This window comes from Polaromonas sp. CG_9.11 (genome assembly GCF_015752225.1).
GTDB lineage: Bacteria > Pseudomonadota > Gammaproteobacteria > Burkholderiales > Burkholderiaceae_C > Polaromonas.
The window spans coordinates 1-109,564 of the sequence record NZ_JADOVE010000018.1 but is presented as its reverse complement, the minus strand read 5'-3'; the positions used below and the strand labels follow the sequence as shown (position 1 = coordinate 109,564).

At 62.5% G+C, this 109,564-nt stretch carries 109 protein-coding genes, 1 tRNA gene and 5 pseudogenes; 61 read left to right on the top strand and 54 right to left on the bottom strand.

Translation table 11 applies throughout. The features are described 5' to 3' along the window. From IWX85_RS15270 to IWX85_RS15245, 6 genes are all read left to right on the top strand, one after another. On the top strand, positions 1-105 hold a 105-nt coding region (locus IWX85_RS15270; protein WP_196870295.1), incomplete at its 5' end, for a 4Fe-4S dicluster domain-containing protein. A 49-nt stretch (positions 106-154) separates the two neighbouring features. Further along, complete coding sequence (locus tag IWX85_RS15265) at positions 155-631, top strand: MaoC family dehydratase (protein WP_196870294.1); 477 nt, start codon at positions 155-157, stop codon at positions 629-631. A gap of 39 nt (positions 632-670) precedes the next feature. Then, a complete protein-coding gene (locus tag IWX85_RS15260; RefSeq protein WP_196870293.1) occupies positions 671-2,452 on the top strand; it encodes an acyl-CoA dehydrogenase in 1,782 nt (593 codons plus the stop codon). A gap of 66 nt (positions 2,453-2,518) precedes the next feature. After that, positions 2,519-2,836, top strand: coding sequence for a DUF485 domain-containing protein (locus IWX85_RS15255; RefSeq protein WP_196870292.1), 318 nt, complete (start codon positions 2,519-2,521; stop codon positions 2,834-2,836). Then, the gene (locus tag IWX85_RS15250) at positions 2,833-4,506 is read left to right on the top strand and encodes a cation acetate symporter (protein ID WP_196870291.1); all 1,674 of its coding nucleotides are present in this window, start codon (positions 2,833-2,835) and stop codon (positions 4,504-4,506) included. Before IWX85_RS15255 ends, IWX85_RS15250 begins: the two co-directional genes overlap by 4 nt. A 234-nt stretch (positions 4,507-4,740) precedes the next feature. Beyond that, positions 4,741-5,238 (top strand): hypothetical protein, encoded by a 498-nt coding sequence (locus IWX85_RS15245; RefSeq protein ID WP_196870290.1) that lies wholly within the window; start codon positions 4,741-4,743, stop codon positions 5,236-5,238. 142 nt (positions 5,239-5,380) lie between these two features. Here IWX85_RS15245 and IWX85_RS15240 read toward each other — a convergent pair whose 3' ends face one another. Continuing rightward, positions 5,381-5,707 carry a hypothetical protein gene (locus tag IWX85_RS15240; RefSeq protein WP_196870289.1) on the bottom strand — a complete coding sequence of 109 codons (327 nt, stop codon included), beginning with the start codon at positions 5,705-5,707 and terminating at the stop codon, positions 5,381-5,383. 61 nt (positions 5,708-5,768) lie between these two features. Between IWX85_RS15240 and IWX85_RS15235 the strand changes: the two genes are divergently transcribed. The 3 genes and pseudogenes from IWX85_RS15235 (at position 5,769) to IWX85_RS15225 (ending at position 9,073) form a co-directional block, all read left to right on the top strand. Continuing rightward, on the top strand, positions 5,769-7,373 hold the full coding sequence (locus tag IWX85_RS15235) for a cryptochrome/deoxyribodipyrimidine photo-lyase family protein (RefSeq protein WP_036805455.1): 1,605 nt from the start codon (positions 5,769-5,771) through the stop codon (positions 7,371-7,373). Further along, the gene (locus IWX85_RS15230) at positions 7,370-7,537 is read left to right on the top strand and encodes a DUF2256 domain-containing protein (protein WP_081932404.1); all 168 of its coding nucleotides are present in this window, start codon (positions 7,370-7,372) and stop codon (positions 7,535-7,537) included. The genes IWX85_RS15235 and IWX85_RS15230 overlap by 4 nt, the downstream gene beginning before the upstream one ends. Beyond that, a pseudogene (locus IWX85_RS15225) lies at positions 7,530-9,073 on the top strand (cryptochrome/photolyase family protein). Before IWX85_RS15230 ends, IWX85_RS15225 begins: the two are co-directional and overlap by 8 nt. Positions 9,074-9,353: 280 nt before the next feature. On the opposite strand, the gene IWX85_RS15220 reads toward IWX85_RS15225, so the two are convergent. The 3 genes from IWX85_RS15220 to IWX85_RS15210 are packed head-to-tail and all read right to left on the bottom strand — an operon-like array spanning position 9,354 to position 11,475. Beyond that, positions 9,354-10,064, bottom strand: a complete 711-nt coding sequence (locus IWX85_RS15220; protein ID WP_370584304.1) for an SDR family NAD(P)-dependent oxidoreductase — start codon at positions 10,062-10,064, stop codon at positions 9,354-9,356. Between the two features lie 8 nt (positions 10,065-10,072). Continuing rightward, positions 10,073-10,771: a glutathione S-transferase N-terminal domain-containing protein gene (locus IWX85_RS15215; RefSeq protein WP_196870287.1), complete on the bottom strand. Its 699-nt coding sequence runs from the start codon at positions 10,769-10,771 to the stop codon at positions 10,073-10,075. A gap of 17 nt (positions 10,772-10,788) precedes the next feature. After that, on the bottom strand, positions 10,789-11,475 hold the full coding sequence (locus IWX85_RS15210) for a glutathione S-transferase family protein (RefSeq protein WP_036805460.1): 687 nt from the start codon (positions 11,473-11,475) through the stop codon (positions 10,789-10,791). A gap of 241 nt (positions 11,476-11,716) precedes the next feature. On the opposite strand from IWX85_RS15210, the pseudogene IWX85_RS20495 reads away from it, so the two are divergent. Further along, positions 11,717-11,905 (top strand): annotated as a pseudogene (locus IWX85_RS20495) (transposase family protein); the annotation flags it as partial. A gap of 31 nt (positions 11,906-11,936) precedes the next feature. Further along, positions 11,937-12,245 carry a hypothetical protein gene (locus IWX85_RS20490; RefSeq protein WP_231379815.1) on the top strand — a complete coding sequence of 103 codons (309 nt, stop codon included), beginning with the start codon at positions 11,937-11,939 and terminating at the stop codon, positions 12,243-12,245. A gap of 184 nt (positions 12,246-12,429) precedes the next feature. Here IWX85_RS20490 and IWX85_RS15200 read toward each other — a convergent pair. The 5 genes from IWX85_RS15200 to IWX85_RS15180 form a co-directional block, all read right to left on the bottom strand. Further along, a tRNA-Ser gene (locus tag IWX85_RS15200) sits at positions 12,430-12,517 on the bottom strand. Positions 12,518-12,569: 52 nt separating this feature from the next. Then, on the bottom strand, positions 12,570-13,904 hold the full coding sequence (gene serS / locus IWX85_RS15195; RefSeq protein WP_196870285.1) for a serine--tRNA ligase: 1,335 nt from the start codon (positions 13,902-13,904) through the stop codon (positions 12,570-12,572). A gap of 49 nt (positions 13,905-13,953) precedes the next feature. After that, positions 13,954-14,898 carry a threonine/serine dehydratase gene (locus tag IWX85_RS15190; RefSeq protein ID WP_196870284.1) on the bottom strand — a complete coding sequence of 315 codons (945 nt, stop codon included), beginning with the start codon at positions 14,896-14,898 and terminating at the stop codon, positions 13,954-13,956. A 6-nt stretch (positions 14,899-14,904) separates the two neighbouring features. Continuing rightward, complete coding sequence (gene ispH / locus IWX85_RS15185; protein WP_036805480.1) at positions 14,905-15,909, bottom strand: 4-hydroxy-3-methylbut-2-enyl diphosphate reductase; 1,005 nt, start codon at positions 15,907-15,909, stop codon at positions 14,905-14,907. A 71-nt stretch (positions 15,910-15,980) separates the two neighbouring features. Then, positions 15,981-16,466, bottom strand: a complete 486-nt coding sequence (locus IWX85_RS15180) for a peptidylprolyl isomerase (RefSeq protein ID WP_196870283.1) — start codon at positions 16,464-16,466, stop codon at positions 15,981-15,983. Between the two features lie 192 nt (positions 16,467-16,658). On the opposite strand from IWX85_RS15180, the gene radC reads away from it, so the two are divergent. The 3 genes from radC (at position 16,659) to IWX85_RS15165 (ending at position 18,801) form a co-directional block, all read left to right on the top strand. Then, positions 16,659-17,333, top strand: coding sequence for a DNA repair protein RadC (gene radC, locus IWX85_RS15175; protein WP_036805482.1), 675 nt, complete (start codon positions 16,659-16,661; stop codon positions 17,331-17,333). Between the two features lie 45 nt (positions 17,334-17,378). After that, positions 17,379-18,059, top strand: coding sequence for a Smr/MutS family protein (locus IWX85_RS15170; RefSeq protein ID WP_051984074.1), 681 nt, complete (start codon positions 17,379-17,381; stop codon positions 18,057-18,059). Between the two features lie 523 nt (positions 18,060-18,582). Beyond that, positions 18,583-18,801 carry a DUF1059 domain-containing protein gene (locus tag IWX85_RS15165; RefSeq protein ID WP_036805499.1) on the top strand — a complete coding sequence of 73 codons (219 nt, stop codon included), beginning with the start codon at positions 18,583-18,585 and terminating at the stop codon, positions 18,799-18,801. A 35-nt stretch (positions 18,802-18,836) separates the two neighbouring features. Here IWX85_RS15165 and IWX85_RS15160 read toward each other — a convergent pair whose 3' ends face one another. The 13 genes from IWX85_RS15160 to IWX85_RS15100 form a co-directional block, all read right to left on the bottom strand. Continuing rightward, the gene (locus IWX85_RS15160; protein ID WP_196870282.1) at positions 18,837-19,268 is read right to left on the bottom strand and encodes a group II truncated hemoglobin; all 432 of its coding nucleotides are present in this window, start codon (positions 19,266-19,268) and stop codon (positions 18,837-18,839) included. Between the two features lie 122 nt (positions 19,269-19,390). Then, on the bottom strand, positions 19,391-21,961 hold the full coding sequence (locus IWX85_RS15155; protein WP_196870281.1) for an ABC transporter permease: 2,571 nt from the start codon (positions 21,959-21,961) through the stop codon (positions 19,391-19,393). Positions 21,962-22,155: 194 nt separating this feature from the next. After that, positions 22,156-23,217 carry a formate dehydrogenase accessory sulfurtransferase FdhD gene (locus IWX85_RS15150; RefSeq protein WP_231379810.1) on the bottom strand — a complete coding sequence of 354 codons (1,062 nt, stop codon included), beginning with the start codon at positions 23,215-23,217 and terminating at the stop codon, positions 22,156-22,158. A 70-nt stretch (positions 23,218-23,287) separates the two neighbouring features. After that, on the bottom strand, positions 23,288-23,677 hold the full coding sequence (locus tag IWX85_RS15145; RefSeq protein ID WP_196870280.1) for a hypothetical protein: 390 nt from the start codon (positions 23,675-23,677) through the stop codon (positions 23,288-23,290). A 21-nt stretch (positions 23,678-23,698) separates the two neighbouring features. After that, positions 23,699-24,907 (bottom strand): formate dehydrogenase subunit gamma, encoded by a 1,209-nt coding sequence (locus IWX85_RS15140; protein ID WP_036805512.1) that lies wholly within the window; start codon positions 24,905-24,907, stop codon positions 23,699-23,701. Between the two features lie 11 nt (positions 24,908-24,918). Beyond that, a complete protein-coding gene (locus tag IWX85_RS15135; protein WP_051984075.1) occupies positions 24,919-25,149 on the bottom strand; it encodes a hypothetical protein in 231 nt (76 codons plus the stop codon). After that, on the bottom strand, positions 25,146-25,766 hold the full coding sequence (gene fdh3B / locus IWX85_RS15130) for a formate dehydrogenase FDH3 subunit beta (protein WP_029525759.1): 621 nt from the start codon (positions 25,764-25,766) through the stop codon (positions 25,146-25,148). Before fdh3B ends, IWX85_RS15135 begins: the two co-directional genes overlap by 4 nt. A 169-nt stretch (positions 25,767-25,935) precedes the next feature. Next, complete coding sequence (locus tag IWX85_RS15125) at positions 25,936-28,911, bottom strand: formate dehydrogenase subunit alpha (RefSeq protein ID WP_196870279.1); 2,976 nt, start codon at positions 28,909-28,911, stop codon at positions 25,936-25,938. A 45-nt stretch (positions 28,912-28,956) separates the two neighbouring features. Continuing rightward, positions 28,957-29,205: a formate dehydrogenase gene (locus IWX85_RS15120; RefSeq protein WP_370584302.1), complete on the bottom strand. Its 249-nt coding sequence runs from the start codon at positions 29,203-29,205 to the stop codon at positions 28,957-28,959. A gap of 161 nt (positions 29,206-29,366) precedes the next feature. Further along, positions 29,367-29,981, bottom strand: coding sequence for a molecular chaperone (locus IWX85_RS15115; protein WP_036805515.1), 615 nt, complete (start codon positions 29,979-29,981; stop codon positions 29,367-29,369). A gap of 43 nt (positions 29,982-30,024) precedes the next feature. Continuing rightward, on the bottom strand, positions 30,025-32,103 hold the full coding sequence (locus IWX85_RS15110; RefSeq protein ID WP_196870278.1) for a 4Fe-4S binding protein: 2,079 nt from the start codon (positions 32,101-32,103) through the stop codon (positions 30,025-30,027). After that, positions 32,066-32,797: a DUF3306 domain-containing protein gene (locus tag IWX85_RS15105; protein ID WP_196870277.1), complete on the bottom strand. Its 732-nt coding sequence runs from the start codon at positions 32,795-32,797 to the stop codon at positions 32,066-32,068. The genes IWX85_RS15110 and IWX85_RS15105 overlap by 38 nt, the downstream gene beginning before the upstream one ends. Beyond that, positions 32,790-33,383 carry a DUF3305 domain-containing protein gene (locus IWX85_RS15100; protein WP_231379809.1) on the bottom strand — a complete coding sequence of 198 codons (594 nt, stop codon included), beginning with the start codon at positions 33,381-33,383 and terminating at the stop codon, positions 32,790-32,792. Before IWX85_RS15100 ends, IWX85_RS15105 begins: the two co-directional genes overlap by 8 nt. Before the next feature lie 163 nt (positions 33,384-33,546). Between IWX85_RS15100 and IWX85_RS15095 the strand changes: the two genes are divergently transcribed. Beyond that, positions 33,547-34,044, top strand: coding sequence for a C40 family peptidase (locus IWX85_RS15095; protein WP_196870276.1), 498 nt, complete (start codon positions 33,547-33,549; stop codon positions 34,042-34,044). 228 nt (positions 34,045-34,272) lie between these two features. Here the strand turns inward: IWX85_RS15095 and IWX85_RS15090 are convergent, their stop codons facing one another. Together IWX85_RS15090 and IWX85_RS15085 are read right to left on the bottom strand one after the other, a co-directional pair. After that, positions 34,273-35,316 carry a porin gene (locus IWX85_RS15090; RefSeq protein ID WP_036805524.1) on the bottom strand — a complete coding sequence of 348 codons (1,044 nt, stop codon included), beginning with the start codon at positions 35,314-35,316 and terminating at the stop codon, positions 34,273-34,275. 200 nt (positions 35,317-35,516) lie between these two features. Then, the gene (locus tag IWX85_RS15085) at positions 35,517-36,932 is read right to left on the bottom strand and encodes an aldehyde dehydrogenase (NADP(+)) (RefSeq protein ID WP_196870275.1); all 1,416 of its coding nucleotides are present in this window, start codon (positions 36,930-36,932) and stop codon (positions 35,517-35,519) included. A gap of 215 nt (positions 36,933-37,147) precedes the next feature. Here IWX85_RS15085 and IWX85_RS15080 point away from each other — a divergent pair, with 215 nt between their 5' ends. From IWX85_RS15080 to IWX85_RS15050, 7 genes are all read left to right on the top strand, one after another. Then, positions 37,148-37,804: a GntR family transcriptional regulator gene (locus IWX85_RS15080; RefSeq protein WP_196870274.1), complete on the top strand. Its 657-nt coding sequence runs from the start codon at positions 37,148-37,150 to the stop codon at positions 37,802-37,804. Between the two features lie 71 nt (positions 37,805-37,875). Beyond that, a complete protein-coding gene (locus IWX85_RS15075; RefSeq protein ID WP_196870273.1) occupies positions 37,876-38,892 on the top strand; it encodes a tripartite tricarboxylate transporter substrate binding protein in 1,017 nt (338 codons plus the stop codon). A 75-nt stretch (positions 38,893-38,967) separates the two neighbouring features. Continuing rightward, complete coding sequence (gene uxaC, locus IWX85_RS15070) at positions 38,968-40,407, top strand: glucuronate isomerase (protein ID WP_196870272.1); 1,440 nt, start codon at positions 38,968-38,970, stop codon at positions 40,405-40,407. Further along, positions 40,404-41,609 (top strand): mandelate racemase/muconate lactonizing enzyme family protein, encoded by a 1,206-nt coding sequence (locus IWX85_RS15065; protein WP_196870271.1) that lies wholly within the window; start codon positions 40,404-40,406, stop codon positions 41,607-41,609. Before uxaC ends, IWX85_RS15065 begins: the two co-directional genes overlap by 4 nt. Then, entirely contained in the window at positions 41,606-42,343 is a 738-nt protein-coding gene (locus tag IWX85_RS15060) for a ribonuclease activity regulator RraA (protein ID WP_196870270.1), read from the top strand. The genes IWX85_RS15065 and IWX85_RS15060 overlap by 4 nt, the downstream gene beginning before the upstream one ends. Before the next feature lies 1 nt (position 42,344). Next, entirely contained in the window at positions 42,345-43,151 is an 807-nt protein-coding gene (locus IWX85_RS15055) for an NAD(P)-dependent oxidoreductase (RefSeq protein ID WP_196870269.1), read from the top strand. A gap of 137 nt (positions 43,152-43,288) precedes the next feature. Next, positions 43,289-44,230 carry an SMP-30/gluconolactonase/LRE family protein gene (locus tag IWX85_RS15050; RefSeq protein WP_196870268.1) on the top strand — a complete coding sequence of 314 codons (942 nt, stop codon included), beginning with the start codon at positions 43,289-43,291 and terminating at the stop codon, positions 44,228-44,230. Positions 44,231-44,325: 95 nt separating this feature from the next. On the opposite strand, the gene fdhF is transcribed toward IWX85_RS15050, so the two are convergent. The 11 genes from fdhF to apbC form a co-directional block, all read right to left on the bottom strand. Next, on the bottom strand, positions 44,326-47,535 hold the full coding sequence (gene fdhF, locus IWX85_RS15045; RefSeq protein ID WP_231379807.1) for a formate dehydrogenase subunit alpha: 3,210 nt from the start codon (positions 47,533-47,535) through the stop codon (positions 44,326-44,328). Position 47,536: 1 nt separating this feature from the next. After that, positions 47,537-49,339: an NADH-ubiquinone oxidoreductase-F iron-sulfur binding region domain-containing protein gene (locus IWX85_RS15035; RefSeq protein WP_196870267.1), complete on the bottom strand. Its 1,803-nt coding sequence runs from the start codon at positions 49,337-49,339 to the stop codon at positions 47,537-47,539. 213 nt (positions 49,340-49,552) lie between these two features. Further along, entirely contained in the window at positions 49,553-50,263 is a 711-nt protein-coding gene (locus IWX85_RS15030) for a GntR family transcriptional regulator (RefSeq protein ID WP_196870266.1), read from the bottom strand. A 276-nt stretch (positions 50,264-50,539) separates the two neighbouring features. Continuing rightward, positions 50,540-51,562, bottom strand: coding sequence for a YeiH family protein (locus IWX85_RS15025; RefSeq protein ID WP_196870265.1), 1,023 nt, complete (start codon positions 51,560-51,562; stop codon positions 50,540-50,542). 19 nt (positions 51,563-51,581) lie between these two features. Continuing rightward, the gene (locus IWX85_RS15020; RefSeq protein ID WP_036805564.1) at positions 51,582-52,577 is read right to left on the bottom strand and encodes an Ldh family oxidoreductase; all 996 of its coding nucleotides are present in this window, start codon (positions 52,575-52,577) and stop codon (positions 51,582-51,584) included. Between the two features lie 5 nt (positions 52,578-52,582). Then, a complete protein-coding gene (locus IWX85_RS15015; protein ID WP_196870264.1) occupies positions 52,583-53,512 on the bottom strand; it encodes a hydroxyacid dehydrogenase in 930 nt (309 codons plus the stop codon). A gap of 12 nt (positions 53,513-53,524) precedes the next feature. Further along, entirely contained in the window at positions 53,525-54,505 is a 981-nt protein-coding gene (locus tag IWX85_RS15010; protein ID WP_196870263.1) for a tripartite tricarboxylate transporter substrate binding protein, read from the bottom strand. A 151-nt stretch (positions 54,506-54,656) separates the two neighbouring features. After that, positions 54,657-55,832, bottom strand: coding sequence for a UxaA family hydrolase (locus IWX85_RS15005; RefSeq protein WP_036805573.1), 1,176 nt, complete (start codon positions 55,830-55,832; stop codon positions 54,657-54,659). Positions 55,833-55,881: 49 nt separating this feature from the next. Continuing rightward, on the bottom strand, positions 55,882-56,163 hold the full coding sequence (locus IWX85_RS15000; RefSeq protein WP_036805583.1) for a UxaA family hydrolase: 282 nt from the start codon (positions 56,161-56,163) through the stop codon (positions 55,882-55,884). A gap of 301 nt (positions 56,164-56,464) precedes the next feature. After that, the gene (locus tag IWX85_RS14995) at positions 56,465-57,415 is read right to left on the bottom strand and encodes a LysR family transcriptional regulator (RefSeq protein ID WP_196870262.1); all 951 of its coding nucleotides are present in this window, start codon (positions 57,413-57,415) and stop codon (positions 56,465-56,467) included. 45 nt (positions 57,416-57,460) lie between these two features. Further along, positions 57,461-58,552 (bottom strand): iron-sulfur cluster carrier protein ApbC, encoded by a 1,092-nt coding sequence (apbC, locus tag IWX85_RS14990; RefSeq protein WP_036805588.1) that lies wholly within the window; start codon positions 58,550-58,552, stop codon positions 57,461-57,463. Positions 58,553-58,834: 282 nt separating this feature from the next. On the opposite strand from apbC, the gene metG reads away from it, so the two are divergent. From metG to IWX85_RS14975, 3 genes are all read left to right on the top strand, one after another. After that, complete coding sequence (gene metG / locus IWX85_RS14985) at positions 58,835-60,973, top strand: methionine--tRNA ligase (protein WP_196870261.1); 2,139 nt, start codon at positions 58,835-58,837, stop codon at positions 60,971-60,973. Between the two features lie 31 nt (positions 60,974-61,004). Continuing rightward, a complete protein-coding gene (locus IWX85_RS14980) occupies positions 61,005-61,235 on the top strand; it encodes a hypothetical protein (RefSeq protein WP_081932412.1) in 231 nt (76 codons plus the stop codon). 105 nt (positions 61,236-61,340) lie between these two features. Then, a complete protein-coding gene (locus IWX85_RS14975) occupies positions 61,341-63,011 on the top strand; it encodes a SulP family inorganic anion transporter (RefSeq protein ID WP_196870260.1) in 1,671 nt (556 codons plus the stop codon). Positions 63,012-63,084: 73 nt separating this feature from the next. Here IWX85_RS14975 and IWX85_RS14970 read toward each other — a convergent pair whose 3' ends face one another. After that, a complete protein-coding gene (locus IWX85_RS14970) occupies positions 63,085-63,600 on the bottom strand; it encodes an outer membrane protein assembly factor BamE (RefSeq protein WP_196870297.1) in 516 nt (171 codons plus the stop codon). A gap of 141 nt (positions 63,601-63,741) precedes the next feature. On the opposite strand from IWX85_RS14970, the gene IWX85_RS14965 reads away from it, so the two are divergent. The 3 genes from IWX85_RS14965 (at position 63,742) to nadB (ending at position 66,551) form a co-directional block, all read left to right on the top strand. Next, entirely contained in the window at positions 63,742-63,960 is a 219-nt protein-coding gene (locus IWX85_RS14965; protein ID WP_036805598.1) for a DUF3460 family protein, read from the top strand. 93 nt (positions 63,961-64,053) lie between these two features. Then, entirely contained in the window at positions 64,054-64,929 is an 876-nt protein-coding gene (locus tag IWX85_RS14960) for a ScpA family protein (RefSeq protein ID WP_196870259.1), read from the top strand. A 44-nt stretch (positions 64,930-64,973) separates the two neighbouring features. Further along, positions 64,974-66,551, top strand: coding sequence for an L-aspartate oxidase (gene nadB / locus IWX85_RS14955; protein WP_196870258.1), 1,578 nt, complete (start codon positions 64,974-64,976; stop codon positions 66,549-66,551). 88 nt (positions 66,552-66,639) lie between these two features. On the opposite strand, the gene IWX85_RS14950 is transcribed toward nadB, so the two are convergent. Genes IWX85_RS14950 through IWX85_RS14935 form a run of 4 tightly spaced genes read right to left on the bottom strand, consistent with a single transcriptional unit; the run spans position 66,640 to position 69,105 of the window. Beyond that, positions 66,640-67,128 (bottom strand): DoxX family protein, encoded by a 489-nt coding sequence (locus tag IWX85_RS14950; protein ID WP_196870257.1) that lies wholly within the window; start codon positions 67,126-67,128, stop codon positions 66,640-66,642. Beyond that, positions 67,125-67,934, bottom strand: coding sequence for a DNA-binding domain-containing protein (locus IWX85_RS14945; protein WP_196870256.1), 810 nt, complete (start codon positions 67,932-67,934; stop codon positions 67,125-67,127). Before IWX85_RS14945 ends, IWX85_RS14950 begins: the two co-directional genes overlap by 4 nt. Beyond that, positions 67,931-68,800 carry a DUF692 domain-containing protein gene (locus tag IWX85_RS14940; protein WP_196870255.1) on the bottom strand — a complete coding sequence of 290 codons (870 nt, stop codon included), beginning with the start codon at positions 68,798-68,800 and terminating at the stop codon, positions 67,931-67,933. Before IWX85_RS14940 ends, IWX85_RS14945 begins: the two co-directional genes overlap by 4 nt. A 20-nt stretch (positions 68,801-68,820) precedes the next feature. Then, positions 68,821-69,105 (bottom strand): DUF2282 domain-containing protein, encoded by a 285-nt coding sequence (locus tag IWX85_RS14935; protein WP_196870254.1) that lies wholly within the window; start codon positions 69,103-69,105, stop codon positions 68,821-68,823. Positions 69,106-69,294: 189 nt separating this feature from the next. On the opposite strand from IWX85_RS14935, the gene IWX85_RS14930 reads away from it, so the two are divergent. Both IWX85_RS14930 and IWX85_RS14925 read left to right on the top strand, forming a co-directional pair. After that, entirely contained in the window at positions 69,295-69,870 is a 576-nt protein-coding gene (locus tag IWX85_RS14930) for a sigma-70 family RNA polymerase sigma factor (RefSeq protein ID WP_196870253.1), read from the top strand. Further along, positions 69,867-70,508: a DUF1109 domain-containing protein gene (locus IWX85_RS14925; protein ID WP_196870252.1), complete on the top strand. Its 642-nt coding sequence runs from the start codon at positions 69,867-69,869 to the stop codon at positions 70,506-70,508. Before IWX85_RS14930 ends, IWX85_RS14925 begins: the two co-directional genes overlap by 4 nt. A gap of 324 nt (positions 70,509-70,832) precedes the next feature. Here the strand turns inward: IWX85_RS14925 and IWX85_RS14920 are convergent, their stop codons facing one another. Both IWX85_RS14920 and IWX85_RS14915 read right to left on the bottom strand, forming a co-directional pair. After that, positions 70,833-71,804, bottom strand: coding sequence for a tripartite tricarboxylate transporter substrate binding protein (locus IWX85_RS14920; protein WP_196870251.1), 972 nt, complete (start codon positions 71,802-71,804; stop codon positions 70,833-70,835). Positions 71,805-71,976: 172 nt separating this feature from the next. Continuing rightward, a complete protein-coding gene (locus IWX85_RS14915) occupies positions 71,977-72,453 on the bottom strand; it encodes a MarR family winged helix-turn-helix transcriptional regulator (RefSeq protein WP_196870250.1) in 477 nt (158 codons plus the stop codon). A gap of 227 nt (positions 72,454-72,680) precedes the next feature. Here IWX85_RS14915 and IWX85_RS14910 point away from each other — a divergent pair, with 227 nt between their 5' ends. From IWX85_RS14910 to IWX85_RS14860, 11 genes are all read left to right on the top strand, one after another. Next, the gene (locus IWX85_RS14910) at positions 72,681-74,372 is read left to right on the top strand and encodes an FAD-dependent monooxygenase (RefSeq protein ID WP_196870249.1); all 1,692 of its coding nucleotides are present in this window, start codon (positions 72,681-72,683) and stop codon (positions 74,370-74,372) included. 13 nt (positions 74,373-74,385) lie between these two features. Beyond that, positions 74,386-74,580: a DUF2783 domain-containing protein gene (locus IWX85_RS14905; protein WP_196870248.1), complete on the top strand. Its 195-nt coding sequence runs from the start codon at positions 74,386-74,388 to the stop codon at positions 74,578-74,580. 49 nt (positions 74,581-74,629) lie between these two features. Then, positions 74,630-75,172: a VOC family protein gene (locus tag IWX85_RS14900; RefSeq protein ID WP_036805644.1), complete on the top strand. Its 543-nt coding sequence runs from the start codon at positions 74,630-74,632 to the stop codon at positions 75,170-75,172. 3 nt (positions 75,173-75,175) lie between these two features. Further along, positions 75,176-76,492, top strand: a complete 1,317-nt coding sequence (gene fahA / locus IWX85_RS14895; RefSeq protein ID WP_196870247.1) for a fumarylacetoacetase — start codon at positions 75,176-75,178, stop codon at positions 76,490-76,492. 178 nt (positions 76,493-76,670) lie between these two features. Next, positions 76,671-77,339 carry a tRNA-uridine aminocarboxypropyltransferase gene (locus tag IWX85_RS14890; protein WP_196870246.1) on the top strand — a complete coding sequence of 223 codons (669 nt, stop codon included), beginning with the start codon at positions 76,671-76,673 and terminating at the stop codon, positions 77,337-77,339. A 635-nt stretch (positions 77,340-77,974) separates the two neighbouring features. Next, positions 77,975-79,072 (top strand): hypothetical protein, encoded by a 1,098-nt coding sequence (locus IWX85_RS14885; protein WP_196870245.1) that lies wholly within the window; start codon positions 77,975-77,977, stop codon positions 79,070-79,072. A gap of 51 nt (positions 79,073-79,123) precedes the next feature. Beyond that, a complete protein-coding gene (gene rfbF, locus IWX85_RS14880) occupies positions 79,124-79,897 on the top strand; it encodes a glucose-1-phosphate cytidylyltransferase (RefSeq protein ID WP_036805657.1) in 774 nt (257 codons plus the stop codon). A gap of 46 nt (positions 79,898-79,943) precedes the next feature. Continuing rightward, positions 79,944-80,489, top strand: a complete 546-nt coding sequence (gene rfbC / locus IWX85_RS14875) for a dTDP-4-dehydrorhamnose 3,5-epimerase (protein ID WP_196870244.1) — start codon at positions 79,944-79,946, stop codon at positions 80,487-80,489. Then, positions 80,486-81,814 (top strand): NAD(P)H-dependent oxidoreductase, encoded by a 1,329-nt coding sequence (locus IWX85_RS14870; protein ID WP_196870243.1) that lies wholly within the window; start codon positions 80,486-80,488, stop codon positions 81,812-81,814. Before rfbC ends, IWX85_RS14870 begins: the two co-directional genes overlap by 4 nt. Continuing rightward, positions 81,811-82,848, top strand: a complete 1,038-nt coding sequence (locus tag IWX85_RS14865; RefSeq protein WP_036805662.1) for an NAD(P)-dependent oxidoreductase — start codon at positions 81,811-81,813, stop codon at positions 82,846-82,848. Before IWX85_RS14870 ends, IWX85_RS14865 begins: the two co-directional genes overlap by 4 nt. 17 nt (positions 82,849-82,865) lie before the next feature. Then, a complete protein-coding gene (locus IWX85_RS14860) occupies positions 82,866-83,117 on the top strand; it encodes a hypothetical protein (RefSeq protein ID WP_036805663.1) in 252 nt (83 codons plus the stop codon). Here IWX85_RS14860 and IWX85_RS14855 read toward each other — a convergent pair. The 3 genes from IWX85_RS14855 to nadC form a co-directional block, all read right to left on the bottom strand. Then, positions 83,077-84,852: a chorismate-binding protein gene (locus tag IWX85_RS14855; protein ID WP_196870241.1), complete on the bottom strand. Its 1,776-nt coding sequence runs from the start codon at positions 84,850-84,852 to the stop codon at positions 83,077-83,079. The two genes, IWX85_RS14860 and IWX85_RS14855, sit on opposite strands and share 41 nt — an antisense overlap. A 161-nt stretch (positions 84,853-85,013) precedes the next feature. Next, a complete protein-coding gene (gene nadA, locus IWX85_RS14850; RefSeq protein WP_196870240.1) occupies positions 85,014-86,138 on the bottom strand; it encodes a quinolinate synthase NadA in 1,125 nt (374 codons plus the stop codon). Next, the gene (gene nadC, locus IWX85_RS14845) at positions 86,138-87,013 is read right to left on the bottom strand and encodes a carboxylating nicotinate-nucleotide diphosphorylase (protein ID WP_196870239.1); all 876 of its coding nucleotides are present in this window, start codon (positions 87,011-87,013) and stop codon (positions 86,138-86,140) included. The genes nadA and nadC overlap by 1 nt, the downstream gene beginning before the upstream one ends. 182 nt (positions 87,014-87,195) lie before the next feature. Between nadC and panD the strand changes: the two genes are divergently transcribed. The 7 genes from panD (at position 87,196) to panC (ending at position 93,999) form a co-directional block, all read left to right on the top strand. Then, complete coding sequence (gene panD / locus IWX85_RS14840; RefSeq protein WP_196870238.1) at positions 87,196-87,576, top strand: aspartate 1-decarboxylase; 381 nt, start codon at positions 87,196-87,198, stop codon at positions 87,574-87,576. Between the two features lie 5 nt (positions 87,577-87,581). Continuing rightward, entirely contained in the window at positions 87,582-88,949 is a 1,368-nt protein-coding gene (gene bioA / locus IWX85_RS14835) for an adenosylmethionine--8-amino-7-oxononanoate transaminase (protein ID WP_231379801.1), read from the top strand. Then, positions 88,946-89,623 (top strand): dethiobiotin synthase, encoded by a 678-nt coding sequence (bioD, locus tag IWX85_RS14830; RefSeq protein WP_196870237.1) that lies wholly within the window; start codon positions 88,946-88,948, stop codon positions 89,621-89,623. The genes bioA and bioD overlap by 4 nt, the downstream gene beginning before the upstream one ends. Positions 89,624-89,627: 4 nt before the next feature. Continuing rightward, positions 89,628-90,824 carry an 8-amino-7-oxononanoate synthase gene (gene bioF, locus IWX85_RS14825; RefSeq protein ID WP_196870236.1) on the top strand — a complete coding sequence of 399 codons (1,197 nt, stop codon included), beginning with the start codon at positions 89,628-89,630 and terminating at the stop codon, positions 90,822-90,824. A 227-nt stretch (positions 90,825-91,051) separates the two neighbouring features. Then, positions 91,052-92,074: a biotin synthase BioB gene (gene bioB, locus IWX85_RS14820; RefSeq protein ID WP_196870235.1), complete on the top strand. Its 1,023-nt coding sequence runs from the start codon at positions 91,052-91,054 to the stop codon at positions 92,072-92,074. Positions 92,075-92,167: 93 nt separating this feature from the next. Continuing rightward, a complete protein-coding gene (gene panB, locus IWX85_RS14815) occupies positions 92,168-93,070 on the top strand; it encodes a 3-methyl-2-oxobutanoate hydroxymethyltransferase (RefSeq protein WP_196870234.1) in 903 nt (300 codons plus the stop codon). 77 nt (positions 93,071-93,147) lie between these two features. Beyond that, positions 93,148-93,999 (top strand): pantoate--beta-alanine ligase, encoded by an 852-nt coding sequence (gene panC / locus IWX85_RS14810; protein ID WP_036805681.1) that lies wholly within the window; start codon positions 93,148-93,150, stop codon positions 93,997-93,999. Here the strand turns inward: panC and IWX85_RS14805 are convergent. Beyond that, positions 93,996-94,223, bottom strand: coding sequence for a hypothetical protein (locus tag IWX85_RS14805; protein ID WP_196870233.1), 228 nt, complete (start codon positions 94,221-94,223; stop codon positions 93,996-93,998). The genes panC and IWX85_RS14805 overlap by 4 nt on opposite strands. Between IWX85_RS14805 and IWX85_RS14800 the strand changes: the two genes are divergently transcribed. After that, positions 94,222-94,554, top strand: a complete 333-nt coding sequence (locus IWX85_RS14800) for a cupin domain-containing protein (protein WP_036805683.1) — start codon at positions 94,222-94,224, stop codon at positions 94,552-94,554. The two genes, IWX85_RS14805 and IWX85_RS14800, sit on opposite strands and share 2 nt — an antisense overlap. A gap of 40 nt (positions 94,555-94,594) precedes the next feature. On the opposite strand, the gene IWX85_RS14795 is transcribed toward IWX85_RS14800, so the two are convergent. The 4 genes from IWX85_RS14795 to IWX85_RS14780 form a co-directional block, all read right to left on the bottom strand. After that, positions 94,595-95,662, bottom strand: coding sequence for an NAD(P)H-dependent glycerol-3-phosphate dehydrogenase (locus IWX85_RS14795; RefSeq protein ID WP_036805686.1), 1,068 nt, complete (start codon positions 95,660-95,662; stop codon positions 94,595-94,597). Positions 95,663-95,702: 40 nt separating this feature from the next. Further along, complete coding sequence (gene secB / locus IWX85_RS14790; protein WP_036805689.1) at positions 95,703-96,170, bottom strand: protein-export chaperone SecB; 468 nt, start codon at positions 96,168-96,170, stop codon at positions 95,703-95,705. Positions 96,171-96,310: 140 nt separating this feature from the next. Beyond that, positions 96,311-96,574 carry a glutaredoxin 3 gene (grxC, locus tag IWX85_RS14785; RefSeq protein ID WP_036805692.1) on the bottom strand — a complete coding sequence of 88 codons (264 nt, stop codon included), beginning with the start codon at positions 96,572-96,574 and terminating at the stop codon, positions 96,311-96,313. A gap of 109 nt (positions 96,575-96,683) precedes the next feature. Next, positions 96,684-97,094 (bottom strand): rhodanese-like domain-containing protein, encoded by a 411-nt coding sequence (locus IWX85_RS14780; RefSeq protein WP_036805696.1) that lies wholly within the window; start codon positions 97,092-97,094, stop codon positions 96,684-96,686. Between the two features lie 119 nt (positions 97,095-97,213). Between IWX85_RS14780 and gpmA the strand changes: the two genes are divergently transcribed. The 3 genes from gpmA to IWX85_RS14765 all read left to right on the top strand — a co-directional run bounded on the left by gpmA (position 97,214) and on the right by IWX85_RS14765 (position 100,576). Beyond that, a complete protein-coding gene (gene gpmA, locus IWX85_RS14775; RefSeq protein WP_036805699.1) occupies positions 97,214-97,966 on the top strand; it encodes a 2,3-diphosphoglycerate-dependent phosphoglycerate mutase in 753 nt (250 codons plus the stop codon). Positions 97,967-98,220: 254 nt separating this feature from the next. Continuing rightward, positions 98,221-99,660, top strand: a complete 1,440-nt coding sequence (locus IWX85_RS14770) for a S41 family peptidase (RefSeq protein ID WP_036805703.1) — start codon at positions 98,221-98,223, stop codon at positions 99,658-99,660. 154 nt (positions 99,661-99,814) lie between these two features. Continuing rightward, a complete protein-coding gene (locus tag IWX85_RS14765; RefSeq protein ID WP_036805706.1) occupies positions 99,815-100,576 on the top strand; it encodes a HesA/MoeB/ThiF family protein in 762 nt (253 codons plus the stop codon). Positions 100,577-100,616: 40 nt separating this feature from the next. On the opposite strand, the gene IWX85_RS14760 is transcribed toward IWX85_RS14765, so the two are convergent. Next, a complete protein-coding gene (locus IWX85_RS14760; RefSeq protein ID WP_196870232.1) occupies positions 100,617-102,620 on the bottom strand; it encodes an AsmA family protein in 2,004 nt (667 codons plus the stop codon). Positions 102,621-102,980: 360 nt separating this feature from the next. Between IWX85_RS14760 and IWX85_RS14755 the strand changes: the two genes are divergently transcribed. Continuing rightward, positions 102,981-103,370 carry a response regulator gene (locus IWX85_RS14755; protein ID WP_196870231.1) on the top strand — a complete coding sequence of 130 codons (390 nt, stop codon included), beginning with the start codon at positions 102,981-102,983 and terminating at the stop codon, positions 103,368-103,370. A 139-nt stretch (positions 103,371-103,509) separates the two neighbouring features. Here IWX85_RS14755 and IWX85_RS14750 read toward each other — a convergent pair whose 3' ends face one another. Beyond that, positions 103,510-104,142: a response regulator transcription factor gene (locus IWX85_RS14750; protein WP_011800333.1), complete on the bottom strand. Its 633-nt coding sequence runs from the start codon at positions 104,140-104,142 to the stop codon at positions 103,510-103,512. A 134-nt stretch (positions 104,143-104,276) separates the two neighbouring features. Here IWX85_RS14750 and IWX85_RS14745 point away from each other — a divergent pair, with 134 nt between their 5' ends. Continuing rightward, complete coding sequence (locus tag IWX85_RS14745; protein ID WP_036805715.1) at positions 104,277-105,617, top strand: CHASE3 domain-containing protein; 1,341 nt, start codon at positions 104,277-104,279, stop codon at positions 105,615-105,617. A gap of 153 nt (positions 105,618-105,770) precedes the next feature. Here the strand turns inward: IWX85_RS14745 and IWX85_RS14740 are convergent. Then, positions 105,771-105,923, bottom strand: a pseudogene (locus IWX85_RS14740) (IS1595 family transposase); the annotation flags it as partial. Between the two features lie 172 nt (positions 105,924-106,095). Between IWX85_RS14740 and IWX85_RS14735 the strand changes: the two are divergent. The 7 genes and pseudogenes from IWX85_RS14735 to IWX85_RS14705 form a co-directional block, all read left to right on the top strand. Next, complete coding sequence (locus IWX85_RS14735; RefSeq protein WP_036805718.1) at positions 106,096-106,260, top strand: DUF1328 domain-containing protein; 165 nt, start codon at positions 106,096-106,098, stop codon at positions 106,258-106,260. A 73-nt stretch (positions 106,261-106,333) separates the two neighbouring features. Beyond that, on the top strand, positions 106,334-106,738 hold the full coding sequence (locus tag IWX85_RS14730; RefSeq protein ID WP_081932416.1) for a DUF883 family protein: 405 nt from the start codon (positions 106,334-106,336) through the stop codon (positions 106,736-106,738). A gap of 52 nt (positions 106,739-106,790) precedes the next feature. Further along, positions 106,791-107,156, top strand: coding sequence for a phage holin family protein (locus IWX85_RS14725; RefSeq protein ID WP_081932417.1), 366 nt, complete (start codon positions 106,791-106,793; stop codon positions 107,154-107,156). 24 nt (positions 107,157-107,180) lie between these two features. Beyond that, the gene (locus tag IWX85_RS14720; protein ID WP_036805724.1) at positions 107,181-107,642 is read left to right on the top strand and encodes a hypothetical protein; all 462 of its coding nucleotides are present in this window, start codon (positions 107,181-107,183) and stop codon (positions 107,640-107,642) included. After that, entirely contained in the window at positions 107,639-108,181 is a 543-nt protein-coding gene (locus tag IWX85_RS14715; protein ID WP_036805727.1) for a bacterioferritin, read from the top strand. Before IWX85_RS14720 ends, IWX85_RS14715 begins: the two co-directional genes overlap by 4 nt. Positions 108,182-108,276: 95 nt before the next feature. Then, positions 108,277-108,591, top strand: a complete 315-nt coding sequence (locus IWX85_RS14710) for a BON domain-containing protein (protein WP_036805730.1) — start codon at positions 108,277-108,279, stop codon at positions 108,589-108,591. A gap of 165 nt (positions 108,592-108,756) precedes the next feature. Continuing rightward, positions 108,757-108,879 (top strand): annotated as a pseudogene (locus IWX85_RS14705) (IS701 family transposase); the annotation flags it as partial. A gap of 74 nt (positions 108,880-108,953) precedes the next feature. On the opposite strand, the pseudogene IWX85_RS14700 reads toward IWX85_RS14705, so the two are convergent. Then, positions 108,954-109,523 (bottom strand): annotated as a pseudogene (locus IWX85_RS14700) (ATP-binding protein); the annotation flags it as partial. Between the last annotated feature and the right edge of the window lie 41 nt (positions 109,524-109,564).

The following is a 109,564-nucleotide window of genomic DNA, read 5'->3' as shown; positions in this document are numbered from 1 at the left end:
CAGAACTGCGTGCACTGCAAGACGTGCGACATCAAGGACCCGACGCAAAACATCGTCTGGGTCACGCCTGAAGGCGGCGGTGGGCCCAACTACAGCGGCATGTAAGGCCGTTTCCAACCCTTCAACCCTTCAATCCACAACACGAGACATCGACATGAACGACCTGAACGGCTACGACATCGAAGACCTGAGCGTGGGCATGATGGCGGTCTTTTCCAAGACCATCACCGAAGCCGACATCGTGCTGTTTGCCGGCGTGTCGGGCGACACCAACGCCATCCACATCAACGAAGAGTACGCGGCGACGACGGCGTTCAAGGGCCGCATCGCCCACGGTTTCCTGTCGGCCAGCGTGATCTCGGCGGCAGTCGCCAACCGCTTGCCCGGCCCCGGCGCCATCTACATGGACCAGCACCTGAAGTTCCTGGCGCCAGTGCGCCCCGGCGACACCGTGCACGCCACCGTCAAGGTGCGCGAGGTCATCGCCGACCGTGGCCGCGTGGTGCTGCACACCACCTGCAGCGTCAGGGGCGTCGTGGTCATCGATGGCGAAGCGCTGGTGAAGGTCGATTCGTCGGTCCGGCGTGCCGCCAAGGCCTCAGCCCTGCTGGCCGCCCCGGCCACCGCCTGACCTCCTCAATCATTCAAGCATCACACCAGAAAGCACCCCATGAGCTACCAAGCCCCCCTGAAAGACATGCTGTTCGCCATGCAGGAACTTGCCGGCCTGCCCAGGGTCAGCGCCCTGCCCGGCTTTGAAGACTATGACCTGGACACCGCCCAAGCCGTGCTCGAAGAGTCGGCGAAATTTTGCGAAAACGTCGTCGCGCCGCTGAACTGGGAAGGCGACCAGACGCCGAGCAGCTGGAAAGACGGTGTCGTCACCACTACGCCCGGCTTCAAGGACGCCTTCAGGCAGTTTGCCGAAGGCGGCTGGCAAGGCGTGATCCATCCGGCAGAATTCGGCGGCCAGGGCTTCCCGAAGCTGATCGCCACGCCCTGCGCCGAAATGCTGCATGCCGCCAACATGTCGTTCGCGCTGTGCCCGATGCTGACCGATGGTGCCATCGAGGCGCTGCTGGTGGCCGGCAGCGACGCGCTCAAGCGCAAGTTTGCCGCCCGCCTCATCAGCGGCGAGTGGACCGGCACCATGAACCTGACCGAGCCGCAGGCAGGCTCGGACCTGGCCGCCGTGCGCAGCCGCGCCGAACCGCAGGCAGACGGCAGCTACAAGGTGTTTGGCACCAAGATCTACATCACCTACGGCGAGCACGACATGACCGGGAACATCGTTCACCTGGTGCTGGCCCGCGTGCCGGGCGCACCCGAAGGCGTCAAGGGCATCTCGCTGTTCGTGGTTCCCAAGTTTCTGGTCAATGACGACGACAGCCTGGGCGCGCGCAACGACGTGCATTGCGTGAGCATCGAGCACAAGCTCGGCATCAAGGCCAGCCCGACCGCCGTGCTGCAGTTCGGCGACCACGGCGGCGCGGTCGGCTACCTGATCGGCGAAGAAAACCGCGGCCTCGAATACATGTTCGTCATGATGAATGCCGCCCGCTTTGCCGTCGGCATGCAGGGCATCGCGATGGCCGACCGCGCCTACCAAAAAGCCGTGCGTTTTGCGCATGACCGCGCCCAGAGCCGCGACCTGGCGGGATCAAGCGGCCCGGTCGCCATCATCCACCACCCCGATGTCAAGCGCATGCTCCTGACCATGCGCGCGCATGTCGAAGGCGCGCGCGCCCTGGCCTATGTGGCGGCCGCCGCCAGCGACGCGGCGCACCACGCCAGCGGCGAATCCATCCGGGCGCACCACCAGGCGATGTACGAGTACCTGGTTCCCGTGATCAAGGGCTTTTGCACCGAGATGTCCATCGAGATGGCCAGCCTGGGCGTGCAGGTGCATGGCGGCATGGGCTACATCGAGGAAACCGGCGCCGCCCAGTACCTGCGCGACGCCCGCATCCTGACGATCTACGAAGGCACCACCGCCATCCAGGCGAACGACCTGGTGGGCCGCAAGACATTGCGCGACAAGGGGGTCGTGGCCAGGTCGCTGTGCGACCAGATCGCCAGCACCGAGCAAGACCTTGCCGCGCTCAACAACGACGACTGCACCGCCATGCTGGGTGCCTTGCGCCAGGGCCGGCTGGCGCTTGAAAAGACCATCGACTTCATGGTCGCCAACGGCAGGAGCGAGCCCAAAACGGTGTACGCCGGCGCGGTGAACTACCTCAAGCTGGCTGGCGTGGTGTTGTGCGGCTGGCAGATGGCGCGCGCCCTGATGGTGGCGCAGGACAAGCTAGACAGCGACCCGGCGTTTTTCACCGCCAAAGTGGTCACCGCCCGTTTCTACGCCGAATCGGTGCTGACGCAGGCGCCCGGTCTGGCCCAGGGCATCTGCCTGTCCGGCCCGACCACCAACCGCATGCCGGTTGACCTGTTCTGAACGGCAGGCTGCGCTACCCCAGCTTTGCGCAAGAAATTCAATTGTTTTTTTAATGGAGGATGAAGCATGAGCTCTGAAATGTATGCCCGGATTCGATTGAATCCGAAATTCAAGGAACTGGTCAGCAAGCGCGAGCGCCTGGCCTGGACGTTAACCGGCATTGTGCTGGTGCTGTTTTTTGGCCTGTTCCTGACAGTGGCCTTCAACCCGGCGGTGCTGGCGATCCGCCTGGGCGACAGCTTTGTGACCACCGGCCTGGTGATTGGCCTTTTCGAATTCGTCCTGTTCTGGGTTCTCACGGCGTATTACGTGGTGCGCGCCAATTCGGAATTTGACGCACTGACCGAAGAGTTGCTGCGCGAATCCATGAAAGCAAAAAAATGATCAAAACACTTGTAAAACTGGTCGCCGGCCTGCTGGCCCTGGGCGCCACCGGCGCGGGAATAGCCGCCGGCGCTGTGGAAATCGCGCAAAAGCAGCCGCTCAACATTCCGGCGATCATCATGTTCGCCGTCTTTGTCGGCATGACGCTGGGCATCACCTACTGGGCGGCCAGCCGCACCAAAACCGCTTCGGACTTCTACACCGCAGGCGGCGGCATCACCGGCTTTCAAAACGGCTTGGCCATGGCCGGCGACTACATGTCGGCCGCCACGCTGCTCGGCCTGACCGCGTTGGTATTCACCAACGGCTACGACGGTTACCTGTTCATGATTGCCTTCTTTGTCGGCTGGCCCGTCATCTTGTTCCTGATGGCCGAACGCCTGCGCAACCTGGGCAAGTTCACCTTTGCCGACATCACCTCCTACCGGCTGGACCAGGGCAAGGTCCGCACCATGGCGGCTATCGGCTCGCTGACGGTGGTCTGCTTTTACCTGATCGTGCAGATGGTCGGTGCCGGCCAGCTGATCAAGCTGCTGTTCGGCCTGGACTACCACATTGCCGTGATCGTGGTGGGCGCCCTGATGGTCGTGTATGTGACCTTCGGCGGCATGGTTGCCACCACCTGGGTGCAGATCATCAAGGCTTGTTTGCTGCTGTTCGGAGGCACGGTCATCACGGTGCTGGCGTTTTCGCAGTTCGGCTTCAGCTTCAACACCCTGGCCGCCAAGAGCATCGAGATCCACAAGCTGAAAGACATGCTGTTCGCCCCCGGCAAGCTGCTGCAGGACCCGGTCAATGCCATTTCGCTGGCACTGGGCCTGATGTTCGGCCTGGCTGGTCTGCCGCACATCCTGATGCGCTTTTTCACCGTCAACAATGCCAAGGAAGCGCGCAAGTCGGTGCTGTACGCAGCCGGATTCGTTGGTTTCTTCTTCAACGTGATTTTGCTGATGGGCCTGTGCTCCATCGTTATCGTCGGCACCAACCCCGATTTCTTCGAGGGCGGCACGGTGGGCGGCAAGATCATCGGCGGCGGCAACATGGTGGCAATGCACCTGGCCAAGGCCGTGGGCGGCGACCTGCTGCTCGGCTTCCTGGCGGCCGTGGCTTTTGCGACGATTCTGGCCGTGGTGTCGGGACTGGCACTGGCCGGCGCATCCGCCATCTCGCACGACCTGTATGCCCGCGTGATCAAAAAAGGCAATGTGTCCGAAGCGCAGGAAATCAAGGTGTCCAAAATGGCTTCCTTCGGCATCGGCCTGATCGCCGTGGTGCTGGGCATTGCCTTTGAAAAGCAGAACGTGGCCTTCATGGCAGCGCTGGCCTTTGGCATTGCAGCGGCGGGCAACTTTCCGGTGCTGTTCCTGTCGATGTACTGGAAGGACCTGACCACGCGCGGCGCGCTGGCGGCAGGTTATGGCGGCTTGACGGCTGCGGTGGTGCTGGTGGTGCTGTCCAAATCCGTCTGGGTGACGGTGTTCGGCTATAGCGCACCCATCTTCCCGTACGACCAGCCGGCCTTGTTTGCCATGCCTTTGGCTTTCCTGCTGGGTTATGTGTTTTCCATCACCGACAAGAGCCCACGCGCCGCCAAGGAGCGCTTGGCTTATGCGGACCAGTGGGTCCGCGCCCAGACCGGCTTTGGCGCCGATGGCGCTGTCAGCCACTGACAGGCCCCTGAGAAAATGAAAAAGCCCCGAAGTTCGGGGCTTTTTTTTGTGCCGTCGCCACCAGGGTATCGGTTCAGCTCGGGCTGCAAGCCCCTGCCAGGCCAAGCGCGACGGCTCGGGAAGTTATCTCATCCATTGCTGTACCTCGTCCTACTGTCGAGGCTTGCACCAGCCTACTTGCAATGTGCTGTCGGGCAAGCGATAGTTGCGTGCAGACGGCAACGAAAGGAAGACATGAAGAAGCTGAAAACGACGGTGATCCTGGCTGCCCTGTTCCTGGCCGGCTGCGCCGCCCCGCCCATGCCACCCACGACCGCCGACGTTTCAACGCCAGCCCCATCAGCCGGCAAAGCAGCACTGAACGCGCAGTCCCGCGAACTTCGCACCAAAATCATTGATCGCAAGCAGAAAATCACGGTTTTTGAAGTCATGCTCACCGACGTCGAGCGACGGGCGGCCAGGGCTCAAATCGACTTGACCTACCTTCCCAACACCAATATCGAGTCAGAAGCTGCAACGCAACGCAGCGAGCCAGATCGCCTCTCGGTCGCGGTCAGGCCTTCGCCCGCTGCTGCGGTCCCTGCAAATTCCACGGCACTAAAACCGTCCGCAAAAAAACGTTCAGCAAGAAAGCCACACTCGAAAAAGAAATCAATACGTCGCAATGATCCCTCGTCCCCGCCGCGTGGTGGGCAGGGACAGGCTTCACAAGAAAACTCACCGGGCAGATGAATTAATCGGGACTTTATAGGGCGAAGTGAGTGGTTTCGAACTGCGTGCTTCACGCTGCCTCAAATGGCATAGAAACATTAACCGGTCAGTGATTCACGTCAATCTGTTAATTTTTCGTGGACTCGCATCACCCCATGCAAACCTATGCAGACGCCAAGAACTGCACAGGGGGCTTGATGGCAGACGTAAACCAGGCGGTGCAGCAGAAATTTAGGCGATTTTCCAACGTTGCAAGGCGAGCCTCCAGTTCCAGTTCGTACACCTCCTTCGCTGGGCCTCTGCCCATCGTTTGGCCAGCAAGACCAAGCTCTTTTTGGCCCGCCCGGACCGGATTGGGATCGCTTACCGCAAGTGCCCCGAAGTCCGCAACATATGGCGTCGATTTGGCCTTGAGCACTTCGCCGAAAATGAAGGACGGCGCCCTCTCAAGCAGGCTGCGCAACTGGTTGACTGCTTTCGGCTTGCCCACGGCTTGAGGTCAATGCAACCACGCGAAACACCAAAACGCCTCACTTGGTAGAGTACTGCCCATGGTGAAAACGCGCGCATTGGTCTGGCTTAAACGCGATTTGCGCATTGACGACCACGCGCCGCTGCTTGCGGCACAAGGCTTTGACACAACCGTCGCCCTTTTTGTGATCGAGCCTGAATGGCTGCAGAGCCCGGAGTGCGATGCCAGCCATGTGGAAACCTGTCTGACTTGCCTTGCAGAATTGCGCGTGGCGCTCGCCCAACGTGGTGTGCCGCTGCTGGTGAGGACCGGTTCCATCCTTCGGGTCTTTCAGACCTTGAAGGCAGACTATGCTTTCACCCATGTGCTCAGCCACGAAGAAACCGGCCCCGGCTGGACCTACACCCGCGACCAGCAGGCAGGGCAGTGGTGCATGGGGCAAGGTGTGAATTGGCTTGAGTTTTCACAGACCGGTGTGGTACGGCGTTTGCGATCCCGCCAGGGGTGGGCGGGCAGCTGGCAAGCCCGTATGGATACGCCGCTGCGTCTGCTGCAAGGGGGCTTCAACGCGGGGCAGACCCAGACGGCTCAATTGGCGGTGGATGACATTCCCACACTGGCTTCCCTGGGCTTGGCACCCCACCGAAAAAACCTCCAGGCTGCGGGTGAGCGAGCGGCCTGCCAAACGTTGAAATCTTTTTTACAAAGCCGCGGCCGCGACTACTGCAAGGCACTGTCGAGCCCACTGACAGCCGAATCGGGCTGCAGCCGCCTGAGCCCGCACCTGGCCTTTGGCACGCTGTCGATGCGCGTCGTGCATCAAGCCACCGAGGCCAGCATGGCCCGAACCAACGACCCATCATTGGCGTACGGACTCAAAGGCTTTTCCAGCCGCTTGCGCTGGCACTGCCATTTCATGCAAAAACTGGAGAGCGAGCCGGCCATCGAGTTTCATAATTTTTCACGCGCCTGTGATGGCTTACGCCCCGGTGACGTTCAGGGTGGTGCGGCGCCCTTTGGCGATGCGGACGAAGCCCGTTTTCAAAGCTGGTGTGAAGGCCGCACCGGCTACCCGATGGTGGACGCCTGCATGCGTTCGCTCGTCGCCACCGGCTGGCTGAACTTTCGCATGCGCGCCATGCTGGTGAGCTTCGCCTCCAACCACCTTTGGCTGCACTGGCGAACTACAGGTATTTTTTTGGCCCGCCAATTTCTTGATTTTGAACCTGGCATCCATTGGAGCCAGATGCAGATGCAAAGCGGCACCACCGGCATCAACACCCTTCGCATGTACTCACCTACCAAACAAGCGCAGGACCATGACCCGCAGGGCCTGTTCATCCGCCGCTGGGTGCCCGAGCTGGCGCGGGTACCACTGCCCTATTTGGCAACCCCCTGGACCATGGACATTGCTGTGCAGCGGACGGCGGGCTGCTTCATAGGGCACGACTACCCCGCACCCGTGGTGGACGACAAGACTGCCATGAAGGCGGCCAAGGACCGCTTGTATGGCCTGCGCAGCTCAGCAGAGGCACACCTGCAGGCCAGGCAAGTGCTGGTGCGCCATGGTTCCCGCAAGAGCGGCCTGCCCCCTGGCGCCAACCGGCGCACCAGCCAAAATACAAAAAAGACCGAAACCGCGCGCTTTGTTCAAGGTGATTTATTTGGGCAAGATAGCGAATGAAAAGCGACTTCAAAGGCAACAAACAATCGCTACCCAGCAAACCGTGTGCAGTGTGCGGCCGCACCATGACCTGGCGCAAAGCCTGGGCTAAAAACTGGGCGTCGGTGCTGTATTGCTCCGACGCCTGCCGGGCCCGCAAAAAAGAAAAACTGAAAAATGACTGAAGGCAGAATCCGTAACCTGGTCATTGTGCTGGGCGACCAGCTCGATGAGGCATCCAGCGCCTTCAACGGCTTCGACCCCGGGTTGGACGAAATCTGGATGGCCGGGGTGGCTGAAGAGTCGGAGCATGTGTGGTCTGCCAAACAGCGCATTGCCTTATTCCTGAGCGCCATGCGCCACTTTGCAGAAGCCCTGCGGGCGCAGCATTGGCCTTTGACTTACACGCCACTCGATGCACCGACAACCCGGGCACGCTGAGTTCATCACTTGCCGCAGACATTGCGCGCCTTCAACCCACCGCGCTGGTCATGACGGCACCAGGCGACTGGCGCGTCTTGCAAGCTGTTCGTGCGGTTGCCGTTGTTGCGGCCCTGCCGCTGGACCTGCGTGATGACCGGCATTTTTTCACCTCCGTGCGCGACTTTGCCGCCCATGCAAAGGGCAGAAAACAGTTGCGCATGGAATACCGGTACCGCGAACTTCGCAGGAAAAACGGCATTTTGATGGCTGGAAAAGAGCCGGAAGGCGGCCAATGAAACTTCGATGCGGACAACCGCGAATCGTTTGGCAAGGCTGGTCCGGTGAATGTGCCCCAGCCAGTGCGCTTTGTGCCCGATACCATCACGCTGGAGGTCATAGAACTGGTCAACACCCGCTTTCGTGCTCATCCCGGCAAGCTCACCACCTTTGGCTGGCCAGTGACTCGCCCCCAGGCGCTGGTGGCGTTGGAAGCATTTATGGCTTGCCGCCTGCCGTTGTTTGGCCAGTATGAAGATGCCATGTGGTCGGGGGAGCCCTGGCTGTACCACTCGCACCTGTCGGCGGCCATGAATCTCAAGCTGCTGAACCCACGCGAGGTGGTGCTGGCCGCTGAAAATGCTTACCGTGCAGGACACGCGCCGCTGCCAGCGGTCGAGGGCTTTATCCGCCAGATCTTGGGCTGGCGCGAGTATGTGCGCGGTATCTACTGGACACAAATGCCGGACTACCTGGATCGCAATGCCCTGAACGCTCAGGCGCCGTTGCCCGACTTCTACTGGACCGGCGACACCGACATGGCCTGCCTGAAAGACACCATCACCCAGACGCTGGAGCACGGCTACGCTCACCACATCCAGCGTTTGATGGTCACCGGGCTGTACGCCTTGTTGCTGGGCGTGAAACCCCAAGCGGTGCACCAGTGGTACCTCAGCGTCTATGTGGATGCGGTGGAATGGGTGGAGTTGCCCAACACACTGGGCATGGGCCAGTTTGGCGATGGCGGCCTGATGGCCAGCAAACCCTATGTGGCCAGTGGAAAATACATCCAGCGCATGAGCAACCACTGCAAAGGCTGCCGTCACGACCCCGCGCAATCGATCGGCGCAACAGCCTGCCCCTACACCACCCTCTACTGGGATTTTTTGATGCGCCACGAAGTCCTGCTCAAGAAAAACCCGCGCATGGCCATGCAACTCAAAAACCTGGCGCGACTTGACGGCCCTGCACGCGATGCAATCCAAATCCAGGCCAATGCACACCGCCATGCCCCGTTGTGAACCCGCGGTACAGGCGGCACGCCTATGCCTGGGGCCGGTACGGCCAGGCGTGCCTCGGTCTTGGCCCTTCAGTTGCGCCGTGCAATGATTTCACACTCCAAGGGAGCAAATTAGCGCTTCAAGCCTGGCGTTGTCATCAGCGTCCCCCACGCTGCGCATGCAAGGGCGCACAGCCATCTCCCTGCGCCGGGTGCCAACCGGGAAGTTCACGGGTCCCGGACGCGTCAACCAACACATTACCTTTCGGCTCGCCTCGGGAAGCATCGAGATCGTGAGGCCATCAGAATTTCTCGACCCACGGCCTGACTTCGATTTCCCAGGTCCAGGCATTGCGAGGCTGTGCCAGCAGATGCAGGTAAGTCTGTGCGATGGCGTCCGGGTCAAGTTGCGCGTCCGCCGTTCCTGGCGTGGCGGCCATGTCGTCAGACGGGGGCCGGATCGACCCGTCGATGACGACATGGCCCACATGGATGCCCTGCGGATGGAGCTCGCGCGCCAGGCTCTGGGCCAGGCCACGAAGGGCGAACTTGCCCATCGCGAAAGCGGCCGACAGTGGGTAGCCTTTGGTGCTGGCCGAAGCCCCGGTGAACAGCAACGCTCCGTGCCCCTGCGCGAGCATGCGACGGGCCGCCTGCTGCGCCACCAGGAAAGCCCCGTGGGCGGTGACGGCCACGGCCTGCGCCACGTCGCTGGCATCGACATCGACGAACGGCCCGCGAACCCGACGGCTTGCGTTGTAGACCACCACATCGGGCGCCGAACCCAGCCGCTCGCTGGCCTGGTCAAACAGTGCCTTGACATCGGCGGGGTCGGTGGCGTCGCAGCGCAGGGCCACTGCGCCCAGCGCGTCGGCCACCGGCTGCAGCTTGTCGAGCTGGCGCGCGGCCATGACCACGTGCATGCCGGCATCTTGCATGAACGCCCGCGCCAAGCTGGCGCCAAGCCCTGGGCCGGCGCCGACGATCAGGGCTGACCGGTAGGGACGCTGCACGGTCGCACTCATTGCACAGTGGCCGCGTTCTGACCGAACAGGATGCGTTTGGAGGCCTCATCGACGACCGGTGCGCTGTTGACCTCTTGTGCCCGTGCGTAGGCCCGAACGGTCGCCGGGCGCTGGCGCACGCGTTCGAACCAGACTGCCAGGTGCGGGAAGTCCTGCAGGCGCTGGCGCTGCCGTTCATGCGGGACGATCCAGGGGTAGCAGGCCATGTCGGCAATCGAGTAGCCGCCAGCGATGTACTCGCGCCCGTCAGCCAGTTGCCTGTTCAGCACCGCGTACAGACGCGCCGTTTCCTTGACATAGCGCTCAACGGCGTAGGGGATGGGCTCGGGTGCGTACTGCGTGAAGTGGTGGTTCTGTCCCGCCATCGGCCCCAGTCCGCCCATCTGCCAGAACAGCCATTGCAGCGCCAGGTTGCGCCCGCGCAGGTCCTGCGGGATGAACTGCCCAGTCTTGTCGGCCAGGTAGAGCAGGATGGCCCCCGACTCGAAGAGCGAGATCGGCTCGCCATCATCGGCCGGGGCGTGGTCGACGATTGCCGGGATGCGGTTGTTCGGCGCGATGCGCAGAAACTCGGGCTGGAACTGCTCGCCCTTGCCGATGTGCACCGGCACAATGCGATACGGCAACCCGGTTTCCTCGAGCAACAGGGTGATCTTGTGGCCGTTCGGGGTGGTCCAGTAATGCAGGTCGATCATGTCGGTTCTCCCAGGCCTTACGCGGTGAGACGGGCGTTCTGCGGGAACATCACCTTGCGGGCCTCGTCGTCCATCTCGGCCTTGAACGCGTGTTGGGTCTTCAGGGCTTCGGCCCGTTGCGCTGCCGGGCGGGCGTTGATCTCGTCGAGCAGCCGCTTGACGTTCGGCAGACTTGCCCAAGCGTCGGCCCCCAGGATGAAAGGCACGGCGCGTGCCCAGCCCCACACGGCCATGTCGACGATGGTGTAGGTGTTGCCCAGCATGTAGCGGCGTGTGGCGAGTTGCGCGTCAATCAGGACCCAGTGGCGCTGCGCCTCGAAGTCGTATCGGTTCACTGCGTAGGCCTTGGGTTCGGGTGCGAAATGTTTGAAGTGCACGGCCTGGCCGGAATAAGGGCCGATGCCGGTGGCAACGAACATCAGCCACGAGAGCATCTGAGCGCGCTGAGCGGGCGTGTTCTCAGGTAAAAAAGAACCCGTCTTCTCGGCGAGATAGAGCAAGATGGCCGTGCTGTCAAAGACAACCGCGTCACCGTCGACCAACGCGGGGGTTTTGGCATTCGGGTTGATGGCGGTGAACGCCGGCGCGTGCTGCTCGCCCTTGCGGGTGTCCACTGGAACCAGTTCATAAGGCAGACCCGCTTCTTCCAGAAACAGGGCGACCTTGGCAGGGTTGGGTGAGGGGTGGTAGTAAAGCTTGATCATGGGTTTCCTCGTCAGTAATGCGCGCTAGTGAAGTCCGAGACTATCGCAGCTTCCGCGAGAACCCGCTGGGCTCGTGCACGGTATACCAAGACAATCGCAGTTGGAATTTTGAGGTGTGACCGCCCATCGGGGTGAGCGCGAACGAGTGCTGTTGCGCTGATTTGTTCGCGGGCTCAATACATGTTATGCGCTCGCAGCACGAAGCAAATTCCCTCCCTTTGGCATTTTTGTGAACTTTCAGATGAAACTGCGGGAAACATTTGAAGCACTGCCAGACCCGTGTACGGGACCAGCCCGGTACCACGATCTGAGCGGGATGATCATGATGGCGCCGAGTGCTGTACTGTGCGGCTGCGGCAACTGGGTGGATGTGACCGAATGGGCGACGGCCCATCAAGCGTGGCTGCCCAAGCGCTTGGTGCTGGCCAAGGGCACGCCTTCGCACGACACGTTTGAACGTGTTGTTCAGCCTGCTCGATGCCGCAGTCTTCAAGTGTTGCTCACGCGCCTGGATTGCCGGCATCGTCAACCTGGTGCAAGGGGCCATGACGCTGGATGGCAAGACGCTGCGCGGTCAGCGCGGGGGACAGAACACGGCGCTGCATGTGGTCAGCGCTTTTTGCCAAATGGATGGAATGGTGCAGGTGGGCCATCTAAAAACAGACAGCAAAAGGCGAATGCGCTGCGTCATCCACCGCAACCCAGGATTCATTGGTTCACCTGGGCGCGGGCGACCTCATCCATTAAAAAAATTGACCACGTTCGCCTGAGAGACAAACGGTAATGGCTGTTCTTCAATGGCTGGCCGGCGCTGCGCTGCCAGGCATCAGGCACGAAAAGCAGAGAATTCGCCCATTTCCGTGCGTTAAACCGCTCGCTGCTGCGGTGGACGGCATGAGGGACAAAAACTCCGAAAAAAAACCCTAAGTGAGTCAATCGCTTAGGGTCTTGTTCTGGAGGAGAGGGTGGGATTCGAACCCACGGTACCTTACGGTACGCCTGATTTCGAGTCAGGTACATTCGGCCACTCTGCCACCTCTCCAGTGTGTGGTGGGCGCAATTCTAGCAGGCTGGATGGCCGTTTTTGGCTTGCCTCAGGCCGCAGGTGCGGAAAGAGTCGCCATGCCGCCCATGTAGGGCTGAAGCACCGCCGGAATATCGACGCCGCCGTCGGCACGCTGGTAATTTTCCAGCACCGCCACCAGCGTGCGGCCGACGGCAAGCCCGGAGCCATTCAGCGTATGCACGAATTCGTTCTTGCCTTGCGCGTTCTTGAACCGGGTTTGCAGGCGGCGCGCCTGAAAAGCTTCGCAGTTGGACACCGAACTGATCTCGCGGTAGGTGCTCTGCGCGGGCAGCCACACTTCCAGGTCATAGGTCTTGGTCGCGCCAAACCCCATGTCGCCGGTGCACAGCAGCATGACACGGTACGGCAGGCCGAGCTTTTGCAGAATGGCCTCCGCATGGCCGGTCATGGCTTCCAGCGCTTCGTAGCTTTTCTCGGGATGGACGATCTGCACCATCTCGACCTTGTCGAACTGGTGCTGGCGGATCATGCCGCGCGTGTCGCGCCCGTAGCTGCCAGCCTCTGAGCGAAAACACGGCGTATGGGCGGTGAACATCACCGGCAATTGCGTTTCCTGCAAGATTTCGTCGCGCACCAGATTGGTCAGCGGCACCTCGGACGTCGGGATCAGGTACAGCGCGGCATTCTCGGCCTGGCCTTCCTGGCCGCCTTTTTTGGCCGCAAACAGGTCTTCCTCGAACTTGGGCAACTGGCCGGTGCCGCGCAGCGAATCGCTGTTGACGATATAGGGCACGTAGCATTCGGTGTAGCCGTGCTCGGCCGTCTGCACGTCGAGCATGAACTGCGACAGGGCACGGTGCAGTCGCGCCAGCGGGCCTTTCATCACGGTAAAGCGCGAGCCGGTCAGCTTGGTGCCCGATTCGAAGTCGAGCCCCAGCGGCTGGCCAACATCGACATGGTCCTTGGGCTCAAAACTCAATGCGGCGGGTTCGCCGCCCAGGCTTTCGAACGGGCTCCACTTGCGCACCTCGACATTGCCCGCCTCGCCAATGCCCTGCGGCACGCTGTCGTGCGGCAGATTGGGAACGGCCAGCAGCAGTGCCTGCATCTCGACCTGAATCTGGTCCAGCCGGGCTGCAGAGGTTTCGAGTTCGGCCTTGGATGCGGTGACCCTGGCCATCACGGCACTGGCGTCTTCGCCCCTGGACTTGAGCTGGCCAATCTGTTTGGACAAGGTTCCGCGCTGGCCTTGCAGTTCCTCGGTCCTGATCTGTACGGCCTTGCGTTCGGCCTCGAGCGTCTGGAAGGCCTCGACGTTAAGGAAAGTTTGCGGATGCTTGCGGGTTTCCAGGCGGGCGATGGCCGAGGGCAGGTCTTTACGGAGCAGGTTGATGTCTAGCATGGGGTCGATTGTATTTTGTGCCGCAATGGCCAGGAATGGGGTGGCAGCTTCAGTTCAGACTGGCCGGATCGACATTGGCGCCGCAAATGACCAGGCAGACATTTTCGTCCGCACGCGGAACATAGCGCCGGCTGTGCAGCGCGGCCAGCGGCAAGGCGGCGGCGGGTTCGACGGCCAGCTTGAGTTCCTGCCACAGCCACAGCTGCGCCGCCCGGATGGACTCATCGGTTAGCAACAGCGCATCGTTCACCTGCGCCTGCGTGATGTCCCAGGCCAGGTTGCCAATGCGCCGTGCGCCCAGCGAATCGGCCGCAATGCCGCCGATCTCGACATCCACCGGCTGGCCAGCTGCACGCGCCCGGAACAGGCTGGGGGCCCGTTCGGGTTCCAGCGCCACCACGCGGCTGCGCTGCCCGAACCAGCTGGCCACGCCGCCAATCAGGCCGCCGCCGCCAACACTGACCAGCACCGAATCCGGCAGGCCGCCCTGCTGTTCGATTTCCAGCGCCATGGTGCCGGCGCCGACCAGCACTTCGGGCTGGTCATAGGCATGGGTCAGCAAGGCGCCGGTTTCCGCTTGGCGTGTCAGGCAGGCCCGCAGCGCATCGGCATAGGCCGCCCCGCCGACCACCACGCGCGCGCCCAACCCGTCCAGCCGGGCGCGCTTGGCCGGGCTGGAGATGTCGGGAACGAACACTTCGCAGGGCACGCCCAGTTCACGGGCTGCAGCCGCCGTGGCAATGCCCGCGTTGCCGCCCGATGCCACGATCACGCCGCTGGGCGGAATCGGCTGGGACAGCAGGCGATTGAGCATGCCGCGCGCCTTGAAGCTGCCGCCGGTCTGCAAGTGCTCCAGCTTGAGCCAGACTTCGGCGCAGTCCACGCCCAGCGCCCTGCCGGGCAGCCTCCACAGCGGAGTTTTATGAATAAAATGGCTATAGCGCCCGTCGAATATACGCTTACAGCTCTCTATTTGATAGCAATCAATGACCATCGGCGCTCAATTCAACTGGTGGAGCTGGCTGCCGCCGAGTTCCAGTTGATGCCCCTGTGCATCCAGCTTGAGCCCCTTGGGCAGCGGAAACTTGATGGTTTCCTCAACCCCGTCCATCTTGCGGATCGACACGGCCCCGAGTGCCTTGATGCGGTCAATCACCTGTTTGACCAGAATCTCCGGTGCAGACGCGCCCGCTGTCAGGCCGACGCGGCTCTTGCCGTCAAACCAGGCTTCCTGCAATTCGCTGGCGTCATCGACCATGTAGGCCTCGGTGCCCAGCTTGGCGGCCAGTTCGCGCAGGCGGTTGCTGTTTGAGCTGGTCGGGCTGCCGACCACGATCACGATGTCAACCTGCGGACTGAGCAGCTTGACGGCGTCCTGCCGGTTTTGCGTGGCGTAGCAGATGTCCTGCTGCTTGGGCTTGCGCACCTGCGGAAACCGCGCCACGATGGCCGCGCTGATCTCGGCCGCGTCGTCCACGCTCAGCGTGGTCTGCGTGACGACGGCCAGGCGCTCGGTCTGCAGCGGCGAAATGCGCGCCACGTCGGCCACGTCCTCGACCAGGTGTATGCCGCTGTCGAGCTGGCCCATGGTGCCTTCGACCTCGGGGTGGCCCTTGTGGCCGATCATGATGAACTCGTAGCCTTCCTTGTTGAGCTTGGCGACCTCGACATGCACCTTGGTGACCAGTGGGCAGGTGGCGTCGAAAATCTGGAAACCGCGCGCCTTCGCTTCTTCCTGCACCGCCCGGCTGACACCATGGGCGCTGAACACCAGCGTGGCCCCAGGCGGCACGTCGGACAGTTCTTCAATGAAAATCGCGCCCTTGACCTTCAGGTCGTTCACCACGTAGGTGTTGTGCACGATCTCATGGCGAACGTAAATGGGGGCGCCGAACTTGCTCAGCGCCCGCTCGACGATCTCGATCGCGCGGTCCACCCCGGCGCAAAAGCCGCGCGGCTCGGCCAACAGGATTTCTTCAAGCTGCGGGGCGGGTTTCGCCGACATGCCGCCAGTGGGCTCCACAGCGCCCTCGGGGGACGGAACAGCAGGCCAAGCGACAGGCGTAAGGGTATTTTTCACAGCACGCCGATCACGTGGACTTCAAACTCCACCGGCTGGCCGGCCAGCGGATGGTTGAAGTCAAACTGCACGGCAGTCCCGTCTTCCTTGACCTGCTGGACCGCGCCAGCGTACTGGCCCATGCCGTCGGGCGTGGGGAACTGCACGACATCGCCCACGCTGTAGCGCTCATCCAGGTCGCCCAATTCATTGAGCAGCTTGCGCGCCACCCATTGCACCAGCTCGGGGTTGCGCTCGCCAAAAGCCTCGCCGGCGGCCAGTTGAAACGTGGTGCGTGTGCCCTCTGGCATCCCGAGCAGGCGATGCTCGATGGCGGGCGACAACTGGCCGTTGCCCAGGCTGAGCGTGGCCGGTTTGCCCTCGAAGGTGTTGATGATGCTCGCGCCGCCCGGTGCCGCCATTCGGTAATGCAGCGTCAGGAAGGAGCCCGGCTCGACCACGAGAGGCGCAGTGGACACAGTTGGGGGTTGCAAATTGGACATAAGACTTTCGGGCCAGCCAGGGTCGGCCAGCAACAGGGACTGAACTGGCCCTATTGTAGAAAGCCCGGCGCGCGCGGGCTGGCCGGCATGCCTTTTCATGCTTTTCCAGCAGGGTTCACGGCCATGGATCACCCTGCACTGCGGCATACTTCACTTACTTTTGCTTGCACTTCCTCCAAAACGGCCTGATCCATGCTCCTCAAAGACCTGCCCGCAGACGCCCGTCCGCGCGAAAAACTGCTGGCGCGCGGCCCTGCGGCACTCAGCGATGCCGAATTGCTGGCACTGCTGCTGCGCACCGGCCTGCCTGGCAAGAACGCGCTGCAGATGGGCCAGGAGTTGCTCGACAACTTTGGCGGTGTGGCCGGGCTGCTGCACACCGGACCCGAGGCGCTCAAGTGCATCAAGGGATTGGGGCCGGCCAAGCGCGCCGAGATCGTCGCGGTGCTGGAACTGGCGCGGCGCGCACTGGCCGAGGAACTCAAGGAAAAAGCGTTGTTCAGCACACCGCAGGCCGTGCGCGACTACCTTCAGCTGCAACTGGGCAGCCGGCCGCACGAGATTTTCGCGGTGCTGTTCCTGAACAGCCAGAACCGGTTGATTGCCCTGGAGGAACTGTTTCGCGGCACCCTGACGCAAACCAGCGTGTACCCGCGCGAGGTGGTGATCCGGGCGCTGGCGCTGAATGCCGCCAGCGTGGTGCTGGCGCACAACCACCCGAGCGGCGCGGCCGAGCCGTCGCGGGCGGACGAGATGCTGACCCAGACCCTGAAAACCGCGCTGGCACTGGTCGATGTCCGGGTGCTCGACCATTTCGTGGTGACGGCTTCCCAGTCGGTCTCGATGGCCGAACGGGGACTGCTTTAGGATGGGGACTTTCGACATATCAGCACAGCCATTCCCACCGCCACCATGTTTGCGCCCACACCCCCACGACAGAAACGCCTGCTGATCCGGGATCTCAAAGACCTCATGCCGGTTCGCCGCGAACTGGAACTGCGCGCCCGCCAGGAAGCGCAGCGCCAGGCCGAGGTTCACGCTGCCGCAGCGCTGGCCCGGGCTGAAAAAGAGTTGTTTTCGCGCGCCGTCGGGCGCGTCATGGCCTTGGCAGCGCAACACCGGCCGGGCCACAAGGCCAACCTGGAGCGGGCGCGGCCGGCACCGGTGGCCGAGCAGCGCCAGCGCGACGAGCTGGCCGTGATGCAGGAAGCCCTTTCAGACGGATTCGATGTGGAAAGTCTGCTCGACACCGACGAAGCCCTGAGCTTTCGGCGCCCCGGCATCGGTGCCGATGTGGTCCGCAAGCTGCGCCGGGGCAACTGGAGCATCCAGCGCCAGCTCGACCTGCATGGTTTTCGGCGCGAGGATGCGCGCAATGCGCTGGGCCTCTTCATTCGCGAAGCCAACAAGGCCGGCCTGCGCTGTGTTCGCGTGGTGCATGGCAAGGGCCTGGGCTCGCCGGGCAAGGCGCCGGTACTCAAGGGCCGGGTGCAAAGCTGGCTGGTCCAGAAACAGGAAGTGCTGGCCTTCGTTCAGGCCCGCCCGGCCCATGGCGGCGCCGGGGCGCTGGTAGTGCTTCTGGCGCAGGGGTGACGGGGTGACGCCTGAAACCGAAAATGCTACTTATTCAATAGCTGTCGGTGCAAGTGCTTAAAGCGCAAGCGTCAATTTTCCTCCATAAATTGTCGATCTTTCGAATGGGTCACAGACCGCGGGCTGCCAGGGCGCGCATCACCGCCGCCTTGTGCGCTTTCACGCCCATCTTCAGATGAATGCGCTCCAGGTTTTTATTCCATTTCCAAATCATGCCGATATGTCGTTGCGTGGCCTTGCGGTGCTAAGGCACTGTCTGCGGCTTCGCGCCTGATCTCGGAATGATTTAGAAATGGAATCAGCACGCTGCGCGCGCTGGTGCCTGCGCATGGCGGCAGATTGACAATATTTTCTGGCGAGTTCGGCATGTCGTGATGGGCACTTCCTGTGCAATCCTGCATTTCAGCACTGGAAGTCCTTCATGCCGGTGCGAGCCCGGTTGCGGGGGAAGATGACAGGTCCGGTGGACCGCCCAGACGCCGTTGGACCTGGTTGAGGCAACACAGCACTGAAAGAAGCCATCATGTCACGCCAATACATCGATTGCCGGGAATTCCCCAGCGCCATGAACTGTAGCGTCGCGCTGTCAGCTGCCAGCGACAAGGAACTGCTTGAGGCCGCCGTGCAGCATGCCGTCGCCGTGCAGGGTCGCACCGACACACCGGAGCTGCGCAAGCAGCTGGCCTCAATGTTCAAGCAGGATACGCCGCCGCTGACGCAGGCCGGCATGGCCGGCGCCTGATCAACAGGCTGGCGTCGGGCCGACACCGTCGGGCGTCACTCGCCCCGGTTGCGCATCCAGTCGGCTGTCTGGAAAAACGACGCATTGAGCCGTGTGCGCAGGGCGTCCTCCACGCCGGTTTCCTGTATGGCCTGGTCCATGCAGGCCAGCCACTGGTCACGCTCCCGGATGCCGATGCTGCCGCCGCCGGTATGCTGCGGCAGGTGGCGCTGGCGCAGGCGCGGGTGGCCAAAGCGCTCGCTGTAGTATTGCGGCCCGCCCAGCCAGCCGCACAGGAACCAGAACAGGCGCTCGCGGGCGTTATCCAGCGTGCTGCCGTGCGCGGCACGCAAGGTAATGTAAACAGGCTCCAGGTCCATCAGGTCGTAGAAACGTTCGACCAGCGCCTTGACGCATTCTTCGCCACCGATCCAGGCAAAAGGGGTTTCAGGGGGCGGCGTTTCAGCGGGTTTTTCTTCAGTGTGCATGCAGAGGATTTTATGAACCCGCCAGCCGCCCTTGCCGCAAAGCTGCGAATCCGGGGATGGAGAACAGACAGCAGGACTGGATTCCCGCCTTCGCGGGAATGACGACGCCGCGCAGCTGGCTTTTACTGGGCTTTGCGCAGCGTTTCCACCACCGGGGTTTTCAGCACGGCGCGCAGCCCCCACCAGCCAGCGGCCAGCGCCAGGGCTGCACCCGCCAGGCTGCCAAACACCGGCACGGTCCAGGAACCAGTCCAGTTGAAATCGAACACATAGCGCGCCAGGCCCCAGCCGACCACCAGCGCCACCATCGACGCCAGGAAACCGGCCAGCAGGCCGACGCCGGCCAGTTCGGCGCGTTGCACCTGCCGCAGCAGCGACGCCCGGGCGCCCACGGCACGCATGATGGCAAATTCGCGGGCGCGTTCCTCTCGGGTAGCGGTGATCGCGGCAAACAGCACCACCAGTCCGGCCGCCAATGTGAAGCCGAACAGAAACTCGACCGCCCGGATCACCTGGTCCAGCACCCGCTGCACCTGCGCCAGCGTGTTGCTCATGTCCACATTGGTGATGTTGGGAAAGGCGCGCACCAGGGTGTTGTCAAAACTTTGCGTCCGGGCTTGCCCGTCGGCCACCGGGATGGCGGGTTCGGGGGCACGAAAGGCGCTGATGAAGGTCACCGGCACCTCGGCGGCCAGCTTGGCCACCGGGTACATGACAAAAAAGTTCACGTGCATCGAGCCCCAGTCCACCTTGCGCAGGCTGGTGATCTTGGCTTCGCTGGTCTGGCCGGCAATGTCAAATCGCAGGCTGTCGCCGAGTTTGAGGCCCAGGGTGTTGGCCAGACCTTCCTCCACACTGATGGCGCCTGCTTCATCGGGTGTCCAGCGGCCGGCCACCACCTGGTTGTGTACCGGCTTTTCCGCGCTGTTCGACAGGTTGAACTCGCGGTCCACCAGGCGCTTGGCGCGGTCGTCCTCAAAATTCCCGGGCGTGATGTCCATGCCGTTGATCGCCACCAACCGGCCGCGAATCATCGGGTACCAGTCAAACTTGGTCACGCCGCCATCTTTCAATGCCTGCTGGAAGGCTTGGCCCTGGTCGGGCTGGACATTGATGACAAAACGATTTGGCGCATCCGGCGGCGTCGCCTGGCGCCAGCTGCTGATGAGGTCGGTGCGCAGCAGCACCAGCAACATCAGCGCCAGCAGGCCAATGGCCAGGGCGCTGGTCTGCACCACCGCATAAATCGGCCGGGCCGACAGCTGGCGCGTGGCCAGCACCAGCCAGCGCGGCGCCCTGGATTCGTTGACGCTGGCGCGCAGCAGCCTGACCGCGAGATAACTGGCAGCGGCAAACAACAGCACTGCGCCGGCAAAGCCGCCGACGGCGATCAAGCCGAGCTTGAGGTCGCTGCTGGCGGCCATCAGCAGGGCGGCAAACCCCAGAATGCCCACGCCCAGCACCAGCATCGACACCGGCTTGAGGTTGCCGACATCGCGGCGAATCACCCGCAGCGGTGGCACCTGGGCCAGCTGCAGCACCGGCGGCAGGCCAAACGCCAGCAGGAGCGTCAGCCCCATGCCCATGCCGAAAGCCACCGGCCATAAAGTGGCGGCCGGCAGGCTGGCGCTGACCAGCCCGGCCAGCAGCAGCACGAACACGTGATGCACCGCAAAGCCCAGCGCCACGCCGAGCGCACTGGCCACCAGGCCGGCCAGCACGAATTCAAAGGTGTAGGCCAGCGCCATCGTTCGCTGCGGCTGCCCCAGCACACGCAGCATGGCGCAATCGTCCAGGTGCTTGGCGGCAAAGCTGCGCGCCACGATGGCGACGGCCACGGCGCTGAGCAGCGCAGCCAGCAGCGCCACCAGGTTCAGGAATTTCTCGGCCCGCTCCAGCGTCTGCTGCATCTGCGGGCTGCCGCTGTCCAGCGATTCGAGACGGGCACCGCGCAGCGTCGTTTCGGCGCCCGGCATCTTCAGCGCATCGGTTGCCCAGCGAACATAGGACTTGACGGCTTGCGCGTCATTGCCCGCGACCGCAAACCGGTAATTGGTGCGGCTGGCCGGCTGGATCAGGCCCGTGGCAGCGACATCCGCCTGGTTGATCATGACCCGCGGCGAAAAGCTCATGAAGCCGGCGCCCCGGTCGGGCTCCTGGACGATCACGTGGGTGACAGTGAAACGGGCATCGCCCATCAGCAGCGACTGGCCGGGCTTCAGGCCCAGCGCATCGAGCAGCGCTGCATCGGCCCAGGCGGTGCCCGGCGCGGGAATGTCACGGGTCGGCCGAGCCGTGGTTTCGTCGAGGCTGGCGGCCACCTTCATGCTGCCGCGCAAAGGGTAGCCTTCGGGAACGGCCTTGAACGCCACCAGCTTGCTGGCGCCGCCGTCCTCGTCCGCGGCCCGGGCCATGGTCGGAAAGGTGACGGTGGAAATGGCGTTCAGGTCAAGCTCCTTGGCTTTTTCAATAAAAACCGACGGAACCGGGCCATCACTGCGCACCACGGCATCGCCGCCCAGCAACTGCAGGGCATCGCGCTGTAACCCGCCATTGAGCCGGTCAGCAAAAAAACCCACCGCCGTGAGGGACGCCACGGCCAGCGTGACCGCCACCATCAACAGCCGCAATTCGCCCGCCCGCAGGTCGCGCAGCAAGGTTTTCCAACCGAGCTTGAGAAAAAGAGTGTTCATGGCGTGACCTTAGCGCAGAACCGGTAAGGGATGCGCGATTAAGATTTGATGAGCAGGAATATGCGTCTTTGCCGCCAAGCTGGCACCGCCGTGCACTTCCGGCTGTTTTGATAAGGCCAATCAGTCTTTCGCGCATGCTCCGCCTGCACTGGCAGCTATCAAATAAGGGTATCTACTTGCACAGCCGACCCGGCTCATTCAGCACCGGATGATGCGGGATGTGCCGCCAGCAAGTCAGGCTCCAGCCTGAGCCGTTCGGCATGGGTGTAGCAAAGAAACCGCTTATTGGTCGCCCGGCCAATCGCGCACAAGCCTACCGCTTGCGCCACCTGGTGGCCCATCTGCGTGATGCCGCTGCGCGACACCACCACCGGCACGCCCATCTGCGCCGACTTGATGACCATTTCACTGGTCAGCCGGCCGGTGGTGTAGAAGACCAGGCTCTGCGTGCTTGACGCCGGGGAGCCCTCACCCCTGCCCTCTCCCAGTGGGAGAGGGAGTAATCCGGATGCAGGGTCGACATTTAACGACGCTTCGGGAGTTGCGCAGGGCTCTGACTCTCCAACCAAGCCAGGGCCGCAGGACCGGCTTTGCCGGACTGCAGGCGCAGCAGCCCCCTCGGGGGGCAGCGAACCACGCGAAGCGGGGAGCGTGGGGGCCATACACCACATCCAGCCAGCAATGGTGTCGATGGCGTTGTGCCGCCCCACATCCTCGACAAACAGCAGCATGTCGGATTCCCCGGAGGCAGTTGAAAACAGGGCGCAGGCATGCACCGAGCCAGCCGACTTGTAGGTAGTTTCCTTGAGCCGGATAGTGTTCACCAAACTGTACAGCTGGCCTTGGGTGATGCAGGCGCCGGCAGGCAGTGCAATCTGGTCCACCTCGTCCATCAGGCCGCCAAACACGCTGCCCTGCCCGCACCCGGTGGTCACCACCCGGTGGGCGGTTTTTTCCTCGATATCCTTGATGCCGTGGCGCGTCTTGACGGCGGCGGCACCCACGTCCCAATCGACCGTGATCGACTCGATGTCGGCCACGTCCCGCACCAGGCGCTGGTTTCGCAGGTAGCCCAGCACCAGCAGTTCGGGGTTGGCACCCAAGGTCATAAGCGTGACCAGTTCGCGCTTGTCTACATAGACCGTCAGCGCCCGCTCGGCGGGAATCGAGACTTTTTGCAGCTCGCCAAATTCGTTGACCGCGTCGATTTCGCTGGTCAGCGGTGCCCAGGCTTGCGTCAGATAGGGAAGTGTCATGGAAAAAAGATTACCGTAAAAAAGGCCGGCACCTTGCGGCCCGGCCTTTCAGGACAAAAGGAAACAAAAATCAGGGCTTTTTGGCCGGATTCAGGACGGCATCAGGCACTTTGCTGCTGGGCGGGCTGGCAGCCGTGGTGGCTGGCGAATGGGCGCCTGACGCCTCAATAGGCTTGGGCTTTTCAATCGGTACGTAGGTATAAGTGCCCGGATCGGCACAGGGCGGCGTAGCCGTCGCCGGTTTTGTTTCCTTGCCGGCAGTCTTGGCGGAAGCCATATAGATGGCTGCCACCCGGTCCTGCGCCTGGCACAACTGGTAAGCATCGACTTTTCCAGCCCATGCTGCCTTGCCGGCAATTTCATCGGATTTGGCTTTGGCCTCGGGTGAAACTGCCGGCAGTTTGGCCATTGCCAGCGCGCAGGCACCGAGCATCAGGCTGGTGATCAGATATTTTTTCATGGAAATCCTTGGCTCTTGTCTTTATGCCTGAACCGCCGGTCTGGCAGGTGGCACGGGTTGGCTGCGCTGGGCAGGAATACGGCCAGCCTTGACTTCGTCATACCAGTATTCATGGTGGTCTTTGGCCCAGGCTTCGTCCACATAACCGGTTCTCATGGCTTTGTAGGCATCCTGCATGCCGATGGTGCCCAAATAAATATGCCCCATGAACATGGCCATCATGAACACCGTGGCCACGGCATGGACCATGTGCGCAATCTGCATGGTTCCCCGCTCATACACCATGCCGGGTACTATTTTGTCCAGCACAAAACCGGATGACACCACGATCAAGCCCAGGAAAAACACGCCGCCCCAGAAAACAACTTTCTCGCCAGCGTTGAAGCGATTGGATGCAGGCTCGTTGCCTGAAAACAGGCCGCCACCTTTTCGCAACCAGTTCAAGTCGCCCTTTTCCGGCCAGTTGTCGCGCAAAAATGTAAAAAACACAATCACCAGCGACACGGCAAAAAGTGGACCGGCAAAGTTATGCATGTTTTTCAGTACATAGGTCAGCCAGCCATACAGCGTACCCCCCATGACCGGCAACATGAAGAATTTGCCAAATGCCATCACCAAGCCCGAGATGGCCAGAATGGAAAAAGCTATCGCGTTTGACCAGTGTGCTGCGCGTTCAAAAGGCGTGAAACGCTCAATCTTTTTTCCATTGTCCGGCGTGTGGTTCTTGATCGAACCCTTGCTGAAATAAAAGAGCGCAATGGCCAGCACCACGATCACCAGCAGCGCGCCGCCATAAGGAATCAGCCAGTTATTGCGTACCTGGCGCCATGCATCACCGGCGTTGGTCAGGCGTGAACCGGGATATTGCACGAAGGGTTGAATCAGGTTGCCGGCTTCCGGTGCCTGGCTTTTGGGCAGGCTACTGTAGCCCGTGACACCCGCACCGACCTGGCGCCACATGGGGGCATTGTTGCCGGGCTGGACCTTGGCGCGCTCGCCATTGGTCTGGCTGGCATAACCCGGAAGTTCGCTGGCGTCAGGCTTGACCTCGAAAATGTTCTGGCTCTGGATACCACCCATGGCAGCCGGTGCGCTCGGCGCAGCCTGGGTGGTGGCAGGCGCTTGCGCCTCCATGGCGGGCACAGTAGCGGCAGGCGCCGGGGCCTGCGCAGCAACCGATCCAGCCAAGCCAATTGCTATTAAAATCATAGCTAATTGCGCATGTTTCATAGGGCCTCCGATCAGTTGGTCTTGGAGTACTCGTTCTGGGTGTTCTGCAGGCGGGCTTTCAGCCCCTGCTCCCAGCTGTTTTTGTCACCTGGATTCCAGCCCGGCGCGACAAACTTGTTTTTCGCGCCCTCGAACGCGGCCACATGGCCTTTGTTGCCACCCATGGTCTGCGGTTTATCGCCGCATGCGGACAAGCCCGCCAAGGCAGCCAAAACCGGAATCAGCAGGACAAGTCGTTTCATGATTTCGCTCCTGCTGGCGGCTGGCCAGCCTGTTTCGAACCGTAGGCCGTTCCCCAGCCCCATACTTCGGCGCCCTTGCCGCGTTGCACGACGCGGTTGCGAAAAATGTCGGCCACCACATCACCATCGCCGGCCAGCAAGGCCTTGGTCGAGCACATCTCGGCGCAGGCGGGCAACTTGCCTTCTGCCAGACGGTTACGACCATACTTCTCAAATTCAGCCTGGCTGCCGTTGACCTCGGGGCCGCCAGCACAAAAAGTACATTTATCCATCTTGCCGCGCACGCCAAAGGTGCCAGTGGATGGAAACTGCGGTGCGCCGAACGGGCAGGCATAAGAGCAGTAGCCGCAGCCGATGCAGATATCCTTGTCGTGCAGCACCACGCCTTCGTCGGTACGGTAAAAGCAGTTGACCGGGCAAACGGCCATGCAGGGCGCGTCGCTGCAGTGCATGCAGGCCACCGAAATGGATTTTTCGCCGGGAACGCCGTCATTGAGCGTCACCACGCGGCGGCGGTTCACGCCCCACGGAACTTCGTTTTCGTTTTTGCAGGCGGTGACACAACCGTTGCATTCAATGCAGCGCTCCGCGTCACAGACAAATTTCATGCGTGCCATGGTGAATCCTGAAAAGTCATCATAAATAGGGTGCGAAGCGACAAAGCCATCTTCGGGGCGACCGCTCCGGCCCAGCAGTGGCCGCAGAACCGGCTTTGCCAGGCCGCAGGTGCAGTGGCGCCCTCAGGGGGCAGCGAACCGCCCAAAGTGGGAAGCGTGAGGACTGCGTTCATGCTCTTTCGACGTTGCAGACCGTCGTTTTTGATTCCTGCATCATCGTCACACTGTCGTAGCCATAGGTCGTTCCGGTGTTGATGGCCTCTCCGCGCACCACCGGCGCAGCGCCTGTGGGGTAGTAGGCCAGCATGTCGGCGCCCTGCCAGCGTCCCGAGAAATGGAAGGGCATGAACACAGTGTCAGGACCGACGCGCTCAGTAACCAGCGCCTGCACATTGAGGCGTGCACCGGTTGGCGTGCTGACCCAGGCGCGTTCACCATTGCGGATGCCTTTTTCGGCCGCCACCTTAGGGTTGATCTCGATGAACATTTCCTGCTGTAACTCGGCCAGCCAGGGGTTGGAACGGGTTTCCTCGCCGCCGCCTTCGTATTCGACCAGCCGACCCGACGTCATGATCAGCGGAAATTTCTCATGCACCTTGTCGGCGATGTTCTTGTCCTGCAGGGTTTTGTACAGTGTCGGCAGGCGCCAGAAGGTCTTCTTGTCATCATGCGTCGGGTACTTGGCCGCCAAGTCAGGCCGGGTGCCATAAAGCGGTTCCCGGTGCTGCGGAATCGCATCAGGGAAGTTCCACACCACGGCCCGGGCCTTGGCATTGCCAAAGGGATAGCAGCCATGGTTTTTCATGACCACGCGGATGATGCCACCCGACGAGTCGGTCTTCCAGTTCTTGCCTTCTGCCGCCGCTTTTTCAGGCTCGCTCAGTTCAGCCCACCATCCGAGCTTTTTCATCAGCAAATGGTCAAATTCGGGGTAGCCGGTAGTGATGTCGGCGCCCAGCGAATGCGAGCCGTCTTCGGCAAGCAGCGTCTTGCCTTCGCGCTCGACGCCGAAGTTGGCGCGGAAGTTGCCGCCGCCGTCCATGACATGCTTGGAAGTGTCGTACAGATTGGGTGAGCCGGGATGTTTCATCTCTGGCGTGCCCCAGCACGGCCACGGCAGACCGAAATAATCACCCGTGGTGTCATAACCCGATTGCTTGTCCTTGCCGCCCTTGGACTTGAGCGTCTTGACGTCAAACAGGTGCATGCTGCGCATGTGCGCCTTCAGGCGTTCGGGGCTCTGACCGGTGTAACCGATGGTCCAGCAGGACCTATTGATCTCACGCAGGATGTCCTCGGGCACGGGTTCATCCATGCCCTTGACTTGCTGCATCTTGAAGTTTTTCGACAACTCCTTGCCAAAGCCCAAGCGGTCGGCGAACTGCTGCATGATCATGTGGTCGCTGCGGCTTTCCCACAACGGCTCGATGACCTTCTCGCGCCACTGCACCGAGCGGTTCGAGGCGGTGCAGGAGCCGCTGGTTTCAAACTGTGTGGCGGCCGGGAGCAGGTAGACGGCGCGGTTCGGGTTCAGGTCTTCGGCCTTGCCCGGCATGGCGGCCATCGCGGCGGTGGCCGACGGGTACGGATCCACCACCACCAGCAGGTCGAGCTTGTCCATCGCCCGCTTCATCTCCAAGCCGCGAGTCTGCGAGTTCGGCGCGTGGCCCCAGTAGAAGACGCCGCGCAGGTTGGAATCCTGGTCGATGAATTCGTTTTTCTCCAGCACACCGTCAATCCAGCGGGACACGGTGATGCCCGGCTTTCCCATCATGGCGGGTGAAGCGTACTTGGCCTTGATCCAGTCGAAGTCCACACCCCACACCTTGGCGAAATGCTTCCACGAACCTTCAGCCAGACCGTAGTAACCGGGCAGCGAGTCGGGATTGGGTCCGACATCGGTGGCGCCCTGAACATTGTCATGGCCCCGGAAAATATTCGTACCGCCACCGGACTTGCCGACGTTGCCAAGCGCCAGTTGCAGGATGCACGATGCGCGAACGATGGCATTGCCGGTGGTGTGCTGTGTCTGCCCCATGCACCAGACGACCGTACTGGGCCGGTTCATGGCCATCATCTGGGCGGCCTTGAAAACCTGAGCTTCGGGGACACCGCAAGCCTCTTCCACCTTGTCGGGGGTCCACTTGGCCAGCACTTCTTCCCTGATCTTGTCCATTCCATAGACGCGATCATTGATGTACTTCGTGTCTTCCCAGCCGTTTTTAAAGATGTGATGAAGCATGCCGAACACGAAAGGAATGTCCGAACCGGAGCGAATGCGGATGTACTCGTCAGCTTTGGCCGCCGTTCGCGTGAAGCGCGGGTCGACCACGATCATCTTGCAGCCGGTTTCCTTGGCATGCAGCATGTGCAGCATGCTGACCGGATGGGCTTCGGCGGCATTCGAGCCAATGTACAACGCGCACTTGCTGTTTTGCATGTCGTTGTATGAATTGGTCATGGCTCCGTAGCCCCAGGTGTTGGCAACGCCGGCCACCGTGGTCGAGTGGCAGATGCGGGCTTGATGGTCGCAGTTATTGCTTCCCCAGAAACTCATCCACTTGCGCAGCAAATACGACTGCTCATTGTTGTGCTTGGAAGATCCAATCACATACAAGGAGTCCGGGCCACTTTCCTTGCGCAGCGCCAGCATGCGTGCAGTGATTTCATTGAGGGCCGTGTCCCAGCTGATGCGTTCGTACTTGCCGTTGACCAGCTTCATTGGGTAGCGCAGGCGGTATTCCCCATGACCGTGCTCGCGCAGCGCGGCACCCTTGGCGCAGTGCGCACCCAGATTGATGGGCGAATCGAATACAGCTTCCTGCCGCACCCAGACGCCGTTTTCAACGACGGCATCCACTGCGCAACCGACTGAGCAATGCGAGCAGATAGTGCGCTTGACTTCAATTTTGGAATTGCCGCCCGGTTCGCCGGGAGCCGCTGCGCTGGCTTTTTTAACCAGCGAAAGCTGGGTCGCCGCCAGCCCTACGCCAACGCCGAGGCCCGACCGCCGCAAGAACGAACGTCGGTCCATGGTGGGCAGAGCGTGGGACAGGCCGCGCGTCAGGCTTTGCACAAAGCGCGGTGAACCCGCACGGTGCGGTGTCAAGCCAGAAAGGCCGGGTGATTTTTTCGTGAGCAGCATGAAGCTCTCCATGAGAATTGAAGAACGAATATTCGGAAAGTGGAATCAGACGCGCGCGGTCTTGTAATAACGCTCGACATGCTCCGAGGCGCTGTAGCCGCCGCCTTTTTCAGGCGCCGGCTTGGGTGCCGCAACGGCGACTTCAGCAATCTGCACTCGCGGCAGCGCCATCACGGCAGCAGCGGCTGCGCCGGTGGCTGCTGCACCAAAAAAGAAACCCCTGCGTGAGGGTTTGGGATGGCTTTCCTGCATGCTTTGCTCCATGAAATTTTGGTGGTGTGTGACTATTTTCATAACTCTACTTTAGACGTGGGCGCACCACAATGGTTCACGTAAACACAACCCTGAAACTAAGGGAAAACCACGAAAAATTTGACGTTTTTTTAACGACGCGCCGGTTGGTGGAAACATTCATCATGTGGAAATGGCACTCAATGCACTGCAAGTAAAAGGCTTCAGTCCAGCATGTCAAAACCCTGCGTTTCAACGTTGATGAAGGCTTGCGTAAAGCCGCAAAGCGTACGGTAGAAACGCGCCTTAGGATGCAGCATGACCGCCTCGCACATCATGGAAAACCAGGGCTGCACATGGCGCGTAAAAAACGCCCGCTGGCGCGTCAGATTGGCCACTTCGACATCGTCGCCAGCGATCAGGTAACGCATGACTTCGCACAGGTACGCAGCATGGTCTTCGGTCTCGGACATGGCGCCGTCGCGCGCCAGGCCAAGGTCCGCCAGGTCGGTGCGCAGCGCTGCCAGCGGTTTTTCATTCAAGAAGCCGCTGAGGTAGTGGGAGCCGAAAAGATAGACCTCGGGCTTGCCCACGCCGCCGAACAGGGCGTCGTATTCACGGCGGGTGTCGGCCAGCGACTGTTCACGTGCAACGGCAATCAGTTCGCCCCAGGGGCTTTCAAGCAGCGCGCCGGCGGCCGGGGCTTCAGTCACGGCCACGCGCAGCCTGTCGTACAGGTCAGAAGTGGGCGCCGCATAGAGCAATGCGGCGAGCAGTCCGTAGACCTCGGCACGCGCGGTTTCTTCGTCGAGGGAGGCAGCGGTGAGTTGGGCTTGCATGGATCGTTGCCTGTGGGCTGGAGTTGGCTGGTGTGAACTGAAGTTAACGAATGTCGGAAATCTTGACTTCGTTGTCGGCCGAGTAAATGTCGATCACGCGGCAGTCGCTGCACATCTTTAAGCGGTTTGCCGCCGCACCCTGGAACATGGCATGGCCGGCCAGTTTGCCCAGCATGGACTCAATCGCCTTGAGCGTGCCGAACGGCTTGCTGCAGCGGATGCAGGCATAGGGCTGCATCTCGTTGATGACCACGGATTCCTTGCGCTGCGCAGTGAGCCTGAGCTGGGGCACCAGCGCTAGCGCATTTTCCGGGCAGGTCGTGACGCACAGGCCGCACTGCACGCAGTTCTTTTCAATGAACCGGAGCTGCGGGCGTTCGGCGTTGTCCTGCAGGGCGCTGGCCGGGCAAGCGCTGACACAGCTCAGGCACAGGGTGCAGGCTTCTTTGTTGATGGCCAGCGCGCCCAGCGGCGATGCGGCCGGCAGCGCAATCACTTCAACCTTGAGCAGCTTGACCGCTGTGACCATCGTGGCCGGCGCCTGCGCCATCAAATGGTCCAGCGCCAGCTCCAGCGTGGCGCGCTTGTCGGCCTGCACGGCAAAACCGGCAGGCTGGGCAACGCCCTGCGCGGGCATGGCCTGCAACTGGACATCAAGCGCCGCCAGATCGCGCGCATCTTTGGCCTCCAGCAAGCGGAAATGCTCGCCCGAAAAACCGAGTCCTGTGAGGATGGCCTGCGCCACGTCCATCTGCGCGCGCACGGCTTCACGGTACTGCGGCGCTTCCTCGCCCGTCATCAGCACCCACACCTGCGACGCGCCATATGCCACGCTGGAAAGCCACAGCTCCAGGCCGGTTGAGGCGGTGTGAAACAGCCCCAGCGGCATCACGCGCGCCGGCACGCCGCGAATCGCCGGGTCGAGCCGGGCCCTGCGGCCCAAATCGCCGAGCAGACGCGTGCCGGCCTCCTGGCTGTGCAACAGCAGCGCGGCGTGCTTGCCGCCAGCTTTGGCGTAAGTGGTCAGCAGCGTCTTGATTTTTGTGCCCTGCTCGGCAGGGCGCGGGTAGGCATAGGAAATGGCGCCGGTCGGGCAGACGGTGGTGCAGGCGCCGCAGCCGACGCACAGGTTGGGGTTCACCTTGATCTGCTGGCGATTTTTTTCGCTGCTGATGGCCGAGGCCGAACACACGTCGATGCAGGCGCTGCAGCCCACGGTGTTGTTGCGGCTGTGGGCGCACAGCTTTTGCTTGTAATTGAAGAACTTGGGCTTTTCAAATTCGCCCACCAGCGAACGCAGTTGCAGCAGCGTGCGGCTGTCCTGGCCATCCCAGCGGAAATAGCCTTGCGGCAGTGCATGCTGGGTAAAGGCCGGTGTGGCGCGCAGGTCGAGCACCAGATCGAATTTTTCGCTCAGTGCCTCAGGCTCGCGGCTGAAATCGATGGCGCCGGCGACGCCGCAAACCTTCACGCAGGCCCGGTGCGACTGGCACAGGTTCATGTCAATCTGGTAGTCAAAGCCGATGGCGCCTTCCGGGCAGGCCGACAGGCAGGCGTTGCAGCGGGTGCACAGGTCCAGGTCAATCGGGTTGCTGCGTGTCCAGTTCAGCTCGAAGGCGCCCAGCCAGCCGGTCAGTTGCCCGATCTGCCCGGCCAGCACTGGATAGCGCCGCTCTTGCAGGCCGCCTTTGCTGCCTGCGCCCAGGCTGAACAGCGTGACGTCGAGCGCATCCGAGACCAGTTCGGCGGCGCGCTCGGCCGCATCGAGTGGGCCGATGATGAGCAGGCGGCCGGCGCTCTTGTAGGTCACCGTCGGCACCGGTTCGGCATCAGGCAGATGGGCAAGCGCCAGCAAGGCGGCAATCTTGGCGCTGGCCTGCCCGGCGTCCTTGCTCCAACCACCGGTTTCCCGGATGTTGACAAACTTGATGACGGATGTGGCGCCTTCTGTCTGCTGCGCGAGTTCGGCGAACAGCCGGGTTTCCTGGGTGCAGGCGACGATGACGTCGTCACCGGACTGGACAGCCTTCTGGAAGGCGCCTGCTTCGCGCCGGCACAGCGTCGAATGCAGCGTCAGGTTTTCATCAAGTGCCGAGCCCAGCGCCAGGGGCTGAAGGGGCATGGTCTGGTTGCAGTCGCAGATGAGAGTGGGCATGGTCGTCGGGTTGGCTGGCGCCGTGGTCCTCGAAAGGCTCGGGCTGGCTGGGGAGTTCAGCGATTGGGGTTGTCGGACCGTGGATATCTGCGGAATCTGGGGAATTTGCGGACTGTGCCACGATTTCAGGCGTAGGGTTATTCAGCTCATCCGGTAACGACGAATTTACAGGAAATTGCACTTCAGCGGTTTCTTGGCCGTTATCATTATTTTCATCATCTTCGTTAAAAATTTTCAATAGCTTGGCGCCAACCATCTGTCGCAGCATGGAGTCCGGAATCGGGTCGGGGATGGAGTAATCGCCGATATAGATGTCGAGACCGTCCATCACGTTGTAGTGCGGGTCGGTGAAAAGTTTTTTCATGGCGGCATTGCGCACGTCGGCACCGACATTTCGGGCCATGAAGGGCTGGAAGTCGGAATCCTGGGTGAGTGCCTTCACATCGTCTAGCGACAGCAGCTTTTCGGACGCTTCTGCCGGCGGCGTCGCAGCCGCGGAGGCCTGGTCCGTACCAGTTACAAGCGCTGTAGGGAAAGCAACAGGGGCGATCGCTGGCGCGGCTTTCACCGGTGCGGCAGGCTCGGCCAGCGGCTTGCCCTGCAGCGCGTCGGTCTTGCGCTGCGACCAGCGGCCCAGGAATCCAGAGGGCGCTTCAGCCACGGCCACCTCCACCGCCGCCAAACTTCTTTTCAGTGCTCACGCGGGCCGGGCTGCCAAAGCGGTCGACCAGCGGCTTGAAGCTTTGCGGGCGCTGGCGGCGCTTGGCCTCCAGCACATGGTGTTCATCGACAAAATGCTGCATCCACTGCACCACGTCGGGCGGGGCCGGCACTTGTTCCACAGTTTCCTGGGCATCGAGCCAGCGGCCTGCATCGTGGTAGCTCAAGGTGACGATCTGCGGCACGGCAACCGGCTCTTCGGCCAGCGCCGCTTCTTCTTCCATGCGCCAGACGACCCAGAAACACGGCTGGGGCGTGGTGACATTGAGGTAGTAGCCTTCGGCATCGCCCCGGTGCAACTCCACCCGGAAGCCGGGATGCAGCCAGCGCTCCTCGCGCTCGTCCTTCAGCAGCAGGCGCGGTTGTTTGCCAAAGCTGACCTCATGCGGCACCACATCGGCCAGCATCCAGCGCCATGGCTGCCAGACGTTGTCGATGCGCTCGCGTCGCATGACCACGGCCACGTCCATGCACGGGCGGCGAAGGGCCTCATCGGTCTCGGGGGACTGCATCAGGAAATCAGACATGGCCGAAGTGTACGGGGCGCCTGATGCCCACTGGAATCAAAGTCTTTTGCCGGGCGAACGTCTGCGGTAGGATGCCAGCTCAACTCGCCTGCGTGCCGCAAACGGTTTCAGGCGATTCCGCTGGCGGACACACTGGCATGCTGTCATTTTGGCTGGAGACTCAATGGACCATCAGGCGTATTCCCGCAGGGGATGGGGCCATTGGCTGGGTTGCATGACGCTGCTGGCTGTCGCCGGCTGCGCCACCCAACCAGACCGCAGCCCGCGCACCCTGGATTCTTCCCGCACCGGGAGCGACATTGCAATGTTTGCGCTGTCGCTGCTGGACAGGCCTTACGTGTCGGGCGGACGCGGCCCGGCCACGGGTTTCGATTGCTCGGGACTGGTGTCGCACGTCTACCTTCAGGCCGCGGGCATTGCGCTGCGGGGAAGCGCAGCGTCGATGGCCAAAGCCGCGCGCCCGGTCAATACGGCCGACCTGATGGCTGGCGACCTGGTGTTTTTCAACACCCTGGGCTATTCCTTTTCACATGTCGGCATCTATGTGGGCGACGGGCGCTTCGTACATGCAAGCAATCCGCGCACCGGCGTGAGAACGGACAGGCTTGACAACAAGTATTACGCAGCCCGCTTTGAAGCGGCAAAGACAGTTCTGGGCTGAGCACGCGGTCCTACCCTGGCAGATACTACAAAATTAATAGCATGTTGTGCAGTCCGCCCTGCGCAAAAGACATTTTTAATCCTGAAAAATTGGTTATCTGGCCAACATGATGCGCTCTAACCTGCCCGAACAGAGGGCAGGCATATAGCCGCAGGTGGGCCATGCTTGAGGCCGCACTGTCGTTTGCCAAATGCATTTGGCAGCCATTGGGCGCACGCCGGCAGCAGGTCAGAACCGGTGAATCATACCGGCGCCGATCGTCGAGGTTTCGTTGGTGGTCGCGCCGCTGGCGTTCTTGGCGGTGGTGGTGCGCCAGCCGGCATACAGGCGCGAACGCTTGGAAAGATCGTAGGTGCCCAGCAAGGCCAGGCCGGTGCCCTTGTTGCCTGCGGCGCCGTTGACATGCCCTTTGGCGATGCCATAGCCCACGGCAACTGACGCAGCGCCAAACGGAATGTTCACGCCCAGCTGCCATTCATTGTCCTTGGCGCTGTCGCGCCGGGCAGTATTGACCGCGCCCACCACCTTGGCCACGCCGAAGTCATACGAGCCGCCCAGCAGGCTGTACTTCAAAGCAGGTGCACTGCCCTGCGGCTTTTGCTCCTGGAAACTGTAGCCGGCGACCAGCGGACCCTTTGCGTACTTGATGTTCAGGCTGGTGTTGCGTGCAGCTGACAGGTCAGGCGTCGTGGGGGTGGCCAGTGCCTTGTTTTCGCCAAAGCCCATCGCGACCTTGCCGCTGAAACCGATGAAAATCGGCGATTCGTAGCTGACCGAGTTGTCAAAGCGCCCCACATAGTTGGGCAGGCTGCCCAGGCCCCAGACCGTGCCGGTGGTCGAAAAAGCCGTTGCGTCGTACAGGTTGTTGGTCAGGCCCACGAATGAATGGAAAGGCGACACCTGGCGGCCCAGTTTCACATTGCCGAATCTGCCTGAAATGCCGACCCATGCCTGGCTACTGAACAGTTGCGGTGCCACCGCGGCCGGCACGGTGGTGACCTGCGTTGTTGCGCCATTGGTGATGTCGAACAGGCTTTCAAACTGGAACTCGGCCTTCAGGCCGCCACCCAGGTCTTCCGAGCCCCGCAGGCCCCAGCGGGAATTGGCCATGCCGTCGCTGTCAACCACCGTTCGTTTCAGTTTCGTGGCGCCGACGCCGCTCTGCTTCTGGCCGAAGTAGGCATCGGCAATGCCGTACAGCGTTACGGTCGATTGGGCCATAGAGGTGCCGCAAGTTATCAGGGCAGCCAGCGTGATCAAAGCAAGTTTCATTTTTGTCTCCAGGTTTCGAAAACAGTAAATGTAACTTTTAATTTTATATATTTTATAAAATGTTTTATATATTTTGATCTTTATCCAGCATGCAACGCCAAAAAGTTGGCCCATGCGCAACCGAAGAGCCCCGACCCCTGTCCAGGGCGTTTGCAAACCGGCCAGTGTCGGGACAGCTGCCGCAAGCCTGCGCAGTCAATTCACGCCGGCACGCCCTGGCGTTCCAACAGCCATCCAGGCGCGTCCTGTAATGCCACGGGCCGCAAAAAACGGTCGGATGCGGTGAAGCCAACCGAGGTGAACAGCGGCTGTGTCGAGGCAGGCCACGGACCGCCATGGTGTTGGGCCAGCGTGACGGCCACCCCGGTGGGCATGCCCTTGAACAGCACCCGGCCCGAGATGTTCTGGGCGACGCGGAAAATCTGACGATCCCGCGCCGTCCCGCCATCAGCGCCCAGGAGCGTGGTGGTGAGGGAGCCGCCAACGGCCTGCAGCGCGGCGCACAACTCGCCCAATGAAGCGGCCATCACGCACACGCACGATGCGCCGAACACTTCATGCCGCAGGGCCTTGTCGGCCATGAACGATGCAGCGCTGACTACCCCTACAAAGCCACGGCTCAGCCCTTGAGCCGGTGCGGCAGAAGTCAGCGCCCGAACGTCGGGATGCTGGCGAAGGGCCGACACCCCCTGCGCGTAGCCCTGTCCAATGCGCTCCGACAGCATCGGGTGCAGGCCGAGCTGATCGACTTCGGCGGCCAGCTTTTCAACAAACGCTCGGGCCTCGGCCGTGTCAAGCATCAGTACCAGGCCAGGGCTGGTGCAAAACTGCCCCGCGCCTTGGGTGATGGAAGCCGCCAGCGTCTTGGCAAGCGCATCGGCGCCGTTCCCAATGGCTTCGGGCAGCACGACCACCGGGTTGACGGAACCCAACTCGCCATAAAAAGCAATCGGCTGGCTGCGCGACTGCGCCTTCTGGCCCAGCGCCAGGCCGCCCGCCAGGGAACCGGTGAATGCAACCGCCTGGATGCCGGGATGGCCCACCAGTTCCAGCCCGGCCGCATGGCTGTCGATATCCAGATGGCCGACCAGGCCTGCAGGCAACTCCAGCCGGCGCAGAACCTCCTGCGCCAGCTGATGCACCCGGCGCGACAAGCCGATATGCGCCGGATGGCCCTTGACGACCACCGGGCAGCCAGCGGCCAGGGCAGAAGCCGTGTCACCGCCCAGCACCGAAAAAGCGAATGGAAAATTACTCGCGGAAAACATGGCCACCGGCCCGACCGGCACGCGAACCCGGAGCAGGTGCGGGCGGCCTGCGGGCGGCGGCCCAGCAATGGCTGCATCGTCGATGCGGCCGTAAAGCCCGCCATCACGCGCCAGTGACGCAAAGCCGCGCAGCTGAAAACAGGTGCGGTCGAGTTCTCCGTTCAGCCTTGCCATGCCCAGATGGGTTTCGCTATCGGCCAGGACAACGAGCGCAGCGCGGTCGTTCTCAAGCGCCTCGGCCAGGCCGTCGAGCAGCGCGGCGCGCCGCGTACCGTCGGAGGCCGCCCAGCTACCGGCAGCGTCGCAAGCCAAAGCAACGGCGGCATCGACTTCAGGATGAAGGTTCATGGCAATGGTTTTCCAAAAAAAGAGGTTGTGGGTTGAAAAAGGGAAAAATTGGATACAGCCAAGGACTGCCACATTCGGCGCAGGCCCTGCGCACGCAGTGCATGTCACGCTGCTTCAGCGGCACACAATTGGGCCGAGCCAAAGCCGCGAAAGACTTGATGTTAACAAACATTAAATATTTTATAAAATCTGTTTTTTTAGTTTAAAGTACCCTTATGCCTGCAATCAATACCCCCACCTACATGCGTTTGCGCGACCAGGTTCGCGTTGACATCGTTTCCGGCATCTGGCCCTTGGGCAGCCATGTGACGCTGGCGCAATTGGCCGAGCATTACCAGGTCAGCGCCAATCCGGTGCGCGAGGCACTGCTTCAGCTGCAGGGCGAAGGCGTCATTGCCATGCGCATGAACCGCGGCGCGGTGATTCCGCTGGTTGATGCGCGCTACATCGATAACCTGTACCGGCTGCGCGGTGCCATCCAGTCGATGCTGGTACGCGACGCGGCCCGCATGGCGATTCCCGATCAGGTCAACCGCATGATGGAACTGGCTTCCATTTATGAAACCGCGGCCCATTCCAATGACTCAGCCGCCTGCGTCGAGGCCAATCGCAACCTGCACCGGCATATCGACGTGATTGCCGACAACCCGCTGGCGGTCGATTTGCTGCAGGGCCGCTCCACGCTGGTCGATGCCTACCGCCGATCGGTCGGCTACGGCAGCGGCCGGCTGGCGCTGGTGGTGGAGCAGCACCGGAAAATCGTTCGCGCCATTGCCGCAGGCGACGAAGAAAAGGCGGCGCAGGCCATGCTGGAGCACACCGATTCATCCCGCCTTGACCTGCTCGCAACTTGCCGGGCGGTGCGCGGCTGAGCCCAAAACCTCGGACGCCTGCCCCCCCGGCGCGCATATTTTTTGAATTAGAAAAACTGGAGACCCATCACATGAAAAAAGCGCTTTTCCCTTCAAACCTTGCGCGACGACAGCTGCTCGCTGCCTGCGCCGCCGCGACGCTGCTCAATGCTGCGCCGCTCACCGTGCAGGCGCAGGCCGCCTACCCCAACCGTCCGATCCGCTTCATCGTCGGTTTTGCGCCGGGCGGTTCGGCCGACGTGGTGGCGCGTGCGGTGGCCCAGGAACTGGGCAAGGACCTGGGCCAGCCGGTGGTGGTTGACAACAAGCCAGGGGCGAGCGCCCACATTGCGACGCAGGCATTGCTCTCGGCGCCGGCTGATGGCTACACCATTCTTTTTGCCGGACTGACGCTTGCCACCAATCCGGCGCTGATGGCGTCGGTCGGATACAACCCTGAAAAAGACATCACCATGGTGTCGCAGATGACGGCCATGCCCATCGTGGTGTTCGTGCCTGGCAAGTCAGAGATCAACAGCCTGCAGGACCTGATTGCCGTGTCGAAAAAAACATCCGGAGGCCTTAACTTTGCCTCCGGCGGCACGGGCACCTCGTCCCATCTCGGCCCCGAGCTGTTCACCCGCACCGTGGGCATCAAGTACACCCATGTGCCCTACCGGGGCGGCGCGCCGGCGCTGCAGGGCCTGCTGGGCGGCGAAACTGATGCCATGTTCGACACGGCAGTCACGCCCTTGCACCGCGCCAATGTCGAGGCCGGCAAGATCAAGTTCATCGGCGTCATGCAGAAAGACCCGATTGCGAGCTATCCGTCGATCAAGCCGGCCGGCCAGCAGGGCATTGCGCCAGCCGCCTTCATGCGCAGCTGGCAGGGCGTGGCGGTGCGCACCGGGACGCCGCCGGAAATCGTCAACAAGCTGTATGCCAGCATCCAGGCGGCGCTGAAAAACAAGGACGTCATCGACCGCCTGGTCGGCGCCGGCACCGAGGTGCAGGCAAGCACCAACCCGGCTGAATTCCAGAAGCTGTACCGCGACGAGCTGGTGCGCTGGACGGCCTTGATCAAGACCGCAGGCATCAAGGCCGAATAAGCCTGGGACTCCATGGCATAAGGCAGCGGCGGCGGGCACTGCTGACGCCGCTGAAAAATCAAACGGAAACCTGTAGTGACTGACTATCTGTCCGACGACTTCCTGCTCTGCTCCCCAACGGCGCGCTCGCTCTACCATGAGCATGCGGCCGCGCTGCCGATCATCGACTTTCACAGCCATATCGATCCGCACAGCGTGGCCGATGACCGGGTGTTCAGCGATCTGGCCGGGTTGTGGATCAGCACCGATCCCTACAAATGGCGCGCCATGCGCATCAACGGCATTGCCGAGCACGCCATCACCGGCAGCGCGCCGGGCCGCGAAAAGTTCGACGCCTGGGCGCAGACCGTGCCTTACACCGTCGGCAACCCGCTGTTTCACTGGACCTCGCTCGAACTCAAGCGCTACTTCGGCATTGACGCGCTGCTGTCGCCAAAGACTGCCGAAGCCATCTGGACGGACTGCAACCGCCAGTTGCCGCAGCCGCGGCTGTCGGCGCAGGGCCTGCTGAAACAAGCGAATGTCGAGCTGCTCTGCACCTCCGACGACCTGCTGGACTCGCTGGCCCCGCACCGGCAGATGCAGGCCAAAGGCGGCGCGCTGAAAATGCTGCCGTCGCTGCGGGCCGACCGCATCGTCGCCGTGGATGCGCCGGGCTTCAAGGCGTTTTGCAGCGCCCTGGAAACCGCCAGCGGCCTGCGTATCGACGGACTGGAAGCCTTCAAGGCGGCCATCGGCGTGCGGCTGGAGGTGTTCCAGTCGCTGGGCTGCTGCGTGGCCGATGTCGGGCTGGACCAGCCGGTGTTTGAACCGGCCCAGGATGGCGTGGTCGCAGGCATTTTCGACCGGCTGATGGCCGGCAGCGTCTTGGCGCCGCTGGAAGTGCGGCAACTCAAGACCGCCCTGCTGCTGCACCTGGGCGGCGAGTACCACCGCCGCCACTGGGTCATGCAGCTGCACATCGGCGCGCAGCGCACCACCAGCCAGCGCCTGCGCGACCTGACCGGCGGTGCGGGCGGCTACGCCTGCATTGGCAGCTCGTCCGATGTGGCGCTGGTTTGCGGCCTGCTGAACCAGCTCGAAAGCCGGGACGCGCTGCCCCGCACGATTCTCTTTACCCTGAACCCGTCGGATGCCGACATGTTCGCCTCGGTGACCGGCTCGTTCACCGGCGAAGGCATTCCGGGCAAGGTCCAGCTCGGGCCGGCCTGGTGGTTCAACGACAACCGCGACGGCATGGTGCGCCAGCTCAAAACCCTGGGCAACATGGGCCTGCTCGGCAGGCACATCGGCATGACGACCGACTCGCGCAGCCTGCTGTCGTATTCGCGGCACGAGTATTACCGGCGCATTCTGTGCAACCTGGTGGGCGAATGGGTAGAGGCGGGCGAGTTGCCGCGCAACCCGGATTTCCTGCAGACCTTCATCCAGGACCTCTGCTATTTCAATGCCCGCCGCTGGCTGCGCCCCGACGCGGATTCAGGTCTTCAACAACGCATCCAAGGAACTCCATGAAAATCACCGCCATCAAAGGTCACCTGATGCAGGCCGGCGCGCCGGGCCACACGGGCTGGTCGGCCACTGGCAAGAGCGCCCTGGCGACCGGCCGCAACTGGTTTTTTGTCACCCTCGAAACCGATGCTGGCCTGGTCGGCACCGGCGAAGGCTCGGGCTGGCCGCGTGTCGTCGCCGCTGCCGTCGAAGACCTCAGCCGCCTGCTGATCGGCGAAACCGTGCGCGATGTCGAGCGCATCGGGCAAAAAATCCGCGTCGCCCTGATGGGGCACGGCCAGACCGGCGTGGTCGGCATGGGCGCGCTGGCCGCCATTGACATGGCGCTGTGGGACCTGAACGCGCAGGGGCTGGGCGTGCCGGTGTCCGCGCTGCTGGGCGGCACCACCCGGGCCTCGGTGCCTTATTACGTGCATGCCGCCAGTGTGGAAACCGCCCAAGCCGCCGTGGCTGATGGCGTGCGGGCGCTCAAGGTTGGCGGCACCAAGGACATCGTGGAACGCGCCTTTGCGATTCGCGCTGCGGTGGGCGACGACATCGACCTGATGGTGGACCTGCATGGCCCGCCATGGCTGACCACCGGGGATGCGGTGGCCATTGGCCGCGAACTGGAGCCCCTGCATTTGTTGTTCCTTGAAGAAGCCGTCGCGCCCGACGACATCGCCGGCTGGAAGCGGATGCGCGACAAGGTGGCGCTGCCGCTGGCGGGCGGAGAGCGCCTGGCCACGCTGGCCGAGATGCGGCCTTTCCTGGAAAACGGCCTGTTCGATGTGGTGCAGCCCGATACCGGCCGCTTCGGCGGGCTGACGCAGATGAAAAAGCTCGCCGCCATGGCCGAGGCGTGCGGCATCATGGTCGCACCGCATTCCGGCTCCTTGGGCCCGGTGGCCGAGTTCGCCGCCACCCACTTGTTGTCGGCGATTCCCAACGGCCTGATCCTGGAGCGGCTGGAACCCGACTGGGCCGGGCGCGCCCGAACCATCAACACCGCCCTGGCCGCCAGCAACGGCCTGATCGAGGTACCGCAAGGTGCCGGGCTGGGCGTCACGCTCGATCTGGATTTTGTCGCCAGCCACCCGAGCGAGAAAAACATCGCGATTGCCACCGGCGGCTGGAACGCCGGCACCGAAAACCAGACCGTACTCACCCAGGCACGCCGTCCGCGCGCCCCCCAATTTCTAACCCGGAAGACGCCAACCCCATGAACGACACCACCCGAGCCCGCCTGATGCGGGTGTCCACCGCCACCCTGACCACCGTGCTGTTCAAGCGCGGCTTTCACAACACCTTTCTCCAGCAGGTTCGCCCGGCGGGCGGCGCCAAGGCCAACATGGTCGGCGCGGCCTACACCCTGCGCTACATTCCGGCGCGCGAAGACCTCGACGGCATCAACGCCTTCAACGACCGCAGCCACCCGCAGCGCGTGGCGGTGGAAGAGTGCCCCGCCGGCCAGGTGCTGGTGATGGACAGCCGGGGCGACCCGAGCGCGGCCTCCAGCGGCGGCCTGCTGCTGACGCGGCTGTGGAAGCGCGGCGTGGCCGGCGTGGTCACCGACGGCGGCTTTCGGGACACCCCGGAAATCGCCTTGATGGACTTTGCGGCCTACCACCAGCGGCCGTCGGCACCGACCAACCTCATCAGGCACCATGCCATGGACCTGCAGTTGCCGATTGCCTGCGGCGGCGTCGCGGTGTACCCCGGCGATGTCATGGTGGGCGATGCCGAAGGCGTGGTCTGCATTGCGTCGAACATTGCCGATGCGGTGGCGGTGGAAGCCTATGACCAGACCCTGTATGAAGACTGGGTGGCCAAGCGGATTGAAGAAGGCGCGGGCCTGTTTGGCGTGTACCCGATGACCGATGCGTCGGAGCAGGCGGCCTTTGCCGTCTGGCGCGGCGAGCAGGCTGCGCACTACCCACTGGCAACCGGGCTGAACTGACATGGCGCTGATCGACTGCATCGTGCTGACAGGCGCGGCGGGCCGGCTGGGCCGGTCGTTGCGCCCTGCCCTGGCCGCCAGCTGCAGGGAGTTGCGGGTGCTCGACCAGTCGCCGCTGGCGGCCGGGCAGGCCAATGAAACCGCCTTACAGCTCGACCTGAACGACCAGGCCGCCTTGGCAAGCGCCCTGGCCGGCGCCTCTGCCGTGGTGCATTTCGCCGGTTACCCACGGGAAGCCGACTGGCCAACGCTGCTGGCCGCCAACGTGGCCGGCGTTGCCTCGCTGTGGGAAGCGGCCCGCACAGCCGGGGTGCAGCGCATCATTTATGCCGGCTCCAACCATTCGGTGGGCATGTACCCGCGCAGTGAAAAGCTGTCGCAGGGTGCGCTGCCCGGCCCCGATTCGCGCTACGGCGTGACCAAGGTGTTCATGGAAGCCGTCGCCAGCCTGTATGCCGCCAAGCACGGCCTGCGCGGTTTTGGCATCCGCATCGGCCACTGCGCGCCGCAGCCGTCGGACGCCCGCATGCTGTCGCACTGGATTCATCCCGAAGACCTGTCGGCGCTGGTGCAGGTCGGCCTGCGGGCCGAGTATGAAAACGAATACGTGTACGGCGTGTCCAACAACAGCCGCTCCTGGTGGTCCAACGACCGGGCCGAAGCACTGGGCTACCGGCCCGCGCACAGCGCAGATGCGTTCATCGACAGCCTGCAGGCGCAGACCAGCGCCAGCCCGGTGGCCGAGCATTTCCAGGGCGGCTCGTTCGCGGCGGCGGAATTCGACAACCCACGCTTTCGTGCGGACTGACATCTGGCACCGGAATGCGTACCAAGGCTGATTTGCTATTTAATTCATAGCTACCAGCGCATTACCCACAAGCGCCATGGACCAACTTGGTGCTTGAAAGTTATTTTTATTCAAACGAATGCACGCTGAAAATACCCATGGCCCCTAAAAGCATTCATGTCGAAGTTCGGCAGGAAACCATCACGCGCACCGCCCTGCCCGCGCCTTACCTGGGCATGCATGCCTGGGGCGTTCGCAACCAGGTCGGTGAATCGCCGGTATGGGATGACGAAACCCGGCGGTTGCTGTGGATCGACGTGCGTGCGCCCGCCGTGCTCGGACTTGACCCGTCCAGTGGCGCGCTGACGCGCTGGAGGCTGCCGGAAGTGGTGGGCGCCCTGGGCCTGGCCGGTAGGAACCGGGTGGTGCTGGCGCTCAAAGCACATCTTGCGATGCTCGACCTGGCGAGCGGCGAGCTGCGCAGCATTGCCGTGGTGCAGGAGGAGCCCCCGCACAATCGCCTGAATGAAGGCAAGGTGTCGCCAAGCGGCCGCTGGTTTGTATTTGGCTCCATGGACGACCGGGCCGGCGCCAAGCTGCCGACCGGCGCGCTGTACCGGGCCGAAGCGAACGGCTCGGTGAGCCGTCTTTTTGAAGGATTGACGATTGCCAACGGCATTGCCTGGACGCCCGACGGCCAGTGGCTCTGTTTCTCTGACAGCCATGCCGGCACCGTCTGGCGGGCGCCGTGGGATGAAAAAATGGGCCGAATGGGCGCGCCGGCGGTTTTCACCACGTCTGACGAGGCGGCAGGCCGGCCCGACGGCGCGCTGATGGACCGGGCGGGCCACTATTTTTCAGCCGGCGTTTCCGCTGGCTGCCTGAACCAGTTCAACGCTGCTGGTGAGCTGGTGCACAAGCTGACCTTGCCGCTCAGGGCGCCGACCATGCCCTGCCTGGGCGGCGCCAGGCTTTCACGCCTGTTCATCACCTCGCTGGTGCGCCCTGGCTGGACGGCGCCCGGCGGCTTCGATGGTGCGCTGATCGAGATGGACGCGCCTTGCAGCGCCCTGCCCGCCGTCCGATGGAACCGTGCCTAGCGCGACATCACCTGGGCGGGCAACTGCTGCGCCCCAGCCGCCTGAACGCTACTGAATTCATAGCTGCTGGCGCATGTTTTGCCTGCGGTACAGGCCTATTTGGCACTTGAAATCTGATCCACCGGCGCGCCGGTACGGCCGCTGCCATAACCCGCCGCCACGGCAGCCGCGCCGCCGGGCCGCACCGCCACCGCGCAGTACTTGAACTCCGGGATTTTCCCGAACGGGTCGAGTGCCGCATTGGTCATCAGGTTGGCCGCCGCCTCGTAATAGGCAAAAGGGATGAACACCGCGCCTGGCGGCGTGCCATCGTCGCGGCGCACATGAATGGCGACGCTGCCCCGGCGCGACTGCACGGTGGCCACATCGCCCGGCGCCAGCCCCAGCGCCAGCAGGTCGGCGCCGCACAGCGAAGCCGTCGCCATCGGCTCGATGGCGTCAAGCACTTCCGAGCGCCGCGTCATGCTGCCGGTGTGCCAGTGCTCCAGCTGGCGGCCGGTGATCAGCACAAAGGGAAAGTCGGCATCGGGCCGCTCGTTGGCCGGAATGATGTCGGCCGGCACCAGGTGCACGCGGCCGTCGTCGGTGTCGAATCGGTCGATAAACACAATCGGTGCGCCAGGATCATTGGCGTTCAGGCACGGGTAGGTCACGCTCGATTCGCGCTGCAGGCGCTCCCAGGTGATGCCGGCAATCGCGCTGTGCATGGCGCGCCGCATCTCCTCGTACACCGCCGCCACGCCGTGGTGCTCGCCTGCGTAATCCCAGTCCAGCCCCATGCCGGCGGCAATCTGCTGGACGATCCACAGGTCGGGCCGGGCGTCGCCAGGCGGGTCAATGGCCTGCCGGCCGAGCTGCACCATGCGGTCGGTATTGGTGACGCTGCCGGTTTTTTCGGGCCAGGCGCTGGCGGGCAGCACCACGTCGGCCAGCCACGCCGTTTCGGTCATGAAAATGTCCTGCACCACCAGGTGTTCCAGGCTGGCCAGCGCGTGCCGCGCATGGTTCAGGTCGGGGTCGCTCATGGCGGGGTTCTCGCCCGAGATGTACATGCCGCGAACCTTGTGCGGGTCACGCTCCGGCGCGAGGATCTTGTGCATGATCTCGACCACGGTGTAGCCGGGCTGGTCATCGAGCTTCATGCCCCAGAAGTTCTCGAACCAGTCGTGCGCCGACTTGTTGTTCACGCGCTGGTAGTTCGGGAACATCATCGGGATCAGCCCCGCGTCGCTCGCGCCCTGCACGTTGTTCTGGCCGCGCAGCGGATGCAGGCCCGAGCCGGGCTTGCCGATCTGGCCGGTCACGCTGCACAGCGCAATCAGGCAGCGCGCGTTGTCGGTGCCGTGGACATGCTGGCTCACACCCATGCCCCACAGGATCATCGCGCCCTTGGCCCGGGCGAATTCCCGGGCCACCTCGCGCAGCATTTGGGCCGGAATGCCGCAGATCGGCGCCATCGCTTCCGGGCTGTAGCCCTGCACATTGGCGCGCAGCGCTTCGTAGTTGCTGGCGCGTTCCTCGATGAAAGCCATGTCCGTCAGCCCCTCGTCGATGACGGTGTAGATCAGGGCATTGAGCATCGCCACATCGGTGTCGGCCTTGAACTGCAGCGTGCGCCAGGCATGCCGGCCAATGTCGGTGATGCGCGGGTCGGCCAGCACGATTTTTGCGCCCCGCCTGGCGGCGTTCTTCATCCATGTTGCCGCGACCGGGTGGTTGGCCGTCGGGTTGGAGCCGATGATGAAAATCAAACCCGCGTTTTCCACGTCATGCACCTGGTTGCTGACCGCCGCCGATCCGACACCCTCCAGCAGCGCCGCCACGCTGGACGCATGGCACAGCCGGGTGCAGTGGTCCACGTTGTTGCTGCCAAAGCCGGTGCGCACGAGTTTCTGGAACAGATAGGCTTCCTCGTTGCTGCCCTTGGCCGAGCCAAAACCGGCCAGCGACTTCTTGCCTTTGGTGTCGCGCAGATGTTTGAGCGCACCGGTGGACAGCGCCAGCGCTTCCTCCCAGGTCGCTTCGCGGAACACCTCGGACCAGTCGGCGCTGTCGCGGTTGAGCGTCTGCAGCGCTGCAGGATCTTTGGCGACACCGGCCTTGCGGATCAGCGGCACGGTCAGGCGCTGCGGGCTGTGCGCATAGTCAAAGCCGAAGCGGCCCTTGACGCACAGCCGCGACTGGTTGGCCGGGCCGTCGCGCCCCTCGACACTGACTATTTTGTTGTCTTTCACGTTGTAGGTCAGCAGGCAGCCGACGCCGCAGAACGGGCAGACCGAATCGACCTTTTTGTCGACGATTTGCGAGCCGACCTGCGTCTTGGGCATGAGCGCGCCGGTCGGGCAGGCCTGCACGCATTCGCCGCAGGCCACGCAGCTGCTATCACCCATCGGGTCGTCCAGGTCAAAGACGATGCGGCTGTCGGCGCCGCGCAGCGCAAAGCCGATCACGTCGTTCACCTGTTCCTCGCGGCAAGCGCGCACGCAGCGGTTGCACTGGATGCACGCGCCAAGGTTCACCGCCATGGCGGGGTGGGACAGGTCGGCAGCGGGCTGTTCCCGGCGCAGGGCCTGGAGTTCGGGGCGCACGGTGACACCCATGCGCGCGGCCCAGTCGCTGAGTTCGCCGTGCTGGCCGGGGGCGGGGCCGGGGCCGGGGCCGGGGAGGCCCTCACCCCTGCCCTCTCCCAGAGGGAGAGGGAGTAAAGCGGAAACCGGCACGGTTGTTGTTCGTATTGCAGCTATTGCTCCCTCTTCTATTGCGAGAGGGAGTAAAGCGGGAACGGGTACGGCTGTTGTTGCGTCTCCCCTTGGGCGAGGGAAAAAAACGGGAAGGGGTGCAGCTGTTGTTCCCTCTTTCCTTGGGAAAGGGACCAAAGCGGGAGCGGGTGCGGCTGTTGTTCCCTCTTCCCCTGGGAGAGGGCCAGGGTGAGGGCTCACCGACTTCGCATCGTTCCACTTGTAACCCGTGTCCGGCAGGTCCGACAGCAGCAATTCCAGCACCATCTTCTGGCTTTTCAGCGCCCGCTCGCTTTGCGACTGAACCGCCATGCCCGCGGTCACGCTGCGGCAGCAGCTTGGCGCCAGCGTGCGCTCGCCCGCGATCTCGACCACGCAGGCGCGGCAGTTGCCGTCGGGACGCAGGCCGTCCTGGTAGCACAGGCGCGGAATGTTCACGCCGTGGCGCTCGGCGGCCTTGAGGATGGTTTCGCCCTGGAAGGCGTGAATGGTCTGATGGTCAAGCGTGAAGGCGACAGTGGGCAGCGCGGCTTCGGCAGCTTTGGCGGTTTGGGCGCGTGCGTTCATGTCAGGCCACCTCGTGGGCAAAATATTTCTGGACGCAGCGCACCGGATTGGGCGCTGCCTGCCCCAAACCGCAAATCGACGCATCGGTCATCACCACGTTCAGGTCTTCCAGCGTGGCGTGGTCCCAGCGGGACGCTTGCATCAGCTTCGCGGCCTTGGCCGTGCCGACGCGGCACGGTGTGCACTGGCCGCAGCTCTCGTGGGCAAAAAACCGCATCATGTTCAACGCCGCGTTGCGCGCCTTGTCGTGCTGGCCGAGCACGATGACAGCGGCCGAGCCGATGAACCCGCCATGCGGCTGCAGGGTGTCGAAGTCCAGCGGCACATGCGCATGGCTGGCCGGAAAAATCCCGCCCGATGCACCGCCCGGAAGGTAGGCGTAAAGCGTGTGGCCCTCAAGCATGCCGCCGCAGTACTCGTCGATCAGCTGCTGCGCGGTGATGCCGGCCGGCGCCAGCTTGACGCCGGGTTGCTTGACCCGCCCGCTGACGCTGAAGCTGCGCAACCCCTTGCGCCCGTTGCGGCCAAAGCTGCCGAACCAGTCAGCGCCCTTCTCGACGATGTCACGGACCCAGTACAGCGTTTCAAAATTGTGCTGCAGCGTGGGCTGGCCAAACAGGCCTACTTCGGCAATGTAGGGCGGGCGCATGCGCGGCTCGCCGCGTTTGCCTTCAATACTCTCCAACATGGCCGATTCCTCGCCGCAGATGTAGGCGCCCGCGCCGCGCCGCAGTTCAATGTGCGGCAACGCAAATGGCGGGTCGGCCTGCAGTTTGGCGATTTCAGCCTGCAACAGCGCGCGGCAGCCGTGGTATTCGTCGCGCACATAGATGTAGCAGGCCTCGATTCCCACGACCTGCGCGGCCACCAGCATGCCCTCCAGAAAACGGTGCGGGTCGCGCTCCAGGTAGGTGCGGTCCTTGAAGGTGCCGGGCTCTCCCTCGTCGATGTTCACCGCCAGCAGGCGCGGCGCGCTCTGGCCACGCACGATGCGCCACTTGCGCCCGGCCGGAAAACCCGCGCCGCCCAGGCCGCGCAGGCCGGAGTTTTCCATGGCGTGCAGTACGCGCTCGGCCTCCTCCTCCCCATTCACCAGCGACGCGGCCAGCGCATAGCCGCCGCAAGCGCGATAGGTGGCGTAGTCGGTGTGGCCAGAATAGTCGGGGACGCTTTTTTCGGCCCAATCAGACGCTACGAAATTAATAGCTGCTTGCGCTTTTGAATATTGCGCCAGGGGCTTTTTTGATGCTTGAACCACAGCCTCTAGCGTGGCGAACGGCACTGGCGTCTGGTGCACCACCGCCACGGGTGCCTGCTCGCAGCGTCCCAGGCACGGCGCGGCCACCACCCGCACATCCGGCGCGCCCAACAAGGCAGGCAGGTGCGCCAGCAATGCCTGCGCGCCTGCCATCTCGCAGCTCAAGCCGTCGCACACGCGCACTGTCAGGCCAGGCGCCTGTCCATCGCCGTTCGCATCGCCCCTGACGACTTCGAAGTGGTGATAAAACGTCGCCACCTCGTACACCTCGGCCATCGAAAGGTTCATCTCCCTGGCCAGCGCCACCAGGTGCCGTTCGTGCAGGCAGCGGTACGCGTCGTTGAGCAAATGCAGGTATTCGATCAGCAGGTCGCGGCGATGACCCTGCGCCGGGCGGGCCCCAATCAGCGCGCGCACTTGTTCCAGCGATACATGATCGGCCTGTCGACCCTTGAGCTGGCTCTTGCGGCGGATGCGCTCGCGCAACTGGTCCACTGTGGCAATGGTGACGGCCGGGAAGCTGGAAATCTGGAGGGATGGATTCATGCGCTACTTTGTCCCGGAGCAGAAGATGCGTCAAATTGAATCGGTGTATCGGGTGATTCAATGTGTGAATGAGGAATGCGGCTGACTCCGGCTGCGCCTCTCGCCCCTGCGCGCCGACCCCTGCATGGATGGCCCACGCCCTGGCTGACACCGGAACAGAGCCGTCAGTAAGCACCCGGAATCGCGCCTGGACGGTTTGACTGGCGTTTCTTTTCAGGCGGCGTCGCGCATGCGCGAAACATAGTCGACATCGCGCGTGTCGACCACGGAAATCCGGAATTCGGCGGGCTTGCGGTCAAAGGTGTAGGCCACGCGTTCGATGCGCAGCACCGGCATGCCGGCAGGCAGGTCCAGCAACCGGGCGCTGTCAAGGCTGACCAGTTCGGCGCGCACCCGCTCGTCGGCCTCGACGATCGTGATGCCGAAAGCAGACTGGTAAAGCCCGTAAATGGTGGCGGTGCGTTCAGTAAACACGTCTTCGGTCAGGCCGGGAAACATGGCGGCGGCGATGACGATATGGTCATGAATGACGGGCCGGCCCTTGAGCAGCAGCACGTTGTCGATACAAAACACCGACTGGGCGCCATGCAGGCCGAGTGCCTGCGCTTCTTCGCGCGTGGCGCGGGAGCGGGTGAAGGTGTGCAGACGCACCTGCGGGAACTCGCTGACGCCGTCACGTCCGGCAATCTTGAAAAACTGGAACATGAACCGCTCGCGGTCCAGCTTGCCGACAAAGGTGCCGCGTCCCTGCTGGCGCACCAGCACGTGCTCGGCGACCAGTTCATCCACCGCACGCCGCACGGTGCCGATGGACACATTGAAGCGCCGGGCAAGATCGGTTTCATTGGGCAGCGCCGCACCAGGCCCGGCAACGCCAGACTGAATGTCTGCAATCAGCTGTCGCTTGACTTGACGGTAAAGCACGATCAAGGCATCCCGCTTGAAACCATCGCGGACTTGCCACGCAGCGCCAGGGCGGCGACTCTTGCCGCCAGGGCACGGCGATGCGCCCCTGCTCCGGTGCTCATGAAGTCAAAAGAGCGAAGTGCTCTGGGCTGGCTGCTTTTTTATTCACGATAGGCCTTGCTCGCGGGTTGTTGCGCTTCACGCCAACACTGTTTGCGTTCCCCGGCGGGGAACGCATCCTGAGGACTGTGCTGGCCAGGCTGATTGTAAAAGCCATGGTTGTGCCGGCAGTTTTCAGTGCACGCCCAGCTTCAGCAGCCAGATGGCTGCCAGTACAAAAGTGGCGATCACCGCCGTTTCTGTCACCAGCATCACCACGGGCTGCCAGCCGAGCTTCTTCAGGTCTTCAAAGCTGGTCTTCACGCCCGCAGCAGAAATGGCGATGACCAGGCACCAGCGTGAAATGTCGTTGGCGGACGCGACGACGCCCGCCGGCACCCTGCCGGTGCTGGCGACCAGAACCAGTCCCATGAAGCCGATCAGGAAAGTCGGCACCAGCGGCACCTTTTCCCTGACCGTGCCCGGTGCCGTGGCGGCCCCGGCATGCCTGCGGTACGAAAAGGCGATCAGCAACACCACCGGCATCAACAGCACGACGCGAAACAGCTTGACCACGGTGGCCGCATCGCCTGCTTCCTGACCCATCATCATGCCGGCGGCCACCACCTGGGCCACGTCATGGATCGTGCCGCCCAGGAAAATCCCCGACTGCACCGGCGACAGATCGAGCAGGTGCATGAAGAACGGGTACAGCACCATGGCGGTGGTCGACAGCACGGTCACCCCCACCACGGCCAGCAGCGTGAAACGTTCGTTTTCCTTCGTCTGGGGAAGCACGGAAGAAATGGCCATGGCCGCCGAGGCGCCGCAGATGCCGACCGAGCCGCCGGACAGGAGGCCTTCCTCGATGGGGCGCTTGAGCCAGCGCGCCAGCAGCAAGCCGGTACTGACCGTGAGGGCGACGGCCAGCACCAGCACCACGCCCACGCTCATGCCCAGCTGCGAAACCTGGCCCAGTGTGATGCGGATGCCCAGCAGCGCGACGCCAATCCGCAGCACCGTCTTGGCGCAGAAGTTGATGCCGATCCGGGTGCTTTCCTGCAATGACAAGAAATGCAGCGACAGCCCGATCAGCAAGGCATAAAGCAGTTGCGGGCCACCGTAATGTTCCGACAAAAAGGTGGCCGACAACGCAATCACGGCGCAGATCAGCGCGCCAGGGACACACCCCTTGAAGTAGCTTCGGCTCAATTCCATCGGGTTCTTCTGGGTGGTTTCAGATCAGGGCATTGATGGCATCGAGCGTCGCCTGGGGCACGTCGATGCCCGAAGCATTGGCACGGGCCATGAGGTCGAACCGGCGCTGGCCTGGAAGACGCACGCCCTCGTCCACCAGCATGGCCGACAGCAGGGCTTCAATTCGCTCGCTGTAGACGGCAGTGCCGCCCAAGGCGGTCGGATCGATCACGATGAAGGCCTGGCCCAGCCGGGGCTGGTTGCCGTCATCGACAAAAAAGGTGTCGGCCTCGGCGCCGAAGTGTGCGCCGGTCAGCGTGGTCACCAGCAGTTCGACCATCAGGGCCAGCATCGCGCCCTTCACGCCCCCCATCGGCAGCATCGAGCCAGCCAGGCCTTTTTTCGGGTCGGTGGTCGGGTTGCCGTCCGCGTCCAGCGCCCAGCCCAGTGGAATGGATTCGCCTTTTTTGTCCGCCACCATGAGTTTGCCGCGCGCCACCTCGGACAGCGACAGGTCGATGCTGACCGGATGTTTGCCTTCACGCGGGAAGATGGCCGCGATCGGGTTGGTGCCGAAAATCGGACGCTTGCCGCCCGCCGCCGGCATGGCTGCGGGCGAGTTGCCGCAGGCAATGCCAACCATGCCGGCACTGGCCACGGCGTCCAGGTGGTAGGAAGCCATGCCGAAATGGTGGCTGTTGGTGACCGCGGCAATGGCAATGCCGGTTTGCGCCGCACGTGCCATGGCTTCGTCGATGGCCAGGCGGCAGGCGGGAAAGGCAAAACCGTTGCCGGCATCGATCAGCACGGCGCTGGCGCGCTGGTTCTTGACCACCGGCACGGCATCGCCGACCACGCGCCCCGCCTTGAGGTGGCCCACATACATGGTGACGCGCGACAGGCCATGCGACGGCAGGCCGCTGGCTTCGGCCGCCACCAGGGCGAGTGCCGTGGCGCTGGCCTGGTCGGGCGATGCGCCGGCCCGGGTCAGCGCGGCTTGCACCAGGGTATTGAGTTCTTGGTACGAGTGCAGCATGGGGGTCAGGCTTTCAGGGCGCGCGCCACGGCGGCCGCAATCAGGGTGGAAACACGCACATTGGATTCGGCGGTGACGCCCGCCACATGCGGCGTGAGGATGGCATTCGGACAGCCTTCCCAGGCCGTGCCGGCACCCATGGGTTCGGGCTCGAACACGTCGAACGCTGCACCGCCGAGACGGCCTTCGCGCAGGGCGGCGGCCACGGCCGCTTCGTCGGCGATGCCGCCGCGCGACGTGTTGATCACGACGGCGCCGCGCTTCATCTGCGCAATGCGTCCAGCCGACAGCAAGTTGGCTGTTTCAGGCGTCAGAGGGACATGCAGGCTGATCACGTCGGCCTGGGCGATGAGTTGATCCAGTGACACGCAGTGCACACCGGTTTCCTGCCACACCGGGCTGCCTGGCGGCAGCATGGGATCGTGCGCGACCACGCGCATGCCCAGGCTTTGCGCTAGCCGGGCCGTCAGCCGCCCAATGCCGCCGAAGCCGACCAGCCCCAGGCAGGTGCCTGAAATCTCGCGCCCGTTCGACAGCGCCGCACGGGGCCATTGGCCGCTGGCGACCGCCTGGCTGGACAGGTAGACGCCGCGCAGCAACACCATCGCGGTGCCAATCACATATTCGGCGACAGCCAGGGCGTTGGCGCCGGTGGCAGGAATCACTTGCATGCCGCGCGCTTCGCAGGCGGTCACGTCGATGTTGTCCAGACCCACGCCCAGCCGGCCAATGACGCTGGCCTGGGCGCAGGCCGCCAGCAACCCGCCCCGAACCTGGGTGCGGTTGCGCACGATCACGGCATGGGCATCGGGCACCTCGGCCATCAGGCGGGCCGCATCGTCCACCAGCGTGGGGTCGTACACCACATTAAACGCCGCGCGCAACGAGGCGACGGCCGCTTCGTCCATGAACTCGGTGATGACAATTTTTTTCATGGTGGGTACGCCTTAGCCGGCCTGGATGTTGCGGGCCTTGACGATCTCGCGCCAGCGCGCCACGTCTTTCTTGATCAGTTCGCCGAATTCGGCCGGACCCAGGCCGGTGGGCGTGAAGCCCATCGACGTCACGCGGTCCGAGACTTCCCTGGACTTGACCGACCGGATGGCTTCGGCCGAGACCTTGTCAATGATGGCCTTGGGCGTGCCGGCCGGCATCATCAGGCCGGTCCAGTTTTCCAGTTCGACACCGGGCAGGCCGGCTTCGGCAAACGTCGGCACGTCGGGCAGCAGCGGGTGGCGTTTGGCCGAGGTCACGGCCAGTGCGCGCAGCTTGCCGGCTTTCACATAGGTCGAACACTCGGGCAGGTTGGAGACGATGAAATCGAGCTGCGAGCCCAGCAGGTCGTTGAGCGATGGCGCGCCGCCTTTGTACGGAATGTGCGAAACGTCGATCTTGGCGTTCAAGGCCAGCAGCTCGAGGCCCAGGTGAGGCGGTGTGCCGTTGCCGCTGGAGCCGGCATTGAGCCGCTTGGCGCGCGCCTGGACCAGAAAATCAGCCAGCGTCTTGGCAGGGTTGCTTTCATTGACGACCAGTACCAGCGGGCTGGTGGCCAGGTGGGCCACGGGCGCCAGGTTCTTTTCCAGGCTGTAGGGCAGGTTGCTGAACAGCGACTGGTTCACGGCATGGGCCAGCGTGATGGCCAGCCAGGTGTAGCCGTCGGGTGTGGATTTGGCCGCCAGGTCGGCGCCCAGGTTGGCGCTGGCACCGGCGCGGTTGTCCACCAGGATCGATTGCTTGAGCGCCATGCCGGCGTTCAGCGCTATCAGGCGCGCCATCACGTCGGTCAGCCCGCCCGGCGGAAAAGGCACGATGTAGCGAATCGGCTTGGACGGGTAGGCGCCGATGTCCTGCGCCAGAGAAAGGGAGGGAACAAGCGACACGGCCGCAGCCGATGCAATCGCGTGAAGGGCAAAACGCCGTGTGATCATTCGAAACTCCGTAGGTTGGGTTGACGCCATTTCCGGATCGGCCATGCACGGCAGCGCCTTGGCGTTCGCGTGCGCGCTCTCAAGGGATCTGGAAAAAGACAGTGCTGCGGCCGAAGCCGCAGCACGTGAGCGCGGGCAGCGCGCTCCTCGATCAGGCGCTTTCGAACAGGCGGGTCATCACGAATTCGCGGTGGCCCAGCGCCTCGGCCGAAGTGAAGCGGCCGTTGACGGTCTGCATCATCATGTCGAGCAGCGCATCGCCGGCAGCGTCCATGGTTTGTTCGCGCTGCAGCAGGCCCGAGCAGTCCACGTCGATGTGTTCGCTCATCAGGCGCACGGTGCGCGGGTTGGCGCAGATCTTGATGACCGGCACGATGGCATTGCCGATGACGTTGCCCTGGCCGGTGGGAAACAGGTGCACGGCAAAGCCCGAAGCGGCGCACAGCGTGACCATTTCAGCAGCGGCGGACGATGAGTCCATGAACCACAGGCCCGGCTTGTCGGGCATTTCAGCCTTGCCAAGCACGCCATCGACCATGCATTTCTTGCCGATCTTCTGGATGTTGCCCAGCGCCTTTTCCTCGATGGTCGTCAGGCCGCCGGCGATGTTGCCCTTGGTCGGCTGCGAGTCCGACAGGTCGGTGGTGGCGTGGCGCTTGATCATGTCCTGGTAGTCGTCGAACATCTTCATGAAGTCGGTGCGGACCTTTTCGGTGCGGCAGCGCGCGGCCACCAGGTGTTCGCCGCCGGTCAGCTCGGACGTTTCGCCGAAGACCAGCGTGGTGCCCAGGTCGTACAGCTTGTCAAAAGCATTGCCCACCGTCGGGTTGGCGCCGCAGCCCGACGTGGTGTCAGATTCGCCGCACTTGGTCGACACCCACAGGTCGGCAATCGGGCATTCGACGCGGAATTTGCTGGTGGCATGCTGGATCATCTTCTTGGCCGCCTGCGAGGCACGCATGATGGTTTCATGGTCGCCATGGCCTTCGATGCCGAAGCCGACCACCGGTTTGCCCGTGGCGGCAATGCCGTCCACCACCTTTTTGGTCCAGCTGTCCTCAATGCCGATCACCACCACGGCGGCGACGTTCGGGTTCGAACCGGCACCGATGAGCGTGCGGAAATGCAGTTCCAGGTCAGCGCCAAATTGCAGGCGGCCATAGGGATGCGGAATCGCCATGGTGCCCTTGACCGCGTGGGCAACGGCTTCGGCTGCGGCGTTGGACAGGTCGTCCAGCGGCAGGATGATGACGTGGTTGCGCACGCCGACGCGGCCGTTTTCGCGGCGGTAGCCCCAGAAAGTCGTGTTTTTGTCGATGATGGACATGAGAGAAAACCTTGAATGGAATGGAATGGGCAGACGGGCAGCGGCGGGCTTACCAGCGCTTGGTCTTGATGTTGTGTACGTGGGCGTGGTCGCCGGTGGCAATTGCTGCGACCACCTTGCCGATGTCGGTGCCGTATTTCATGACGGTGTCGCCTTCCGCCATGTCCTTGACCGCCACCTTGTGGCCGATCGGAATGGCCGCATTGGCCTTGATGGTGATGGTGCGGTCGTCGTCAAGGATCAGGGCAGTCATGTCCTGGCCGGCCTGGATGCCTTCGACAACAACGACAGCGACGCTGTCTTTTTCTTCGTGCAATACGCAATGGATCACTGAAATTCTCCTTGGGTGGATGAGCAACCGAGGGGCCGGGCCCCGTGAATCTAAAAAGTCGCGACAGCATTTGTCTGCCGTATAAATATAGATCATCTATATGACTTGATAGATAGGGTTTTCCCCATGACAGGTATCAAAATGCATTTTTTCCTTTGTCGCCGAGCCCAGCGCCGCGTCGGGTTGGGGGTGCATATTCGCGGCTTTATCGCCATGAAGAGGCGGTTTCGCCAGCAGCTGCGCGCAATTTGCAGGTGTGCGCGTTGTTCAACGGTAAGCGCGGGCAGCCTGCGCCGGCGCTTCAGGGCTTGAGCGATCCGCTGTGCTGTGCTGCATGCTGCAGCCATTGCGCGTCTTGCGCCAGGACAAGCGCCGCCTCGAGCGCAGGCGGCGCACGGGTTGCAGCCAGATGAAGGAAGCCCACCGGGGTGCGCATTTCGGGCTGCACCAGAGGCAACGCTTCGAGTTCACCCTGACTTCGCACGGCACCGACCAGCGCGCCAGGCAACACGCTGCACATGTCGCCGGCCAGCACACTCAGGGCCAGCGTCAGCACCGAATTGGTTTCCATCACCGGCTGAACCGCCACCCCTACCTGCTTAAAAGCGTGGTCGACGGTGCTGCGGTTGTGCATGTCCGGCGTCAGCAGGCACAGCGGCAGCTTCGCGGCGTCAGCCCAGGCCATCTCGGCACCCAGACGCAGTTCACCGTGCTGGGAGCGGGCTGGTTTGTCGAGACGGCGCACCAGGAAATATTGTTCGGTGTACTGCGGCAGCACCGCAAAGGGGCCGCCTTTTTTCAGCCGTTCGGTAAAGCCCAGCGCCAGGTCCAGCGTCAGGTTCTCCAGCCCCTCCTCGATCTGTTGAGAGCTCAGCGCGCGTACCACCGGGGCAATGCCCGGATGTGCAGCCTGCAGCATGGCAGCAAAACGCGCGGCCACCGGCACGGCGGTGGGCACCACGCCCAGTTGCAGACGGCCCCGGGGCTGGCCGGCGCGGCTGGCCAGTTCTTGCTGCAGCAGGGCATGCTCGCGCAGCATGCGCCGGGCGCTGACCAGCACGCACTCGCCTTCCGGCGTCAGGCCGGCGTAGCTGCGGGCGCGCTTGACGATGGGCGTGCCGAACTCCTTTTCCAGCGCCCGCAATGCATTGGACAGCGCTGGCTGGGTGATGTGGCAGGCCTGGGCGGCCCGTGCGAAATGCCGGTGCTCGTTCAGCGCCACAAGGTAGCGCAGGGAGGTCAGCAGGTTCATCCGGTATGCCGCAAAAGTGAGCCGGGTGCCTGCCGCAGGCCGGGTTCAGGTGTTCTTGCTGATGGTGATGGTCGGGAACCTGGCCGAGAAGTCCTTGGCCTTGGCTGCCACCGTGATGGCCACCTTGCGCGCCACGGCCTTGTAGATGCCGGCCACCTCGCCGTCGGGGTCGGCGACCACGGTCGGCATGCCGCTGTCGGCCTGCAGGCGGATCTTGATGTCCAGCGGCAGCGCGCCCAGGTAGTCCATCTGGTAGTCGGCGGCCATTTTCCGGCCGCCGCCTTCGCCGAAGATGTGCTCCGCATGGCCGCACTGGCTGCAGATGTGCACCGCCATGTTCTCGACAATCCCCAGGATCGGCACGCCGACCTTCTCGAACATCTTGATGCCCTTCTTGGCGTCAAGCAGGGCTATGTCCTGCGGCGTGGTGACGATGACCGCGCCGGTCATGGGCACGCGTTGGCTCAGGGTGAGCTGGATGTCGCCGGTGCCGGGCGGCATGTCAACGATCAAATAATCCAGGTCTTTCCAGTTGGTCTGGCGCAGCAGCTGCTCCAGCGCCTGCGTCGCCATGGGGCCACGCCAGATCATGGCTTCGTCCTGCGCCACCAGGAAGCCGATGGACATGACCTGCAGGCCGTAGTTTTCCATCGGTTCCATGTTCTTGCCGTCGATGCTCTCGGGCCGGCCTTCGATGCCCATCATCATCGGCACGCTCGGGCCGTAGATGTCGGCGTCCAGCAGGCCGACGCTGGCGCCCTCGGCGGCCAGCGCCAGGGCCAGGTTGACGGCGGTGGTGCTTTTGCCGACGCCGCCCTTGCCCGACGCCACGGCAATGATGTTCTTCACATTCGGCAGCAACTGCACGCCGCGCTGCACGCTGTGGCTGGCGATCTTCACAGTGACGTTGACCGACACGTTGCCCACGCCGGCAACGCTGCGGGCGGCCTCGATCAGGCGCTTGCGCAGGCCGGCGATCTGGCTCTTGGCCGGGTAGCCGAGTTCGACTTCGAATGACACGTCGTTGCCGCTGACCTGCAGGTTTTTCAGCGCCTTGGTGGAGACAAAATCCTTGCCGGTGTTGGGGTCGAGCACGGTTTGCAGCGCGTTCAAAATTGCCTGTTGTTCTACAGCCATCGGGGAAATCTCCATGTGATTGGGACAAGGCAGGCCGCTGCTTTTTCAGGAAAGCCTGCGGGTTGCCGGGGGTTGAGAAGGAGTCTAACGCCGCCGCGCCGGCCAGCGTTCACTGGGGGCATGCAGTTTGCTATATTTTTAATAGCTACTTAAGCTTATGCAGCATGCGCCAGAGGCTTATTTGGCTTGTAAAACATCTGGGGCTGGCGATGTGAATGTCCGTCAGGCCGGGACCGCCCCTTAAAATCGAAAGTCAGCCCTCCACCGCCAAAAGCCCATCCTATGACCCAGCGCCGCCTGTTTGTTACCACCGCCCTGCCCTACGCCAACGGCAATTTCCACATCGGCCACATCATGGAATACATCCAGGCCGACATCTGGGTGCGTTTCCAGCGCATGCAGGGCCATGCGGTCAACTTCGTCGGCGCCGACGATGCCCACGGCGCGCCCATCATGATCGCCGCCGAAAAGGCCGGCAAGACGCCGCAGCAGTTCGTGGCCGACATCGCCGCCGGCCGCAAGCCCTACCTGGACGGCTTTCACATCGCCTTTGACAACTGGAGCTCGACCGATTCGCCGGAAAACCACGAGCTGGCCCGGCAGATCTACCGCGACCTGCGGGACAACCCGCAAGGCTCGCTGATCGAGACCAAGACCGTCGAGCAGTTCTTTGACCCTGAAAAGAACATGTTCCTGCCCGACCGCTTCATCAAGGGCGAATGCCCCAAATGCCACAGCAAGGACCAGTACGGCGACAACTGCGAGGTCTGCGGCGCGGTGTATGCGCCGACCGACCTGATCAACCCGTATTCGGCGCTGTCGGGCGCGGTGCCGATGCTCAAGAGCTCGGAGCATTTTTTCTTCAAGCTGTCGGATGCACGCTGCGTGGAATTCCTGGAAGGCTGGACGCAGGACGGCAAGCTGCAGCCTGAAGTCGCCAACAAGGTCAAGGAATGGTTTTCAGTGCGCACCAACCCGGACGGCACGCAAAGCGAAGGCCTGGGCGACTGGGACATTTCCAGGGACGCACCCTATTTCGGCATCGAGATTCCGGACGCACCGGGCAAGTATTTTTATGTCTGGCTCGATGCGCCCATCGGCTACCTGGCATCGCTGAAAGATTTGCTGACGAAACGTGGCGAGAGCTATGACGACTACATGGCCGACCCACGTCTGGAGCAGTACCACTTCATCGGCAAGGACATCGTCACCTTCCACACGCTGTTCTGGCCGGCCATGCTGAAGTTCAGCGGCCGCAAGACGCCGGACAACATCTTCGTCCACGGCTTTCTGACGGTGAACAACGGCGAAAAGATGAGCAAGAGCCGGGGCACCGGCCTGGACCCGCTCAAGTACCTGAGCCTGGGCATGAACCCGGAATGGCTGCGCTACTACCTGGCCGCCAAGCTCAATGCGAAGAATGAAGACATCGACTTTAATGCCGACGACTTCATGGCGCGGGTGAACAGCGACTTGATCGGGAAGTTTGTGAATATTGCTTCGCGTGCGGCGAACTTCATCTCAAAATATTTTGATGGTCAACTTAAGTTTGATGGTGACACCAACGCGTTGATTGACGGCGCTGCTGGCTCGGCATTCTTGGTGAAAGAGGCTTACGAAAATCGTGAATACAGCAAGGCGCTGCGCGACATCATGACAATTGCCGATGGTGTGAATGCAGCATTCGATGCTGCCAAGCCCTGGATTTTGGCCAAAGATGAAACAAAACGGGCAGAACTACAGGACATTTGTTCGCGCGCGCTTCACGGGTTCAAACTACTGTCCGTTTTATTGGCACCAGTTCTACCGGGACTGACGGAACGCGTCGCACACGAGTTATTCAAGCTGAATCGGTCGTTCGACTGGAAGGACGCAACATCATTACCTACGGAAATCGCTTCTTATCAGCACCTGATGCAACGTGTCGATATCAAGCAGCTTGATGCACTGTTTGAGCCTCCAGCGCAGGACACACCGGCGCAAGCAGCTATTGAAACCGTAGCATCTGTCAACGGGGAACTCTCACCCCAACCCTCTCCCGAAGGGAGAGGGAGTCAACCGGGCGGCGAGGCCATCGCGCCTGCCATCACCATCGACGACTTTGCAAAAGTCGATCTGCGCATCGCCAGAATCGTGAACTGCGAAGCGGTGCCCGGCTCGGTCAAGCTGCTGCGCCTGACGCTGGACGCGGGCGAAGGCCGGCTGCGCAATGTCTTCAGCGGCATTGCATCAAACTACAAGCCTGAAGACCTGATTGGCAAACACACCGTGCTGGTCGCCAACCTGGCGCCGCGAAAAATGAAGTTCGGCATCAGCGAAGGCATGGTGCTGGCTGCCAGCCATGCCGACGAAAAAACCCAGCCCGGCATTTATGTGCTTGAGCCGCTGCCGGGCGCGACGCCGGGCATGCGGATTCATTGACCCGGTCAAGACCGCCCCACGGAGCCCGGCCATGACCGCATTGCCTCACTTTCGCGCACGCGGCCTGGCCGCGGCGGCGCTCATCGGCCTGTCGGCGTTTACCCTGCCGGGTTGCGCCGTGGTCGCCGTCGTCGATACCGTGGCCTCGGTGGCGGTGGGCACCGTCGGACTGGCGGCCAGCGCGGTCATTGGCACGGCGCGCATCGCCGGATCGGCGATCGGCGCCACGGCCGACGCCGTGCTGCCCGGCCCGGCCAAATAACCAGGTTTCCCGCCGTGTCAGGGTGCCGACGGGCGCCAGCCGGGCCGCGTTTTTGTATCAACTGGTTCTCGCTTCAAAGCGGGCTCAAGCGCACAATCCTGGCGCATGCACCTGCCCATTCAATTCGCCCGGTTTCGCCCGCGCCTGCTGCTGTCGATGGCCGGCTACAACCGCGAACGGTTCTTCAAGGATGCGGGCGCCGGCCTGACGGTCGGCATCGTCGCGCTGCCGCTGGCCATGGCCTTTGCGATTGCGTCCGGGCTCAAGCCCGAAGCGGGCATCTGGACGGCGATCATCGCCGGCGCCATCATCGCCTCGCTGGGCGGCTCGGCGGTGCAGATCGGCGGCCCGGCCGGCGCGTTCATTGTCATCGTCTACGGCATCATCGAGCGCTACGGCCTGGCCAACCTGCTGATCTCCACCACCTGCGCCGGGGTGCTGCTGTTTTTGCTCGGGTTCTTCAAGCTCGGCACGCTGGTGCGCTATGTGCCGGTCAGCATCGTGGTGGGCTTCACCAACGGCATCGCGGTGCTGATTGCGCTGTCGCAGGTCAAGGACCTGCTCGGGTTGGAGATAGGCAAGATGCCGGCGGATTTTTTCTCGCAGATCAAGGCGATTGCCCAGAACATCGGCTCGCTGAACCTGTATGCGCTGGGCCTGGGGCTGGCCTGCCTGATCGGCCTGCTGGTCTGGCCGCGCCTGTTTGACACGCAAACGCGCTATGCCCACGCCTTTACCAACCGGCTGATACGGCTTATCCAGGCCGGCGAGGGCCTGCAGCTCAAGCGCGCCACCCGGCTGGCCTCGCGCCTGCCGGGGCCGATCGTGGCGCTGCTCACGCTGACGGCGCTGGCCTATGCCTTAAGCCTGCCGGTGGAAACCATCGGCAGCCGCTTTGGCGGGATTCCGCGCGCCTTGCCCGGTTTTGAATTTCCTGACTTCTCCTGGGCGACGGTGCGGCTGCTGGTGGCACCGACGGTCACGATTGCGCTGCTGGGTGCGGTCGAGTCGCTGCTGTGCGCGCGCGTGGCCGACCAGATCTCGGGCTTGCCGCGCCACGACCCGAACCAGGAACTGATGGCCCAGGGCGTGGCCAATTTCGTCGTGCCCTTCTTCGGCGGCATGCCGGCCACCGGCACGATTGCCCGCACCGTGACCAATGTGCGGGCCGGCGCCACCTCGCCCATCTCCGGGCTGGTGCATTGCCTGACGCTGGTGGCAGTGGTGCTGGTGGCCGCGCCGCTGGCCGTGCATGTCCCGCTGCCGGTGCTCGCCGGCATCTTGCTGTACGTCGCCTGGAACATGGGCGAATGGCATGAATTTGCCGAACTCAGGCGCGCCAGCAACCACTACCGGCTGATCATGCTGGGCACGTTCTTCCTGACGGTGGTGTTTGACCTGACGGTGGCGCTGCAGGTCGGCCTGCTGCTGGCCTGCGTGCTGTTCGTGCGGCGCATGAGTTCCCTGTTCCAGGTGGTCGAGGTGTCGCGCAGCGACGAAGAAGCCAGCTTTCGCCTGTACGGCTCGCTTTTTTTTGGCGCCGTGGCCAAGATCGATCCGGTCCTGAATGTCGTGGAAAGCGCTCCGCAGGGCATGACCATCCGTCTGGACGTGCAGTCGCTGCAGGTGCTTGATGCTTCGGGCCTGGATGTGCTGGAGCAACTGCAAAAAGCCATCGCCTCGCGCGGCGGCCGGCTGGTGCTGGCCGGGCTCAATGCCCAGCCCCGGGAAGTCATGGAACGCTCGGGCTTCCTGGCACACGTCGAAACGCTATGAAATAAATAGCATCCAAAGCACGCCAGACAAGCGGAAACGGCTTGTTTTCCTTAAAGAAACACCGGACAGGCGCTCAGCGGCCCTTGGGGTTGACGCTGTCCTCCTCGACCGACTGCGTGCGGACCACGCGCAGGTCCGGGTCGAACACCACGCTGAAAATCATGGCGGTGCTGGGCGGGTTCAGGTAGCGCCAGTCGTAATGCGTTTCGCGCTGGAGGGCATAGGGCGTGACCTTCATCGGCTTGCCCAGCATCTTGCGCACCGTCTCCATCGGCATGCCGGGCAGCACCCGGGCAAAGTTTTGCGGCGTGAGCACCTGGCGCAGCGCGGTCATCCGGCCATCGGGGCCGATGGTGACCAGGTAGTTGACCTGGCCGGCAGGCTGGCGGTTGTATTCGAGCGTGCGGGCGCCGGGCTCGGCGGCCGCGCCCGGCATCGGCAGCGACGCCATGTCGCCCGCCTCCCAGATTTTCTCGGGAACCCCAAAGCGCGCCCGGACATCGGCTTCGGTGGCCACGCCTTCTTCCAGCTCCTGGATACGCGCCTGGTCGCAGCCGGCCAGGCCCAGGATGAACGACAGCAAGCCCATACACAACACCGCCCTTTTTGTGGTTATTGGCAAACCCGCAGGGAAACGGGCAGTTTCGGCCACGACGGGCCGACGAATGAATGAACGCATGGCAGACCCCGGTAAAATCCAGCCACTATACGTTTTAGGCGGTCCAGACCCATGTCCATTTTTCAACGCACCCACTACACCTCTGAAATCACCTCGTTCATCGACGAGCTGAAGGCGAAGAAACCCACCCTGGAAGCCGAGCAGCGTGCCGGTCGCGCCATCTGGTGGGACAAGAACCTGAACCTGGCCGACCAGGCGGACTATGGCGAGGCACGTGTGGCGCAGCAAGCCTATGTCTATGGCACCAGCGCCCATCCGAACGGCGACTGATTCCGCTTTATATCTTCAGCCGGCAGCCAGTTGGCACAGGCGGCCTGTTTTCCATGGCGGCAAGCCCATCAACCGATCCCTCCTGCTGCTTTGATGCCACATCTCCCCTTCCCCGTGCAGGAACTGCGCGCCCCTGACGATGCGGTCCTGCCCACAGCGGTCAACCCCGAACTGCCGGCGCTGACCGACCCGGTCGCGCTGGCCCGGCTCTATGGCGAGCCGATGTTCGCCATGCCCAAGGACCTGTACATCCCGCCCGATGCGCTGAAGGTCTTTTTAGAAGCCTTCGAAGGCCCGCTGGACCTGCTGCTGTACCTGATCCGCAAGCAGAATTTCAACATCCTGGACATTCCGATGGCGGCGGTGACGCGCCAGTACCTGGCCTATGTCGATGACATCCGCGCCACCAACCTGGAGCTGGCGGCCGAATACCTGTTGATGGCCGCGATGCTGATCGAGATCAAGTCGCGCATGCTGCTGCCGCCGCGCAAGGCGGCCGAAGGCCCGGAAGCCGAGGACCCGCGCGCCGAGCTGGTGCGCCGCCTGCTGGAATACGAGGGCATCAAGCTCGCCGCGCACCGGTTGAACACCCTGCCGCAGCGCGGGCGCGATTTTGCCGTGGCGCAGGTGCATGTGGAGCAATCCACCGAGCCGCGCCTGCCCGATGTCACGCTGGTCGAGCTGCAGGAGGCATGGCAGGGCATCGTCAAACGCGCCAAACTGGTCCAGCACCATGTCATCAGCCGCGAGGAACTCTCGGTGCGCGAGCACATGAGCATCGTGCTGCGCCGGCTGCAGGGCCGCAAGTTCCTCGAGTTCGAGGAACTGTTCGATGCTTCGCGCGGCATGCCGGTGCTGGTCGTCACCTTCATCGCGCTGCTGGAGCTGGCCAAGGAATGCCTGCTGGAAATCACCCAGGCCGAATCCTTTGCACCCATTTATGTTCGCCTGGCCTACAAGCCAGCGTGATGCTTCAATTCCACGTCTCCCACCCCCCCCCTACCTGGTCCACCATGACGCATGATTTTGATGTTTTGATTGTCGGCAGCGGCCTGGCCGGCCTGTCCGCCGCGCTGCACCTGGCGCCCACGCACCGCGTGGCTGTCATCACCAAGCGCGCCATCAGCGACGGCGCCAGCGGCTGGGCGCAGGGCGGCATTGCCGCCGTGCTGGCCGACGGCGACAGCTTCGACGCCCATGTGCAGGACACGCTGGTGGCCGGCGCCGGCCTGTGCGACCTGGCCGCCACCCGCTTCGTGGTGGAAAACGCGCCCGGCGCGATTGCCTGGCTGCGCGAACTGGGCGTGCCGTTTTCGCTGGAGGGCGGCGAATTGCACCTGACACGCGAAGGCGGGCATGGCGCGCGGCGCATTGCGCATGTCACGGACGCCACCGGCGCGGCCGTGCAGCGCACCCTGATCGACGTGGTGCGGACGACGCCCGGCATCACGCTGTTCGAGCAGCACACGCTGGTCGATGTGATCACCGCGCGCAAGCTGGGTTTGCCCGGCGCGCAGCGCTGCCTGGGCCTGTACGCGCTGGACGACGCCACCGACGAGGTGCTGACCTTCCGCGCGCCGCAAACCATCCTGGCCACTGGCGGCGCCGGCAAGGTGTACCTGTACACCACCAACCCCGACACCGCCACCGGCGACGGCATTGCAGCGGCCTGGCGCGCCGGCTGCCGCGTGGGCAACATGGAATTCATCCAGTTCCACCCGACCTGCCTCTACCACCCGCATGCCAAGTCGTACTTGATCACCGAGGCGGTGCGCGGCGAAGGCGGGCGACTTTTGTTGCCCGACGGCACCCGTTTCATGCCCGACCACGACGCGCGCGCCGAGCTGGCACCGCGCGACGTGGTGGCCCGGGCGATTGACTTCGAGATGAAAAAACGCGGCCTCGACTGCGTGCACCTGGACATTTCGCACCAGAGCCCGGCGTTTTTGCACGAGCACTTCCCCAACATCCTGGCGCGTTGCGCCGAACTGGGCATCGACATCACGACCCAGCCAATTCCGGTGGTGCCGGCCGCGCACTACACCTGCGGCGGCGTGCTGACCGACCTGGCCGGCCGCACCGACCTGCCGGGCCTCTTTGCCTTGGGCGAAACCGCCTGCACCGGCCTGCACGGCGCGAACCGGCTGGCGAGCAATTCGCTGCTCGAATGCATGGTGTTTGCGCAGGCCGCCGCCCAGGCGATTGCCAGCGCGCCCGCTGCGCCGGTGGCCGAGGTGCCGCGCTGGGACGACAGCCGCGTGACCGATGCCGACGAATGCGTGGTGATCTCGCACAACTGGGACGAGCTGCGCCGTTTCATGTGGGACTACGTCGGCATCGTTCGCACCAACAAGCGGCTGGAGCGCGCCGCGCACCGCATCACGCTGCTGCAGGCCGAGATCCAGGAGTTTTACGCCCACTTCCACGTCACGCGCGACCTGCTGGAACTGCGCAACCTGGTGCAGGTGGCCGAGCTGATCGTGCGCTCGGCCCAGTTGCGCCGCGAGAGCCGGGGCCTGCATTTCAGCCGCGACTATCCTGACATGGCGGCGCCGGCGGCGGCCACCATCCTGGTGCCGCCGGTGGCCTGAACGGCAGGCCGGTCCACCTCATTTATAGGATCAAATCAGGCTTTTACGCAATACGGACGTGCGCTGACAACTATGGTTTCAAGAGCATCTAGCGAATGTGAAGCAATCGGTCCAGCGACAGCGTTCCGGCGCCGCGTCCCACCAGATAGAGCAGCAGGCCGGCCCATGACAGGTGCGTCGGCCAGGCATCGGGATAGACAAACACCTGGATCACCAGCGTCATGCCCAGCAGCGCCAGGGCGGACAGCCGGGTGAACAGGCCCAGCACCAGCAGAATGGGAAACAGGTGCTCGGCCCAGGCAGCCGCATTCGCGGCGATGTCGACTGGCACCAGCGGCAGCCGGTATTCGTCCCGGAACAGCGAATAAGCGCTGTCGTTGACCGTCAGCCAGCCGTCCACCTTGGTGCGGCCGGACATGAAAAAGATGGCGGCGATGGCGATGCGGTTCACCAGCGCCAGCGCGTCATGCGGCAGCAGGCGGGTGAGCCGCCCGGCCAGGCCGTGCCAGAGGCCGCGCAGCCCGGCGGGTTGGGCACGTGTGCCGGCGGTCGTCATGGTGGATAAAACGGGATTCATGTCAGCTCCTGGTGGTTGGGGGTCGGAATCGAAACGGTCTGTGCGCTGCAAAAGGCGCCGGCCTGCAGCAGCAGGGTCATCAGTCGCGCCAGATCGCAGTCGGCCTGCCGGGCCAGCGCTTCATCCGCTGCCAGTGCCAGCGGACGTCCGGCGGCGCAGGCATCAAGAAATGCGCAGCCGCCCGCCTCCAGCGCGCTCCAGGCGACGGCGCCCTCCGGCCGGGTCAGCAGCGCCCCCTCGCCGGTCCAGTCCAGCGCATCGCCGCTGTCCAGGCCTTGCAGGGCATCTTGCCGGTTGCGCTGCCAAAGGGTGTAGATCGGCTGGTCGTCGAACCAGGCCCAGCGCGCGGCCGGATGCGGCTGCAGCACCAAAGCGCCCAGTTGCTCCGGCGGCAGGCCGGCCAACGCTGAGGGCTTGAGCACCGGGGCATCCGCCGCCACATGCGCCTCGGTCCAGAAGCGGTCGAGCCGGGCCACACCGGACAGGTAGGGCAGGTCCGCCGCCGGCGCAAAACCGGCCAGGAAGCCGGGAAAACCCGCGCCATACAGCAGCAGCCGGACATCGACAGGCGGCTGTGCGCGCACATGCAAGGCAGCGGCAGCACGAAACCAGTCCTCGCCCACCAGCCGCGACACCGCCGGGTAGTTGGCCTGCAGCGCATCGATGCAGCCCCTGATGACCGTGTTGCGGTACACCGCAAATCCGGGCTGGTCCGTCAGGTCGCGCAGGTGTTCGGGCAGCGCATCGGGCAAGGCCCACAGCGCCTGGACAAAGCGGTCCTGGAAACGGGAGAGTTCGGTGGTCATGACGCCAGCGCCTCTTTTTCCGGCGCCTCTTTTTCGTGCGGCTGGCCCTGCAGCAGCGCATGCGCCTGCCGGCGTTCGGCCAGCAGTTCGGCGAAAGGCGGCAGCTGGTCATCGCGCTCGATCAGCGTCGGGCGCGGGCCGATGCGCGCCATCAGGCGTTCATACAGCGCCCAAACTTTGGGCGCGACCGGCGCATCGTGCGAATCCACCAGCAGCGCCTGGCCCAGCACCGGGTCGGGGGTGTGGCCCGCCAGATGGATTTCCATCACCGCGTCGCCGGGAAAGGCGTCGATATAGGCCTCGGCATCAAAGCCTAGGTTGTTGGCGCTGAGATACACATTGTTCACGTCGAGCAGCAGGCCGCAGCCGGTGCGGCGCGCGAGTTCCTGCAAGAAATCAACCTCGTCCCAGGCATGGCCTTCGATGCGCAGGTAGTGGGACGGGTTTTCAATGGCGATGCGCCGCCCAAGGGCATCCTGGGTGCGGGCAATGTTGCCGGCCACGCGCAGCAAGGCGGCCTGCGTGCGGGCAAAGGGCAGCAGGTCGGGCAGGTAACTGCCGCGCCAGGCCGACCAGGCCAGGTGCTCGGACACCAGCGCCGGCTCAATGCGGTCGGCCAGTGCGGCCAGCCACGCCAGGTGGGCCGCATCAGGCGGTGCATCGGCCGCCAGCGAGAGCGACACGCCATGCAGCGACAGCGGATGCCGCGACCGGATGGCGTCGAGCCAGGCCAGTCTCGGGCCACCCGCCACGGCATAGTTTTCCGGATGCACTTCGAACCACAGCCCGGCGTCGTCGCAGGCCAGGGCCTCGTCGAAATGCGCGGGCTTCAGGCTCAGGCCGGCGCTCAGGCGGGCGGGGTTCATGGCGTGTGTCCTGACGGCGCTCAGGCCTTGATGGCGCTGAGTGAGCCCATGCCATTTGGCGTCTTGAACGTGGTGCAGGTACCGGCAGGCACTTGCTTCCAGGCATTGCCCTGGTAGTCCACTTTCGACGTGCCGGCGCAGGTGGTGCCAGGTCCGGCGGCGCAGTCGTTTTTGCCGGCAAGGGCAACGCCGAAACATTTTTCCATGGCCGGCTTGGCGTCCATGGGCTTGCTCTGGGCAATGGCGGCACCCGAGGCGAGCGCGGCAAGGGCAAGGGTGCTGAGTGCGATGGAACGGATGATCATGAGAGTAGCTCCGGTTAAAAACAAAGGGTTGAACAGGCAGGCAGCGCGGGTAGCACTGGTCTGCGGACCTGGCGGAAGGACTCCGCTACAGTCTGTCCAGTAGTTCGGCGCAATCCGGCAGCCGGTTACACGCCAGCGAATTATTTTTGAAAAATATTTTTTTTATCGACGCTGTAACCCAGAGCCTGCATGGACCGAATACAAGAAAGAGACCGCCGGTTCACCGACACCGAACTCCGGTTGCGCGGCCTGATGCTGCAAGGCCTGGACGGCGATGCGGCGGCCTACCACCAGTTCCTGAAAGCATTGACCGCGCACCTGCGGGCTTATTTCCGGAAGCGGCTGTTCCAGCGAACCGATGAAGTGGAAGATATCGTGCAAGACACCCTGATCGCGGTGCACAACCAGCGACACACCTACCGAACCGACCAGCCCCTGACCGCCTGGGTGCATGCGATGGCGCGCTACAAGCTGATCGACCTGCTGCGCGCCCGCGCCTCGGGCGAGTCGCTGAACGTTCCGCTGGACGACGAGCTGGAGCTGTTCGCCGCGTCCGACACCGAGGCCCGGGAGGCAAAAAAAGACTTGGGCACGCTGCTGGCCGGCCTGCCCGACCGGCAGCGCCTGCCGATCGTGCACGTCAAGCTCGAAGGCCTGTCCGTGGTCGAGGCGGCACAGCTGACCGGCATGTCGGAATCGGCCATCAAGATCGGCGTGCACCGGGGCCTGAAGGCGCTGGCCGCCAAAATCAGGGGAATTGCATGAAGACCGATGAACTTGTCAGCCTGCTGTCGGCCAGAGTCGCGCCGGTGCCGGCCCACGCCGTGGACCGGCGTTTTGCCATGGCCCTGGGCTGGGGCCTGGCGGGCGCGGTCCTGCTGCTGGTCGTCGCCCTGGGCATACGCCCCGACCTGGCCGAAGAGGCCGGCACGCTGATGTTCTGGCTCAAGCCGGGTTTTGCGGCCGGGTTGGCCCTGGCCGGCCTGGCCGCCAGCGAACGGCTGGCCCGTCCCGGCATGCGCCTGGGACGGGTCAATGCCGCGCTGGCCCTGCCGGTGCTGCTGCTGTGGCTGGTGGCCGCTTTGGTGCTGGTCAACGCCGAGCCGGCACAGCGCGCCGCGCTGGTTCTGGGCGACACCTGGAAGAGCTGCCCCTTCAACATTGCGCTGCTCTCGCTGCCCCTGTTCGCGTCCACCCTGTGGGCGTTCAAGGGCCTGGCCCCGACCCGCCTGGCGCTTGCCGGAGCCAGTGCCGGGCTGCTGGCGGGGGCACTGAGCGCGCTGGTGTATTCGCTGCACTGCCCGGAGTCGGCAGCGCCTTTTTTGGCGGTCTGGTACGTGCTGGGCATCGCGATTCCGACGGCGGCCGGCGCGCTGCTGGGGCCGCGTGTGCTGCGCTGGTAGGCGCGGTTGCTGACAGGCCGGCCGTCAGGTCAAGCGCTGTCTTGCCGTAACTTATCAGTTTGCCGAATGCAGTCCGTCTTACTCCCTCTCCCTCTGGGAGAGGGCTGGGGTGAGGGCTCACCGATGGCGATTTTTTGTGACCAATCCCACGCCCGCTGTCCCCTCTCTGCGCCTTCCTCCGGAGGGGGAAGGCGTCATGCGGACACGCGGCCATGTCTCACGGGCGATGGCAGGCAGTTACGTCTTGCCAACCAAATCAGCCTTCTGCGCCATACTGGCTTGCCTCTGTAGCTCCTCTTTTTATAGCAAAATTTGCCTGCTGTTTCAATCCAGCCGGATATTGCTGGCGCGAATCACCTTGGCCCATTTTTCGCGCTCAGCTTTGGCGTAGGCGGCCATCTGCGCCGGTGTGCTGGGAATCGCTTCCAGGCCCAGCGTCTGGAAGCGCGCCTTGACTTCGGTGGAGTCCAGCGCCGCCAGCAAAGCCTTGCTCAGTGTGGCCACCGCCTCGGGCGGCGTGGCGGCAGGCACCACCAGCCCTTGCCAGGCATAGGCTTCAAAGCCCTTCAGGCCCTGTTCGGCCAGCGTGGGCAAGGTGTTGAAGGTGGCAATGCGCTTCGGGCTGGCCACGCCAATGGCCACCAGACGGCCGGACTGGATGTGCTGGTAGCCGCTGGCGGTGTCGACGAACATCATCGGCACCTGGCCGCCGATCACGTCTTGCACCGCCGGGGCCGCCCCCCGGTAGCCCACATGCACCATCTTGAGCCCGCTGCGTTCGCGGAACAATTCGGTCGCCAGGTGGTGCGGGCTGCCCGCACCAGGCGTCGCGTAGTTCACGCCCGTCGGCTGCTGCTTCGCCCAGGCCATGAACTCGGTCAGGTTCTTGGCCGGCACACTGGGGTTGACCACCAGGATCAGCGGGAAGCGTGCCATCAGGCCGACCGGCGTGAAGTCTTTTTCGACGTTGTAGCTGAGCCTGGAATACAGCGCCGGGTTGGCCGCCATGGTGGCCGTGTCGCCGGTCAGCATGACATAGCCGTCGGGTTTCGCCTTGGCGGCATAGTCGGCGCCAATGTTGGTGGCCGCGCCCGGTTTGTTGTTGATGATGATGGGCTGGCCCAGCGTCTGGCTCATGGGCAGCGACAAAATGCGCGCCACCACGTCCGAGCCGCCGCCTGCCGGGTAGGGCACGACCCATTCGATGGACTTGTCGGGATAGGCCGCAGCCGCCGCCAGCGGCAAGGCGAGTGTGGCAACGCTGATCCAGCGGCGCAGGGTTTGGGGGCAGTGCATGGGAACTCCGGTGATGTCAGGTCATGAAAATCTGCACCGGTTCAGCGAAGAATCTGCGGCACCGGGCAGACAAGGCACGCCGATGATAGAAAAATATGGTTGCGCACACAACTGGGGTATGTACCCACCCGAAAGCAGCTTTCAGCCGGGCAATGGCTGCATGGCACACGGCTCAGGCATCCGCGTCGCCGGCACCCTCGCCCGCCAGCCGCGCATGGGCGACCAGCCGGTCAAGCAGATGATCAAGTTGCGCGCGCTCTGCGGCATTCAGGCAGGAAACGATCTCGTCATTGCGGCGACCGATGACGCCCATCAGCCGCTCGCACACCGCCTCGCCTGCGGGCGCCAGCGTCAGCACCACGCCGCGCCCGTCGGTGGCGCTGGCCTGCTTCAACACCAGGCCTTGGTCAACCAGCGACTGGGCGGCGCGGCTGGCCTGGCCCTTGTCCAGGTTGGCGCGGTAGGCCAGGTCCTTGACCGACAGCGGCGTGAAACTCCCGATGGCCGACAGGCAGCGCCCTTCGCTCAAGGCAATGCCGGCATCGCTGAGGTAAGCACCCTGGGTGAGCCGGTCGGTGAGCTTGGACAGTGTGTGCAGCCGGTGGGTGAACATGCGTTCAAGAGAAACCGGGTCAGGTGGGGAGGACATTGCAGCGCCAGGGTTCGAAAAGTTGTTACCGAATCACTATACGTGACGCCACCGGATTGGTGCAGTGCCAGCCCTTGGCGCCGCTTGACGACCCGCTGAAGGCACAGCAGCACGCGGCAGGGTTGGGATCCGCGTCAGGGTAACTACTGACGCCGATGTTGTTGAAACCTCCAATAATGGTTGTGTACGCAACCACTTAGCCCTTTCAGCGCACCGAAGCCCCCTGCATGCACCACCCCACCTCCCTAGCCCGTCCGTCGATTTATTACCGCTACCAGGTGTTCAAACCCTGGCTGCCTTCGGCACATGCGGCGCAGGCCCGCCAGCAGGTGGTGATCGCCGGCGCCGGCCCGGCGGGCCTGGTGACGGCGCTGGAACTGGCCCGCCTGGGCGTGCCCAGCGTGGTGCTGTCGCCGGAGTTGCAGGTCTCGCAAGGCAGCCGCGCCATCGTGTTCACCCGCCGCTCGATGGAAATCTTGCAGCAGGTCGGCGTGGCCGGCCGCATGACTGCGGGCGGCCTGCCCTGGCGCTTTGGCAATTCCTACTACCGGGGCCAGCGCGTGTTCCGCATGGAAGCGCCGCACGACGCAGACGACCGCTTCTTTCCGATGCTCAATATCCAGCAGCAATACCTGGAGGAATACCTGATCGACGCCTGCCAGGCCAGCCCGCTGATCGACCTTCGCTGGGGCAACAAAGTGGTCGGTGTGACGCAGGCGCCCGGTCTGGCCTGCGTGACCATCGACACGCCCGAAGGCCCGTACACGTTGGAGACCGACTGGCTGGTGGCCGCCGACGGGGGCCGCTCTGACATCCGTGCCGCCCTGAAGCTGCAGATGGAAGGCGCGTCGTACGAGGGCCTGTTTGTCATCGCCGACATCCGGGTCGATCTGCCGCTGCCGACCGAGCGACTGGCTTATTTCGACCCTGAATGGAACCCCGGCAACACCATCCTGATGCACCGCGAGCCGCACGGCATCTGGCGCGTGGACTACCAGCTGCCGCCCGGCGAGACGCCCGAGCAGGCGCTCCGGCCGGCATCGCTCAAGACGCGCATCGACGCACAGCTGGCCATGATCGGCCACGCCGGCGCGCCGTGGGAGATGGACTGGAACTCGGTCTATTCGGCGCGCACGCTGACATTGCCCGACTATGTGCAGGGCCGCGTGGTCTTCACCGGCGACGCGGCGCACCTGCTGCCGATCTTCGGCGTGCGCGGCGCCAACACGGCGTTCCAGGACGCGCAATCGCTGGCCTGGCACCTGGCCTTTGTCGTGCAGGGTCTGGCGGGCGACAAGCTGCTGGCCAACCACAGCGCCGAGCGCGTCGGCGCGGCGCGCGAGATCATCGACGAGGCGGGCAAAAGCACGCGCTTCATGGCGCCGCCCAGCCGGGGCTTCCGGCTGCTGCGCGATGCGGTGCTGTCGCTGTCGCTGACCGAGGCATTCGTGCGGCCGCTTTATCACTGGCGCACCTCGCGCCCGCACGAGTACAGCGGCTCGGTGCTCAACAGCCAGGGCGACGACAACGCTTTGTTCAGTTCAGGACCAGCCCACGGCGCGCCGCCGCAAAACATCCGCCTGGCGCCCGACGACTTTTTGCTCGACCACCTGGGCGGCGGCTTTGACCTGCTGTACTTCACGCAGGCGGCAGCGGTTCCCGAGCCCTTACAACAAGTGATCGCGGCGACGCGCGCCCGGGGTGTGCCGCTGCGGGTGACGGCCGTGGGCGCCGCGCAGCCCGTGGACGGGGCGGACCTGACGCTGGCGGACGCCGACGGCCACTTTCGCCAGCGCTACGGCGTGCAGGCCAGCGGCGCCGCCTACCTGCTGCGGCCCGACCAGCATGTCTGCGCGCGCTGGCTGACGCTGGACGCCACGCGTCTGCAAGCCGCCTTCAACATCGCCCTGCCTCAGTGAACCGGAAAATTCCATGACTGCCAACAAAAACGCCCTGCCCCTTGCCGGCCTGGAAACCGTGTACGACACCCTGGCCAGCGCCATCGACAAGGCCGGCCCCGGCAAGGCCGAACTGTTTTTGGTAAAACTGGCCCTGCTCCATGCCAACGCGCTGGCCGATGCCCGGCTGTTTGAAACCCATGTCCAGGCCGCGCTTCGCGACCTGTGACGCCTGTGCAAGCCTGTCTCCACCTGACAACCCAACGTTTGAGGTCACCATGAACATCCAGAAAATCCATCACGTCGCCTACCGCTGCAAGGACGCCAAGCAAACCGTCGAGTGGTACGGCAAGTACCTGGACATGAAATTCATCCTGGCCATTGCCGAAAACGAGGTGCCCTCGACCAAGGCCCCCGACCCGTACATGCATGTCTTTCTCGATGCCGGCAACGGCAACGTGCTGGCTTTTTTCGAGCTGCCGACCCAGCCGCCGATGGGCCGCGACCCCAACACCCCCGAGTGGACGCAACACCTGGCGCTGCAGGTCGAATCGATGGAGGCCCTGATGGACGCCAAGGCCCGACTGGAGGCCGGCGGCATTGACGTGCTGGGGCCGACGGACCACACCATTTTCAAGTCGATCTATTTCTTTGACCCGAGCGGCCACCGGCTTGAGTTGTGCGCCAACACCGGCACGCCGAAGATGGCCCAAATGCTCGATGAGGCCAAGTGGGACATGCTCAACGAATGGGCGCTGACCAAGAAAGCGCCCCAGCATGCGCGCTGGATGCATGACGGCAGCATGGCCGCCGAAAGCTGAAGCATGAGCGCACTCAACGAAACCCACGACCCGGCGCTGCGCAGCTGGGTTGCGTCCGCCAACCTGACGGGCACCGACTTTCCGATCCAGAACCTGCCGTTCGCGGTCTTTCGCCGCCGGGGCAGCGCACAAGCCTTTCGCGGCGGCGTGGCCATCGGTGACCAGATCATGGACCTGGCGGCGCTGGCGGCAACCAGCGTGTTCAGCAGCGAGGCCGCTATGGCGGTGCAGGCCGGCGCGCAGGACAAGCTCAACGCACTGATGGCGCTGGGCGCTGGCGCCTGGCATGCCCTGCGCCTGGCGCTGTCACGCGCCCTGCGCGAGGGCGCGGCCGAACAGGCCATGCTGGACGCTTGTCTTGTGCCGCAGTCCGAAGCCGACTACGGCGTGCCGGCGCGCATTGGCGATTACACCGATTTTTATACCTCGGTGCACCACGCCACCAACATCGGCCGGCAGTTCCGCCCCGACAACCCGCTGCTGCCGAACTACAAATGGGTGCCGATCGGCTACCACGGCCGGGCTTCGAGCATCGGCGTGTCCGGGCAAAGCTTTCACCGTCCCGTGGGCCAGACCCTGCCGCCCGGCGCCACGCAGCCGGTCTTCGGCGCCAGCCAGCGGCTGGACATCGAACTCGAACTCGGTATTTTTCTCGGCACCGGCAATGCGCTGGGCGAGCCGGTTCCCATCACGCAGGCCGAGGGCCATGTGTTTGGCCTGTGTCTGCTCAACGACTGGTCGGCGCGCGACCTGCAGGCCTGGGAATACCAGCCGCTGGGCCCCTTCCTGTCAAAAAACTTCGCCACCACGATCTCGCCGTGGATCGTGACGCTCGAAGCGCTGGCGCCTTACCGCCTTCCCTTCCTGCGCCCCGAAGCAGACCCGCAGCCCCTGCCTTATCTGGACTCCGAGGCGAATCGCCAGCAAGGCGCGCTTGACATCCAGCTGCAGGTCGGCCTGCTGACGCCCACCATGCGCGACGCCGGCCAGGGCGACGCCACGATCTGCCGCACCAGTTACCGCCATGCCTACTGGACGGTGGCGCAGCTGGTGACGCACCACACGGTCAACGGCTGCAACCTGCGGCCCGGCGACCTGTTCGGCAGCGGCACGCTGTCGGGCCCGACGCTGGACCAGGCCGGCGCGCTGATCGAGCTGACCACCGGCGGCAAGCACCCGCTTGAGCTGCCCAATGGCGAAAGCCGCACCTACCTGGAAGACGGCGACGCCGTGGTGATTCGCGGCTGGTGCGAAAAAGCCGGCGCCGCACGCATCGGCTTTGGCGAATGCCGGGGAACCGTGCTGCCCGCGCGCAGCTGAACAGCGCCAGGATGCGGCCGGCATCGCGTGGCCGGCCGCATCCGCAAACCGCCCTTCTCCTCGCCAGGCTTGCCAACTGGCCTGTTAACGGGTCAAATCTGGTTATGGCGCACGTCCAGCTTTCACCTATTGCTCTCTTTTTTATAGTGACCAACCTGCCCCACGCGGAAACCCGCCCATGACGCCCTCCCGCATCAGACGCCTGGCCTGCACCACCTGCCTGCGCCCGCAAAGCGCCTGCATCTGCTGCTGGGTGACCCCTGTCGAGCAGGCGGTCGAGGTGCTGATCCTGCAGCATCCGCTGGAGGTAGACAACCCCAAGGGCAGTGCGCGCCTGCTGCACCTGAGCCTGCCGCGCAGCCGGCTGGTGACCGGCGAGGTGTTCGACCTGCCGGCACTGCTGGCCGACCTGCCAGGCACCCGGAACGCGTCAGGCAGCCCGAAGCACAACCTCCTGCTGTACCCGCAGACGCCGCAAAACCAGCCGCCAGGAATCGCACCCCTAGAGCTTGCGCCGGGCGCCGTGGACGATCCTGCCCGGCTGCGGCTGGTCGTTCTGGACGGCACCTGGCGCAAAAGCCGCAAGATGCTTTACAGCAACCCGCTGCTGCAACAGCTCCCGCGCCTGACGCTGCAGGACGTGGGGGCTTCGCACTACCTGATCCGCAAGGCGCACCGTCCCGACCAGCTTTCGACCCTGGAAGCGACCTGCGCCGCGCTGGCCCAGTTGCACGGCGACGCTGGACTGCTCCAGCCATTGCTTGGCGCTTTCAATAACTTTGTAACCCAGCATATGGGCTACCGAACCCTGCGCAGCACCGGCAGCAACCATATACCGAACAATTGAAGGAATCAGGGATTTGTGCATTCCTGTAAAGTTTTTATTGCTATTTTTTCAATAGCACATTGCGCCAATCCTTGGCGACCTGAATCTGGCAGCCAAGGGCTAAAAACCGGTCCTGGAGCGCCTGCCGGTGGCAACTGCTGCATGACGGGTTTTCGCCGGGTCCGGGTGACTTTTTTTTCCAAAACCGGCTTTGATCAGGCAGTACTGCGACGACGAAAGTCAACCGTTTGATGCACGCCGCATGATTCCGTTTCAAATCAATTCTGGAATACATGCGAAGCCGGAGAACAATCTTCAAGGGTCTAGGCAAAACAATGCCTTGTGAAATTGATCCGGAAATGGAATGGCGCCGCTTGGTGTCACGGATTCAGGCAGCGGGTGCAAATTTACCCCCCCTTAAAAGGTTATTTTTACGTTTGTCAATAGTCCATTTGTGAGAAATTATTAGTCCGTTCATGAGATTGACGACTTTTACTGTTTTCGCAAACACTTAAGCCAATCAACAAATCTTCACGATTTAGCAAAAACGTAATGCACCGACTCGAAATTCCACGCAATCCATTGAACGGACTGGACACGGCAACGACATGCCTGGCATGTACCCGGACCATTCTGTAACTTTTCGGAAACTGTCCATGAACACTAAAAAAATGAAACCAAGCATTGTTTTCCTGGTGATGTCGGCAGTTGGCAATCCAGAAACAGTCGACCAACTGGCGCATTCACTGGCGCCCCATACGGTGCTGGTGCATCATGATTTTTCCCAGACGCCGGACTTTGTGCTGACCGCACCGAATGCCCGGTTTGTCCCGGACCCCAAGCGCACCGGCTGGGCTTTCTTCGGATTTGTCGACGGGATTTTCCATTCGATGAAGTACGCACTGGCCAACCTGGAGTTTGACTACCTGCAATTGCTCAGTCCGAGTTGCCTGCCGATCAAACCGGTTGAAGCCTTCGAGGCGCACATCTCCGGGCGCGAGGAAGCCCATTTCGACTGCATTGACCTGTTTGCCGACCAGGATGCGCTGATGTCGGTCGGCTACAGGGCCCTGACGCCTGAAAAATCATTCCGCCACCGGGTCGTGCGGCGTCTGGGCGATGCCTACTTTGGCACGGCGAGCGGCAGGCGCGACGAGGCCGGCATCTGGCTGCACAGCGGCGGGAAAAAAAGCATTCTCGCCATGGTTGCGCTGGTCATGTTCAAGGCGCTCAGCCGGCCATCGATCGGTCACCATATCTTCGACGAGAAATTCCGGCCGTATTACGGCTCGACCTGGTTCGGTGCCAGTCGCCACGTCGTGGCCGCCATGCTGGAAAAATTTCTGCATCCCGGCGTGCGCGACTATTTCAGCCAGCTGTGCATTGCCGACGAGTTCCTGATTCCGACGCTGTTGATGCATGTCGCGCCCGCCAAGGGCCCGATGAACCATTACATCCAGCGATTCGACCATGCGCACCCGGGAAGGATCGACGAAAAAGACATGCAGCAGCTCAAGTCCGCTACCGCCTTTTTTGCCCGCAAGTTTCCCGACGATCCGGCGGCGCCAATTCGCACCTGGGTGCTGGCCGAACTGGTTGGCAGCGGCTTGCCTGCGCAGAGCCCCGAAACGGCAGGCGCAAAGCAGCACGACAGCAGCGCTCTGGCGACGCCTGGCGCCACGGCGTCTGTCGGCCAGTCGGCAGATGGCAATTTTCTGGCCGGAATTTTTGGCCAGGGCAAGGTTGCGCAGTAGGGGCAAGCTGCCCCGTGCGCCTGGGACAACATCAACAACAGGGAAATCAACATGCAGGCAATGATTCTGGCCGGTGGACTGGGAACGCGCATCAGCGAGGAAAGCGCCGTTCGCCCCAAGCCGATGGTCGAGATTGGGGGCAGGCCGATCATCTGGCACATCATGAAGATGTACATGGCCCACGGCGTGAGCGACTTCGTGATCTGCTGCGGCTACAAAGGCCACCTGATCAAGCAGTTTTTCCGCGACTACGCCATGGACGGGGCGGACATCACCTTTGACATGCGAGACAGCACCACGACCATGCTGCGCACCTCGACCGAGCCGTGGAAGGTCACGCTGGTCGATACCGGGATGGACACGATGACCGGCGGGCGCATCCGGCGCGCGGCGCGCTACCTGAACGACGGACCGTTTTGCTGCACCTACGGCGACGGCGTCAGCGATGTGGACATCACCAAGCTGATGGCTTTTCACCGTGCGCAGGGCGTGCTGGCCACCGTCACGGCGGTGCAGCCACCTGGCCGTTTCGGCGCCTTCAACCTGCATGCCGACAACGCGCTGGTGCCGAGTTTCAAGGAAAAACCGGGCGGCGACGGGGCCTGGATCAACGGCGGCTTTTTTGTTCTCGACCGAACGGTGGTCGAACTGATCGAAGGCGACGACACCATCTGGGAGCGCGGCCCCATGGAACACCTGGCTGCCCACAACCAGATGGCCGCCTTTCGCCACGAAGGCTTCTGGCAGCCGATGGACACGCTGCGCGACAAGCAAACGCTCGAATCCCTGTGGGCTGCGGACAAGGCGCCCTGGAAAACCTGGTGAGCGCAGGCGCCCGATTTTTTTACACTCGTTTTTTCAAGGTAACCCCATGATTTTCACAAAAACGGCGCTGCCTGGCGCGACCATCGTCGACATGGAACGGCGCGAGGATGCACGCGGCTATTTCGGCCGCACCTACTGCGAGCACGAGTTCGAGGCCCACGGACTGCCGACCCGGATGGTGCAGACCAACATGTCGCTGACACGCCGGACGGGTACGCTGCGCGGCATGCATTACCAGCTGGCGCCGAATGCCGAGGACAAGCTGGTGCGCTGCGTGCAGGGCGCGATCTGGGACGCGATTGTCGATATCCGCCCCGAGTCGCCCACCTACTGCCAGTGGATCGGCGTGGAGTTGAGCGAAGCCAACGGCCGCATGCTGCTGGTGCCCAAGGGCTTTGCCCACGGTTTTGTCACACTGACGGACGATGCGGCCGTCACCTACCAGGTGTCTGCCTTCTACACGCCGCAGGCCGAACGCGGCGCCCGCCATGACGACCCGGCCTTCGGCATCGCCTGGCCGGTGCCGGTGATCGACATGTCCGACAAGGACCGCAACTGGCCCGCTTTCGTGGCCGAAGGAGTCGCAGCATGATCATCATTGACACCGCCCTGCAGCAGCGGGCACGCGAAGGACGGCCGATCCGCGTCGGATTGGTCGGCGCCGGATTCATGGCGCGCGGCGTGGCGCTGCAAATTGCCCTGTCGGTGCCCGGCATGCGCGTGGCCGCGATTGCCAACCGCACACTGGAAGGCGCCCGGCGCGCTTACCGCGAGGCCGATGTTTCAGGCGTTCGCGTCGTCGAGACGGTCACGCAACTGGAGCGGGCCATCGAGTCCGGCGTGCCGGCCATCACCGAAGACGCGATGCTGCTGTGCCGTGCCGCCGGCATCGACGCGATCATCGAGGTCACCGGCACCATCGAGCATGCCGCGCGCGTGACACTCGAAGCCCTTGCCCACCGCAAGCATGTGGTGCTGATGAATGCAGAGATCGATGGCACCATCGGTCCTATTCTGAAGACCTATGCCGACCGCGCCGGCGTCGTGCTGACCACGGCCGACGGCGACCAGCCGGGCGTGATGATGAATTTGTACCGCTTTGTCAAAGGCATCGGCATCAAGCCGGTGATGTGCGGCAACATCAAAGGGCTGCACGACCCCTACCGCAACCCGACGACGCAAGAAGGCTTTGCCCGGCAGTGGGGGCAGAACCCGGCCATGGTCACGTCGTTTGCCGACGGCACCAAAATCTCGTTTGAGAACGCCATCGTCGCCAACGGCACCGGCATGCGGGTTGGCCAGCGCGGCATGTACGGCCCCACCGTGCCGGCCAACACACCCATCCAGGAGGTCGCGGAGCGCTACCCGCTGGAAGCCATGCTTGATGGCCCGGGCATCGTCGACTATGTCGTGGGCGCCATGCCCGGCCCCGGCGTGTTCGTCCTGGGCACGCACGACCATCCGCAGCAAAAGCACTACCTGTCGCTCTACAAGCTCGGCAACGGACCGCTTTACTGCTTCTACACGCCCTACCACCTGTGCCATTTCGAGGTGCCCAACACCGTCGCGCGGGCCGTGCTGTTCCAGGACGCGGCCCTCTCACCGCTGGGTGCGCCCTGTGTCGAAGTGCTGGCCACAGCCAAGATCGACCTGAAGGCGGGCGCCTGCATCGATGGCCTGGGCGGCTACATGACCTACGGCCTGGCTGAAAACGCCGACACCGCCCGGTCGCAAAACCTGCTGCCCATCGGCCTGGCCGAAGGCTGCACCCTGAAGCGCGACGTGCCCAAGGACGCACTGCTCACCTTTGACGATATCGAACTGCCGCAGAACCGGCTGTGCGACCAGCTCTGGCGTGAACAGATGGCGCGCTTCTTCCCCGAACATTCACCCACCCCATCAGGAGAAAACACATGAAACTGCTCGTCACTGGTGTCGAAGGCTATATCGGCTGCCTGCTTGCCCCTTTCCTCCAGGCGCGCGGCCATGAAATCGTCGGTCTGGACACCGGCTACTACCGCGACGGCTGGCTGTTCAGCGACAGCCGGCTGGTGCCGGGGTTTCCGCGCACCATCAACCGCGACATCCGCAACATCCAGGCAGAAGACCTTCAGGGCATTGACGCAGTGGTGCACCTGGCCGAACTGTCCAATGATCCGCTGGGCGAGAACGTTCCGGAACTCACCTTCCAGATCAACCACCAGGCCTCGGTGCGGCTGGCCGAACTCGCCAAGGCGGCGGGCGCCAAGCGCTTTGTCTACACCTCGTCCTGCAGCGTCTACGGCGTGTCCACCGGCGACGAGCCGATGACCGAGCTGTCGCCGACCAATCCGCAGACGGCGTATGCCAAGTGCAAGACGCTGGTCGAGCGCGACGTGATGGCGCTGGCATCGAGCGACTTCTCGCCAACCTTCCTGCGCAACGCCACGGCCTATGGCGCCTCGCCGCGCATGCGTTTTGACATCGTGCTGAACAACCTGTGCGGCATCGCCGCGACCACCGGCAAGATCGTCATGACCAGCGACGGCACGCCGTGGCGTCCCCTGGTGCATGTGCTCGACATCTGCCAGGCCGTGGCCAGCGCCCTGGAAGCGCCGCAGGATGCGATCCACAACGAGATCTTCAACGTCGGCCATGACGAAGACAACTACCAGGTCCGCGAAATCGCCCAGATCGTGGCCAATACCTATCCCGGCTGCGAACTGACGTTTGGCCAGGCGGGCGGCGACAACCGCAGCTACCGTGTCAGCTTTGCCAAGATCCATGAAAAGCTGCACGGTTTTCAGTGTGCCTGGGACGCACGCAAGGGCGCACAGCAATTGCATGATGTGTACGAGCGCATCGGCATCGATGCCGCCACCTTCAGTGCGCGGCCCTTCACCCGGCTCAAGCAGCTCAAGTACCTGAGCGCGACAGGACAGATCGACGACCAATTCTTCTGGAAATACTGAAACCGAGAGCTTGTCTGGTGACTGCTTGCCGGGGGGTAAACAGCCTGTTCATCGATTTGAACTGGCTGACGTTGCTGGATCAGCAGAAAATTTTCAGTGCAGAAATCCAGCACAAGGCATTTCAAATTGATACAACAAACACGCTGATACAGGCCAGTTTCCTTGCGTCAACACCAGTCGCCGTGGTGTGGCAAGAAAACAGTTTGCCGCATGGACCTGGCGATGGATTCAGCCCATTGCTGCGGTCAGCCAGCCGCGAAGGCTGTTGATGAAGGCCCAGCCCTGCACGCGCGGCAGGTCGTCCATCCGCACCACCGACTCGACCAGCCGGCCCCCTTGCAGCGCCAGCGCCCGGCCCACGCCCGGCAGCAGCCCGCAGGCCAGCGGCGGCGTGACCCAGCGGCCATCGAGCAGCATCGCCACATTGCCGCGGGTGCATTCGGTGATCTCGCGCCGGTCATTGAACAGCACGGTGTCAAAAATACCTGGCCCGGTGGGCGTGAAGGCATTGTAGTGCGCGCGCCGCGTGGTCTTGAAGCGCACGAACTCGCCCTGCGCCTCTTCGAGCGGGCGCGCCGCCAGTTGCAGCCGCACCCAGGCGGGCGAGGCGTCCATCGCAAAGGTTTCGGCGCGTGGCCGGCCCTGCGCATCGAGCAGCAGGCGCACACGCCACAGGCCGTGCGGATGCGCCTGGGCCCGCGCATTCAGGGCATCGTGCACGCTCGCCATGTCCAACGCATAGCCGAAATGGGCGGCGGCAGCGGCCAGGCGCTGCAGGTGCGCATCGGCATGGCGCAACTGGCCATCCTCCAGCGCCAGGGTTTCCAGCAGGTCAAAGGGCTCGCTGGCGCGCTCCAGAAATTTGCGCTTGTCGCGCCATTCCTGCCATTCGGCCTCCGGCAGCGCGCCCGAGGTAATGCCGCTGCCAATGCCGCAGCGCAGCCCGCCTGCCTGGACGGTGACGGTGCGAATCGGCACGTTGAAAGTGGCCCGGACGCCCTGTCCCGGCGTGCCAGTTTCCTTCGGCCGCACGATGCCCATCGCGCCGCAGTACACGCCGCGCGGCCCGGCTTCCAGCGCGCGGATCATCTGCATGGCCCGCACCTTGGGCGCACCGGTCACCGAGCCGCAGGGAAACAGCGCGGCAAACACGTCGGCCAGCGACGTGCCGGCGCGGGTGCGGGCGCGCACGTCGGAGGTCATCTGCCAGACGCTGGGCAGCGCCTCGGTATGGAACAGTGCCGGCACCTGCACGCTGAAGGGCTCGGCAATGCGCGAAATGTCGTTGCGCAGCAAATCAACAATCATGACGTTCTCGGCGCGCTCCTTGGGCGATGCGCGCAGGGCGGCGGCCTGGGCGGCATCGTCGTCTGGCGTGACGCCGCGCGCGGCCGTGCCCTTCATCGGCCGCGCCAGGATCTGGCCGTCCTGCCAGTCGAAAAACAGCTCGGGCGACACCGACAGCAGCTGTTCATCGCCGGTGTCGATGAAGGCTGCGTAGCCGCCCGGCTGGGCGCGCTGCAGGGCGGCGAACAGGGCGTGCGCCGCGCCCGCTTCAGGCTCGCCAGCCCATGTGCCCAGCAGCGGCGCGGTCAGGTTGACCTGGTACAGCTCGCCGTCCGTGATGGCCTGCTGGATGTGCGCCACGGACGCGTCAAAGGCCGGGCGCAGGCAGGTGTCAGTCCATTCGACACGGGCGGCTGCGGTGCTGTCATCTTCCGGCCAGGGCAAGGCCGCGTCATGCACGGCAAACCAGGCCAGCGGGCCGTCGGCGGCATGCACGGCCAGTGCGGCGTCAAAAGCCGGGGCGGCTTCGTAGCGCACATAGCCGATGCACCACGCGCCCTGCCCGGCGGCGGCCTGCACGGCATCGAGCACGGCGCGCACCTCATGCGGCGCATGCGCCGCCAGCACGGTGCGCGGCGTGCCAAAGGCATGGCGCAGGCGCGGCGCGGCGCTGTCCTGCGGGCAGGAAAAGTCAATGCGGGCAGAAATATGTGTCAAATCAGCCTTCTGCGCTTGCTGGTATTGCGCAAGCAGCTATTAAAAAAGTAGCAGTTCAAGTTCCATCACCGCTGGCCCTCACCCCAGCCCTCTCCCACCGGGAGAGGGAGTAAAACCAGGAGGAAAAGGAGAAAATCGGACGGCCAGAAGCCACCCAAGCCTCAGGCCGCGCCGATATTCGGCACCAGCCCGGCGGTGGGCTGACCGTTTTTGAGCGCGGCCGTGAAGGCCAGCATGCGGTCAATCGGCAGGCGCGCGCGCAGGCCCAGCGCCGGGTCGATGTGGACTTCGTTGGCGCCGGTTTCCAGCACCTGCGCCAGCCCGGCCAGCCCGTTCATCGCCATCCACGGGCAATGTGCGCAGCTCTTGCAGGTGGCGCTGTTGCCGGCTGTCGGCGCTTCAATGAAGATTTTTCCGGGGTTCAGCGTGCGCAGCTTGTGCATCATGCCGTTGTCGGTGGCGACGATGAATTCGGGCGCATCCATCTCGTGCGCGGCCTTCAGGATGCCCGAAGTCGAGCCAACCGCATCGGCCAGCGCCACCACATCCACCGGCGATTCCGGATGCACCAGCACCCTGGCCAGCGGGTGCGCTTTCATCAGCGCCTGCAGCTCGAACGCCTTGAACTCGTCATGCACGATGCACGCGCCGTTCCACATCACCATGTCGGCGCCGGTTTCCCGCTGGATGTAGCCGCCCAGGTGCCGGTCGGGCGCCCAGAGGATTTTCTGGCCTTGTTCCTTGAGGGCGCGCACGATGTCGAGTGCGCAGCTCGAAGTCACGACCCAGTCGGCGCGTGCCTTGACGGCCGCGCTGGTGTTGGCATAGACCACCACCGTGCGGTCGGGATGCGCGTCGCAGAACGCGCTGAATTCGTCAATCGGGCAGCCCAGGTCGAGCGAACAGGTGGCGTCCAGGTCGGGCATCAGCACACGCTTTTCGGGCGACAGGATTTTGGCGGTTTCGCCCATGAAACGCACGCCCGACACCACCAGCGTCTGCGCCGCATGTTCGCGGCCGAAGCGGGCCATTTCGAGCGAGTCGGACACGATGCCGCCGGTTTCCTCGGCCAGGTCCTGCAGGTCGGGGTGCACGTAATAGTGCGACACCATGACGGCGTTTTTGGCTTTCAGCAGGCTGCGGATGCGGTCTTTCAGCACCGCCCGCTCGGCCTGTGACGGCTCGACCGGCACGCGCGCCCAGGCGTGCTGGGTGGCGCAGCTGGCCGATTCGGGCAGCGGCTGCTCGTAGTCAACGTTGATCCGGGACATGGCGGAAGTGGGCATCACTCGCTCCCTTGCAGCGCATCCATGCGCATTGAAAAATCAACCGCCTGCACATCTTTGGTCAGCGTGCCAATGGAAATGCGGTCAACGCCGGTTTCTGCAAGGGCGCGCAGGCTGCTCAGCGTGACGCCACCCGAAATTTCCAGCATCGCCCGGCCGGCGTTGAGGCGCACCGCCTCTTTCAGGGTGGGCAGGTCCATGTTGTCGAGCAGCACCATGTGGGCGCCGGCGTCCAGCGCCTGGACCAGCTGGTCCAGGTTTTCCACCTCGATCTCGACAAAGTCGGCTTGCGCGGCCATCAGCGCGGCCTGCTGCATCACCTGCGCAATGCCGCCGGCCGCCGCGATATGGTTTTCCTTGATCAGCACGGCGTCGTACAGACCGATCCGGTGGTTGGTGCCGCCGCCAGCCAGCACCGCGTATTTTTGCGCCAGGCGCAGGCCGGGCAGCGTCTTGCGGGTATCGACGATGCGCGCTTTGGTTCCCGCCACCTGGGTGACATAGGTCGCGGTCTTGGTGGCCACCGCGCTTAACAGCTGCAAAAAGTTCAGTGCCGTGCGTTCGGCCGACAGCAGCGCGCGCGCCTGGCCACGCATTTCCACCACCACCTGGTTGGGCGCGCAGCGTTCGCCATCGCGCACCTGCCAGACGATGCGGGCCTGCGGGTCCAGCTGCCGGATGGCAGCCTCGAACCAGGCCGTGCCGCACAGCACCGCGCTTTCGCGCGCCAGCACCCGGGCATGCCCCTGGCGGGCCGGATCAATCAGCGCCGCCGTCAAATCGCCGCTGCCGATATCTTCGGCCAGCGCCCGCACCACATCGGCCGCGGCCAGCGTGGCCACCGAATCGGCATTGAAATCAAAAGACTTTGTCATAAATAATGGGGGTAAAACTCGCACCCGAGAGCGCACTTATATAATTAATAATTAAAAAACTCTTGGCCACCAGTCCAAATGGTACCGCTCCATGACAAGGCGCTCTCGGGATGGTGGATTGCCAACATGCTTGCGTCGCCTTGCGTTACCTTGGGGCCGCTGGCTTCAACCCACATTCCACCATGTTCAGAACCCTGCTCAAATCGAAAATCCACCGCGCCGCCGTGACCCACTGCGAGCTCAATTACGAAGGCTCCTGCGCCATCGACGAAGACCTGCTGGACGCCGCCAATCTGCGCGAAAACGAGCAGGTCCACATCTGGAACATCAACAACGGCGAGCGTTTCATCACCTACGCGATCCGCGCCGAACGCGGCAGCCGCATCATCTCGGTCAACGGTTCGGCGGCACGCCGCGCAGCCGTCGGCGACCTGGTCATCATTGCCGCCTTTGCCCAGGTCGAGGAGCAAGAAGTCGCCGGGTTCAGCCCGAAGCTGGTGTTCGTCAACCCCGACAACCGCATTCAGGAAGAGCGCTCGACCATTGCGGTGCAGATGGCCTGACTCAAATGCCCACTTTGACGCCTTCGATGGACAACGCCTCGATGATCCAGCGCAGCCTGCGCCATGTGTGGCACCCGTGCACGCAAATGAAGCTGCACGAAACGCAGCCCCCGGTGCCAATTGCCCGGGCCGAAGGCGTCTGGCTGTATGACCTGGAAGGCCGGCGCTACCTGGACGGCATCAGTTCCTGGTGGGTCAACCTGTTTGGCCACGGCCATCCGCACATCAAGGCGGCGCTTGTGGACCAGCTGGACCGGCTCGACCATGTGATGCTGGCCGGTTTCACGCACCCGCCGGTGGTCGAACTGTCGGAGCGGCTGGGCGCGCTGACCGGCCTGGGCCATGCGTTTTATGGCAGCGACGGCGCCAGCGCCACCGAAATTGCCCTGAAGATGAGCGCGCATTACTGGCGCAACACCGGCCGGCCTGAAAAATGCCGTTTCATTGGCCTGGCCGGCGGCTATCACGGCGAAACCGTGGGCGCGCTGGCGGTGACCGACATCGCGATTTTCCGCGAAGCCTATGCGCCTTTGGTGCGGCTGGCCGCTACCGTGCCCAGCCCCGATGCGCGCGCTGCCCTGCCCGGTGAAACGCCTGCCGACGCAGCCCGGCGCGCGGCGGCAGGTCTGAAGGACTGGCTGGCACAGCACCATACCGAGACCGCCGCGCTGATCCTGGAGCCGATGGTGCAGTGCGCCGCCGGCATGGCAATGCATGACGCGGCCTACCTGCGCGAAGCGCGCGCCCTGTGCGACCGCTACGAGGTGCACCTGATTGCCGACGAAATTGCCACCGGTTTTGGCCGCACCGGGACGATGTTCGCGCACCAGCAGGCGGGCATCCGGCCCGACTTCATCTGCCTGTCCAAGGGCCTGACCGGCGGCACGCTGCCGCTGTCGGCGGTGCTGACCACCGACACGGTGTACGACGCGTTTTACGACGACGACATGGCCCGGGGTTTTCTGCATTCCCACTCCTACACCGGCAACCCGCTGGCCTGCCGCGCCGCGCTGGCGACGCTCGAATTGTTTGACCAGACCGATGTGCTGGCCCAAAACGTCGAATTGGCCTTGCAGCTGGACCAGGCTTTCGCACCGCTGACGCACCATCCGTCGGTCAGCAATGCCCGCCGGCTGGGCATGATCTGGGCCTGGGACATTGACGAAGGCTTTGACGGCGCACCCCCGCAGCCCAAGTTTGCCAACCGCTACGCACAGCAGGCCATGGCGCAAGGCGTGGTGCTGCGCCCCATCGGCAACACCATTTACGCCATGCCGCCTTATGTGCTGGATGTGCAAACGATGGCGCATCTGGCGAACGGCGCCCTGGCGGCCCTGCAAGCCACGCTGGCCGATAAAGGCGATACCCCTTGAAAACCCTCTCCCTATTTGTCACCGGCACCGACACCGGCGTCGGCAAAACGCGGGTCAGCGCCGCCCTGCTGCAGGCTTTGTCAGCCCATCATGTACGGGTCGTGGGCATGAAGCCGGTGGCGGCGGGCACCGAGCGCATCAACGGCGTGATGAGCAATGAGGACGTGGTCGCCCTGCGCGCCGCATCCACCTGCGCCGTGCCGCCCGAACTCGACAACCCGGTGCTGCTGCCCGACCCGGTGTCGCCGCACATCGCCGCCGCGCGCGCGGGCGTAAAAATTGACATCGCCCACCTGGTCGCCTGCCACCGCGCGTTGGAGACGCTGGCCGACGCCGTGGTGGTCGAAGGCGCGGGCGGTTTTCTGGTGCCGCTGTCAGACCTTGAGACCGGCGCCGACCTGGCGCAGGCGCTGGCCCTGCCGGTGGTGCTGGTGGTCGGCCTGCGGCTGGGCTGCCTGAACCATGCGCTGCTCACGCAGGAGGCCATCCGGGCACGCGGCTTGACGCTGGCCGGCTGGGTCGCCAACCATGTCGATCCGGCCATGCTGGCGCAGCAGGACAACCTTGCCTTCCTGCGGCAGGCAATCCAGGCGCCGCTGCTGGCAACCATTCCTTACCAGTCCGTGCTGGATGCGCGCGCGCTGACGTTCAATCTTCCACTGGAATGGCAATGACCCGATGACACATTCCTGGCTTGACGAAGTCCCGGCCCGCATCGCCGAACTGGACCCAAACCATCTGCGCCGCCAGCGCCGTGTGGTCACGCCCGAAAGCGGCGCCCGCCTGCGCGTGGACGGACACAGCATGCTGGCGTTTTGCAGCAACGACTACCTTGGCCTGGCCACGCACCCGGCACTGGTGCAGGCCGCCTGCGACGCCGCCCAGGCCTATGGCGTGGGCTCGGGCGGCTCGCCGCTGGTCAGCGGCCACAGCGCGGCCAATGCGGCGCTGGAGCAGGAACTGGCCGCCTTCGTGGGGCTGGAGCGGGCGCTGTATTTTTATGCCGGTTATGCCACCAACACCGGCATCATTCCGGCGCTGGTGGGCGCCGGCGACGCGATTTTTTCGGATGCGCTCAACCATGCCTGCCTGATTGACGGCGCCCGGCTGTCGCGCGCGCAGATCCACCGCTATGCGCATGCCGACCTCGCCGCGCTGGCGCGTGAACTGGCGCAAAGCAGCGCCCGGCGCAAGCTGGTCATCAGCGATGCGGTGTTCAGCATGGACGGCGACAGCGCCGACATCACCGCCCTGCTGGCGCTGTGCGAACAGCACGATGCGCTGCTGCTGCTCGACGATGCCCACGGTTTCGGCGTGCTCGGCCCGCAGGGCCGGGGCAGCCTGGCCGCCGCCGGCCTCATTGGGCCGAAGGCTTCGCGCCGCGTGCTCTACATGGCGACGCTGGGCAAGGCCGCCGGCGTGGCCGGCGCCTTCGTCGCCGGCCATGACGCACTGGTCGAATGGCTGCTGCAGAAAACCCGCAGTTATATTTTTGCCACCGCCGCCCCGGCGCTGCTGGCCAGCGCCTTGCGCGCCAGCCTCCAGCTGATCGAGCACGAAGACTGGCGGCGCATCCATCTGCAACAGCTGATCACGCGCCTGCGCAACGGCCTCACAGCCGGCCTGCAGGGCAGCGACTGGCAGTTGTCCGACTCGCAAACCGCCATCCAGCCGCTGCTGATCGGCCGCAATGACGACGCGCTGGCCGCGATGGAAGGCCTGCGCCAGCGCGGCATCTGGGTACCGGCGATTCGCCCGCCCACCGTGCCCGAGGGAACGGCCCGCCTGCGCATTGCCCTGTCGGCCGCCCATACTGAAACTGATGTGGACCAGCTGATTGAAGCCCTGAGCAGCCTGGCAGCCTGTCGGGCTTAGGTCGTCGAAAGCGAAAATCGGCCCCAGCGAGGATAGTTTTTGACGATTTCACCTCCCAATATCTGGATATTGGGCAAGAAAGCGGGGAAAAATAGACCGCTGCGGTCGATTTGCAGCCGACGATTCCTAAGTCCGGCAGGCTGCCAGCCAAACCCTTGCACTGAAGCCGTGCCCAACACGGACTCAGCGAAATTCCGAAATCAATTTTTCACGAAGGAAAACAGACCATGAACACTGCCGCAGAACAGACCATCACCATCCACCGCCCCAGTGCCGCCGCAGCGCTGGCTCCCAAAACCGGCGCCGAACGCTGGAGCGTTGACGCCATCGAAGCGCTGTTCAACCTGCCGTTTCCCGAGCTGATGCACCAGGCGCAAACCGTGCACCGCGCGCATTTCGACCCCACCCGGGTTGAATTCGCCACGCTGCTGTCGGTCAAGACCGGCGGCTGCGCCGAAGACTGCGGCTACTGCCCGCAGGCCGCCCGCTACGACACCGGCGTCGAAGCCAGCAAGCTGATGGAGCCGGCCGAAGTGCTGGCCGCCGCCAAGCTGGCGCAAGCCGCTGGCGCCACGCGCTTTTGCATGGGCGCGGCCTGGCGCTCGCCCAAGGAGCGCGACATTGAAAAAGTCGCCGAGCTGATCCGCACCGTCAAGGCGCTGGGGCTGGAAACCTGCGCGACGCTGGGCATGCTTGAAGACGGTCAGGCGCAAACCCTGCAAAGCGCCGGGCTCGATTACTACAACCACAACCTGGACAGCGCGCCTGATTTCTACGGCGACATCATCACCACCCGGAACTACCAGGACCGGCTCGACACGCTGGCGCGGGTGCGCAGCGCCGGTGTGAAAGTCTGCTGCGGCGGCATCGTCGGCATGGGCGAAACCCGCCGCCAGCGTGCCGGCCTGGTGGCCGAGCTGGCCAACCTCACGCCCTACCCCGAATCCGTGCCGATCAACAACCTGGTCAAGGTCGAAGGCACGCCGCTGGCCGACCAGGCCGACCTGGACCCGTTCGAGTTTGTCCGCACCATTGCCGTCGCGCGCATCACCATGCCGACGGCGCGGGTGCGCCTGTCGGCTGGCCGCCAGCAGATGGGCGATGCGGTGCAGGCGCTGTGTTTCCTGGCCGGCGCCAACTCGATTTTTTACGGCGACAAGCTGCTGGTCACCGGCAATCCCGACACCGAGGCCGATGTGCAATTGCTGGCGCGTCTGGGCATGCGCCGTTCGGCCCCGCAAGCGGCCTGAGCTGAGCCACCGGATGGGCCTGCTTGCACTGGCTGCGGCCCGAACGGACCGCCCGCCAGCGGATTAAACTCCCGCTCATTCAGGAGAGTGCCCATGACCCCAGCCGATGCATCCACGACAACGTCCGCAGCGCCCGCAGCCACGCCCTATGGCACACTGCCGCCGGCCTCCACGCCCTCGGCGCGCAAGCCGCTCAGCCTGCCGCGCCTGCGCGAAATGCATGCCCAGGGCGACAAGATCACCATGCTGACCGCCTACGACGCCACCTTTGCCGCCGTGGCCGATGCCGCCGGCGTCGAATGCATCCTCGTCGGCGATTCGCTCGGCATGGTTTGCCAAGGGCTTTCAAGCACCGTCGGCGTCTCGCTGGAAACCATGCGCCACCACACCGAATGCGTGGCCAATGGCCTGCGACGAGCGCAAGGCGTGGCCTGGCTGATCGGCGACCTGCCCTTTGGCAGCTACCACGAATCGAAAGAGCAGGCGCTGCGCAGCGCCGTGGTGCTGATGCAGGCCGGCGCGCACATGGTCAAGTTAGAGGGCGGCGGCTGGACCACGGAAACCGTGCGCTTTCTGGTCGAACGCGGCATTCCGGTCTGCGCCCACCTGGGCCTGACGCCGCAAACCGTGCATGCGCTGGGCGGCTACCGCGTCCAGGGCAAGACCGAGGAATCAGCCGCGCAACTGCGCCGCGAAGCCGGCGCGTTGCAGGACGCGGGCGCGTCCATGCTGGTGCTGGAAATGGTGCCGGCGGCGCTGTCGCTAGAGGTCACGCAACTGCTGACGCACTGCCCGACCATTGGCATTGGCGCGGGCAACGGCACGTCGGGCCAAGTCTTGGTGCTGCACGACATGCTGGGCATGAACCTGGGCAAAATGGCCAAGTTTGTCCACAACTTCATGGACGGCGCACCCAGCGTGCGCGGCGCCATGGAGGCCTATGTGCGCGCCGTGAAAGACGGCAGCTTTCCGGTGAACGCCACCCACGCCTGGTAGCCGCGCGCCCTTTCACCCCAGTCCACCCGCCTCCATCCAGACCGGCCGCCCTCGGCCTTTTTCAGGGAACCCAAAAAATGCAGATCGTCCACACCATTGCACAACTGCGCCAGCAGTTGGGCGGCTTCAAGCGCCCGGCCTTTGTTCCCACCATGGGCAACCTGCATGAAGGGCATATCGCCCTGGTCCGGCAGGCCAGACCGCTGGGCGACGTGACCGTTTCCAGCATTTTTGTCAACCGCCTGCAGTTTGCGCCACACGAAGACTTTGACAGCTACCCTCGCACGCTCGATGCGGACGCCCGGCGGCTCGAAGCAGCCGGCTGCGACGTGCTGTTTGCCCCGCGTGAAAAAGACCTGTACCCCGAGCCGCAAACTTTCAAGGTGCATCCGGCCACCGACCTGAGCGACATGCTGGAAGGCCATTTCAGGCCCGGCTTTTTCATTGGCGTGAGCACCGTGGTGATGAAGCTGTTTTCCTGCGTCTTCGCCGGCGTGCCGGGCGGCGTCGCGGCCTTCGGCAAGAAGGATTACCAGCAGGTCATGGTGGTGCGCCGCATGGTCCAGCAGTTTGCCCTGCCCATCGAGATTCTGGCCGGAGAAACGCAGCGCGCAGAGGACGGCCTGGCCCTGTCGTCGCGCAACAGCTACCTGACTGCCGCCGAGCGGCAGGAAGCGGTGCATCTTTCGCAAGCCTTGCGCGCGCTGGGCGAGACCGCGCGCGCGGCGGCCGGCGTGCCCGACCTGTCCGCGCTGGAAGCCCAGGCGATGCAGGCGCTGGCGCGGCGCGGCTGGAAGCCCGACTACCTGACGGTACGCCGGCGCGCCGACCTGATGCCGCCGCACGGCCCGCTGGCCGACCAGCCGCTCGTCGTGCTGGGCGCGGCCAAGCTGGGCAACACCCGGCTGATCGACAACCTGGAGATTTAAAGCAAAAACGCCGGTTTCCCTGCAACAAGGCAATGGGTCAACTCTTTTTCCAACGGCCTCCTGCCAAGGCTGGACGTGCGCAAGGGGCTATCTTTCACATTTTTTGGATCCGTTACCGTCGTCGGCAGGCCTGCGCTGGTCATCCACGCCTGAGCACGGCTGACTGAGCCTGATGTATAAATCGGCCAAAGGCATTCCTGCCGCTTACCAAGGAGTTTCACCATGGCCATTGCACATGCCGCCCCCGGACAACTCGTCGACGTTCAGCCCCTGGGCGACAAGCTGTCCGAATCACGCAATGTCGCCCTGTTCAAGACCGACGAGCTGGAAGTCATTCGCCTGGTCATGCCGGCGGGCAAGACCATGCCGTCGCACTGGGTCAAGGGCGAAGTCACGATTCACTGCCTGGAGGGTGAAATCAGCCTGACGGCGGGCGGTCAAACCCGGCAGATGAAGGCCAGCCAGCTGGTCTGGCTGGAAGGTGGTGTTGACCATGCGCTGACGGCGGTGCAGGATTCATCGCTGCTGCTGACCATCGTGCTTCGAAAACAATGATGGAATACGCCTTTTCCGCAACAGGGGCGGCCACAAGCACCTATTGATTCAATAGCAGATCAAGTTCAGTCCTCGGCTCGCGCTCCATCAGCAGCGCAACCGCTTCGGATGGCTTGAGCCGGCCGTCGAGCAAGGCCACCACGCTCTGCGCAATCGGCATGTCCACACCCAGGCTGGCGGCGCGATGCACCACGGTGCGCGCGCAGTAAACGCCTTCAGCCACATGGCCCAGCGATGCCAGCACCTCGTCCAGGGATTTTCCCTGCGCCAGCAGCAGGCCGACCTTGCGGTTGCGGCTCAGGTCGCCGGTGGCTGTCAGCACAAGGTCGCCCAGCCCCGACAGGCCGGTGAAGGTCTCGGCACGCGCACCGAGCGCCACACCCAGCCGCGTCATTTCAGCCAGTCCGCGCGTGATAAGCGCAGCGCGGGCATTGAGGCCCAGTTGCAGGCCGTCGCACAGCCCGGCGGCAATCGCCATGACATTTTTGACGGCCCCACCGACCTCGACGCCGACCAGGTCGTCGCTGGCATAGACCCGCAGGCTGGGGCCGTGAAAGGCGGCCACCAGCGCGTCGCGCACTTCGGCATGTTCGCTGGCGGCCACCAGCGCCGTCGGCTGCCTGCGGGCCACTTCCACCGCAAAACTTGGGCCGCTGAGCACGCCCGCTCTGAGATCAGGCGCAACCTGTGCCCGCACCTCATGCACCATCAGACCAAAAGGCCTTGAGAGAGAGGCAGTAGGCGTTAGCGCCAACACCGGCGATTCAAATCCCTTGCTCAGCCAGGCCACTGGCGCGCGCGCATGCTTGAGCTGCATCAGCATGCTTCGCGCGGCCGCCACCGGCGCGGCCAGGATGATCAGGTCCTGCCCGCTGACCGCCCGCGCCAGCGACATCCCGTCGCCGCCCTGCAAGCGCAGGCTGGACGGCAGGGCGATGCCGGGCAGGTAACGGGTATTGGCCCGCTCGGTCTGCAAGGCCTGGAGCTGAGCCGGATGGCGCGCCCACAGGGTGACTTCATGCCGGGCTACGCCGGCATCGGCAGCGCCTGCGGCATTGACGGCCAGCGCAGTGCCCCAGGCGCCTGCGCCCAGGACCACGATTTTCATGCTGGCCAGGGCGACTTGCCCGTGTCCACGCGCTGCGTCATCAGACGATGATTTGTGGCGCTTCAGCCGAAGCCATCACGGCTTCGGCTTGCTGCTGCTCGTACATCGCCTGAAAATTGATTTCAGCCATGTGCACTGGCGGAAAGCCACCGCGCTGGATGATGTCCGCCACATTGCCGCGCAGGTAGGGGTAAACGATTTGCGGGCAAGCAATGCCCAGCAGCGCACCCATCTGTTCGCTCGGCACATTGCGGATTTCAAAAATGCCGGCCTGCTTGGCTTCGACCATGAACACGGTCTTGTCCTCAATCTTGGTATGCACGGTGGCCGTCACAGTGATTTCAAACAGACCGTCAGCCACCGGCTTGGCATCGACACCGAGCTGGATCTCGACAGCGGGCTGCTCCTGGTTCAACAGGATTTCTGGCGAATTGGGCTGCTCCAGCGACATGTCCTTCAGGTAAACGCGCTGGATCTGGAATACGGGGTCAAGATTTTCTTCTGCCATGGGAGTCTTTCGTGAAGGTGTTTAAAAAATTGCTTGGGTGCGCAAGCCGCTGGGCCATCCGCAAGGGGACAGCACAGGGCTACAGGCCATTCGAGGCGGATTATCTCAGGGACTTCGCCCGAAAAACGCCAGTTCGGCGCTCAGGCGGCGCCTGCCAGCAGCGGCATCAGGCCGCCCCGGTCGTCCAGGGACATCAAATCGTCGCAGCCGCCGACATGCGTGCTACCAATGAAAATTTGCGGCACGGTGCGGCGGCCCGTGATCTGCATCATCTTCTGGCGCTCGCCCGGCGCCAGGTCAACCCGGATCTCATCAAGCACAGTGACTCCGCGCTCCTTGAGCAGCTGTTTGGCCTGGATGCAGTACGGGCAGGAGCCGGTGGTGTAAATCTTGACGGTTTGCATGGTTTTCCTGTTTGGCGACGTCGCGACAGGTGCGCGGCATCCGATGGGAGTGGTCAATGCCAGCGCTGCACGTCGGCAGCGTTCAGGCACGCAAGTGAAAGGCGGCTTGTCAGGTTTTCTCGACAGGAAGGTTAGCGTCTTTCCAGGCCTTGAGCCCGCCACTCAGGGATTGGGCTTGCTCGTAACCAAGTTTTTTGGCGATGGCCACTGCCCGTCCCGAACGTGCGCCGCTCGCGCAGACAAGTATCAAGGGCAATGCCTTATTCCTGACCACGCCTGGCAGCTTGGCTTCAAGGTCAGCCAGCGGTATGTTTTTGGCGCCGGTCACATGGCCAGCGCCAAATTCGGCAGGTTCGCAAATATCCACCACCACAGCCTTTTCCCGGTTGATGAGTTGCACCGCCCCGCTGGCGTTCAGTGCGCCGGCGTTCATGCTGCCGGCAATCAACGGCCAGACCAGCATGCCGCCCGAGGCAATGGCTATCGAAATCAGCATCCAGTTGTCAGTCAAAAATTTCACGTAAACCCTTTGTATATTTTTCACTCAAAGGGTGATTTTAGAATGGGTAAAAGTTCGCCCAAAGGCCGGCTTTTAAATTCCACCTTTCTGCCTTTCATTTCTTCCGAAACTTCACCACCATGTACAAACTTGTGCTCATCCGCCACGGCGAATCAACCTGGAACCTGGACAACCGGTTTACCGGCTGGACCGATGTCGACCTCACCGAGACCGGGATCGCGCAGGCCAAGAATGCCGGCCAGTTGCTCAAGGCCGAAGGATACGAATTCGACGTGGCCCATACCAGCGTCCTCAAGCGCGCCACCCGCACCCTGTGGCATGTGCTCGACGAAATGGACCAGACCTGGTTGCCTGTGGTGCACAGTTGGCGTCTGAACGAGCGCCATTACGGCGACCTGCAAGGCCTGAACAAGGCTGAAACCGCCAAGAAGTTTGGCGACGAGCAGGTGCTGGTCTGGCGCCGCAGCTACGACACGCCGCCGCCGCCGTTGGCGGCAAACGATGCCCGAAGCGAGCACGGCGACCGGCGTTACGCCAAGCTCCTGCCCGGTCAGGTGCCGCTGACCGAATGCCTCAAGGACACGGTCGAGCGCGTGCTGCCCTTCTGGAACGAAGCCATGGCGCCTGCCATCAAGGCCGGCAAGCGCCTGGTGGTGGCTGCGCACGGCAACTCGATTCGCGCGCTGGTGAAATACCTCGACAATATTTCCGATAGCGACATCGTGGGCCTGAACATTCCCAACGGCATTCCGCTGGTTTATGAGTTGGACGAGAACCTCAAGCCGATTCGCAGCTATTACCTGGGCGACAGCGAAGCCGCCGCCAAAGCCGCCGCCGCCGTTGCGGCACAAGGCAAGGCCGTTTCGGCATAGGACGCCGACTGACAGACGTGATGACAGACTGCCGGCTAGCGAGGAAGCAAAGCTGTCAATGCCCTTGCCAGGCCCATGGCGCCTGATGTCTGCAATGATGCAGACAGCCCCTTGCAAAAGGCGCATTTTTCCCTACATTTAGTTGTCATTGCCCTGCCGTTCACGGAACTGCAGGGCAGCGCATGCATCCAAGGTGTATATTGCTTCTCACAAAAAAGGAGCGCAGGCTCCTTCAACAGGCTTAGGAAAATCACATGGGTCAGAAGCTAAAAATTGCCGGATGGATTTCAATCGGCGTGGTGGCAGGCGCCCTCACCACGGTGCAACTGCAGGCAGTCGCGCGCGCGGGCATGGCGCCACTACCCCTTGAAGAATTGCAGCAACTGGCAGCTGTCTTCGGCATGGTTAAGACAGATTATGTCGAGCCAGTGGATGAAAAAAAACTGATCACCGATGCCATCTCGGGCATGGTTGCCAGCCTTGATCCGCATTCGGTGTATTTCGACAAAAAGTCTTACAAGGAATTTCGCGAAGGTACTTCGGGCCGCTTCGTGGGAGTGGGCATCGAAATCGCCCAGGAAGACGGGCTGGTCAAGGTGGTGTCGCCGATTGAAGGCTCTCCTGCCGACCGCGCCGGTCTCAAGCCGAACGACCTCATCACCCGCATCGACGACACGGCGGTAAAAGGTCTGAGCCTGAACGATGCCGTCAAGAAAATGCGAGGCGAGCCGCAGACCAAGGTGCTGTTGACGATCTTTCGCAAAGATGAAAGCCGCACCTTTCCGGTCAGCATTACGCGTGAGGAAATTCGTACCCAGTCAGTGCGAAGCAAAGTGATTGAGCCGGGCTATGCCTGGATTCGACTGAGCCAGTTCCAGGAACGGACAGTGGAAGATTTTGTTACCAAAATTGAACAGATTTACAAACAGGAACCCAAGCTCAAGGGCTTGGTGCTGGACCTGCGCAATGATCCAGGCGGTCTTCTGGATGCTGCCGTGGCCGTGTCGGCGGCCTTTTTGCCTGAAAACGTGACCGTTGTTTCCACCAACGGCCAGCTGGCAGAAAGCAAGTCAGTTTACAAGGCCTCCCCGGAGTTCTACCAGCGGCGCAGCGGGGTTGATCCGCTCAAGCGGCTTCCTGCGGCCCTCAAGACCGTGCCGCTCGTGGTGCTGGTGAATGAGGGTTCTGCCTCGGCCAGCGAAATTGTGGCTGGAGCCCTTCAGGATTACAAGCGCGCCACCGTCATGGGCAACCAGACCTTCGGCAAGGGCTCGGTGCAGACGGTAAGGCCACTGGGCCCTGATACCGGCATCAAGCTGACAACTGCGCGCTATTACACGCCAAGCGGTAAATCAATCCAGGCGCGCGGCATTGTGCCGGATGTTCTGATCGACGAAACAGCAGAAGGCAGTCCTTTTGCTGCGCTGCGCACACGTGAGGCTGACCTTGAAAAGCACCTCAACAGTGGTCAGGGTGCTGAAGTCAAGGATCCAGGCCGCGAAAAAGCCCGCGAGGAAGCACTCAAGCGTCTTGAGGAAGAAGCCAAGAAAACGCCTGAGCAGCGTCGTCCACCCGAGCTGGGCAGCGACAAGGACTTTCAGTTGGCCCAAGCCATCAACCAGCTCAAGGGGCGTCCGGTGTTGGTCAGCAAGACCGCAGTGGTCGAACCAAAAAATGAGAAAAAAGAAAATTAGACTACTGGCTCATCCGGTAGAAGCAAAGCCCGTTCGTTTCCGGACGGGCTTTGCTTTATAGGTTCTTCAGACAGGCCATTGCCTGCGATTCCTCGCTCGCGAATGCCATGCGATACGGTGCCATTCAGCTGCCTTTTTTGAAATTTCCTGCATCATGAACGACGAACAGCTGCTTCGCTACTCACGGCATATTCTGCTTGACGAGATAGGCATTGAGGGGCAACAAAAACTCCTTGCCTCCCACGTACTGGTGATTGGCGCGGGCGGACTGGGTTCGCCTGTGGCGCTTTATCTCGGTAGCGCTGGCGTTGGCCGCATTACTGTGGTTGACGATGACCGCGTAGATGTCACCAACCTCCAGCGTCAGATTGCCCACACAGTGTCACGAATCGGCGAACTCAAGGCGGTGTCGGTGGTGCAAGCCGTCGCGGCCCTGAATCCCGATGTCGAAGTCGTCGCGGTGGTGCAAAGAGCGGATGACGTCCTCCTCAATCACCTGGTGCCGCAAGCAGACCTGGTGCTTGACTGCACCGACAACTTTGCGACTCGGCACGCAATCAACCGGGCTTGTGTTGGGCACCGTAAGCCGCTCGTTTCAGGCGCGGCCATTCGGTTCGATGGCCAGATTACAGTGTATAACCCCCAAATTTCAGAATCCCCTTGTTACGAATGCATTTTTCCCGAATCAGACCTGCCAGAAGAAATTAGCTGCGCCACCATGGGCGTTTTTGCCCCGCTGGTAGGTATTGTGGGCGCCATGCAGGCAGCCGAGGCGTTGAAGTTGTTATGTGGTATCGGCCGGGTCTTGACAGGCAGGCTCTTGCTGCTTGATGGCAGGAGCATGGAATGGCATCAGATGATGCTGGTGCGCAGCGAGGGGTGTGCAGTTTGTGGCACTGCTAGGGTCACCAGTTAACAACTTGGTCGATAAGCCGCAGCGGCTGCCTTTCTTTGTCCTATTTGCCGTTTGCGACTGTGGCTTTTGCAGCATTGGACAGTACTGCGGCACAGTCGGCATCCTCACCCGGCCCGGTTTCAATCGTTGCTGCCAGCGCCAGCAAAGGGTTGATGGCAGCCAGGACCAGCGCAATGCCAACCCGTCCTGCAAGGGCCGAAGCTTCCGGTCCTGCTGTCGTTTTGGCAAATGTCCCACCAATCCGAAGCGGCGAACGCAGGCTCAGAATGCTCATGTCCTTGGGTTGTGGCTTGAACAAGATATCAAGTGTTTCGTTGGCCAGGCTGATCTGCCCCTGCCCTGTGATGAGGGTATCACTGGTGTCGAGCACAATGGCACGGCTGGTCATCAAGCCCTGTTTCACGTCAAAAGCCGCTGCCGCACATCGCAACTGAACCGTTTTGTCGCCACGCACCAAAAACTTGATCACCTCACCGCCATCCAGGCCCATGAACTCCAGCAGGATATTGCTGATCTCTCCTTTGCCCATGAGAATTGCCACGTCACCCGAGGCTGAGCCCAGCATTTGCGCCACCGAATTGCCGCGGCCCCTCAAGTTGAACTGCCCGCTGAACTTGCCATAAGCGGTCTTGGTGCTTTCCACGGCAGGAAAGAGCTGGTTAAGTTGCAGGGCACGCACATCCAGCCGGGTAGTGATGGCCGCTGGCACAACGGTCGAATCAATGCGGATGGTTCCAGCCACTGATCCCCCAGCAACGCCCAGTGTGATGGGCTCCAGTTGTAGAACGCCAGCCTGCAGCTTGACATGAACGGAGCCTTTGTCGAGCGGCAACTCCTTGACATGCAGGATATCGGCTGCAGCGTAGGTCACATCGGCATTCATAGCATTGAGCCTGGGCACAGCCAGTGGCGTACGCGGCAACACCTTCCCAGGGGCTGCTCCTGTTGACACAGATTGGTTGTTCGCAGCGGAAAGCGCTGCTTTGCTGCCTTTTGAAATGATGGCTGAATTTGGCTTCGACGTTGAACCACGAGAAGGCGCAATTCCAATAACTGGTGCCAGATCTGCGAAATCCATGACTTTTGATTGCACCTTGCCTGTCAGCAGCGGAACCGATGAAGACTGGTCAAAACTCAAAGCGCCACTGAGGTCAGATTTGCCCAGCAGTCCCTGAATCTGACTAACAGCCCAGATTTTTTCTCTCTTGTCCAACTTTCCACGAAGCTTGTAAGGCGGCGTCGCAGGCAGCACGACGCCAAGCAAACCGTACAGGTCGTCAAGATTTTCGCCCTGCAGGTCAAAAGTTGCATCGATGCCGTCGAGGTTGACAAGATCGGCAAGTGAGCCTTTGACGGCGAGACGGGTTCTTCCGGCAACGGCATTGACTTCTAAGGGAAAGGAAACTTTTGAGTCCCTGCTGAGTTGCAAAACGCCACCGGTGCGTCCATTGGCCGTGAATGCGCCATCATTCCATCGCCCGGTGACCTTGAAACTTAAAGGCAAAGCGTTGCCAGAGTCTGATGCCAATGCAAACTGCGCATCAAGGTCAGCGCCCTGAGCCTTGGCTAGATAGTTGACACTTCCTCGATCCACGATGAAAGAGCCGATTTGGGGTGCCGTTCCCTTCTTTGACGTATCCCGCGAAAAGGCCCATGTTTTTCGCCCATCGGGTTCCGCCTCCAAGGCTATCCGGGGCTCGTTCAACCTGATGTTCGGCAGCACGACTTTTCCAACCACCAGCGGCAGCAGACTTACATCAAATTGCGCAGCATTGGCCTTGAGCAGATAGGGATTGCGGGCCCATTCAGGATTTTCAATTTCGATGCCTTCTAAGCTCACTGTGGTGATAAGACCCAAGCGGACTGAAAGATGGCGGGTAATTTCGAAACGCCTACCAAGTTGATCTGAAACATAGCGGTTGATGGGTCCACGGAATGAATCCCAAGGAAAAAAGAAAATAACCAACACCAGCATGGTCAAGACGATGCCTAAGCCGGCCAGCCAATAGCGCAGGGTTGAAGATTTGTTGAGTGAAGTTTTCATGCGTTGGTGAAGGAAACAGCCACATAACAGGTCCGGGTGGCAATGGCTGACAATGCACAAAATCGTGAAAAAAACTGGCGCAATGAAACTTGGATGTAAGGCCTGACTATCATCCTGATGCAGAGTTTTGGGCAGTCGGCTAATGCGATGAAATACTGTCGGCAGGTGCCTACATGATCTAGACACGCAATCGTCGAAAAATCCCTACAAATATGAACAGATGCCGCTGGCACAATCGTGCATCAAATTGAAGATACATTAAGAAACAATACAGACTGGCATTTCCGGCTCTTGCTAGCCGCACTTGCGGGCTTTTGTAGCTCACATCGAAGTCCTGCCTACGTTAACTGGATATGAGCCGTGAGATTGAAAACATACATCGTTGAAGACAACCCCACCATTCGTGAGAATCTGATTGGCACACTGGAGGAACTTGCCTGTGTGACTGCGGTGGGAACGGCTGAAACCGAAAACGATGGCAAGGCTTGGCTTAACGCAAACCGGAAAGATTGGGATCTGGCGATCGTCGATCTTTTTTTAAAACAAGGAAGTGGTTTGGGCGTGCTCGCAGCTTGCCAAGACCGCCCATCTACACAAAAAGTGGTTGTTCTTAGCAATTACGCCACTGCCGATATTCGCCAAAGGTGCGCGCAACTCGGAGTTGATGCTGTATTTGACAAATCCAATGAAATCGATGCACTTGTGGACTATTGCCTGCAACAAGGCAATAGTTTTGATGTAAAAAACTAAGTTGCCTAAAATGGTTTCATGAAGTTTCAAGTTTTTTATGCCTGAATCTCCAACAGCACTGACTTCACAGACAACCGGGTTCCTCGGTGGCAGACCTGTGTTGGATCAACAATGATTCAAGGTCTTCAGTAATCACCATTCAGTCGATCAGTTTGTTTTTCAAGGCGTAGTAGGTCAAGTCACTGTTAGAAGCCAGACTCATTTTTTCCATCACGCGGGTACGGTAAGTGCTGACCGTTTTAACGCTAAGCGAAAGGGCCTTGGCAATATCGCCAGCCGTTTCTCCTTTGGCAAGTTTGAGGAAAACCTGAAATTCTCTTTCCGACAGTTGCTCGTGCGCTGCAACGTCTTTTGGCCGGTTCAGTTGTTGCGCAAGCAACTCAGCCACGGCTGCCGTGATATAGCGCTTGCCCAAGGAAATCACGCGAATGGCATCCACAATCTCGGAAGGATCGCATTCTTTGTTGAGGTAGCCGCTAGCACCCTGACGAATCAGGTTGACAGCGTAATGCTCTTCCGGATAGCCGCTCAAAATTAGGATGCCCACATCGGGTGCCTTCGCACGAATCATGGCCAGCGCATCAATTCCGCTCTGACCCGGCATGGACAGATCCATGACGAGTATGTCCAATTCAACGTTGCGAACCAAATCAATCGCCTCACGCCCACTTGCCGCCTCGCCGACGACGCGCAAGTCCACTTGATCCGAAAAAAACTGCTTCAGTCCCGAACGCACAATGGCATGGTCATCCACAATTCCAATTTTTATCATGTCACTATCTTTCTATAAAACCTGTGCTACCCGGCTATGCTGCAAAAAAAAGCGCCAAGTCAAAAACAGCTATCTTGATTATCACTGCTCATTATTGACGAGTTATCCACACCAGTACCGAACGGGAGTTAGTCTTGAAAAAATTTGCTGCGTTGAAAACCGCCATCAGCTTGCCCCTGGCCGTTCTAGCGGCCGCCTTCATGATTTTCATCAACGAAACAAGTTTCCAGCAATCAACCAAGGCCGTCAGCAATATGGAGAAGGCTCAGCAGACGCGTAGCGCCATTACCGGTCTGGTGAGTCAGGTTCTGAACGCAGAAACCGGACAGCGCGGGTACCTGTTAACTGGCGATACACGCTATCTGGAGCCGTACAGAGTTGCCGTAGTAGATATTACTGAGAACCTCAACGTTTTGCAGCAGATTTTTGTTTCGCAGCCTCCGCTGATTGGAGATTTCGACACTTTGTCGCGTCACGTGTCACGCAAGATGGCCGAAATGGACCTAAGCGTACGCATGCGCAAGCAGGGAAATGACGATGGCTGGAAGTTTGTGCTGACTACCGACGTGGGCAAGGAAGAAATGGAAGCCATCCGGAATCAATCAGACAAATTGTCCGCTAGCAGCATTCAGCAGATTGAACAGGGTCAGGCACAAGTCAGGAAAGCGCTACAGCTTTCACGCATAGGCATAGCCACGACTGCGCTTGTCGGATTACTAGCTTTTTACATGTATCTCATGCAAAACAAGGCCCTGCTGGTTTCAGGCCAACGCGAACAGGAGACGCTTGAACGTGAGCGGGACCTGCTCGAAAAACAGGTCAGGGAACGAACAGCAAGTCTGGCTGAACTGGCTACCCACCTGCAAAACGTGCGTGAAGATGAACGCGGCCACCTGGCGCGAGAACTCCACGATGAACTCGGCGCGCTGCTTACGGCAGCCAAACTCGATGTGGCACGCCTTAAATCCCGGCTTGCTGGCAACCTGCCGGAAGCCTCGGAGCGACTGGAGCATCTAACCAGCACACTTAATACTGGAATTGCATTGAAAAGACGCATTGTTGAAGATCTTCGACCTTCTTCGCTATCCCATTTGGGTCTGGTGGCCTCACTTGAAATTTTGGCGCGTGAATTTGAGGAAAGGTCTGGACTTTCTATTACCACTGATTTGGAAATTGTTGAGCTTGGTGGTGCAGCGCAATTGACCGTTTACCGGTTGGTCCAGGAATCCTTGACCAACATTGCCAAATATGCCGATGCCACCCGGGTCGAGATCAGTGTGCACAACTTTGACAACTTCATCATGGTGGATGTGAAGGACAACGGCAAAGGCTTCAAACTGGAAAGCATCGGCCCAGGAAGTCACGGTCTCGCCGGCATGCGTCACCGGGTGGAAGCTGCCGGCGGAAAACTGACCGTAGCCAGTGCTGCAAACAGAGGCACTCAGGTCGGTGCGATTCTGCCCAAATCCCATTAGGGAAGCATGAGAAAGTTACCTTAAGGGTTCGCCGCAATTGCTGAAGTTAGGTGTAGATGCTACGAGAGGCGTTGACAAGGAGCTTGAGCCAGAATGTGGTGTGGTGTGGTGTGGTGTGGTGTGGTGTGGTGTGGTGTGGTGTGGTGGTCTGAATTAAAGGCATGTCACCGTTAAATGTGGGAATTTCCCCAGGGCCATGGCCAGGACGCCCTCTGGATAGCTGGCGTGGTGGCTGTCCAGGCAGCGGAACCAGCCCAGGTAGTTGTCCAGGTAGTGGGTGGACACGCCGTGAAAGCCATGAAGCCATGAACTGGGCAGTACGTTACAAAATGTCATCCTTTTCCTACAGGCTATTAACCCAGACTCTGACAGGGGTTTAAGTCTCAAGCCGATGGGAAAAATCCGACATTAAGGCGAAGCTACTGCAAGACTTTTAAAAAGCGCTTTTCACGCGCCAAGCCAATACCAGGGAAAAAAAATGCTGCACTATTCCGTTGTCTTCTTGGTGATCGCACTGATCGCTGCAGTTTTTGGATTCGGCGGGATTGCCGCTAGTGCCGTGGAAATTGCCAAAATTCTCTTCTTTCTGTTCGCTATCATGGCAATCGTAAGTTTTGTTCTAAGCTTGATCAGAAAAAACTAGCCCACACGAACAGCGGCTCCAAAGCCTCGTCTTGCTAGCGCCTCTTTCATAATGTATTTACAAAGGAAAAGACATGAACACAAACAACCCTTCCAACATGACTCGCGATTCGGTTTCTGCAATGCAAAAAACGTCGGATGACATGATGAATTCAGCAGGTAAGGCTATTGAGGCCACGCGCGAACATGCCAATCAAGCGCTCGACCGAGCTGAAAGCAAGGTTCGCGAATTGCGCGGCAGCGTTGATCCAATGGTTGAAGTGCTAGCCGCCAAGGCACAAAAAATGGCCCGCCAGAGTTTGGACATGGCGTCCGAAGCCAAAGAGCGTGCTGAAAAATCACTTAAACATGCCGCAGATGCCACAACCCGTTATGTTTCGGAGCAACCCATGCGATCGGTGTTAATCGCCGCAGCAGTTGGTGCCGCAGTAGCACTGCTGGTTTCAACTTCGCGTCAACGCAATCACAACCGCTATTAAAGTTTCTTCTTGTCCAAGCCAACCTACCACTGACGCCCCCCTAACTTCACATATGCTGCATCCTCTTTTTTCAACGATTGTGCAAAGGCCCGATCTGGTCATGGACCATCTGTCTGCGTACGGATCGCTGTTTCACAGGGAAGCATCAAACGCAGGTTCTGATCTGGTAGTAAGAGCTGTGGCAGGGATAGTGGCAATTTTGGCGCTCGCTGTTTTTCTTGCGCTTTCAGGAATAGCATTGATGCTTGGTTTTTTGCTAAATCAGTTTCATTGGGTTCTAGTTGTGGTTCCTGGTCTGGCCCTAATACTTGCCGTTATTGCTTCAGTGGTTGCCACAAAGCCTTTAAAAAGCGAGCGGTTTCCAGAGTTGAAAGCTCAGATCGACAGCGATGCACAAGCATTACGTACTGTTTCCTGATTTACGTCATCAAAAGAATCCGGCATGGTCTCTCTCCCTATCGAACTTACACCTCAAGAGCGCCTAGCCATCAGTCGCAAGGCTATCGTTAGGCATATGAACAGGCACCATCGGGATGTCGAGGAGCGGCTTGACAGCAATGTTGATCAAGTTAATCGAAACGGTACGCAGGTTGCGTCCTCAGATCACAATTTGCTGGAAAAAATAAAGTACGCGGTGCGCATGTGGTGGCATCGTCATCCAGCCAGCGCTGCAGTAGAACTGGCCAGCCCTTTCTTGAGGGATTATGCGAGTCTCCATCCCTTCAAATTGCTTGGGATTTCTGCTGCAACTGGGGCCGCACTGGTGATCGTTAGACCATGGCGCATGATGTCTGCTAGCGCATTGCTGGTGGCAACGGTGAAATCCTCGGGATTGTCAAACACGCTGTTCACTATGCTTTCGTCTCTTACCCGCCCTTCCGGCAATACTGATAAAACTCTATGACCACAACGACAAACTCCTCCAGCGAACTGAGCATTGACGAATCGGCACTCCAGGCTGTTAGATCCAGCCTTGATCAAGGCGCAATCACTCCTGCTTACGGACCGCATCGCGAGGCCATTGTCAAGCTTTTAAACGATGCTTTGGCAACCGAATTGGTATGTGTTCTGCGCTACAAGCGGCATCATTTCATGGCTAGCGGTCTAGCGTCACCTCGCATCGCAGAAGAGTTCATGGTTCATGCGAAAGAAGAATCGGCGCATGCTGACCGCATCGCACAGCGTATTGTTCAGTTGGGTGGTGAACCTGACTTTTCACCTGCCACCCTTCTGCAGCGCAGCCATGCAGACTATGATGAATCCAATGATTTAAAAACCATGGTCAGGGTCAATCTGATCGCAGAGCGGATTGCTGTGGAAACCTACCGCCAGATGATCTCATTGCTGGCCGACAAGGATCCTACAACACGCAGAATGCTCGAAGATATTCTGGCAGATGAAGAAGAGCATGCTGACGAACTCAAAGACTGGCTTGATCTTTAAATTTCCCGGTGCCGGTCGATAAGCGTGGTGCCGTTGTTCGACAGGCCTTTTAACTCTGCACTGACTTAAATAAATCAACTCGAAGAGGAATCCCTATGAAATACGCACGCGCAATCGCCTTCGCAGCTTTGGCTGGCATTACTATTATTGGAAGCGGCTGCTCTGTGGGACGTGGTCAGCAGACTGCAGGCTCCTATGTTGATGACGCAGCCGTCACCACGTCGGTCAAGGCAAAGTTTGCTGAAGACAAGACCGTCTCAGCAACATCCATCAGTGTTGAAACGCTCAATGGGACCGTACAACTGTCGGGTTTTGCAAAATCCACTGCTGAAAAAATGCAGGCTGAAAACATTGCCCGTGGCGTTAACAACGTCAGGAGCGTTCGCAACGATATCGTCGTTCGTCCTTAATCGATCTTAATCTGACTGCGCTGCTCTTAAAGCAGCGCTAAAAAGCAGGTATTGGAAAATTTCCGTACCTGCTTTTTTTATCTTTAATGCATAGGACTTACGCGTTGATGAGCGGGGCGAATTACGTTGGCTGGAGGGTTGGCTTGTGGTCAAACTCACTGGCTGATGAGAAGTCCGACCCGCCCGCCGACAGCCAAATGCACCTTGCCGATGTACATAGGATTTTTGATGAGTGAACCCAAATCAAGTACCTGCACCCGGCTGTCTCAAGTCATGGGTATCTCCCATGTGCGTATTCCGGCGATCGTGACCGACGATTCCGGTCGATCGTGACCGGTCGCGCAGCGTGAAGTGTTGCGCGCTTAAATTGTAGGGGCAGCGGTCACGATGGGTCCGGATTGATCGGCTTTTTGCTGGGCTTTTGGCTTTTGCCGTAGAGACTCGCCCGTCAGGGTGAAACGGTGGTTTCGCTGCATTACGCGGTCCAGAATGGCATCGGCAATCGTGGCATCTCCCACCCAGGCATGCCAGTGCTCAATGGGCAACTGACTGGTGATGATGGTCGCTTTGTTGGCAGCCCGGTCATCAATGATCTCCAGCAGATCGGCCCGGGTCTGGCTGTCCAGGTCGGTCATGCCCCAGTCGTCGAGCAGCAGCACATCGGTTTTGGCCAGTTGCACCAACCACTTGCCAAACGTGCCGTTGCCGTGGCGGATGCGCAGCTCTTCTGCAAGCCGGGGGACACGCTGGTACAGGGCCGAGTGGCCACGCCGGCAGGCGTACTGCGCCAGGGCGCAGGCCAGCCAGGACTTGCCCGCGCCCGTGGGGCCGGTGATCAGCACGCTGTGGCCGCTGTCAATCCAGCCGCCCAGCGCCAGGCTGTCCCCCGGTGTCAGAATTGTTGTCGCATCTAATTCTTTGATGGCTAACTGCCCGGCAACTTCATTTCATGACCAGAACACCGCATTCACAT

Excerpts from the sequence above, each read along its gene's own strand:
- panB (WP_196870234.1), top strand. The coding sequence starts at position 92,168 with ATGACCCCAGCCGATGCATCCACGACAACGTCCGCAGCGCCCGCAGCC.
- IWX85_RS15020 (WP_036805564.1), bottom strand. The coding sequence starts at position 52,577 with ATGCTGCACTCGTACCAAGAACTCAATACCCTGGTGCAAGCCGCGCTG.
- IWX85_RS15250 (WP_196870291.1), top strand. The coding sequence starts at position 2,833 with ATGATCAAAACACTTGTAAAACTGGTCGCCGGCCTGCTGGCCCTGGGC.
- IWX85_RS14865 (WP_036805662.1), top strand. The coding sequence starts at position 81,811 with ATGAAACTGCTCGTCACTGGTGTCGAAGGCTATATCGGCTGCCTGCTT.
- IWX85_RS15080 (WP_196870274.1), top strand. The coding sequence starts at position 37,148 with ATGCCTGCAATCAATACCCCCACCTACATGCGTTTGCGCGACCAGGTT.
- IWX85_RS14920 (WP_196870251.1), bottom strand. The coding sequence starts at position 71,804 with ATGCACTGCCCCCAAACCCTGCGCCGCTGGATCAGCGTTGCCACACTC.
- IWX85_RS15035 (WP_196870267.1), bottom strand. The coding sequence starts at position 49,339 with ATGAATCCATCCCTCCAGATTTCCAGCTTCCCGGCCGTCACCATTGCC.
- metG (WP_196870261.1), top strand. The coding sequence starts at position 58,835 with ATGACCCAGCGCCGCCTGTTTGTTACCACCGCCCTGCCCTACGCCAAC.
- IWX85_RS14910 (WP_196870249.1), top strand. The coding sequence starts at position 72,681 with ATGCACCACCCCACCTCCCTAGCCCGTCCGTCGATTTATTACCGCTAC.
- IWX85_RS14970 (WP_196870297.1), bottom strand. The coding sequence starts at position 63,600 with ATGGGCTTGCTGTCGTTCATCCTGGGCCTGGCCGGCTGCGACCAGGCG.
- IWX85_RS15095 (WP_196870276.1), top strand. The coding sequence starts at position 33,547 with ATGGACCATCAGGCGTATTCCCGCAGGGGATGGGGCCATTGGCTGGGT.
- IWX85_RS14730 (WP_081932416.1), top strand. The coding sequence starts at position 106,334 with ATGAACACAAACAACCCTTCCAACATGACTCGCGATTCGGTTTCTGCA.
- IWX85_RS14930 (WP_196870253.1), top strand. The coding sequence starts at position 69,295 with ATGGACCGAATACAAGAAAGAGACCGCCGGTTCACCGACACCGAACTC.
- IWX85_RS15125 (WP_196870279.1), bottom strand. The coding sequence starts at position 28,911 with ATGCTGCTCACGAAAAAATCACCCGGCCTTTCTGGCTTGACACCGCAC.
- IWX85_RS14805 (WP_196870233.1), bottom strand. The coding sequence starts at position 94,223 with ATGGTGAAACTCCTTGGTAAGCGGCAGGAATGCCTTTGGCCGATTTAT.
- fdh3B (WP_029525759.1), bottom strand. The coding sequence starts at position 25,766 with ATGGCACGCATGAAATTTGTCTGTGACGCGGAGCGCTGCATTGAATGC.
- IWX85_RS14925 (WP_196870252.1), top strand. The coding sequence starts at position 69,867 with ATGAAGACCGATGAACTTGTCAGCCTGCTGTCGGCCAGAGTCGCGCCG.
- IWX85_RS14870 (WP_196870243.1), top strand. The coding sequence starts at position 80,486 with ATGATCATCATTGACACCGCCCTGCAGCAGCGGGCACGCGAAGGACGG.
- panC (WP_036805681.1), top strand. The coding sequence starts at position 93,148 with ATGCAGATCGTCCACACCATTGCACAACTGCGCCAGCAGTTGGGCGGC.
- IWX85_RS15090 (WP_036805524.1), bottom strand. The coding sequence starts at position 35,316 with ATGAAACTTGCTTTGATCACGCTGGCTGCCCTGATAACTTGCGGCACC.
- radC (WP_036805482.1), top strand. The coding sequence starts at position 16,659 with ATGCTCCTCAAAGACCTGCCCGCAGACGCCCGTCCGCGCGAAAAACTG.
- secB (WP_036805689.1), bottom strand. The coding sequence starts at position 96,170 with ATGGCAGAAGAAAATCTTGACCCCGTATTCCAGATCCAGCGCGTTTAC.
- IWX85_RS14800 (WP_036805683.1), top strand. The coding sequence starts at position 94,222 with ATGGCCATTGCACATGCCGCCCCCGGACAACTCGTCGACGTTCAGCCC.
- nadB (WP_196870258.1), top strand. The coding sequence starts at position 64,974 with ATGACGCATGATTTTGATGTTTTGATTGTCGGCAGCGGCCTGGCCGGC.
- IWX85_RS14960 (WP_196870259.1), top strand. The coding sequence starts at position 64,054 with ATGCCACATCTCCCCTTCCCCGTGCAGGAACTGCGCGCCCCTGACGAT.
- IWX85_RS15160 (WP_196870282.1), bottom strand. The coding sequence starts at position 19,268 with ATGCACACTGAAGAAAAACCCGCTGAAACGCCGCCCCCTGAAACCCCT.
- grxC (WP_036805692.1), bottom strand. The coding sequence starts at position 96,574 with ATGCAAACCGTCAAGATTTACACCACCGGCTCCTGCCCGTACTGCATC.
- IWX85_RS14765 (WP_036805706.1), top strand. The coding sequence starts at position 99,815 with ATGAACGACGAACAGCTGCTTCGCTACTCACGGCATATTCTGCTTGAC.
- IWX85_RS15230 (WP_081932404.1), top strand. The coding sequence starts at position 7,370 with ATGAAAAGCGACTTCAAAGGCAACAAACAATCGCTACCCAGCAAACCG.
- IWX85_RS15005 (WP_036805573.1), bottom strand. The coding sequence starts at position 55,832 with ATGTCCATCATCGACAAAAACACGACTTTCTGGGGCTACCGCCGCGAA.
- IWX85_RS14980 (WP_081932412.1), top strand. The coding sequence starts at position 61,005 with ATGACCGCATTGCCTCACTTTCGCGCACGCGGCCTGGCCGCGGCGGCG.
- IWX85_RS14725 (WP_081932417.1), top strand. The coding sequence starts at position 106,791 with ATGCTGCATCCTCTTTTTTCAACGATTGTGCAAAGGCCCGATCTGGTC.
- nadC (WP_196870239.1), bottom strand. The coding sequence starts at position 87,013 with ATGACAAAGTCTTTTGATTTCAATGCCGATTCGGTGGCCACGCTGGCC.
- IWX85_RS15260 (WP_196870293.1), top strand. The coding sequence starts at position 671 with ATGAGCTACCAAGCCCCCCTGAAAGACATGCTGTTCGCCATGCAGGAA.
- IWX85_RS15055 (WP_196870269.1), top strand. The coding sequence starts at position 42,345 with ATGGCGCTGATCGACTGCATCGTGCTGACAGGCGCGGCGGGCCGGCTG.
- IWX85_RS15155 (WP_196870281.1), bottom strand. The coding sequence starts at position 21,961 with ATGAACACTCTTTTTCTCAAGCTCGGTTGGAAAACCTTGCTGCGCGAC.
- fdhF (WP_231379807.1), bottom strand. The coding sequence starts at position 47,535 with ATGAACGCACGCGCCCAAACCGCCAAAGCTGCCGAAGCCGCGCTGCCC.
- IWX85_RS15180 (WP_196870283.1), bottom strand. The coding sequence starts at position 16,466 with ATGTCCAATTTGCAACCCCCAACTGTGTCCACTGCGCCTCTCGTGGTC.
- IWX85_RS14735 (WP_036805718.1), top strand. The coding sequence starts at position 106,096 with ATGCTGCACTATTCCGTTGTCTTCTTGGTGATCGCACTGATCGCTGCA.
- IWX85_RS15060 (WP_196870270.1), top strand. The coding sequence starts at position 41,606 with ATGAACGACACCACCCGAGCCCGCCTGATGCGGGTGTCCACCGCCACC.
- IWX85_RS15015 (WP_196870264.1), bottom strand. The coding sequence starts at position 53,512 with ATGAAAAAAATTGTCATCACCGAGTTCATGGACGAAGCGGCCGTCGCC.
- IWX85_RS15140 (WP_036805512.1), bottom strand. The coding sequence starts at position 24,907 with ATGAAACATGCGCAATTAGCTATGATTTTAATAGCAATTGGCTTGGCT.
- IWX85_RS15190 (WP_196870284.1), bottom strand. The coding sequence starts at position 14,898 with ATGGTCATTGATTGCTATCAAATAGAGAGCTGTAAGCGTATATTCGAC.
- IWX85_RS14770 (WP_036805703.1), top strand. The coding sequence starts at position 98,221 with ATGGGTCAGAAGCTAAAAATTGCCGGATGGATTTCAATCGGCGTGGTG.
- IWX85_RS14720 (WP_036805724.1), top strand. The coding sequence starts at position 107,181 with ATGGTCTCTCTCCCTATCGAACTTACACCTCAAGAGCGCCTAGCCATC.
- IWX85_RS14885 (WP_196870245.1), top strand. The coding sequence starts at position 77,975 with ATGAACACTAAAAAAATGAAACCAAGCATTGTTTTCCTGGTGATGTCG.
- bioF (WP_196870236.1), top strand. The coding sequence starts at position 89,628 with ATGACACATTCCTGGCTTGACGAAGTCCCGGCCCGCATCGCCGAACTG.
- IWX85_RS15145 (WP_196870280.1), bottom strand. The coding sequence starts at position 23,677 with ATGAAAAAATATCTGATCACCAGCCTGATGCTCGGTGCCTGCGCGCTG.
- IWX85_RS15165 (WP_036805499.1), top strand. The coding sequence starts at position 18,583 with ATGTCACGCCAATACATCGATTGCCGGGAATTCCCCAGCGCCATGAAC.
- IWX85_RS15085 (WP_196870275.1), bottom strand. The coding sequence starts at position 36,932 with ATGAACCTTCATCCTGAAGTCGATGCCGCCGTTGCTTTGGCTTGCGAC.
- IWX85_RS15210 (WP_036805460.1), bottom strand. The coding sequence starts at position 11,475 with ATGATCAAGCTTTACTACCACCCCTCACCCAACCCTGCCAAGGTCGCC.
- IWX85_RS15010 (WP_196870263.1), bottom strand. The coding sequence starts at position 54,505 with ATGATCACACGGCGTTTTGCCCTTCACGCGATTGCATCGGCTGCGGCC.
- nadA (WP_196870240.1), bottom strand. The coding sequence starts at position 86,138 with ATGCCCACTTCCGCCATGTCCCGGATCAACGTTGACTACGAGCAGCCG.
- rfbF (WP_036805657.1), top strand. The coding sequence starts at position 79,124 with ATGCAGGCAATGATTCTGGCCGGTGGACTGGGAACGCGCATCAGCGAG.
- IWX85_RS15100 (WP_231379809.1), bottom strand. The coding sequence starts at position 33,383 with ATGTCTGATTTCCTGATGCAGTCCCCCGAGACCGATGAGGCCCTTCGC.
- IWX85_RS14995 (WP_196870262.1), bottom strand. The coding sequence starts at position 57,415 with ATGAACCTGCTGACCTCCCTGCGCTACCTTGTGGCGCTGAACGAGCAC.
- IWX85_RS15120 (WP_370584302.1), bottom strand. The coding sequence starts at position 29,205 with ATGAAAATAGTCACACACCACCAAAATTTCATGGAGCAAAGCATGCAG.
- IWX85_RS14935 (WP_196870254.1), bottom strand. The coding sequence starts at position 69,105 with ATGATCATCCGTTCCATCGCACTCAGCACCCTTGCCCTTGCCGCGCTC.
- IWX85_RS15115 (WP_036805515.1), bottom strand. The coding sequence starts at position 29,981 with ATGCAAGCCCAACTCACCGCTGCCTCCCTCGACGAAGAAACCGCGCGT.
- IWX85_RS14915 (WP_196870250.1), bottom strand. The coding sequence starts at position 72,453 with ATGTCCTCCCCACCTGACCCGGTTTCTCTTGAACGCATGTTCACCCAC.
- IWX85_RS15110 (WP_196870278.1), bottom strand. The coding sequence starts at position 32,103 with ATGCCCCTTCAGCCCCTGGCGCTGGGCTCGGCACTTGATGAAAACCTG.
- apbC (WP_036805588.1), bottom strand. The coding sequence starts at position 58,552 with ATGGCTGTAGAACAACAGGCAATTTTGAACGCGCTGCAAACCGTGCTC.
- IWX85_RS14950 (WP_196870257.1), bottom strand. The coding sequence starts at position 67,128 with ATGAATCCCGTTTTATCCACCATGACGACCGCCGGCACACGTGCCCAA.
- IWX85_RS15170 (WP_051984074.1), top strand. The coding sequence starts at position 17,379 with ATGTTTGCGCCCACACCCCCACGACAGAAACGCCTGCTGATCCGGGAT.
- IWX85_RS14795 (WP_036805686.1), bottom strand. The coding sequence starts at position 95,662 with ATGAAAATCGTGGTCCTGGGCGCAGGCGCCTGGGGCACTGCGCTGGCC.
- IWX85_RS15255 (WP_196870292.1), top strand. The coding sequence starts at position 2,519 with ATGAGCTCTGAAATGTATGCCCGGATTCGATTGAATCCGAAATTCAAG.
- IWX85_RS14905 (WP_196870248.1), top strand. The coding sequence starts at position 74,386 with ATGACTGCCAACAAAAACGCCCTGCCCCTTGCCGGCCTGGAAACCGTG.
- IWX85_RS14940 (WP_196870255.1), bottom strand. The coding sequence starts at position 68,800 with ATGAACCCCGCCCGCCTGAGCGCCGGCCTGAGCCTGAAGCCCGCGCAT.
- bioA (WP_231379801.1), top strand. The coding sequence starts at position 87,582 with ATGCCCACTTTGACGCCTTCGATGGACAACGCCTCGATGATCCAGCGC.
- IWX85_RS15050 (WP_196870268.1), top strand. The coding sequence starts at position 43,289 with ATGGCCCCTAAAAGCATTCATGTCGAAGTTCGGCAGGAAACCATCACG.
- gpmA (WP_036805699.1), top strand. The coding sequence starts at position 97,214 with ATGTACAAACTTGTGCTCATCCGCCACGGCGAATCAACCTGGAACCTG.
- IWX85_RS15150 (WP_231379810.1), bottom strand. The coding sequence starts at position 23,217 with ATGACACTTCCCTATCTGACGCAAGCCTGGGCACCGCTGACCAGCGAA.
- IWX85_RS15065 (WP_196870271.1), top strand. The coding sequence starts at position 40,404 with ATGAAAATCACCGCCATCAAAGGTCACCTGATGCAGGCCGGCGCGCCG.
- IWX85_RS14710 (WP_036805730.1), top strand. The coding sequence starts at position 108,277 with ATGAAATACGCACGCGCAATCGCCTTCGCAGCTTTGGCTGGCATTACT.
- IWX85_RS15245 (WP_196870290.1), top strand. The coding sequence starts at position 4,741 with ATGAAGAAGCTGAAAACGACGGTGATCCTGGCTGCCCTGTTCCTGGCC.
- IWX85_RS14965 (WP_036805598.1), top strand. The coding sequence starts at position 63,742 with ATGTCCATTTTTCAACGCACCCACTACACCTCTGAAATCACCTCGTTC.
- IWX85_RS14750 (WP_011800333.1), bottom strand. The coding sequence starts at position 104,142 with ATGATAAAAATTGGAATTGTGGATGACCATGCCATTGTGCGTTCGGGA.
- rfbC (WP_196870244.1), top strand. The coding sequence starts at position 79,944 with ATGATTTTCACAAAAACGGCGCTGCCTGGCGCGACCATCGTCGACATG.
- bioB (WP_196870235.1), top strand. The coding sequence starts at position 91,052 with ATGAACACTGCCGCAGAACAGACCATCACCATCCACCGCCCCAGTGCC.
- panD (WP_196870238.1), top strand. The coding sequence starts at position 87,196 with ATGTTCAGAACCCTGCTCAAATCGAAAATCCACCGCGCCGCCGTGACC.
- IWX85_RS15025 (WP_196870265.1), bottom strand. The coding sequence starts at position 51,562 with ATGGAATTGAGCCGAAGCTACTTCAAGGGGTGTGTCCCTGGCGCGCTG.
- IWX85_RS15215 (WP_196870287.1), bottom strand. The coding sequence starts at position 10,771 with ATGATCGACCTGCATTACTGGACCACCCCGAACGGCCACAAGATCACC.
- IWX85_RS14890 (WP_196870246.1), top strand. The coding sequence starts at position 76,671 with ATGACGCCCTCCCGCATCAGACGCCTGGCCTGCACCACCTGCCTGCGC.
- IWX85_RS14900 (WP_036805644.1), top strand. The coding sequence starts at position 74,630 with ATGAACATCCAGAAAATCCATCACGTCGCCTACCGCTGCAAGGACGCC.
- IWX85_RS14715 (WP_036805727.1), top strand. The coding sequence starts at position 107,639 with ATGACCACAACGACAAACTCCTCCAGCGAACTGAGCATTGACGAATCG.
- IWX85_RS15235 (WP_036805455.1), top strand. The coding sequence starts at position 5,769 with ATGGTGAAAACGCGCGCATTGGTCTGGCTTAAACGCGATTTGCGCATT.
- ispH (WP_036805480.1), bottom strand. The coding sequence starts at position 15,909 with ATGTCGGCGAAACCCGCCCCGCAGCTTGAAGAAATCCTGTTGGCCGAG.
- IWX85_RS15075 (WP_196870273.1), top strand. The coding sequence starts at position 37,876 with ATGAAAAAAGCGCTTTTCCCTTCAAACCTTGCGCGACGACAGCTGCTC.
- IWX85_RS14760 (WP_196870232.1), bottom strand. The coding sequence starts at position 102,620 with ATGAAAACTTCACTCAACAAATCTTCAACCCTGCGCTATTGGCTGGCC.
- IWX85_RS14975 (WP_196870260.1), top strand. The coding sequence starts at position 61,341 with ATGCACCTGCCCATTCAATTCGCCCGGTTTCGCCCGCGCCTGCTGCTG.
- IWX85_RS14945 (WP_196870256.1), bottom strand. The coding sequence starts at position 67,934 with ATGACCACCGAACTCTCCCGTTTCCAGGACCGCTTTGTCCAGGCGCTG.
- serS (WP_196870285.1), bottom strand. The coding sequence starts at position 13,904 with ATGCTAGACATCAACCTGCTCCGTAAAGACCTGCCCTCGGCCATCGCC.
- IWX85_RS15265 (WP_196870294.1), top strand. The coding sequence starts at position 155 with ATGAACGACCTGAACGGCTACGACATCGAAGACCTGAGCGTGGGCATG.
- fahA (WP_196870247.1), top strand. The coding sequence starts at position 75,176 with ATGAGCGCACTCAACGAAACCCACGACCCGGCGCTGCGCAGCTGGGTT.
- IWX85_RS15135 (WP_051984075.1), bottom strand. The coding sequence starts at position 25,149 with ATGAAACGACTTGTCCTGCTGATTCCGGTTTTGGCTGCCTTGGCGGGC.